Consider the following 113063-nt stretch of genomic DNA (forward strand, 5'->3'; position numbering starts at 1 on the left):
TTGATCAGGGCACGTTCGGCCAGCTCCGGGAGCAGTCCCGCCGGAAGGTTGTCAACGCAATAAAAGCCGTTGTCTTCCAGTACGTCCAGCGCCGTGCTTTTGCCGGAGCCTGAGCGACCGCTTACGATGATCATACGCATGATTAATGCCCGTTCTGTACGTCCAGCACCACTTTATAAAGCTCATCGCCAGTCTGGGCCTTACGCAGCTTGTCGCGCACTTCAGTGCGGTCCAGCATGCTGGCGATCTGGCGAAGCAGCTCAAGGTGTTCATCGGTAGCGGCTTCAGGTACCAGCAGGACAAACAACAGATCCACTGGCGCACCATCGATGGCGTCGAAATCAATAGGGGCATCCAGCCGTATCAACGCGCTGACGGGGGCACTGCACCCCTTCAAGCGACAATGAGGAATGGCAATGCCATTACCAAAGCCGGTAGAACCAAGTTTTTCACGGGCAACAAGGCTCTCGAACACGACTTGCGAATCGAGATCAGCCACTTGCTCGCCGATCAGGTTGGCAATTTGTTCGAGTACACGTTTTTTACTGCCGCCCGACACGTTCGCACGCGAACGGCCGGGGGTCAGGATATTTTCTAGTCGGATCATGTTTTGGGGGTATCAGCGAGCCGTTGCGCCCTGAAGGAGGCTGAGCTGCTTTTCCTTATGCTTGAGCAGTTGTCTATCCAGCTTGTCGGTCAAAAGGTCGATTGCCGCGTACATATCATCATGTTCCGCATTGGCGACGACCTTTGAGCCGGGGATGTGCAGGGTGGCTTCGATTTTCTGTTTCAGCTTCTCGACCTCCATGATGACCTGCACATTAGTGATCTTGTCGAAGTGGCGCTCCAGTCGTCCGAGTTTTTCGGTGATGTAGTCGCGTAGGGCGTCGGTCACATCCAGTTGATGTCCACTGATGTTGACTTGCATACCGCTTTCTCCTTATTGCCAGTGCATAAAGAGGCAGGCTTTTGCCTGCCACTGGAACGCTGTGGCTAGCAACCGGGTTGCGTAAAAACCGTAACGTGGAGCGGTGGTACGGTTACTACTGTACCTCTCGTCACATCAGTCGCTTGCGTTCGCTTGAAGGCGCTATGCCAAGTGATTCGCGGTATTTGGCAACTGTGCGACGGGCTACTTGAATGCCTTGTGCCTCCAGTAAACCAGCGATCTTGCTGTCACTCAACGGCTTTTTCTGATTTTCCGCTGCAACCAGTTTTTTGATGATCGCGCGAATGGCTGTGGACGAACACTCACCGCCTTCCGAGGTGCTTACGTGGCTTGAGAAGAAATATTTCAACTCGTAAATGCCACGTGGGGTATGCATGAATTTCTGGGTGGTAACCCGGGAAATAGTCGATTCGTGCATGCCTACTGCTTCGGCGATGTCATGCAGGACAAGAGGCTTCATCGCCTCATCGCCATACTCAAGGAAACCGCGCTGGTGCTCGACGATTTGTGTCGCCACCTTCATCAGGGTTTCATTGCGACTTTGCAGGCTTTTGATGAACCAGCGGGCTTCCTGCAGTTGGTTGCGCATGAAGGTGTTGTCGGCGCTGGTGTCGGCGCGGCGAACAAACCCGGCGTACTGCGGGTTTACACGCAGCCGGGGAACCGACTCCTGATTCAGCTCGACCAGCCAGCGCTCGTTGTCCTTGCGCACGATGACGTCCGGGACCACGTACTCTGCTTCGGTTGATTCGATCTGCGAGCCTGGTCGCGGATTAAGGCTTTGTACCAGCTCGATGACCTGGCGCAGCTCATCTTCCTTGAGTTTCATGCGCCGCATCAGCTGTGAATAATCGCGGCTGCCCAGCAGATCAATGAAATCACTGACCAGGCGTTGGGCTTCGCTGAGCCAGCGGGTTTTCGCAGGCAACTGACGCAGTTGCAGCAAGAGGCACTCGCTGAGGTTGCGGGCGCCGATGCCTGCGGGTTCAAACTGTTGAATACGGTGTAGAACGGCTTCGATTTCGTCGAGTTCGATATCGAGCTCGGGGTCGAAGGCATCAAGAATTTCTTCGAGCGTTTCGTCCAGATAACCTTGATTGTTGATGCAGTCGATCAGGGTCACAGCGATCAGGCGATCGGTATCGGACATTGGCGCAAGGTTCAGTTGCCAGAGCAGATGGCTTTGCAGGCTTTCACCGGCCGATGTGCGGGTGGTGAAGTCCCACTCATCGTCGTCATTGCTGGGCAGGCTGCTGGCGCTGGTCTGATAGACATCTTCCCAGGCGGTGTCGACGGGCAGTTCGTTGGGAATGCGCTCGCTCCAGTCACCCTCTTCAAGATTGTCTACGGTTGGTGCGGACTCCTGATAGGTCGGCTCTTGAACGTCTGGGTTCGGCTTCTGTTCGATGTTGTCAGCCAACGGATCGGCGTTGTCGAAGTCGTCGCCTTCTTCCTGGCGTTCCAGCATGGGGTTTGACTCCAGTGCCTCCTGAATCTCCTGTTGGAGGTCCAGCGTAGACAGTTGGAGTAAGCGGATGGCCTGTTGCAGCTGCGGCGTCATCGTCAGCTGCTGGCCCATTCTCAAGACTAGCGATGGTTTCATGGCTGGGGCTTAACACCTTATTCGCCGGCGCACATGCGCCATCCACTACCGAGCGCCGAGGCGCCTACATAAGCAAATTATATGCCTGAAACCGAAGTGTTTGCCTAGGGGGAGTGCTGGCATTTTAAAAGTGTCAGAACTAACCCCCCAGGTTGCTGGCCTTCAGAGGCCAGACGCTGCGGTTATTTACAGGCGGAACTCGTGGCCGAGGTAAACCTCTTTCACCAGCTGATTTGCCAGAATGGTTTCCGAGTCGCCCTCGGCGATCAATTGCCCGTCATTGACGATGTAAGCGGTTTCGCAGATATCCAGGGTTTCACGAACGTTGTGATCGGTGATCAGAACGCCAATGCCCTTGGCTTTCAAGTGATGAATGATCTGCTTGATGTCGCCTACCGAAATCGGGTCTACGCCTGCGAAAGGTTCATCGAGCAGAATGAATTTCGGTGAGGTAGCGAGTGCGCGGGCGATCTCTACCCGACGGCGTTCACCACCGGACAGGCTCATGCCCAGGTTGTCGCGAATATGGGTGATGTGGAACTCCTGCAGCAGGCTTTCCAGCTCTTTGCGGCGTCCGTCGCGGTCCAGTTCCTGGCGGGTTTCGAGAATCGCCATGATGTTGTCTGCCACGGACAGCTTGCGGAAGATCGAGGCTTCCTGAGGCAGATAGCCGATACCCGCACGTGCACGGCCGTGCATTGGTTGATGGCTGACATCCAGGTCGTCAATGAGCACGCGGCCCTGATCCGCCTGAACCAGACCGACAATCATGTAGAAGCAGGTGGTCTTGCCGGCACCGTTAGGCCCCAGTAATCCTACGATCTGGCCGCTCTCAATGGATAGGCTCACATCACGAACGACCTGACGGCCCTTGTAGCTTTTAGCCAGATGCTGGGCTTTCAGCGTCGCCATTTACTGGGCCTTCTGCTGGTCGGGTTTCTTTTTCGGCTGGATAACCATATCGATACGCGGACGCGGCGTAGTCACTTTGCTGCCGCCATTGGCGCGACCTGCGCTGACGATCTGCTTCACGGTGTCGTAAACGATTTTTTCGCCTTCGGACGTGTTGCCATCGTTGATCACCTTGGCCTTGTCGATCAGCACGATACGATCCTGGGCAGCGTAGTACTGGATAGTGATCGCGTAGGCTTGAACGATAGGCTTGTCCACTGACGGCTTCTGCTCGTAGTAGGCAAGGTTGCCGACAGACGTGAATACGTCGACTTCACCTTGGGCATTACGTGTGATGGTCACGGTGTTGCCGGTGATCTTCATCGAGCCCTGGGTGATGATTACGTTGCCTTTGTAGGTGGCAACGCCTTTCTTGTCGTCGAGTTGTGCGTCATCGGACTGGATGTGGATCGGCTGATCGCGATCAGTCGGCAGGGACCAGGCGCTCGCGCTTCCCAGTGCTGCACCCAGGCCGAGCAAAAAAGGAAGGGTTTTAACGAGCCTCATACTGTCCTCTTACTTTAGATAGCAGGTCCATCCTGCCGTCGTTCAAATACGCTTTCATTCCCTTGGCCGTAGTCACACCGCCTGCGCCGTCGATTCTAACGGCTTGCTCGGTCTGCGCATATTGCTTCTGCGGGAATACGGTCATGCGACTACTAGTGATAATGGTCGTACGTTTTTTGTCGTCGGTTCGTGCTACGCGAACCGAATCGATCAATTCCACTTGCTCGCCACCTGGGGACACTTCACCTGTTTTGCTCTGTATATGCCAAGGGTAAAGGGTGCCACGGTACATTTGCAGGTCTGGCGTGGTCAGCATTGTTACATCGGTAGCCTTGATGTGCTCGACCTTGTCGGCGGTCATCTCGTACTGCAGTTTGCCGTCGGGCAGATACTGCACGCTGTGCGCATTGATCGCGTAAAAGTCGATGGCGCTTTCATCCACCGCTGCAGCCGGTTGCTCCATGAAGCTTTCCGGGCTGATGTTCCAGTAGCCTGCAGCCGCTAGCAGGAATGCCAACACACCGAGGATCAGAAACGTTCGAATTCTTTTGCTAAGCATAAATGGCTTCTATAAGTAGGCTGCGTGGGCTGCTTCAAGGCTGCCCTGAGCGCTCATGATCAATTCACAGAACTCGCGGGCTGCGCCTTCGCCGCCTCGCGCCTGGGTAATGCCATGGGCATGTTGCCGCACGAAAGTAGCTGCGTTGGCTACTGCCATGCCCAGGCCGACACGCCGGATGACTGGCAAGTCTGGCAGATCATCACCCAGATAAGCGACCTGTTCGTAATTCAAGCCAAGTTGCGCGAGCAGCTCGTCGAGTACCACGAGCTTGTCTTCACGGCCCTGATAAAGATGTTCAATGCCCAGATTTTTGGCCCTGCGTTCGACTACGGGGGTCTTGCGGCCACTGATTATGGCTGTTGTCACGCCCGAGGCGATCAGCATTTTAATGCCTTGGCCGTCCAGCGTGTTGAAAGTCTTGAATTCGCTGCCGTCTTCGAGGAAATAAAGGCGGCCGTCGGTCAGCACGCCATCGACGTCGAAAATCGCCAGTTTGATATTTTTGCCGCGTTGCAGCAGGTCGGTGGTCATTTGTACGTCTCCATTACATGACGCCTGCACGCAGCAGGTCCTGCAGATTGAAAGCGCCCACCGGATGATCTTTTTCGTCGACGACGATGAGTGAGCCGATTTTGTGGTCTTCCATGATTTTCAGCGCTTCAGCAGCGAGCATTTCAGGGCGGGCCGTTTTGCCGTGCACTGTCATTACGTCGTCTATGATCGCCTGGCGAATGTCGATAGGGCGATCCAGGGTGCGGCGCAAATCGCCGTCGGTGAAGATCCCGGCCAGTTGCCCGTCAGCTTCGAGAATGGCGGTCATACCCAAGCCTTTGCGGGTCATTTCCATCAGTGCGTCACGAAGCAGGGTACCGCGTTGCACTTTCGGCAGCTGTTCTCCACTGTGCATGACGTGCTCGACCTTGAGCAGCAGGCGTCTGCCCAGTGCGCCACCCGGGTGCGAGAACGCGAAGTCTTCGGCTGTGAAACCGCGGGCTTCCAGTAATGCGACCGCCAATGCGTCACCCATGACCAGCGCTGCGGTCGTGGACGAGGTCGGGGCCAGATTCAGCGGGCAGGCTTCATGTTCTACGTGGGCGTTGAGATTGACGTCTGCAGCTTCCGCCAGAGTCGACTCAGGGTTGCCGGTCAGGCTGATCATCTTGATGCCCAGGCGTTTGATCAGGGGCAGCAAGGTAACTATTTCGGCGGTAGTGCCCGAGTTCGACAAGGCCAGAATGATGTCGTCGGAGGTGATCATGCCCATATCGCCATGACTGGCTTCGGCAGGGTGCACAAAAAAAGACGTGGTGCCGGTGCTTGCCAGTGTGGCAGCGATTTTCTTGCCGATATGGCCGGACTTGCCCATGCCAACCACAACAACGCGCCCTTTACTCGCCAGAATCATCTCACAAGCCTGGACGAAATCCGCATCGATATGCGCTAACAAGCCTTCCACCGCTTCGATTTCGAGGCGAATGGTGCGTTGTGCTGATTGGATAAGGTCGCTGGTCTGGTTCATGTGGAAAATCGGTCAGCTCGTTAAAAGGCGGCGATTATAGCGGTAATGCGCGATTCCCTCACGTCTGATCGTCGAGGTTTGTTTTTAATCGTTGCGGATGACGAAAAGCGGGCTGCCTTTGCGTGAAGTGTCGCAAATTGTGTGCGGTGATATTGATTGATCGGCTTCTCTCTTGGGCGGCGCCTTATAGCGGTGGTATAGTTCGCGGCCTGTTCAGCCCACCGGGACAGCATGTCTCCCGCCAGGGACTCGGCAGCTGAACGTGAGGCTGCATCGCAAGGAGTTTAGATGAGCGCCGATAACGCCTACGCGATCGAGCTGAAGGGCGTTTCCTTCAAGCGCGGTACGCGCAGCATTTTCGAAAATGTCGATATTCGTATTCCCCGTGGCAAAGTCACCGGCATCATGGGACCTTCGGGCAGCGGCAAAACCACATTGCTGCGTCTGATGGGCGCCCAGTTACGGCCTTCTGCGGGCGAAGTATGGGTCAACGGTCAGAACCTGCCCGCCCTGTCGCGCAGCGATCTGTTCGATGCGCGCAAGCATATGGGTGTGCTTTTTCAGAGCGGTGCGCTGTTCACTGATCTGGATGTATTCGAGAACGTTGCCTTTCCATTGCGCGTTCACACCGAGCTGCCGGAAGAAATGATTCGCGACATTGTCTTGCTTAAATTGCAGGCGGTGGGGCTGCGCGGTGCTATCGAGTTGATGCCTGATGAACTGTCGGGCGGAATGAAACGTCGTGTGGCGCTTGCCCGCGCGATTGCTCTTGATCCGCAAATTCTCATGTACGACGAACCCTTCGTGGGGCAGGACCCGATTGCGATGGGGGTTCTGGTGCGTCTGATCAAGCTGCTTAATGACGCGCTCGGGATCACCAGTGTCGTGGTTTCTCATGATCTGGACGAAACGGCGAGTATCGCCGATTACCTTTATGTTGTGGGCGACGGTCAGGTGCTGGGGCAGGGTACGCCCGAGGAACTGATGGGCTCGGATAACCCACGCATTCGTCAATTCATGACCGGCGATCCGGACGGCCCGGTGCCGTTTCATTATCCTGCGCCGGATTATCGCGAAGATCTTTTGGGGAAGCGCTGATGCGCAAGAAGTCATTAATGGAGCGGATACGCCTGCTTGGGCGTTCCGCAATAGATATCCTGGCAGTTCTCGGACGTTCAGCGATTTTTCTGGTTCATGCCTTGCTGGGGCGCAGTTCGATTGGCGGCAGCTTTCAGTTGCTCGTCCGACAGCTCTATTCGGTGGGTGTCATGTCGCTGGCGATCATCGTCGTGTCGGGCATGTTTATCGGCATGGTGCTATCGCTGCAGGGTTTCAGCATCCTCACCAAATACGGTTCCGAGCAAGCGGTTGGGCAAATGGTTGCCCTGACATTGCTGAGAGAGCTGGGGCCAGTGGTTACTGCGTTGTTGTTCGCCGGTCGTGCAGGCTCTGCATTAACTGCTGAAATTGGCAACATGAAGTCCACCGAGCAGTTGTCCAGCCTGGAAATGATTGGCGTCGACCCGCTCAAGTACATTGCTGCGCCGAGGCTTTGGGCCGGATTCATCTCACTGCCTCTGTTGGCGATGATTTTTAGCGTAGTGGGTATCTGGGGAGGTTCCTGGGTAGCGATCGACTGGCTGGGAGTCTATGAAGGCTCGTTCTGGTCGAACATGCAAAACAGCGTTTCTTTTGTAGATGATGTGATTAACGGCGTTATCAAGAGCGTCGTATTTGCCTTCGTGGTGACCTGGATTGCCGTGTTTCAGGGTTATGACTGCGAGCCCACTTCCGAAGGGATCAGCCGTGCCACGACGAAGACCGTCGTGTATGCCTCCCTGGCCGTGTTGGGCCTGGACTTTATTCTGACCGCATTGATGTTTGGAGATTTCTGATGCAAAACCGCACCATCGAAACAGGTGTCGGCCTGTTCCTGCTGGCCGGGATACTGGCTTTGCTCCTGCTTGCCCTGCGCGTCAGCGGTCTGAGCTCCAGTGCCAGCACTGATACTTATAAACTTTATGCAAATTTCGACAATATTGCCGGTTTGACTGTCAGAGCCAAGGTGAGCATGGCAGGCGTGACGATCGGCAAGGTCACTGCGATCGATCTGGATCGCGATACCTTTACAGGTCGAGTGACGATGGAAGTGCAGAAAAAGGTTAACAACCTGCCTGTCGATTCCACTGCGTCGATTCTGACCGCAGGCTTGCTCGGTGAAAAATATGTGGGTATCAGCGTGGGTGGCGACGACGGGTTGCTGAAGGATGGCAGCACTATCCATGACACGCAGTCGTCGCTTGTGCTGGAAGACCTTATCGGAAAATTCCTGCTCAATACCGTGAGTAAAGACGCTAAATGAGGAGCTTTTAGATGATCTCAATCGTGCGCCGTGGTCTGTTGGTGTTGCTGGCACTGTTACCAATGCTGGGCAATGCTGCCGCCACACCGTCCGCTCATGATCTGGTGGATCGCACCACCAAGGAATTGTTGAGCGATCTGGCAGCCAACAAAGAACAGTACAAAAGTAATCCTGGCGCCTTTTATGATGCCTTGAACCGCATCGTTGGCCCGGTGGTAGATGCCGACGGCATTTCCAAAAGCATCATGACCGTGAAGTATTCACGCAATGCTTCTCCTGAGCAGATGCAGCGTTTTCAGGAAAACTTCAAGCGTAGCCTGATGCAGTTCTATGGCAACGCATTGCTGGAGTACAACAATCAGGGCATCACTGTTTCCCCGGAAAAGGCTGAAGGCGCGGACCGCACCAGCGTTGAAATGCAGGTGAAGGGTAACAATGGCGCGGTTTATCCGGTGTCCTACACGCTCGTCAAGATTGGCGGCGAGTGGAAAGTACGCAACGTGATCATTAACGGCATCAACATCGGCAAGCTGTTCCGTGATCAGTTCGCTGATGCGATGCAGCGTAACGGTAATAATCTGGACGAGACGATCAATAGCTGGGCAGGTGAAGTTGCCAAGGCTAAAGAGAAGGCGCCAGAAGCAGCGGGTCCGGGCGCGCAATGACAGAATCAGTCGTACGGCTCGTCGCGCCGGGTGAGTTGCAATTGATCGGCACGCTCGACTATTTGACCGGTCCGGCTTTGCGCAAGCAGGGCGCCGCGTTGATCAAGTCGAGTGAGTTGCCGACCGTTGTGCTGGACTGCGCAGGCGTTGAAAAATCCAGCAGTGTAGGCCTGGCCTTGTTGCTGGCTTTCATGCGCGATGCACGAGACGCTGGCAAGGATGTCAGCATCCGCTCGATGCCGGAAGACATGCGCAAGATTGCTCAGGTCTCAGAGCTGACTGAACTGCTCCACGATCATTGATCCCCCGTTTATGAAAGCCCCTCGTCCGGGTCCTGCGTTGCGGGGTTCGCATTGAGTGGGCTTTTTTGTATGATGGCCGACCCGCGCGCGTAGGTCGCCAATAGAGGTTTAGCATGCACGCCGTAGAAGTTAAGAGCTTCCTTGAAGGGAAGTTGCCCGAGATCCAGGTTGAAGTTGAAGGCGAAGGCTGCAGCTTCCAGCTGAACGTGATCAATGACGAGCTGGCCGCGCTGAGCCCGGTCAAGCGTCAGCAACAGATCTACACGCATTTGAACCCCTGGATTGCCGATGGCAGCATCCACGCGGTCACCATGAAATTTTTCAGCCGCGCTGCGTGGGCCGAGCGCACCTGAGCCACTTGGCGTCGAGACTCTAATGGATAAATTGATTATTACTGGCGGCGTTCGTCTTGATGGCGAAATCCGCATTTCCGGGGCGAAAAACTCTGCCCTGCCGATTCTTGCCGCTACGCTGCTGGCTGATGGCCCGGTAACCGTACAGAATCTGCCGCACCTGCACGACATCACCACCATGATCGAGCTGTTCGGTCGCATGGGCATCGAGCCTGTCATCGACGAAAAGCTCAGCGTTGAAATTGATCCGCGTACGATCAAGACGTTGATTGCTCCGTATGAGCTGGTGAAGACCATGCGCGCCTCGATCCTCGTGCTTGGTCCTATGGTTGCTCGTTTCGGCGAAGCTGAAGTTGCGTTGCCTGGCGGTTGTGCGATCGGTTCGCGTCCAGTGGACCTGCACATTCGTGGCCTGGAAGCCATGGGTGCAATCATTGATGTCGAAGGTGGTTACATCAAGGCCAAGGCCCCTGAAGGCGGCCTGCGCGGTGCAAATTTCTTCTTCGATACCGTCAGTGTGACCGGTACCGAAAACATCATGATGGCCGCGAGCCTGGCTAACGGCCGTAGCGTCCTGCAAAACGCCGCTCGTGAACCTGAAGTTGTCGACCTGGCTAACTTCCTGATTGCGATGGGTGCGAAGATTCACGGCGCCGGTACCGACACCATCACTATCGATGGCGTGAAGCGCCTGGACTCGGCGACCTACAAGGTCATGCCGGACCGTATCGAGACAGGCACCTATCTGGTGGCTGCTGCTGCTACTGGCGGCCGCGTGAAGGTCAAGGATACCGATCCGACCATCCTGGAGGCGGTGCTGCTCAAGCTGCAGGAAGCGGGTGCTGAAGTCACCAGCGGTGTTGACTGGATCGAGCTGAACATGCACGGCAAGCGTCCGAAGGCTGTTAACGTGCGTACCGCTCCTTACCCGGCATTCCCTACTGACATGCAGGCGCAGTTCATCTCGCTCAATGCCATCGCCGAAGGCACTGGTGCAGTGATCGAGACCATCTTCGAAAACCGTTTCATGCACGTCTACGAGATGCATCGCATGGGCGCGCAGATTCAGGTCGAGGGCAATACCGCCATCGTCACCGGTACCCAGATCCTCAAAGGCGCGCCAGTCATGGCCACCGACCTGCGTGCATCGGCCAGCCTGGTTATCTCCGCTCTGGTTGCTCAGGGCGACACGCTCATCGACCGCATCTACCATATAGATCGTGGCTACGAGTGCATTGAAGAGAAACTGCAGATGCTGGGCGCGAAGATTCGCCGCGTTCCGGGCTAGTAGTTGAACGACCTGCCGCCCGAGCCAATTGTGGTTCGGGCGTCAGGTATTGCGCGCTTCACGGCGTGTGAATTCTGATTCGTTTCACCTGGTGCCCGTGTTGAACCGGCATCAGGTTTTGTTCGGCGCCGATTGCGCACGGGCAGAAGTTTCCTGATAAGGACTGACGTTTCCCATGTTGACCATCGCATTGTCCAAGGGCCGCATCCTCGACGACACTCTGCCGCTTCTCGCCGAAGCGGGCATTGTGCCAACCGAGAATCCGGACAAGAGCCGCAAGCTGATCATTCCCACGACCCAGGCCGATGTGCGCTTGCTGATCGTGCGTGCCACCGATGTGCCGACTTATGTTGAACATGGTGCTGCTGATCTGGGCGTTGCCGGTAAAGATGTGCTGATGGAATACACCGGCCAGGGCCTGTATGAGCCACTGGATCTGCAAATTGCCAAGTGCCGTCTGATGACTGCTGGCGCTATTGGGGCTGCCGAGCCGAAAGGCCGTCTGCGCGTTGCAACCAAGTTCGTCAACGTCGCTAAACGTTACTATGCCGAGCAAGGTCGTCAGGTTGACATCATCAAGCTGTATGGCTCCATGGAGCTGGCACCGCTGATTGGCCTGGCAGACAAGATCATCGACGTCGTGGACACCGGCAACACCCTGCGTGCTAACGGTCTGGAGCCTCAAGAGTTGATCGCTACGATCAGTTCTCGTCTGGTGGTCAACAAGGCTTCCATGAAAATGCAGCACGCCCGCATCCAGTCGCTTATCGATACCCTGCGCAATGCAGTGGAGTCACGACACCGCGGCTGACTTACCCGCGCAACGTTAAGTTGCGCCCGTCTATCCGCCTCATAGCCAGAATTCTCAGGTGCCCAAGCGGAACGACTGCTAGTTTAGGGCGCCTGAGTTTTTGCCATTCCTATGAGGCTCTCGCTATGACCGCACCGACTGCAATTCGCCGACTCAATGCTGCTGACCCGGATTTCGCGCATCATCTGGATCATCTGCTGAGCTGGGAAAGTGTGTCTGACGATTCGGTCAACGAGCGTGTCCTCGACATCATCAAGGCTGTGCGTGAGCGTGGCGATGCCGCGCTGGTAGAGTTCACCGAGCGCTTCGACGGCCTGCAGGTCGCTTCCATGGCTGACCTGATTCTGCCTCGCGAGCGTCTTGAACTGGCGCTGACCCGCATCACTCCAGCCCAGCGCACAGCGTTGGAAAAAGCCGCAGATCGTGTGCGCATGTACCACGAAAAACAGAAACAGGACTCCTGGACCTACACCGAGGCCGACGGCACGGTACTCGGCCAGAAGGTCACGCCGCTGGATCGCGCTGGTCTCTATGTGCCGGGTGGCAAGGCGTCTTACCCGTCATCGGTATTGATGAACGCTATTCCGGCCAAAGTTGCGGGAGTGGGCGAGGTGGTCATGGTGGTGCCAACTCCGCGTGGGGAAATCAATGAGCTGGTGCTGGCCGCGGCCTGTATTGCCGGAGTTGACCGCGTGTTCACCATTGGTGGCGCCCAAGCCGTTGCTGCGCTGGCTTACGGTACTGAAAGCGTGCCGCGTGTCGACAAGGTCGTCGGGCCGGGCAACATTTATGTAGCCACCGCCAAGCGCCACGTTTTCGGTCAGGTTGGTATCGACATGATTGCCGGCCCTTCCGAGATTCTGGTGGTGTGTGACGGCAAAACCGATCCGGACTGGATTGCGATGGATCTGTTTTCCCAGGCTGAGCACGATGAAGACGCTCAGGCGATTCTGGTGAGCCCGGACGCAGACTTTCTGGATCAGGTGGCCGCGAGCATCGCCAAATTGATGCCGACCATGGAGCGTGCAGAGATCATCGACAAGTCGATCAATGGCCGTGGTGCGCTGATCAAGGTTGCTGATATGCAGCAGGCCATTGAGGTCGCCAACCGTATTGCGCCGGAACACCTTGAATTGTCGGTGGCAGACCCGGAAGCCTGGTTGCCGCAGATTCGACATGCGGGCGCGATCTTCATGGGTCGTCATACGTCTGAGGCGTTGGGCGACTATTGCGCGGGTCCCAACCACGTATTGCCGACCTCCGGCACCGCGCGCTTTTCATCGCCGCTGGGTGTTTACGATTTTCAGAAGCGTTCGTCGATCATCTATTGCTCGCAGCAAGGTGCATCCGAACTTGGCAAGACCGCATCGGTACTGGCTCGTGGCGAATCATTGACTGCGCACGCACGCAGCGCCGAGTACCGCATCATCGATAACGAAGGGCAGGGGAACTGAGCATGAGTAAATTCTGGAGTCCTTTCGTCAACGGTCTGGTGCCCTACGTGCCGGGTGAGCAGCCCAAGCTGACCAAACTGGTCAAGCTCAACACCAACGAAAACCCTTACGGCCCTTCGCCTAAAGCTTTGGCCGCGATGCGTGCCGAGCTGACCGACGATCTGCGTCTTTATCCTGACCCGAACAGCGACGTGCTGAAGCAGGCAGTCGCAAGCTATTACGACGTGCAACCCGGCCAGGTATTTCTGGGTAACGGTTCGGATGAAGTGCTCGCACATGCATTCAACGCTTTTTTCCTGCACGGCAAACCGTTGTTGTTTCCGGACATCAGCTACAGCTTCTATCCGGTCTACTGCGGTTTGTATGGCATCGAGTACGACGCTATCGCGCTGGATGAGCAGTTTCAGATCCGGGTTGAGGATTACGCCAAGCCTAATGGCGGGATCATCTTTCCTAACCCGAACGCGCCAACAGGTTGCGTAGTGGGGCTGGACGCTGTTGAGCAGATGCTCAAGGCGAGTCCCGATTCTGTGGTTGTCGTTGACGAGGCGTACATCGATTTTGGTGGCGAGACGGCGATCTCTCTGGTGGATCGTTATCCGAACCTGCTGGTGACCCAGACATTGTCAAAGTCGCGCTCACTGGCAGGTTTGCGAGTCGGCCTGGCGGTGGGGCATCCGGATTTGATCGAGGCGCTGGAGCGGGTCAAGAACAGCTTCAACTCTTATCCGCTGGATCGTCTGGCCATTGTTGGGGCTGCTGCTGCCTTCGAAGATCGTGAGCACTTTGAGTTCACCCGCAATGCGGTTATCGCCAGTCGTGATGCATTGACCAGCGAGCTGCAAACGCTCGGGTTTGAAGTGCTGCCATCGGCGGCCAACTTTATTTTTGCCCGTCACCCACAACACGACGCTGCCGGTATCGCGGCGAAGCTGCGCGAGCAGGGTGTCATTGTTAGGCACTTCAAGCAGAAGCGCATTGCCCAGTTCCTGCGGATCAGCATTGGCACGCCGGAGCAGAATCAAGCACTGCTGGATGGTTTGGCGGGGTTGTAAAAATCCGGTCTCACCATCGTCACACCTGTAGGAGCGAGGCTTGCCCGCGATAAGGCCGCCACGGTTTATCAGATAAACCTCAGTGCTCTTATCGCGGGCAAGCCTCGCTCCCACAGGTATCTACGCACTCAGTGATCACTGCTCCTCAACCGGCGTAGCCGACGGCGGAGGTGGCGGACGCAGGCCGACCTCGGCGTTGAGTTTTACTTCCTTCCCGTTGCGCATGACCTGAATGGCGATCTTGTCGCTGGGCTTGGTGCGCGCTACCTGATTCATCGAGCGGCGACCATCACCGGCGGGTTCGCCGTTGATGCTCAAAATCACGTCTCCCAGCTGCAATCCGGCTTTCTGTGCCGGACCGTCACGGAAGATGCCCGCCACGACGATACCCGGGCGGTCCTTCAGGCCAAATGACTCAGCCAGTTCCTGAGTCAGTGGCTGCACCTCGATGCCCAGCCAGCCACGAATCACCTGGCCATGCTCGATGATTGATTTCATCACTTCCATCGCCAGCTTGGTCGGAATCGCAAAGCCGATCCCCTGAGAACCGCCGGACTTGGAGAAAATTGCTGTATTGATACCGGTCAGGTTGCCATTTGCGTCAACCAGCGCACCGCCCGAGTTGCCCGGGTTGATTGCTGCGTCAGTCTGAATAAAGTCTTCATAAGTGTTCAGGCCCAACTGGTTGCGGCCGGTGGCGCTGATGATGCCCATTGTGACGGTCTGGCCGACGCCGAAGGGGTTACCGATGGCGAGTGCGACGTCGCCGATGCGGATGCTGTCGGAGCGGCCAATAGTGATCGACGGGATATTCTTGAGATCGATCTTCAGAACTGCCAGATCGGTTTCGGGGTCATTGCCAATGACCCGGGCGATGGTTTCCCGACCATCCTTGAGCGCTACGACGATTTGATCCGCCCCGGTTGTAACGTGGTTGTTCGTAAGGATGTAGCCCTCAGGGCTCATCAGGACGCCAGAACCGAGGCTTGACTCCATGCGTTTCTGTTTGGGCATGTTATCGCCAAAGAAACGCCGGAATTGCGGGTCCTCGAACATTGGGTTGGCCGCTTTATTAACCATCTTCGTTGTGTAGAGATTGACCACTGCCGGAGCCGCCATGCCCACCGCGTCGGCATACGAGACCGGGCCTTGCTGGACGTAGCTGGTTTGTGGCGCTTGTTGCAGGTTAACGTCGAGACTGGGCAGGCCGACCATCTCCGGGAACCGCTGAATAATCAGCAGGGCGATAAGTACGCCTGCCAGCAATGGCCAACCAAAAAAGCGCAGCGCCTTGAACATTGAGCAAATCCTGAAAGTGATCCGACGCTGCGGCTTTCTGCCGATCTGCGCCATAATGGGCGGCATTATACGAGCACTTGGTGTCGTGTTTCACAAATAAGATATTCAGAAGTGAACCATTTCAGCAACACGACCCTATCAGCTTTAAATCACACATTCAGGAGTCTTTTATGGCTGTTGCGCTCAGCACTCTGGTAGAAGAAGCCGACCGTTATCTGGGCAGTGCCCGCATCCAGGATTATTGCCCGAATGGCCTGCAGGTCGAAGGGCGTCCACAGGTCATGCGAATCGTCAGTGGTGTTACCGCAAGCCAGGCTTTGCTGGATGCTGCGGTTGACGCGCAGGCCGATCTGATTCTCGTGCATCACGGTTATTTCTGGAAAGGCGAGAACCCCTGTGTCGTCGGCATGAAGCAGCGTCGCCTGAAAACCTTGCTCAAGCACGATATCAGTCTGTTGGCCTATCACCTGCCCCTGGACGTGCACCCGGACGTGGGTAATAACGTGCAGTTGGCGCTCCAGCTGGACATTACTGTGGAAGGTCCGCTCGATCCGGATAATACGCGTGTGGTCGGGCTGGTTGGTTCGCTGAACGAGCCTGTGATGCCCCGGGATTTTGCCCGTCGCGTGCAGGAAGCACTGGGCCGCGAACCGCTGTTGATAGAAGGCGCCGGGATGATTCGTCGGGTGGGCTGGTGCACAGGAGGTGGGCAGGGGTACATCGATCAGGCGATCTCAGCCGGGGTCGATCTGTTTATCAGCGGTGAAGCGTCGGAGCAGACCGTGCACAGTGCGCGGGAAAACGGCGTCAGTTTTATCGCGGCCGGCCACCATGCGACTGAGCGTTACGGGGTTCAGGCATTAGGAGACTATCTGGCCCGCCGGTTTGCTGTTGAGCACCTGTTCATTGATTGCCCGAACCCCGTCTGACCACCCAAACGAGACGGTATATCGTTAGAACGTTTAGGTCTATTTGGCCCCCTGAATAGAAGTAGTCGCTGTGCTAGAGTGCCGCCTCGAACACGGCCCGCTGGCCGTCCCGGGCGTTGTCCGGTCAATAATGAATGCAACCCGTGAGTAACCATGGTCGATAAACTGACGCATCTTAAGCAACTGGAGGCGGAAAGCATCCACATCATCCGCGAGGTCGCCGCCGAGTTTGATAACCCGGTGATGCTGTACTCCGTCGGTAAAGACTCAGCCGTAATGCTGCATCTGGCGCGCAAGGCGTTCTTTCCGGGCAAGCTGCCATTCCCGGTGATGCATGTGGACACCCGCTGGAAATTCCAGGAAATGTACCGTTTCCGCGACCAGATGGTTAAGGAAATGGGCCTGGACCTGATCGTCCATATCAACCCGGACGGCGTGGCGCAAAACATCAGTCCGTTGACCCACGGCAGCTCCAAGCATACCGACATCATGAAGACCGAAGGTCTCAAGCAGGCCCTGGACAAGCACGGCTTTGATGCCGCGTTCGGCGGCGCGCGTCGTGATGAAGAGAAATCCCGTGCCAAAGAGCGCGTGTATTCGTTCCGCGACAGCAAGCACCGCTGGGATCCGAAAAACCAGCGTCCCGAGCTGTGGAATGTCTACAACGGCAACGTCAACAAAGGCGAGTCGATCCGTGTGTTCCCGCTGTCCAACTGGACCGAGCTGGACATCTGGCAGTACATCTATCTGGAAAGCATCCCGATTGTCCCGCTGTACTTCGCCGCCGAGCGCGATGTGATCGAGATGAATGGCACCTGGATCATGATTGACGACGAGCGTCTGCTTAATCACCTCAGCGATGAGGACAAGGCACGCATCGTCAAGAAGAAAGTCCGCTTCCGTACACTTGGCGACTACCCGTTGACGGGCGCAGTCGAGTCCGAGGCCACCAGCCTCACTGACATCATTCAGGAAATGCTTCTGACGCGTACTTCCGAGCGCCAGGGCCGGGTCATCGATCACGATGGCGCAGGTTCCATGGAAGAAAAGAAACGTCAGGGTTATTTCTAAAGAGCAGCTACAAGCCTCAAGTGGCAAGCTGCAAGTGAATCAAAAGCAGGTGATCGAAATGGATTTCGAGAAACTCTTGGTTTGGCAAAGAGAAGGCTTTGGCAGTCAATCTTTACAAGGAGATGGCTTCCTGTCCCGATTTGGCTTTCAGGAGTCAGATCACGCGCTCTGGGCTGTCGGTCCCGAGCAATATTGCGGAAGGTATGGAGCGTTTCACTGCGAAGGACAAATGCCGTTTTCTATCGATTGCTAAAGCATCCTGTGGCGAGCTAAGAACTCAGCTCATCATCGGCGGTGAAATTGGTTATATCGCTGAACCACTTGCAGCAGCCTGGATTATCGAAACCCGTGAGCTTTCAAAAATGCTTTGCGGGCTGATCAATAAAATTTCTGACTAGCTGTACGCCGACAAGCTTGCCGCTTGAAGCTTACAGCTTGGAGCTCGAATGAAATGAGTCACGCATCTGATTTGATCAGCGAGGACATCCTCGCTTATCTGGGCCAGCACGAACGCAAGGAAATGCTGCGCTTTCTTACCTGTGGCAACGTCGACGACGGCAAGAGCACGCTGATCGGGCGTCTGCTGCACGACTCCAAAATGATCTACGAAGATCACCTGGAGGCCATTACCCGCGATTCGAAGAAGTCCGGCACCACTGGCGAGGACGTCGATCTGGCGTTGCTGGTTGATGGTTTGCAGGCTGAGCGTGAGCAGGGCATCACGATTGACGTTGCCTACCGCTACTTCTCGACTGCCAAGCGCAAGTTCATCATCGCCGATACTCCGGGCCATGAGCAGTACACGCGCAACATGGCTACCGGTGCATCGACCTGCGACCTGGCGATCATTCTGGTGGATGCCCGTTACGGCGTGCAGACCCAGACCCGCCGTCACAGCTACATCGCATCGCTGTTGGGCATCAAACACATCGTTGTGGCTATCAACAAGATGGACCTCAATGGTTTCGACGAAAGCGTCTTCGAGTCAATCAAGTCTGATTACTTGAAGTTCGCCGAAGGTATTGCCTTCAAGCCGACCACCATGGCCTTTGTGCCGATGTCTGCTCTCAAAGGCGACAACGTGGTGAACAAGAGCGAGCGTTCGCCTTGGTATACCGGTCAGTCGCTGATGGAAATTCTCGAAACCGTCGAGATTGCCAACGATCGCAACTACACCGACATGCGTTTCCCGGTGCAGTACGTCAACCGTCCAAACCTGAACTTCCGTGGTTTTGCCGGTACGCTGGCGAGCGGTATCGTGCACAAGGGTGACGAAATCGTCGTGCTGCCTTCGGGCAAGAGCAGCCGCGTCAAATCCATCGTCACCTTCGAAGGTGAGTTGGAGAATGCCGGACCGGGTCAGGCCGTCACTCTGACCATGGAAGACGAGATTGATATCTCCCGTGGTGACTTGCTGGTCCACGCCGATAACGTGCCGCAAGTGGCCGACGCTTTCGACGCCATGCTGGTCTGGATGGCCGAAGAGCCGATGCTGCCGGGCAAAAAATACGACATCAAGCGTGCCACCAGCTATGTGCCGGGCTCGATCGCCAGTATCACCCATCGCGTAGACGTCAACACCCTGGCCGAAGGGCCTGCCAGTTCTCTGGGGCTTAACGAGATTGGTCGCGTCAAGATCAGCCTCGATTCAGCCATTGCGCTGGACGGTTACGACAGCAATCGCACGACTGGCTCGTTCATTGTTATTGACCGTTTGACCAACGGCACCGTGGCTGCGGGCATGATCATCGCCAAGCCAGTCGGCGGGGCAGGTGCCAACCATCACGGCGCGCTGGCTCACGTCGCAACTGAGGAGCGTGCTCAGCGTTTCGGTCAGCAACCGGCCACAGTCCTGTTCAGCGGCCTGTCGGGCGCTGGCAAAAGCACATTGGCTTACGCTGTAGAGCGCAAGCTGTTCGACATGGGCCGCGCGGTTTATGTGCTGGATGGCCAGAACCTGCGTCACGACCTGAACAAGGGGCTTCTGCAGGACCGTGCCGGACGTACCGAGAACTGGCGTCGTGCTGCTCACGTGGCGCGTCAATTCAACCAGGCAGGCTTGATTACCCTGGCAGCGTTCGTTGCACCGGATGGCGAAGGTCGTGAGCAGGCCAAGTCCCTGATTGGTGCTGATCGTCTGCTGACTGTCTACGTCCAGGCATCCCCTGCAGTTTGCCGTGAGCGCGATCCACAGGGCCTGTACGCAGCTGATGGCGATAACATCCCGGGCGAGTCGTTCCCGTACGACGTGCCGCTTAATGCGGATCTGGTTATCGACACCCAATCGTTGAGCCTCGAAGACAGCGTCAAGCAAGTCCTCGACCTGCTGCGCAGCCGCGGCGCGATCTGACGATCGTTTGCTGTAAACAAGAAACCCGCCAGAGATGGCGGGTTTTTTGTTTGTGTGCGGGTTCCGGGGACCCTGTGGGAGCTGAGCTTGCTCGCGATGAACGATAACGCGGTCTGCCTGAGGGAGCGGGTCGTCCGAGTCGCAAGCTGTTCTGTTCCCGCCCTACCGCCACAAAAAAGCCCGCCATTCTCACAAATGGCGGGCTTTCCTGATTCAGCTTTCGCTTATGGCTTTTTCAAGCCGTAATGCTCGTCGAGCATGCCCGGCGAGTTGGGTGTCTTTGGGGCGTAGTCTTTCGGTGGTTCGTTCGTGCGCGGCGGTGTCAGACGATCGCGCGGTACCTGATTGGCCTCAGGATGCAGGGCTGCCAGTAAACGTTGACGAGTCAGCTCGTCAGTCGCCAGGCGGTTGGCACCTTCGGCAAGATGTTCCTGCACGTCCTGATAGCTTTGCGAAAGCTTCTGGACCAGATTAGCCGTACTGTTGAAGTGAGTGACCACCTCGTTCTGATAAGTATCGAAACGCTCCTGAACATCGTCCAGCTGGCGCTGGGTTCCATTGGGGGCGGCGTTGGGCACCAGACGTGCTACCAGAAAACCGATGACAACACCGACAACCAGGGCAATGGTCGGCAACAACCAAACTAAGAGCGAGAGTTCCACGAGTCCTTCCTCTATAAACGGCTTTGCTTTACGTTAACGGCTCGAACCTGCTCTGTATACCGCGACGCGTTCACGGATATGCTATCGGCAGACAATCAGCTAGACGAGTCGACCCTTTGCGAGGTCACGGAGTTCCTTTTTGCTCATGCGCGAAACCCCTGTATTGATCGATGGCCCGGTGGGCCAACTAGAAGCCCTTTATCTGGATTTGGCCGACGCTAAAGGCTTGGCACTCATCTGCCATCCCAACCCGATTCAGGGCGGCACCATGCTTAACAAGGTCGTTTCAACCCTGCAGCGTACGGCTCGCGACGCGGGTTTGATTACATTACGTTTCAATTATCGTGGTGTGGGCGCAAGTGCCGGGACGTCCGAGGCAGGGCCAGGCGAAATCGAAGACGCCCAGGCTGCCGCCCGCTGGCTGCTCGAAAAGCACCCTGATCTGCCGCTGACACTTTTCGGTTTTTCCTTCGGCGGTTTTGTCGCCGCCAGCCTTGGCGGTCGTCTGGAAGAGGCTGGGCACAAGCTTAGCCACTTGTTCATGGTCGCGCCTGCGGTCATGCGCTTGAACGAGCAATATCCGTTGCCACAGAACTGCCCGCTGACTGTCATTCAGCCGGAGACCGACGAAGTCGTCGAGCCGCAACTGGTTTACGACTGGTCGGCTGCGTTGCCGCGCCCACATGAGCTGCTGAAAGTGGCAGAATGCGGACACTTTTTTCATGGCAAGCTGACCGATCTCAAGGATCTGGTCATGCCACGCCTCTCGAACTGATGACAGCCCCATAAGCGACCTGCCATGACCACTCGTATCCTGACCGGTATCACCACCACCGGTACGCCCCACCTGGGTAACTACGCGGGCGCGATTCGCCCGGCCATTGTTGCCAGCCGCCAAAGCGATGCTGACTCGTTTTACTTTCTGGCTGACTATCACGCCCTGATCAAGTGCGATGACCCGCTGCGCATTCAGCGCTCGCGTCTGGACATCGCTGCGACCTGGCTGGCAGCCGGTCTGGATGTGGATCGCGTGACCTTCTATCGTCAGTCCGACATCCCGGAAATCACCGAGCTGACCTGGCTGTTGACCTGCGTTGCAGCCAAAGGCTTGCTTAACCGTGCCCACGCCTACAAGGCGTCGGTGGACAAGAACGTCGAGACGGGCGAAGACCCGGATGCGGGCATCACCATGGGCTTGTACAGCTACCCGGTGTTGATGGCTGCCGACATCCTGATGTTCAACGCACATAAGGTGCCGGTGGGCCGTGACCAGATCCAGCACGTCGAAATGGCGCGCGATATTGGCCAGCGCTTCAACCACTTGTTTGGCCAAGGCAAAGAGTTTTTTGTCATGCCTGAGGCGCTGATCGAAGAAAGCGTCGCCACGCTGCCGGGTCTCGACGGGCGCAAAATGTCGAAGAGCTACGACAACACCATCCCGTTGTTCAGCAGCGCTAAAGAGATGAAAGACGCAATCTCGCGCATCATCACCGACTCGAAAGCGCCAGGCGAAGCCAAGGATCCAGATAACTCGCACCTGTTCACCCTGTATTCGGCGTTTGCCACGCCTGAGCAGAACGCTGAGTTCCGTTCCGAGTTGCTGCAAGGTCTGGGTTGGGGCGAGGCGAAAAATCGTCTGTTCACGCTGCTGGACCAGCAGTTGGGTGAGGCCCGTGAGAACTACCATCGCTTGATCGAGCGTCCTGCTGACCTGGAGGACATTCTATTGGCCGGCGCGGCCAAGGCTCGCAAGGTCGCTACGCCGTTCCTCGGCGAACTGCGTGAAGCGGTGGGGCTGCGCTCTTTCCGTAGCGGCGTTCAGGTCGCCGAGACGGGCAAGAAGAAAGCCGCCAAGGGCGCACGCTTTGTCAGCTTCCGTGAAGACGATGGAAGTTTCCGCTTCCGCCTGCTGGCTGCGGATGGCGAGCAACTGCTGTTGTCGCGCAATTTTGCCGATGGCAAAGCCGCTGGTGCGGTGAGCAAGCAATTGCAGCAGGGCGGTGAACTGGATGTGCGGGCCGAGGCTGACAGCTTCACCCTGTGGCTTGATGGCCAATGTGTGGCGGACAGTCCGGCATTCACTGACGCCGCTGCTCGTGACGCCGCCATCGAAAGCCTCAAGTCGGCACTCGCACCACAACAGGATTGATTGCCAATCTGTCGGGCCGTCGCTACAGTGACGGCCCGTTTTTGTTGCCTTGTTAGCGAATATGACCCCTCTAGAACGATACCAAGCTGATCTGAAACGCCCTGATTTCTTCCATGATGCGGCGCAGGAAACTGCTGTGCGTCATCTGCAGCGTCTGTATGACGATCTGGTGGCCGCCAATCAGAGCAAGCCGGGCATGTTCGGCAAGCTGTTCGGCAAGAAGGAACAGGCGCCGGTCAAGGGCTTGTACTTCTGGGGCGGGGTAGGCCGGGGCAAGACGTACCTGGTTGATACTTTCTTCGAAGCCCTGCCGTTCGAGCAGAAGGTTCGGACTCACTTCCACCGCTTCATGAAGCGCGTGCACGAAGAGATGCGGACCCTCAAGGGCGAGAAAAACCCGCTGACCATCATCGCCAAGCGCTTTTCCGATGAAGCGCGGGTGATCTGTTTCGATGAGTTTTTCGTCTCGGACATCACCGACGCCATGATCCTCGGCACCCTGATGGAAGAGCTGTTCAAAAACGGTGTGACGCTGGTTGCGACCTCGAACATCGTGCCGGACGGTTTGTACAAGGACGGCCTGCAACGCGCGCGCTTCCTGCCGGCCATTGCGCTGATCAAGCAGAACACCGAAATCGTCAACGTCGACAGCGGCGTGGACTATCGCCTGCGTCACCTTGAGCAGGCTGAGCTGTTCCACTTCCCGCTGGATGAGGTTGCTCAGGAAAGTCTGCGCAAGAGCTTCAAGGCGCTGACCCCGGATTGCGCGCAGACCATCGAGAATGACGTATTGATGGTCGAGAATCGTGAAATCCGTGCCCTGCGTACTTGTGATGACGTGGCCTGGTTCGACTTCCGTGAACTGTGCGACGGCCCACGCAGCCAGAACGATTACATCGAACTGGGCAAGATCTACCACGCTGTGTTGCTCAGTGGCGTAGAGCAGATGAGCGTCACCACCGACGACATCGCCCGACGTTTCATCAACATGGTCGACGAATTCTACGACCGTAACGTCAAGTTGATCATTTCGGCCGAAGTCGAGTTGAAAGACCTGTATACCGGCGGCCGTTTGAACTTCGAATTCCAGCGGACCTTGAGCCGGTTGCTCGAAATGCAGTCCCACGAGTTCCTGTCCAGAGCGCACAAGCCGTAAAAGCGTTGATGATTAATTAAAGCCCATATGATGTGGGCTTTTTTTTGATCGTTATTTTATAGGTAGGATATTTCCTGCAGCTACTGAGGATAAATTCTACAAGCGTAGTCGGCGTTGCTTAATTGTATTTCTTCCGTGGGTTCTATTGATTGATTGCTAGATGGCTTAAGGCCTACTTGAGCTTTTTTCTGATATTTCAATACTAAAACCACGGAGGATTTAAAAATGCCAACTGAATTACCTCCATCCTTTATAAGGACGCGTCCACATAGTGGTGATCCTTACGGTCTGACCAGTGGTGGGTATAGCCCATCGGGGGAGGAGTTTCCTTATAGAGTCAACAACCCGCTTAACTGGCAGATGATACAAAAGCGTGACGGCTATTGCAGTCCGAACTGGCGGGCGACGTTTCAGGCTCTGATGAATTCTTCTGGCGGATTGCACATTAACGTATTGACTGAAATGCGCATTCTTGCTTATGCGGATCTGTTGCATGCACAAGGTCAACCACTATTAGCAGCCTATGATCAGGCCTGTAACACCGCAGTGCCATTTTTGTATAACCCCCACGACACACTGCCTTATCCGCCGGGTAATCGACAGCTTTCCGGAGACTATTTGACGGCGATTCATGCTTTAACACACGCGATGTTCGGTAGTGGCGAGCCCATGGATTTCCCGCTTAATCGGACGGGTATTTCTGTCGACCTATTGAGCAAGCAGGCTTTTATGGACGCCGTCAGGCAAGCTCCAGTCGGTAATTCAACAATTGATCAGCGGGTATCACATAATACGTATGATGACTCATCTTCTACGGGTGGCGCATTGGGATATATCACTTTGAGAGCGCAGGGTGAACTTCAAAAGAGTCAATCCGGTGCCTGGATTTTAAATAACGGGACGTTGAAAGCTTTTGATGATCTTTTTGACGCTAATAGTTCTACTCATCGCAGTGGAATGGCAGAGCTTGGAGCTGCGATGCTTAGACCGTTGATAAGAGAGCCTTTCACAATTCGCTTACCGGGAGAGATTTCAGTTTCAGCGAGTGGGCAGCTTTAATGAGTGGCAAGGATCGAGCTGGATTGACTAGAGCGTTTTCTCGAGCAGCGATGATTATCGGTGTCGAATATGTTGCCGCTATGGTTCTGACCCTGTTTCATTATTTAAAGGTAAGCTTTAAATTATATGGTGAAATGGGTGAGCTTCCATCGTCTTTTTTCGAGATGATTGCCATCGCTTTCGTTGGGGGTGGTGCGCTGGTTTTATACCTGCTCGGAATATGGGTGGTGCGCTGGAGATTTCCTAAGCGGTTGCTAATTGGAATAGTAGTTGCCCTACAGTTTCCGGTATTGTTAACAGCCGTGCTGCTCGCGGTAGTGCTTTGGGTAAATCCGGCCTCGCTAGAAGCTGTCGCTGCTGCGTGTATTGCTAGTCTGATCGTGCTACAGACCCCAGCGCTGATTTTCAGACTTTTGGACACTCGCTGATCGATTCACTCTTAGAGCTCGCTAGGCGAGTAGGGGCTGAGTACTGTGCAGCTTCGATTATGGCTGCTTTCCATGTGATAAAAGTGGGGCCCGAGCTTGGGCCTGAGGATGGGGATGCGATGCCGCCCCTATTCGCACTCTTTGTTATTGCGTCAGCCTGGATGTTTGTGACGCTGATCTTGTATGTGCTTGCAATATGGATAGCAAGGTGGCGAATACGTAGATCGCCGAGGATTTTCATTGTAGTGATTTTGCAACTTCCACTTTTCGCTACGGCAGGTTTCGTGGCTATTGGCTTGTGGGTCAACTTGAAAGGTTGGGAAACGATTGCGGCAGCCTTCATCTATAGCGTGGTCGTCCTGCAAACCCCGATGCTGTTTTCCAGGCTTACTGAATCAACTCGCTCATAACTCACCGCCAGAGGCTGGCCATATACGGTCAGCCTTTGGGGAGGTAGCGCCATTATTCTCTTCTAACGGGTGCATTGGTCCTGTAGGAGTGAGCTTGCTCGCGATAGCGTTGTGTCTGCATGTGAATATGCAACTGACACAGCGCTATCGCGAGCAAGCTCACTCCTGCAGGTTATAACCGTTAAGCGGCCTGCTGAAACTGCTGGCGATACTGGTTCGGCGACAACTCCGTGTGTTGACGAAACAGGCGGGCGAAGAAGCTGGCGTCGTCGTAGCCTACTTCGTAGCTGATGGTCTTGATGCTCTTGCGTGTCCCTGACAGCAGGCCTTTGGCGGTTTCGATGCGTAGACGCTGCAGGTAGTGCAACGGCTTGTCGCCGGTGGCTGTCTGGAAGCGGCGCATGAAGTTGCGGATGCTCATGCCGTGATTGCGGGCGACATCTTCGAAGCGGAACTTGTCGGCGAAATGCTCTTCCAGCCAATGCTGAATCTGCAGAATCACAACGTCCTGGTGCAGCTTTTGCCCGCCGAAGCCCATACGGCCCGGCGCATAGTTACGCTGTACTTCATACAGAATGTCGCGGGCAACGGCTTGCGCGACATTGGCACCGCAGAAGCGCTCAATCAGATAAATGTACAGGTCACACGCTGACGTTGTGCCGCCTGCGCAGTACAGATTATCGGCGTCTGTCAGGTGTTTCTCCTGATTCAACAAAACCTTCGGAAAACGCTCACCAAAGTCGTTGAAGAATCGCCAATAGGTTGTAGCTTCCTTACCGTCCAGCAGGCCGGACTCTGCCAGCCAGAAAACGCCGCTGGCTTCGCCGCATAGCACTGCGCCATTGGCATGCTGTTCACGTAACCACGGAATGACTTGCGGATATCGCAAGCGAAGAGCGTCGAAGTTATCCCAGAATGCCGGGATTACAATGACGTCACTCTGGTCGAGGTCCCCGTCGACCGGCAGTACGACGTCGCTGAAGCTGCGCACCGGCTTGCCGTCGGGGCTGACCAGTCGCGTTTCGAACGCAGGGACTCTGCCCAGGCCCAGTTGTTTGCTGTAACGCAGGGCTGCGAGGTGAAAGAAATCCTTGGCTTGCATCAATGTAGAAGCGAACACCCCGTCAATGGCCAGGATGCTGACGCGCCGCAAGGGCGCGGAGGCGTGAGTCGACATATTCTGTTGTTCTTATATGGGAGATTAGTCAGATAGCGGCTGGATCGTCTTATTTTTTGGCGGGTGTGTCCAGTGTCCTCTTGCTGGTGGCGGGCATAGGCTCTGCAAGCCAATCCCGGCTTTACGATCCGGCTTCCCCAGCCAGGCAGGTGCCGAATGATCCCCAGAACTTTATTCAGTTCGGAGCATGAGTTGTTCCGCGAGAGCGTCCGCAAATTCCTCGAACAAGAAGCTGGGCCCTTTCACGGGCAATGGGAGAAGCAGGGCTACATCGACCGTAAGCTGTGGAACAAGGCGGGAGAGCAGGGCATGTTGTGCTCGCATCTGCCCGAAGAGTACGGCGGCATGGCGGCAGATTTCCTGTTCAGCACTGTGGTAATCGAGGAAATCGGTCGGCTAGGTTTGACGGGCATCGGCTTTTCCCTGCATTCGGATATCGTTGCGCCTTACATCCTGCATTACGGCAGTGAGGCACTGAAACTCAGGTATCTGCCCAAACTGGTTTCCGGAGAGTTGGTCACCGCCATCGCGATGACTGAGCCAGGAGCAGGGTCAGACCTTCAGGGCGTGAAAACCACTGCTGTGCTGGAGGGCGATGAGTACGTCATCAATGGCTCCAAGACTTTCATCACCAATGGTTATCTGGCTGACCTTGTGATTGTCGTCGCCAAGACCGATCCGGCTGCCGGGGCCAAAGGCACCAGCCTGTTTCTGGTGGAGGCCAATACGCCCGGGTTTGCTAAAGGCAAGCGGCTGGAGAAGGTAGGAATGAAGGCTCAGGACACGTCGGAGCTGTTCTTTCAGGACGTGCGTGTTCCCAGGGAAAACTTGTTGGGGCAGGCGGGTATGGGCTTTGCCTACCTGATGCAGGAGTTGCCTCAGGAGCGGCTGACGGTTGCCATCGGAGCCGTTTCCTCAGCAGAAGCCGCGCTGCAATGGACGCTGGATTACACCCGCGAACGCAAGGCCTTCGGCAAGGCGATTGCCGACTTCCAGAACACGCGCTTCAAGCTGGCTGAAATCGCCACCGAGATTCAGATCGGCAGGGTTTTCATTGATCGCTGTCTGGAGTTGCACCTACAGGGCAAGCTGGATGTGCCGACTGCCGCGATGGCCAAGTACTGGGCGACCGACCTGCAGTGCAAGGTGCTCGACGAATGCGTGCAGTTGCATGGCGGTTACGGATTTATGTGGGAATACCCGATTGCACGCGCGTGGGCTGATGCCCGAGTGCAGCGGATTTATGCGGGGACCAATGAAATCATGAAAGAAATCATTGCCCGGAATTTGTAGCTGACTCTGTAGGAGCGCGCATGCCCCGCGACAGGCTTCGGCAGTCGACGATGTATCGCCTGTCGGTATGCTAATCGCGGGCAAGCGCGCTCCTGCATTTCATTGCTGTTTACGGCGCGGGATTCGGGTGATCCTTGTGAATCGCCTCGATACCGGCCAGCACCTCGTCGGACAGTTCCAGATCGAAGCTGGCGATATTGCTATCCAGCTGCTCAAGGGTAGTGGCGCCAATGATGTTGCTGGTTACGAACGGTTGGCGGGTCACGAAAGCCAGGGCCATCTGCGTAGGCTCCAGACCGTGTTCGCGAGCCAGTGCGACGTAGCGGCTGCAGGCCGCTTCCGATTGCGGGTTGAAGTAGCGGGTGAAACGACTGTAAAGGCTCAGGCGACCTTTGGCCGGGCGAGCACCGCCCTCGTATTTGCCTGAAAGCATGCCGAACGCCAGTGGCGAGTAAGCCAGCAGCCCGCACTGTTCGCGAATGGCCACTTCAGCCAGACCCACTTCAAAGCTGCGGTTGAGCAGGTTGTAGGGGTTCTGGATCGACACTGCCCGCGGCCAGCCACGGCTTTCGGCCAGCTGCAAAAACTTCATGGTGCCCCATGGCGTCTCGTTGGACAGGCCGATGTGGCGAATCTTGCCCGCCTTGACCTGTTCGTCCAGCGCTTCGAGAGTTTCTTCGAGCGGTGTGAAGTCTTCTTCTTTATGGGTGTAGCCCAGTTTGCCGAAGAAGTTGGTACTGCGCTCCGGCCAATGCAATTGGTACAGGTCGAGGTAGTCGGTTTGCAGCCGGGCCAGGCTGGCATCGAGGGCCGCCACTATGTGCTCGCGATTGTGCTTGAGGCTGCCGCCGCGAATATGATCGATAGCATTGCCCGGGCCGGCTATTTTGCTGGCCAGAATCCAGTCGGTGCGGTCGCCCTGTTTCTTGAACCAGTTACCGATGATGGTCTCGGTTGCGGAGTAGGTTTCTGCTTTGGGCGGCACCGGATACATTTCGGCGGTATCGAGAAAATTGATGCCGGCCTCTTTGGCACGCTGGATCTGGGCAAAGGCTTCAGGCTCGCTGTTTTGCTCGCCCCAGGTCATGGTGCCGAGGCAGATTGCACTGACTTTCAGGTCGGTTCTGCCAAGTTGGCGATAGTCCATTTGCTTCTCCTCAGGTAGGAGAACCATAAAAGCAGGTTGAAATTTATTTCGCAATCCGCATAATCGCGCGCCTCTTTGCAGTGGAAGTGATGCTCCAGTTGCCGGAGAGACATCTTTGCCGTACCACAGATGCGCCGACCCGAGCCCTCGGCAGCGTCTGTATCTCGGCTGCCTTTGACATGCTGCTTGTCAAAGTACGATCTATTCAGTAAGATCCGCCGTCTCAATTTATCAGGGCGGCCCCTGAGGCTAAATAATGAAAACTTATACTGCTAAACCGGAAACAGTTAAGCGCGAATGGTTCGTAGTCGATGCTGCTGGTCAGACCCTCGGTCGTCTGGCTACAGAAATCGCTAGCCGTCTGCGTGGCAAGCACAAAGCGGAATACACTCCGCACGTTGACACTGGTGACTACATCGTTGTTATCAACGCTGAGCAAATCCGTGTTACCGGTGCTAAAACCACCGACAAAATCTACTACTCTCACTCCGGTTTTCCGGGCGGGATCAAGTCGATCAACTTCGAAAAGCTGATCGCCAAAGCTCCTGAGCGTGTGCTCGAGACCGCGGTTAAAGGCATGCTGCCTAAGAACCCGCTGGGTCGCGACATGTACCGTAAGCTGAAAGTCTATGCGGGCACTGCACACCCTCATACTGCTCAGCAGCCCCAAGAACTGAAGTTTTAACGGAATAGTTGATTATGTCGGCGACTCAAAATTACGGCACTGGCCGTCGCAAGACCGCTACCGCACGCGTTTTCCTGCGTCCAGGTACCGGCAACATCTCCATCAACAACCGTTCGCTGGACAATTTCTTCGGTCGCGAAACTGCCCGCATGGTAGTTCGTCAGCCGCTGGAACTGACTGAGACTGTTGAGAAGTTCGATATCTACGTCACCGTGATCGGCGGTGGTGTAAGTGGTCAAGCTGGCGCAATCCGCCACGGTATCACTCGCGCTCTGATGCAGTACGACGAAACCCTGCGTGGCGCTCTGCGCAAAGCTGGCTTCGTTACTCGCGACGCCCGTGAAGTTGAACGTAAGAAAGTCGGTCTGCGTAAAGCGCGTAAGCGTCCGCAGTACTCGAAGCGTTAATTCGCACTTCGTTCAAAAAGAACGCCCAGCCTCATCACGGAGCTGGGCGTTTTTTTGTGGGCGTCTATTATACATGTGACAACGTGACTCATTCCGCGCAGGCCCCGGATTACAAGGCCTTCGGCTTTTCGGGAAAAGTAATGCCCTTGTAGTTTGAAGGGTTTCTATTTACCATTCGGCAAAATTTAGATACTTAAATTTTCAAATTAGACGCCTGATCGAACAGGCCACATAGCTGATGGGAGAGGACGGAATGAGCAATGACGGCGTGAATGCAGGCCGGCGTCGCTTCCTCGTGGCAGCCACATCTGTGGTTGGTGCAGCAGGAGCGGTGGGGGCTGCGGTCCCGTTCGTAGGGTCATGGTTCCCCAGTGCCAAGGCGAAAGCCGCAGGCGCACCGGTCAAGGTGAATATCAGCAAGATCGAAGCAGGACAGCAGATGATTGCTGAGTGGCGCGGTCAACCGGTCTTCATCGTTCGTCGTACCGAAGAGATATTGGGCAATCTTGGCAAGATTACAGGCCAGCTGTCAGATCCCGAATCCAGGAGTTCGGTTCAGCCCACCTACGTTGACCCCGTTGTACGATCAATCAAGCCCGAAATTCTGCTGTTGATCGGTATCTGCACCCACTTGGGGTGTTCTCCGACTTTCCGTCCTGAGGTAGCGCCAGCCGATCTGGGCAAGGATTGGGTTGGTGGTTATTTCTGTCCGTGTCACGGCTCACATTACGACCTCGCTGGCCGCGTCTATAAAGCTCAACCTGCACCTTTGAATCTGCCAGTGCCGCCGCATTCCTATGAGTCGGACAATATTATTGTCATTGGCGTCGATCAGGAGAACGCGTGATGAGCAAGTTCATGGATTGGATTGATGCTCGTTTTCCCGCCACAAAAATGTGGGAAGACCATCTCAGCAAGTATTACGCGCCAAAAAACTTCAACTTCTTCTACTTCTTCGGCTCTCTTGCCCTGCTAGTGCTGGTCAATCAGATCCTGACCGGTGTCTGGCTCACGATGAGCTACACGCCGTCAGCAGAAGAGGCGTTCGCCTCTGTTGAATACATCATGCGCGATGTCGAATACGGTTCGATTTTGCGCTTGCTGCACTCCACCGGTGCTTCGGCATTCTTCATTGTCGTTTACATGCACATGTTCCGCGGCCTGCTTTACGGCTCTTATCAAAAGCCCCGTGAGCTGGTGTGGATCTTCGGCATGCTGATTTACCTGGCGCTGATGGCTGAGGCATTCATGGGGTATTTGCTGCCATGGGGGCAGATGTCCTACTGGGGCGCGCAGGTGATCATTTCTCTGTTCGGCGCCATTCCGGTGATTGGTGATGACCTCACGCAATGGATTCGCGGCGACTACCTGATCTCCGGTATTACCCTGAACCGCTTCTTTGCGCTGCATGTGGTTGCACTGCCCATCGTTGTTCTGGGGCTGGTCGTGCTGCACATTCTTGCGCTGCATGAGGTGGGGTCGAATAACCCTGACGGGGTGGATATCAAGAAGCACAAAGATGAAAACGGCATTCCGCTGGACGGCATTCCTTTCCATCCTTACTACACGGTCAAGGATATCGTGGGTGTCGTGGTGTTCCTTTTCGTATTTTGCTTCATTGTGTTCTTCTTCCCTGAAATGGATGGTTACTTCCTCGAAAAACCTAACTTCGAGGTGGCAAACGCCTTCAAGACGCCTGAGCATATTGCTCCGGTCTGGTACTTCACGCCGTTCTACGCAATCTTGCGTGCCATCCCCGACAAGCTGATGGGGGTAATGGCCATGGGGGCTGCGATTGCTGTGTTGTTTGTACTGCCCTGGCTGGACCGAAGCCCTGTCAAATCGATGCGCTACAAAGGCTGGCTGAGCAAAATCTGGTTACTGGTGTTTTGTGTGTCCTTCGTGATTCTTGGTGTGCTGGGCGTTCTTGCGCCTACACCTGGGCGCACGTTGCTGTCGCAGGTGTGTACGTTCCTGTACTTCGCCTACTTCATTCTGATGCCGTTTTACACCCGGCTCGAGAAGACCAAACCGGTTCCAGAAAGGGTGACTGGCTGATGAAAAAGCTATTGGCTGTACTGATTCTTGCGGCTCTGCCGATGCTGTCTTTTGCTGCGGAGCATGGTGGTCCCGAGCTGGAAAGCGTCGACATCGATGTGTCTGATCAGGCCGCTATGCAGGACGGTGCGCGGACATTCGCCAACTATTGCATGGGCTGTCACAGCGCTAAGTTCCAGCGTTACGAGCGCGTTGCAGATGACTTGGGTATACCGCACGAGTTAATGCTGGAAAAGCTGGTGTTCACGGGGGCCAAGATCGGCGACCACATGAACATCGGTATGCAGTCTGCAGACGCCAAGGCCTGGTTCGGCGCTGCTCCGCCAGACCTGACGCTGGTGGCGCGGGTTCGCGGCACGGATTGGCTCTACGGCTATCTGCGCTCGTTCTATGAGGACAAGGCGCGTCCATGGGGCGTGAATAACATGGTGTTCCCGAACGTGGGCATGCCGAATGTGCTGGTTGGCCTGCAAGGTCGCCAGGTCATCGGGTGCAAACAGATTCAGCTGGTGGAAGAGGGTAAGAAGCAGTACGACCCTTTGACCGGTGCGCCGTTGACACATGAAGCCTGCGATCAACTGACCATCGTTCCGAATACAGGCACTCTGAATGAGGCCCAGTTCGACGAGAAGATCAAGAATCTGGTGACCTTCCTCGCTTATTCGGCTAACCCGGTGAAGCTGCAACATCAGCGTATAGGCACGTACGTGTTGCTGTATCTGGCTTTCTTCTTTGTCTTCGCCTACCTGCTCAAGCGCGAATACTGGAAGGACGTTCACTGATCTTTGTCACGCTGATGTAACACCTGCGCCTTCGGGCGCCTCTTTAGGCGACAAATGCAGGGCAAAAGTGATTGTGACTGCAAGATTGCAGAATTTACTGTGCGTAAATGAGCTATCTTGTCGCCCGCGATGACCACTGCCCCAATGCGGTTGTTGTCGGAGGCGTCCGAGGGCGTTTCCGTTTTTGTGTATTTCGATAAATTCAACAAGCGAGGAGGACCGCCATGGGCGTGACCAATCGGTTGGCCTGTTACTCCGACCCCGCCGACCACTATTCCCACCGCGTGCGCATCGTGCTCGCCGAGAAAGGTGTCAGCGCCGAGATCATTGATGTTGTGTCGGGGACTCATCCGGCGAAGTTGATCGAGGTGAACCCATACGGCAGCGTGCCAACCCTGGTCGATCGTGATCTGGCGTTGTATGAGTCGACTGTGGTGATGGAATATCTGGATGAGCGTTATCCGCACCCACCGTTGCTGCCGGTTTACCCAGTGGCGCGTGCCAACAGTCGTTTGCTGATCCATCGGATTCAGAGAGACTGGTGTGCTCAGGTGGACCTGATTCTGGATCCGCGCAGCAAGGAGTCGGCTCGTGTAGTGGCCCGCAAAGAGCTGCGTGAAAGCCTCACCGGCGTTTCACCTCTCTTTGCCGAGAAAGCTTTTTTCCTCAGTGACGAGCAAAGTCTGGTTGACTGCTGTCTATTGCCCATACTCTGGCGTTTGCCTGTCTTGGGTATCGAGTTGCCGCGGCCTGCCAAGCCGTTGCTTGATTATATGGAGCGCCAGTTTGCGCGTGAGGCATTCCAGGCAAGCCTGTCTGCTGCCGAACGTGACATGCGCTAAGGCCTAAGGAGCCGTTGATGAACTCCAGTCGCCCTTATCTGATTCGTGCTCTCTATGAGTGGATCGTCGATAACGATTGCACCCCGCATATGCTGGTTAATGCGGAATACCCATCCGTGCAGGTCCCGCAAGGGTTTGCCAATGATGGGCAGATTGTCCTGAACGTTTCCCCGTCTGCTGTGCGTCATTTGCACATGGACAACGACGCTGTCAGTTTTGAAGGTCGCTTCGGCGGCGTTCCGCATACCCTGTACGTCCCTGTAGGGGCCATTCTGGGTATTTATGCCCGGGAGAATGGTCAGGGTATGGTTTTCGAGCTGGAGCCTCCTTTCGAGGATGATGACAGTGTTGATCCGGACGATGATCTTCCGCCACCGGGCACCGAACCGCCGCGTCCAAGCGGTCGGCCGAGTCTGAAAGTGGTGAAGTAAACGTCTCGTGCACAAAAAAGGCGACCTCATGGTCGCCTTTTTCATGTGTGCAGGATGGCTGGTGTCAGTCGATGTACTCGAACAACTTCACGATCTTCTGCACGCCGGACACGCTCTGTACGAGGTTGGTCGCGCGAGTGGCTTCCTGCTGGGTGACCAGGCCGAGCAGAAAGACGATGCCGTTTTCGGTAACGACTTTGATGCGCGAGCCAGGAATGGCGCTGTCTGTCAGCATCTGGCTTTTGATCTTGGTGGTCAGCCAGGCGTCATTGTTACGGGCCAGCAACGATGAAGGCGCCATGACCTGCAGCTCGTTGTTGACCTTCTTCACCCGTTGTACGCCGCTGGCTTCTTTTTCGGCCAGGGCTTTGAGGTCTGCGCGGGGTGTCTGACCGGCCAGCAGCACGATGCCGTTGTAGCTGGTGACGACGATGTGCGAGTTCTGGTCCAGATCAGGGCTCGCCTTGGCGATGTTCACGGCTGCCTTGGTTTCGATCAGTGAGTCATCGATTTTGCTGCCGAATGTGCGCGTGCCGCGATCATCTTCGATCGGGTTGTCGCGTGTGGCAGTCAGCACCGAGCTACATCCGCTGAGGCTTACGCACAGGGTCAGTGCCAGCAGGCTGAGACGATTAACGGTCATTCTTCACTCCCGAACAGTTGGCTGTCGATCAAATCGCACAAGCAATGAATCGCCAGCAGATGGACTTCTTGAATTCGTGCGGTGACTTTCGCCGGTACGCGGATTTCCACGTCCTCTGGTAAAAGCAGCGAGGCCATGCCGCCGCCGTCGCGTCCCGTCAATGCTACGACAATCATTTCGCGATCATGTGCGGCCTGGATCGCTTGAATTATGTTTGCAGAGTTCCCGCTGGTGGAGATTGCCAGCAGCACGTCGCCCGGTTGGCCCAGCGCCCGGATCTGCTTGGAGAAGATCTCGTTGTAGCTGTAGTCATTGGCAATCGACGTGATGGTCGAGCTGTCAGTGGTCAGTGCAATGGCTGGCAGGCTAGGGCGCTCACGTTCGAAGCGGTTAAGCAGCTCCGATGAGAAGTGCTGTGCATCACCAGCCGAACCGCCGTTGCCGCAAGCGAGCATTTTGCCCTCGTTGAGCAGTGCATTGACCATGACCTGGCTGGCTTGCTCGATGTAGGGTGCGAGGACTTCCATCGCCTGCTGCTTGGTGTCGATGCTGGCCTGAAAAAGCTGGCGAATTCGGGATTGCATGTCCATCTGGGTGACCTTAATTAGAACGTATCGTGGCTGACCGGGTGCGCTGAGCTCAGAGGCTCCTGGCGCATTGCTGTGCAGCCCGCAAAGCGAAAAGCGAAATCTGTATTGGGTGGCGTGTGGCATGAAACGGCATTACGGTGCTGCGGTCTGCCTGCATCGTCCGTATGCCGTGGGGATCAGCATTCGAATGCATGCTTTATCCAGTTCAAGGGTGGGCCGTCAAGCGGATCACCTTCAATAGCGACGACGTCGAAGCGGCATGCAGCATCTGCCCATTGTGTTTCGTTCTGCAGGAACAATTGTGCCGCCAGAACCAGCTTTTGCTGCTTGCGAAAATCAACACTTTCCAGAGCTCCGCCCCATGTTGAATGGCGGCGGTAGCGAACTTCGACGAATACTACTGTATCCCCGTCGAGCATGACCAGATCAAGCTCGCCGCGTTTGCACAACCAGTTCTGTGCGATCAGCTGCAATCCCTGCTGCTGTAAATGCCGCAGGGCGCATGCTTCAGCCTCGCGCCCTGCGATTTGACGGGTGTTGCCGGACATTTACGGAGCGGTATCCGGAAGACGCTGGATTTTACCGTCAACGAATTCCGCCCAGGGCAGTTGGCGTTCCACACGGCGAGCCGGGTTGACGCTCAGGCTACCGGACAGGCCATCGATGCGGCTTTCAGGCATGGTTTTGAGTTGGCCAAGGCGCGGTGCCAGACGATAGGCGTCGACGCCCATTGCATAAAGACGACCCAGACTGCCGGAGGCTTGAGGCCATTGGGCGATGACTTGCTGACGCAGCGGATCATTGGCTTCAAGCAGCCAAGGGGTTTCGCAGAAGCGCACGCCATTCAGATCCATGTACTGCGCGTGATCGTTACTGTTGGTGAACAGGTGCGAAGTGGCATAGACCGGAACATCACCAGCGTACTGGAAGACCATGGTCGGTTTGATCTGCTGAGCCTGTTGTGGTGTGGCGGCAAGGAACATGAAGTCGATGTCCTGACGACGCGTTGGCTGCGCGGCAACTTGCGTGCCTACGGTGCTCTGCAGGCGTTGTGCACGGCCTTCGCTATTGCGCAGCTGGAACAGGTCGGCAACTTGCTGCGCCAGGGCAACAGGCTGGTCGACGTGTTCTGCGGCAATCAACTTGCCGCCTTTGGCTTGCCAGCTCTGGCGGAAAGCGTCGAGGACCCGATCACCCCATTCGCCTTTGGGCACCATGGCAACTGCGCTGCGCTTGCCGTCAGCCCAGGCGCGGCGAGCAACTTCACGGGCCTCGTCTTCTGCGGAAAGGCCGAACTGGAACAGTTGCTGTGGGCCTTCAGGGCCTGAGTCGCTGTAGTTCAACGCGAGGGTGGTGATAGGCAATTGCGGGCGGCTGCTGAGTTGCTTGACCAGTGGTTTTTCCAGTGGGCCCACGACCAGTTGCACACCGGCTGCTTGGGCCTGGCGATAGAACTCATCCATCGAGGTCAGACGAGAGCTGTCGAAGACCTGAATTGCAGGAGGGTTCTGACCCGCTTGCTGCGCTTGATAGTGAGCGGCCATGAAACCTTCGCGCAGTGCTTTGGCGACGGCGGCGAGCGGGCCTTCCTGAGGCAGCAGCAGGGCGATTTTGGTGAGCGGCTCGCTGGTCAGCGCACGCAGTTGCGCCAGTGTCGCAGGCAGCTGGATGGCAGCAGGATGTTTAGGGTTCTGTGCTTTCCACGTATCAATAGCGGCTTGTTGTTGCTCAAGTGTGCCAGCACCTTTGATGCTGCGCGCCAGGCTCAGCCAGCCGCCCATATCGTCGGTTGCGGTGCTTTGCAATTGCTCTGGAGGCAGCGCCGCGACCAGTTTCCAGATCGCGTCATTGTTGGCGCTCAGGTCGTTCCCCTGAAGTAGCGGGCCGACAAAAACACGTTCGCTGATTGCAGGAAGAACCTGACCATCGGCTTCGAGTGCGCGGGCACGGACCGTGTGGGTGCGGATCTGCTGTTCAACAGACAGTTCGCCCAGACGCTGCAGGCTTGGGTGGCTGAGCGCGGTCAGTGCGGCTTTTGGCTGATTACGCCCCATCGCCAATTCGGCATCGAGGGTAGCGGCAAAGACCTGTTGGCCCGGCTTGAGCAATTCAATCTGCACTTGCGCAAGGATTTGCGCCGCGCGGCCAGGATTGTTCTGCCGATTGGCCATGTCCGCAGCGCTGAGTCGGAGCAGGGCTGCCTGATCCGGCGTTTTTGCGCTGGCCGCCTGGTCGAGCAATTGCTCGATGCTGGCGTCAGGGGTGCGTGGAAGTTCGCCAAGGCTGGACGAAGGCGAGCTGGCACAAGCCGCCAACAGGGCAGCAAGGCAGAGGGCAGAGAACAGCCGCAGGCAAGCGATCATGTGTATGTTCCTGATACTCGAGCAAATTAGCGGGGAATTGTACCCAAGCACTGGCATGGGTGCGACGTCGTTAACATTTAAAGCTGTGATATGGCAGGCAGTGCCCGATTAAGCGGGGCAATACGGTCCATATGAGAGTGTTGCGCTGACAGGTGTCGGGTGCCCATCATGACTTTTCCTCCCTTTTTTCAGGTCTTCCATAGGTCTGTGGGGCATTGGTCTCGGTTGTAGTCTGTACAATGATGACCTTCGCCCTTAAAGGGTAACAAATCATGAGGTCTGCGCTTTGACTGCTCCAGTTGCTTTGAATTCCGCCGCGGGCTCGCTTTATGTAGTGGCCACGCCAATCGGCAATCTGGATGACATGAGCGTGCGGGCGTTGAAGGTGTTGCGCGAGGTGGCGCTGATCGCTGCCGAGGATACGCGTCACTCTTCACGATTGATGCAGCATTTTGGTATTTCTACTCCGTTGGCCGCGTGTCATGAGCATAACGAGCGTGAGGAAGGCAGTCGTTTTATCACCCGCCTGCTGGCGGGCGATAACGTAGCGCTGATATCGGATGCGGGAACGCCGCTGATTTCTGACCCGGGCTATCACCTGGTTCGGCAGGCGCGTGCTGCTGGTATCGCTGTTGTGCCTGTACCGGGTGCTTGCGCATTGATCGCCGCGTTATCGGCGGCAGGGCTGCCGTCTGACCGGTTTATCTTTGAGGGCTTCCTGCCTGCCAAGGCAGTGGGGCGTCGCGCTCGACTGGAGTTGCTCAAGGAAGAGCCGCGCACGCTGATTTTTTATGAAGCACCGCATCGGATTCTTGAATGCCTGCAGGATCTTGAGGTGGTATTCGGTGGGCAGCGTCCCGCACTGCTGGCTCGTGAACTGACCAAAACATTTGAAACGCTCAAAGGTTTGCCATTGGCAGAGCTGAGGGAGTTTGTAGAAAGCGACAGCAATCAACAGCGTGGTGAATGCGTAGTATTGGTTGCGGGCTGGACTGAGCCTGAGGACGAAGACGTTATTGGCAGTGAAGCTCGACGTGTTCTGGACCTGCTCCTCAATGAGATGCCACTCAAGCGCGCTGCTGCGCTGGCGGCGGAAATTACCGGCGTGCGTAAGAATCTGCTTTATCAGTTGGCGCTAGACAAGCAAAAGGGCGAATAAATCCCTGCGGCGCAGCTCTGCGACGTTTTAAAGCTTGTTCTGAGTGGGCTGTGCCGCTAACCTTGTCGGCGGAGAGTCGATTGGACAGTCGCTGCCTCTTATTGTTCGCAATTAAGGGGGGGAGGAAAGTCCGGGCTCCATAGGGCGGAGTGCCAGGTAACGCCTGGGAGGCGTGAGCCTACGGAAAGTGCCACAGAAAATAACCGCCTAAGCGCTTCGGCGCCGGTAAGGGTGAAAAGGTGCGGTAAGAGCGCACCGCACGTCTGGCAACAGTTCGTGGTCAAGGTAAACCCCACTCGGAGCAAGACCAAATAGGGTTCCTAGGCGTGGCCCGCGCTGGAACCGGGTAGGTTGCTAAAGACGTCCAGTGATGGCCGTCGTAGAGGAATGACTGTCCTCGACAGAACCCGGCTTACAGATCGACTCTCCACCTTTTTATCCCCTCTCGTTTCAGCAGCATTACACCCCTCGTAATATCAAAAAAATCTTAAACCTCATAAATCACTTTAAGTTCGCTGCGCAGCCTTTTGTGCTGTGTCGGATTTTTCCGTAAGACCCCTCCTGAAATTCGCGCTAACCGTCCGATATCGCACCTAAATCCCAGTTCTGTAAGGGTTTTCCTTAAGACCGTGCCTTGACGGTGTGGTGGGCGGGTTCCTATAGTGTGCGCAAGTGGCAGAAAGTGGCGTGAAGTGGGTTTTTTTAACGCAAAAAGTTAGAATTCGGAGAAAGCGCCTGTGTTTCGTGGTGCAAACGCAATCAATCTCGATGCAAAGGGCCGTCTCGCTATGCCGAGCCGGTACCGTGACGAGTTGGATTCGCGTAGCGCCGGCCAATTGATCGTGACCATTGACGCCGTTGACCCTTGCTTGTGCCTTTATCCGCTCTCCGAATGGGAGCTGATCGAGGCGAAATTGCGTGAGCTTGCGACTTTCCGCGAAGAAAACCGTCGCTTGCAGCGTTTGCTGATCGGTAACGCGGTTGATCTGGAGCTGGATGGCAGCGGGCGTTTTCTGGTTCCGCCACGTCTTCGCGAATATGCCAAGTTGGATAAGCGCGTGATGTTGGTGGGCCAGCTCAATAAGTTTCAATTGTGGGACGAGGACGCCTGGAACGCTCTTGCTGATGCGGATCTGGCGGCCATTCAACAACCGGGCGCGATGCCTGATGAATTACGTGATCTGATCCTGTGACTATGAATAGCGGCTTTACCCACATCACCGTACTGCTCGACGAAGCCGTAGAGGCTCTCGCGGTGCGCGCTGATGGCTGCTATATGGACGGCACCTTTGGGCGCGGCGGGCATAGTCGACTGGTGTTACAGAAGCTTGGCCCTGATGGCCGATTGCTAGGATTTGACAAGGATCCTCAAGCAATTGCCACCGGGCAAGCGCTAGCGGCCGAAGACGGCCGCTTTGTCATTGTGCAGCGTAGCTTCGCGGAGTTGGGCTCAGAGGCTCAAGCACGCGGGATTGCGGGCAAGGTCAGCGGAATTTTGCTGGACCTTGGTGTTTCCTCGCCGCAGCTTGATGACCCGGAACGCGGCTTCAGCTTCATGAACGACGGCCCACTCGATATGCGCATGGACCCGACTCGTGGCGTCAGCGCTGCCGAGTTCATCGCCACTGCGCCGGTCGAAGAAATTGCCCGTGTATTCAAGGAATACGGTGAAGAGCGTTTCGCCAAGCGCATGGCGGGCGCCGTCGTTGCGCGCCGCGAAGTACAGCCGTTCGAGCGAACTGCCGATCTGGCTGAAGTCCTCAAGGTAGCCAATCCTGCCTGGGAAAAAGGCAAGAATCCTGCGACCCGTGCTTTCCAGGGCCTGCGCATTCACGTCAACAATGAGCTGGGCGATCTGGAAACCGGTCTTGAGGCCGCACTTGATGCGCTGGAAGTCGGTGGTCGTCTGGTCGTTATCAGCTTTCACTCGCTGGAAGATCGCATCGTCAAATTGTTCATGCGCAAACTCGTCAAGGGTGAGGCGGACAATATGCCGCGTAACCTGCCGATCCAGTACAAGGCCTTCGAGCCCAAAATCAGGCTTATCGGCAAAGCCCAGTTCGCTTCGGACGAAGAAACCAAAGCCAATCCGCGTTCGCGCAGTGCCGTCATGCGTGTAGCGGAGAAGCTCAGGTGAGCCGCTTGTTCCTCAAGCCTTTGCCAGGTGGCAGCTTCTTCATGCTGCTGCTGTTTGTTGCTGTCCTTGTTTCGGCGATTGGCGTGTCGTACAGCGCGCACTGGAATCGTCAGTTGCTCAATTCGCTGTACTCCGAGCTGAGCGTGCGTGACAAGGCGCAGGCTGAATGGGGTCGTCTGATTCTTGAGCAGAGCACCTGGACAGCACATAGCCGTATCGAAACCCTGGCCACTGAACAACTGAAGATGCGCATCCCCAGCGCAGCTGAAGTCCGGATGGTGGCGCCATGATGAAGCTCGACGGCGCACTTTACCCATGGCGCTTCCGCGTAGTCGTCGGCTTACTGTTGGCACTGGTAGCTGCTATCTGCTGGCGCATCATCGACCTGCAAGTGATCGATCACACCTTCCTGAAGGAACAGGGTGACGCGCGCAGTCTTCGACATATTCCAATTCCGGCGCATCGCGGTCTGATAACGGACCGTAACGGTGAGCCTCTGGCTGTCAGCACTCCAGTAACCACGCTGTGGGCCAACCCGAAAGAAATGCAGCAGGACAAGAGCAAGTGGGCGGTTCTGGCCACTGCATTGGGGCAGGATCCCAAGGCACTTGCCGAGCGACTCGACTCGCAAGCCGGTAAGGAGTTCATCTATCTGGTTCGTGGCCTGACGCCTGAGCATGGTCAGGCTGTTCTGGATTTGAAAGTGCCCGGCGTCTACGGCATCGAAGAATTCCGCCGTTTCTACCCGGCAGGCGATGTAACTGCACATATGGTCGGCTTCACCGACCTGGATGATCACGGTCGCGAAGGTGTCGAACTTGCCTACGACGACTGGCTTGCTGGTGTGCCCGGCAGAAGGCAGGTCATCAAGGACAGGCGCGGACGACTCATCAAAGACGTTCAGGTCACCAAAAACGCCAAGGCTGGAAAGACCTTGGCTTTGTCTATTGATCTGCGCCTGCAATATCTGGCCACTCGCGAACTGCGTAACGCAATCGTCGAGAACGAAGCCAAAGCAGGCAGCATGGTGATCATGGACGTCAAAACCGGTGAGGTGCTGGCGATGGTCAACTCGCCAACCTATAACCCGAATAATCGCCGCACCATGGTTCCGGCAGCGATGCGTAACCGGGCGATCATTGACGTGTTCGAGCCAGGCTCGACCATGAAACCGATCTCCATGACCGCCGCGCTGGACAGTGGCCGCTGGAAACCGACTGACAAGGTCGAGGTTTATCCAGGCACCTTGCAGATCGGTAAATACACGATCCGTGACGTTACCAAGACCGAAGGGCCGGTCCTCGACCTGACTGGAATTCTGATCAACTCCAGTAACGTCGGCATGAGTAAGGTCGCGTTCGATGTGGGCGGCGAAGCGATCTTCCAGGCCATGCAGCGCGTAGGTCTGGGCCAGTACACAGGGTTGGGCTTCCCCGGTGAGCGTGTGGGTAACTTGCCGAACTACCGTGAGTGGCGCAAGGCTGAAACTGCAACGCTATCATACGGCTACGGCCTGTCGGTGACGGCTTTGCAGCTGGTTCATGCTTACGCCGCCATTGCCAACAATGGCCGCATCGTGCCGCTGACTATCTTGAAAAGTGACAACCCTCCCGTCGCGACTCAGGCCATTCCGGAAGCGACGGCCAAGACCTTGCAGACCATGTTGCAGGCTGTGATCGAAGACTCTCGCGGCGTTTATCGTGCCCGCGTTCCCTCCTATCACGTCGCTGGCAAGAGTGGTACGGCGCGTAAAACCTCAGTCGGCACCAAGGGTTACGCAGAGAACTCCTACCGCTCGCTGTTTGCTGGCTTCGGTCCGATGAGCAATCCGCGTTATGCCGTGGTTGTCGTGATTGATGAACCAAGCAAAGGCGGCTACTACGGCGGCCTGGTTTCTGCTCCTGTTTTCAGCAAGGTCATGTCCGGCACATTGCGCCTGATGAACGTGACGCCTGACAACCTGGCTCCGATTCCGCCGGAGCAGGTCAACGCAGCACCTGTCGTTAAAGGAGGGCGTGGTTGATGTCGTCCAGCCTGAACAAGATTTTTGCCCACGCTTCGAGCGATTTGCAGATTCGCGAGTTGACGCTGGACAGCCGTAAAGTGCGCGGCGGCGATTTGTTTCTCGCCGTTCCCGGTGGCCGCTTTGACGGTCGCGATCACATCACCGACGCTTTGGCGCATGGTGCCGCAGCGGTGGCCTATGAAGTTGAAGGCGCGAAAGTATTGCCGCTTACTGATGTACCGATGATTCCGGTCAGAGGCCTTGCTGCTCAGTTGTCGGATATTGCCGGGCGTTTTTATGGTGATCCGAGCCGCAGCCTGAATATGGTTGGCGTGACGGGCACCAACGGCAAGACCAGTGTGACCCAGTTGGTCGCGCAGGCGCTGGACTTGTTGGGTCAGCATTGCGGCATTGTCGGGACGTTGGGTACCGGCTTCTACGGCTCATTGCAGAGCGGTCGGCACACCACCCCGGATCCTATCGCGGTGCAGGCAACGCTGTCTGACCTGAAAAAGGCCGGTGCACGCGCAGTCGCCATCGAAGTTTCGTCCCATGGTCTGGATCAGGGCCGTGCAACGGCTCTGGCCTTTGATGTCGCGGTACTGACCAATCTGTCCCGTGACCACCTGGACTACCACGGCACCATGGAAGCTTACGGCGCGGCGAAAGCCAAGCTGTTCGCCTGGTCCGACCTGCGTTGCCGGGTGATCAACATCGATGATGAGTTCGGTCGCACTCTGGCTGCTGAAAAGCGCGAGTCCCGCCTGATTACCTACAGCCTGGAAGACTCCAGCGCTTATCTGTATTGCCGCGATGCGAAGTTCGACGACGAAGGCGTGCGCGCCACTCTGGTTACGCCGCAAGGTCAGCACTTCTTGCGCAGTAGCTTGTTGGGCCGTTTCAACCTGAGCAATGTACTGGCTGCCGTTGGCGCATTGCTGGGCCTGGACTATGCGCTGGACGAGATCCTCAAGGTGCTGCCGAAGCTGGAAGGCCCGGTAGGGCGTATGCAGCGTCTGGGCGGTGGTGCGAAGCCGCTGGTGGTGGTCGATTACGCCCACACCCCTGATGCGCTTGAAAAAGTCCTGACTGCGCTGCGTCCTCATGCCAAGGGGCGTTTATCGTGCCTGTTTGGCTGTGGCGGCGATCGTGACCGCGGCAAGCGCCCGTTGATGGCCGAGGTCGTCGAGCGTCTGGCGGACAGCGTGCTCGTCACCGACGACAACCCGCGTACCGAGGCCCCCGCGCAAATCTTCGATGATATTCGTCAGGGTTTCAGCGCAGCACAAAATATCCGTTTTGTAGAGGGTCGTGGTCAGGCGATTGCCGAGATTATTGCAGGCGCTGCGGCCAGCGATGTGATTGTGCTCGCTGGCAAAGGTCACGAGGACTATCAAGAAATCAACGGCGAGCGCCAGCCATTTTCCGATCTGGAAGAAGCAGCCAAGGCCTTGTCCGCGTGGGAGGTAACCGATGCTTAGGCCGTTATCTCTCAGTGAATTGACCACTGTGCTTGACGCACGTCTTGTGGGTGACGATCGCACGTTCGATGGCGTGAGTATCGACAGCCGCGCTATCAAGCTCGGTCAGCTGTTTGTAGCCCTGACAGGCCCGCGTTTTGATGGCCATGATTACCTGAATCAAGTTGCAGCCAAAGGCGCTGTAGCGGCATTGGTCGAGCGCGAAATTCCGGATGCTGTGCTGCCGCAACTGGTGGTACTCGATACCCGCAAGGCGCTTGCCCAACTGGGTGCGCTCAACCGCAATGCTTTCGTCGATAAGCCGGTGGCAGCGATTACCGGTTCCAGCGGCAAGACCACTGTCAAAGAGATGCTCGCCAGCGTCATGCGCACCAAGGGGCCGGTCCTGGCTACCCGTGGCAATCTGAACAATGAACTGGGTGTGCCTCTTACCCTTCTTGAACTGGCGCCTGAATACTCGGCTGCCGTGATTGAAATGGGTGCGTCTCGTGTAGGCGAAATCGCCTTCACTGTCAGTCTGACCAAGCCTCACGTGGCGCTGATTACCAACGCGGGTACTGCTCACGTCGGCGAATTCGGCGGACCTGACAAAATAGTTGTAGCCAAAGGCGAGATTCTCGAAGGGCTCGACAGCTTTGGCGTCGCTGTTCTTAATAAAGAAGACAAGGCTTTCCCGATCTGGGCTGCCCGTGCAGGTGATCGCCGCATCGTGAGCTTCGCGATTGCGGATCAGAGCGCTGACTTCCATGCGCAGGAGCTGACTCTTGATGCTCGGGGTTGCCCCGGCTTTATCCTGAAGAGCCCGCTGGGCTCGGCTCCGGTCCAGCTTAATCTGCTGGGTGTGCACAACGTGGCTAACGCGTTGGCTGCTGCGGCTGCTGGTCATGCAATGGGCGTTGATCTGGCCGGTATCGTTTCCGGGCTCAACGCTGTTCAGCCAGTCAAAGGGCGCACAGTTGCGCAGTTGGGTCTCAATGGTGTGCGCGTTATTGATGACTCCTACAACGCCAACCCAAGCTCAATCAATGCTGCCGTAGACATCCTCACCGGTTTCCCTGGCCGCACCGTGCTGGTCCTCGGCGACATTGGCGAGCTGGGCGACTGGGCCGAACAAGGTCATCGCGATGTCGGGGCTTATGCCGCGGGCAAAGTGTCGGCGCTATATGCCGTTGGTCCGTTGATGGCCCACGCAGTCAAGGCCTTCGGCGAGCATGCGCACCATTTTGCCAATCAGACTGACCTGATCGCTGCGCTGGGCACCGAGCAGAATCCTCAAACCACAATATTGATCAAGGGCTCGCGGAGCGCTGCGATGGAAAACGTCGTTGCCGCCCTATGCGGTTCTAGCCTGGAGACACATTAATGCTGCTGCTGCTGGCCGAGTTTCTGCAACAGTTCCACAAAGGCTTCGCGGTCTTCCAATACCTGACCCTGCGCGGGATCCTCGGCGTGCTTACTGCATTGTCGCTGTCGCTGTGCCTGGGACCCTGGATGATCCGTGCATTGCAGATGCGCCAGATCGGTCAGTCCGTGCGTAACGACGGGCCACAGTCTCACCTGTCCAAATCCGGTACGCCGACCATGGGCGGGGCGTTGATCCTGTCGTCCATCGGCATCAGCACGTTGCTCTGGGCTGACCTGAGCAATCGCTATGTCTGGGTGGTGCTGCTGGTGACGCTGCTGTTTGGTGGTATCGGCTGGGTGGACGATTACCGCAAAGTCATCGAAAAGAACTCGAAAGGCCTGCCGAGTCGCTGGAAGTATTTCTGGCAGTCGGTGTTTGGTCTTTGCGCAGCGATCTTCCTGTATGTGACCGCGCCTTCGGCCGTGGAAACCACACTGATCATTCCGATGTTCAAAGACGCCAGTATTGCGCTGGGCATCGGCTTCATCGTGCTGACCTATTTCGTGATCGTCGGCTCCAGCAACGCGGTCAACCTGACCGATGGCCTCGACGGCTTGGCCATTCTGCCAACGGTTCTGGTGGGTGGCGCGCTGGGTATCTTCTGCTACCTGTCCGGCAACGTGAAGTTCGCTGAATACTTGCTGATCCCCTATGTACCGGGCGCAGGCGAACTCATTGTGTTCTGTGGTGCTTTGATCGGTGCGGGGCTTGGTTTTCTATGGTTCAACACCTATCCGGCCCAGGTCTTCATGGGTGACGTCGGCGCCTTGGCATTGGGTGCCGCACTGGGCACCATTGCGGTCATCGTTCGTCAGGAAATCGTTCTGTTCATCATGGGCGGTGTGTTCGTGATGGAAACCCTGTCAGTCGTCATTCAGGTTGCATCCTTTAAGTTGACCGGCCGCCGCGTTTTCCGCATGGCGCCGATCCACCACCACTTTGAACTCAAAGGCTGGCCCGAGCCGCGTGTGATCGTCCGTTTCTGGATCATCACCGTGATTCTCGTGTTGATCGGTCTTGCCACGCTGAAACTGAGGTAGAACGAGTGTCTCTTATCGCTTCAGACCATTTCCGCATCATTGTCGGCCTCGGCAAGAGCGGCATGTCCCTGGTTCGCTTTCTGGCGAGCCGGGGCGTGTCGTTTGCCGTCGCTGATACGCGGGAAAATCCACCGGAACTGGCGACACTGCGTCGCGATTATCCGCAGGTGGATGTGCGTTGTGGCGAACTGGACGTCGAATTCCTGTGCCGTGCGGACGAGTTGTACGTGAGCCCCGGTCTTGCGCTCGCTACCCCGGCATTGCAGCAGGCCGCTGCCCGAGGCGTGAAGCTGTCCGGCGACATCGAACTGTTCGCCCGTAATGCCAAGGCTCCAATCATTGCCATCACTGGCTCCAACGCCAAAAGCACCGTCACCACGCTGGTTGGTGAGATGGCTGCGGCAGCGGGCAAGCGCGTTGCTGTTGGCGGCAATCTGGGGACGCCTGCGCTGGATCTGCTCAGCGATGACATCGAACTTTATGTCATGGAACTCTCCAGCTTCCAGTTGGAAACCACCGATCAACTCGGCGCAGAAGTCGCGACCGTGCTGAACATCAGTGAAGACCACATGGACCGTTACAGCGGTTTGCCTGCTTACCATCTGGCCAAGCACCGCGTGTTTCGTGGCGCTCGTCAGGTTGTGGTCAACCGTCAGGACGTGCTGACCCGGCCGCTGATTGGCGAAGGCCTGCCGTGCTGGACCTTTGGTCTGAACAAGCCCGATTTCCATGGCTTCGGTTTGCGCGAAGAAGATGGCGAAAAGCACCTCGCCTTCCAGTTCGACAATCTGATGCCCGTACGTGAATTGAAAATCCGTGGTGCTCACAACCAGGCCAATGCCTTAGCTGCGCTCGCGCTGGGCCATGCTGTCGGTTTGCCGATGGACGCCATGCTTTCCAGCCTGCGTAGCTTCGGCGGCCTGGAGCATCGTTGCCAATGGCTGCGTGAGCGCAATGGCGTGAGCTATTACGACGACTCCAAGGCCACCAACGTCGGTGCTGCACTGGCCGCTATCGAAGGCCTCGGTGCTGATATCGAAGGCAAGCTGGTGTTGATCGCCGGCGGTGACGGCAAGGGCGCCGACTTCAGCGGCCTGCGTGCACCTGTGGCTGCCAACTGCCGCGCGGTGGTACTGATCGGCCGTGACGCCGAGCTCATTGCACAGGCTCTGGGTGACGATGTAACACTGGTCCGCGTTGCAACCCTGGACGACGCTGTATTGCGTTGCGCCGAGATCGCACAGTCGGGTGACGCGGTACTGCTGTCTCCGGCGTGCGCCAGTTTCGACATGTTCAAGAACTACGAAGAGCGCGGTCGTCTGTTCGCGCAAGCCGTGGGGGACTTGTCATGATTTTCGGCGTAATCAAGCCATTCCCGTCCCCGATAATCAGTGGTCGTGGCATTGACCTGGACTTCCCGATGCTGGCTGGTTGCCTGGCGTTGCTGGGCCTGGGTCTGGTGATGATCACCTCCGCTTCCTCGGAAGTGGCGGCCGTGAATTCCGGCAACACCCTTTATATGATGACTCGCCATTTGATCTACATGATCATTGGGATCTTCGCCTGCGGTCTGACCATGATGATTCCGGTCGCGACCTGGCAGCGCCTCGGCTGGATGATGCTGTTGGGTGCATTCGGCCTGCTGGTCATGGTGCTGGTGCCGGGTATCGGTCGTGAGGTGAACGGCTCGATGCGCTGGATCGGCTTCGGCATGTTCAACGTCCAGCCTTCGGAAATTGCCAAGGTATTCGTGGTGATTTTCCTCGCGGGTTATTTGATTCGTCGCCAGCAGGAAGTCCGTGAAAGCTGGATGGGCTTCTTCAAGCCTTTCATCGTCCTGCTGCCAATGGCCGGTTTGCTGCTCATGGAGCCTGACTTCGGTGCCACCGTCGTGATGATGGGCGCTGCGGCGGCCATGCTGTTCCTTGGTGGTGTGGGTCTGTTCCGCTTCAGCTTGATGGTAGCTCTGGCGGTTGGTGCGGTGTTCGTGCTGGTGCAAGCACAACCGTATCGGATGGCGCGTCTGATTACCTTCACCGACCCGTGGTCTGATCAGTTCGGTTCCGGCTATCAGTTGACCCAGGCATTGATCGCCTTCGGCCGTGGTGAATGGCTGGGCGTTGGTCTGGGCAACAGCGTACAGAAGCAGTTCTATCTGCCAGAGGCCCACACTGACTTTGTCTTCTCGGTACTCGCCGAAGAGCTGGGCGTAGTGGGTTCGCTGCTGACCGTAGCGCTGTTCGTATTCGTCAGTATTCGCGCGATGTACATCGGCATGTGGGCCGAGCGCGCCAAGCAATTCTTCGGTGCCTACGTGGCCTACGGTCTGGCGTTCCTGTGGATCGGCCAGTTCCTGATCAACATCGGTGTGAACGTCGGCCTGTTGCCAACCAAAGGTCTGACCTTGCCGTTCCTTAGTTACGGCGGCAGCTCGTTGGTGATCTGCTGCGCAAGCCTTGGCCTGCTGTTGCGGATCGAGTGGGAGTCGCGCAACAACATGGGCAGCGAAGAAGCGGAATTCAATGAAAGTGACTTCGCCGAGGAGCCCAACCATGGACGCTAACGTGCTAATCATGGCGGGCGGTACCGGTGGGCACGTGTTCCCGGCCCTGGCGTGCGCGCGAGAGTTTCAGGCTCGCGGCTACAAGGTTCACTGGCTCGGTACGCCACGCGGCATTGAAAACGAACTGGTGCCGCAGGCTGGATTCGCTTTGCACCTTATCAATGTCACCGGTTTGCGAGGCAAGGGCCGCCTGTCCTTGCTCAAGGCTCCGCTGATGTTGCTCAAAGCCTTGATGCAGGCCCGCAAAATCGTGCGCGAGTTGAAGCCGGTTTGCGTGGTGGGTTTCGGTGGTTATGTCACCGGTCCAGGCGGCCTTGCCGCGAAGCTGGGCAAGGTGCCGTTGATCATTCATGAGCAGAACGCTGTTGCCGGTACTGCCAATCGCAGTCTGGCCTCGTTCGCGAGTCGGGTGTGTGAAGCTTTCCCGAACACATTTGCGGCTTCTGAGAAGCGTCGCACTACGGGTAACCCGGTGCGTACCGAGCTGTTCCTGGAAACTCCGCGTCAGGCGCTGGCCGGGCGCAAGGCGCGCTTGCTGGTGCTGGGCGGCAGTCTGGGAGCCGAGCCGCTGAACAAATTATTGCCGGAGGCGCTTTCGCTGGTGCCTGCCGAGTTTCGGCCTGAGGTGTTTCATCAGGCTGGCAAGAATCACGATGAAATCACCTCAGAGCGTTATCGCACTGCCGGTGTCGAGGCGCAGGTCGCCCCGTTCATCAAAGACATGGCCCAAGCGTATGGCTGGGCCGACCTGGTGGTCTGTCGCGCAGGCGCATTGACCATCAGTGAATTGGCGGCGGCCGGACTGCCCTCGCTGTTGGTGCCGTTGCCCCATGCGATCGACGATCACCAGTCCCGTAACGCCGACTATCTGGCTCACGAAGGCGCCGCTTTCGTCATGCCACAAGCGACAACTGACGCAGCCGATATGGCGGCGCGTCTGAAAGAGGTTTTGATGCAACCCGAACAACTCAACACGATGGCTCGTACCGCCCGCCGGCTGGGCAAGCCTGATGCGACCAATACCGTTGTAGATATCTGTCTGGAGGTGGCTCATGGTTGAGAATCAACGCGCGATGCCACAGCCGGAAATGCGCCGCATCCGTCGCATCCACTTCGTCGGTATCGGCGGCGTGGGCATGTGCGGGATTGCCGAGGTGCTGCTGAACCTGGGTTATGAAGTCTCTGGTTCCGACCTGAAGGCTTCCCCGGTGACCGAGCGTCTGGAATCGTTTGGTGCGCATATCTTCATCGGCCACCGCGCAGAAAACACCGTTGGTGCTGATGTGCTGGTGGTTTCCAGTGCGGTGAACACCTCCAACCCGGAAGTGGCGACTGCTCTTGAGCGTCGTATCCCGGTTGTTCCACGTGCCGAAATGCTGGCCGAGCTGATGCGTTATCGCCACGGCATCGCCGTTGCCGGTACGCATGGCAAAACTACTACCACCAGCCTCATCGCTTCGGTGTTCGCGGCCGGTGGCCTGGACCCGACGTTCGTGATCGGTGGTCGTCTGAACGCTGCCGGTACCAATGCGCAGTTGGGTACCAGCCGTTATCTGATCGCTGAAGCTGATGAAAGCGATGCGAGCTTCCTGCATTTGCAGCCGCTGGTTGCCGTCGTCACCAACATCGACGCCGATCACATGGCGACCTATGAAGGCGACTTCAACAAGCTGAAGAAAACCTTCGTCGAGTTCCTGCACAACCTGCCTTTCTACGGGTTGGCGGTGGTGTGTATCGATGACCCGGTGGTGCGGGAAATCCTGCCGCAGGTCAAACGTCCAACCGTGACTTATGGTTTCACCGAAACGGCTGATGTGCGCGCTATCAATGTGCGCCAGGAAGGCATGCTGACGTTTTTCACTGTATTGCGTCGCGACCGCGAGCCGCTGGACGTATCGGTGAACATGCCGGGCAACCACAACGTACTCAATTCGCTGGCGACCATTGCCATTGCGACGGATGAAGGCGTCAGTGACGAAGCCATTGTCCAAGGCCTGTCGGGCTTCCAGGGTGTCGGTCGACGCTTCCAGGTGTACGGCGAGCTGCCAGTTGAAGGTGGCAACGTCATGCTGGTCGATGACTACGGTCACCACCCTCGCGAAGTAGCCGCGGTGATCAACGCTGTTCGCGGTGGCTGGCCGGACCGTCGTCTGGTCATGGTTTATCAGCCACACCGCTTTAGCCGAACTCGCGATCTCTACGACGACTTCGTGCAGGTACTGGCCGAGGCCAATGTGCTGCTGCTGATGGAAGTCTATCCGGCAGGCGAAGAGCCGATCCCGGGTGCGGACAGCCGCAACTTGTGCCACAGCATTCGCCAGCGTGGTCAGCTGGACCCTATCTACATCGAGCGCGGCGTCGAGCTGGCGCCGTTGGTGAAACCTTTGCTGCGTGCGGGCGACATCCTGCTGTGCCAGGGCGCTGGCGATATCGGCGGGCTGGCTCCGCAATTGTTGAGAAGCCCGTTGTTCGCGGGTGCTGTCATCGCGCCTACCGAAGGGAAGCTGAAATGACTGCGCCACTGCAATCGTCCCTACTCTCGACGCTGGAGCCGAAATCGTTCGGCCGCGTTGCCGTGCTGTTCGGCGGCAAGAGCGCTGAGCGGCCGGTTTCATTGAAGTCAGGGCAAGCGGTGTTGCAAGCGTTGCAGAGCGCCGGTGTCGATGCATTCGGCATCGATGTCGGTGACGATTTCCTGCAGCGTCTGGTCAGTGAAAAGATTGATCGGGCGTTCATTGTTTTGCACGGACGCGGTGGCGAAGACGGCACCATGCAAGGCCTGCTGGAGTGTCTGGAAATCCCGTACACCGGCAGCGGCGTACTGGCTTCAGCGCTGGCGATGGACAAGCTGCGGACCAAGCAGGTCTGGCAGAGTCTTGGCCTGCCAACGCCTTTGCACGCGGTGCTTGGTAGTGAATCTGATTGTATTTCTGCGGCTGCGGAACTGGGCCTGCCTTTGATCGTCAAACCGGCTCATGAAGGTTCCAGTATCGGTATGGCCAAGGTGACCAGCGTCGAAGAGTTGATCGTCGCGTGGAAAGCCGCCAGTACCTACGATTCGCAAGTTTTGGTTGAACAATGGATTCAAGGTCCGGAGTTCACCATCGCATCGCTGCGTGGCCAGGTGTTGCCTCCCATCGGCCTGGGCACTCCTCACAGTTTTTACGACTACGACGCCAAGTACCTGGCTGACGATACCCAGTATCGGATTCCGTGCGGGCTCGATGACACCAAGGAACAGGAACTCAAGCAACTGACCGCTCGCGCTTGCGAAGCAGTTGGCGTTACCGGCTGGGCGCGTACCGATGTGATGCAGGATGCCAATGGCAAGTTCTGGCTGCTGGAAGTGAACACAGTGCCGGGCATGACCGATCACAGCCTGGTGCCGATGGCGGCCCGTGCGGCGGGGCTGGACTTTCAGCAACTGGTGTTGGCCATTCTGGCTGACAGCGTCCAGGTGCGGGGGTAAGTCATGAACGCGACGGCGCGTCATCAGCCTCCTGCAACCGGCCGCAAGCCGGTGCCGCGTGGTGCCAGTCGCATGGTTGCCAAGGAGCCGCTGTCGGCACGTTTGCCGAAAGCCAAGGTGGGCGGTTTCTTTAAAAAGCTGGGCTGGTTGGTACTGATGGTTGCGTTGGGTTATGGCGTTTATGAGGGCGCACAGCGGTTGCTGCCCTACGCCGACCGGCCGATCACCAAGATCAATGTTCAGGGCGACCTGAGCTATATCAGCCAGCAAGCGGTGCAGCAGCGGATCGCGCCTTATGTAGCGGCGAGCTTCTTCACCATCGATCTCGCCGCTATGCGCAGCGAGCTGGAAAAGATGCCGTGGATTGCCCACGCAGAAGTACGACGTGTATGGCCGGATCAGGTTGTGATCCGCCTGGAAGAACAATTGCCAGTGGCGCGCTGGGGTGATGAAGCTTTGCTCAACAATCAGGGCGAAGCATTTACACCACGCGAGCTGGCCAATTACGAACACTTGCCGCAATTGTTCGGCCCACAGCGGGCCCAGCAGCAAGTGATGCAGCAGTATCAGGTGTTGAGTCAGATGTTGCGCCCTATGGGGTTTTCCATCGCTCGGCTGGAATTACGTGAACGTGGAAGCTGGTTTTTGACCACGGGCGCGGGCAGTGCGGGTCCCGGTATCGAATTGTTGCTGGGACGCGATCGCCTTGTAGAAAAAATGCGCCGTTTTATCGCCATTTACGACAAAACGCTTAAAGAACAGATCACGAATATTGCGCGCATCGACCTGCGCTACTCCAACGGCCTTGCCGTCGGGTGGCGCGAGCAGACAGCGCCTCCGACGGACAAACCCGCCGTCGCGAAGAATTGACAAGAGGCAGGACCATGGCAAACGTGCAAAGCGGCAAAATGATCGTTGGCTTGGATATCGGCACCTCCAAGGTGGTGGCGCTGGTAGGCGAAGTCGCGGCCGATGGCACGCTGGAAATCGTCGGTATCGGTACTCATCCATCCCGCGGCCTGAAGAAGGGCGTGGTGGTGAATATCGAATCCACCGTTCAGTCGATCCAGCGCGCAGTGGAGGAGGCCCAGTTGATGGCGGGCTGCCGTATTCACTCGGCGTTCGTCGGGGTGGCAGGCAACCACATTCGCAGCCTCAATTCCCACGGTATCGTCGCGATTCGCGACCGTGAGGTCAGCTCGGCGGACCTGGAGCGCGTACTCGACGCCGCTCAGGCTGTCGCTATTCCGGCTGACCAGCGCGTGTTGCACACCTTGCCGCAGGATTACGTGATCGATAACCAGGAAGGCGTTCGTGAGCCACTGGGCATGTCGGGCGTACGTCTGGAAGCCAAGGTGCATGTGGTGACCTGCGCCGTGAACGCTGCGCAGAACATCGAGAAGTGCGTGCGTCGCTGCGGTCTGGAAATTGACGACATCATTCTTGAGCAACTGGCTTCGGCGTACTCGGTCCTCACCGATGACGAAAAAGAGCTGGGCGTCTGCCTGGTGGACATCGGTGGCGGCACGACCGACATCGCGATCTTCACCGAAGGCGCGATTCGCCACACCGCGGTGATCCCGATTGCCGGTGATCAAGTGACCAACGATATCGCCATGGCCTTGCGTACCCCGACGCAATACGCCGAAGAGATCAAGATTCGCTACGCCTGTGCCTTGGCCAAACTGGCCGGTGCAGGTGAAACGATCAAAGTCCCAAGCGTTGGAGACCGTCCACCTCGCGAACTGTCGCGTCAGGCCTTGGCCGAAGTGGTCGAGCCTCGCTACGACGAGCTGTTCACCCTGATTCAGGCGGAACTGCGTCGCAGTGGTTACGAAGATCTTATCCCGGCCGGCATCGTGCTGACCGGCGGTACCTCGAAAATGGAAGGCGCGGTCGAACTGGCCGAGGAAATCTTCCATATGCCGGTGCGCCTGGGCGTGCCGCATAGCGTCAAAGGGCTCGCAGATGTCGTGCGTAACCCGATTTATTCCACCGGTGTCGGCTTGTTGCTGTACGGGCTGCAAAAGCAGTCTGACGGTTTCTCTTTGTCCGGGATCAGTAGTAGCAGTAGCGGCTATGGAGATGAGCCTAAAGCTCCAGTGCTTGAACGCTTCAAGCGCTGGGTGCAAGGCAACTTCTAAGCCTCAAAGCAGTAATGGCAGCAGTGGGCACCAGGCAAAAAAACTAGAGAATGAAAGGAGAGGGAAAATGTTCGAACTCGTAGACAACGTCCCGCAAAGCCCGGTAATCAAAGTTATCGGTGTGGGTGGTGGTGGCGGCAACGCCGTTAATCATATGGTCAAGAGCAACATCGAAGGTGTGGAATTCATCTGCGCCAACACTGATGCTCAAGCGCTGAAAAACATCGGCGCACGTACCATCCTGCAACTGGGTACTGGCGTTACCAAAGGTCTTGGTGCTGGCGCCAACCCTGAAGTTGGCCGTCAGGCTGCTCTGGAAGATCGTGAGCGCATTGCAGAAGTTCTGCAGGGCACCAACATGGTTTTCATCACCACTGGCATGGGCGGCGGTACCGGTACCGGTGCAGCTCCGATCATTGCTGAAGTGGCCAAGGAAATGGGCATCCTCACCGTAGCGGTGGTGACTCGTCCGTTCCCGTTCGAAGGTCGCAAGCGTATGCAGATCGCCGATGAAGGCATCCGCATGCTGTCTGAAAGCGTCGACTCGTTGATCACCATTCCTAACGAGAAGCTGCTGACCATCCTCGGTAAAGACGCCAGCCTGCTGTCGGCTTTCGCCAAGGCAGACGATGTTCTGGCCGGTGCCGTTCGCGGTATCTCCGACATCATCAAACGTCCGGGCATGATCAACGTTGACTTCGCCGACGTGCGTACCGTGATGAGCGAAATGGGCATGGCAATGATGGGCACTGGCTGCGCCAGCGGTCCAAACCGTGCACGTGAAGCGACCGAAGCCGCCATTCGTAACCCGCTGCTCGAAGACGTCAACCTGCAGGGCGCTCGCGGCATCCTGGTCAACATCACCGCCGGTCCTGACCTGTCTCTGGGTGAGTACTCGGACGTAGGTAGCATCATTGAAGCGTTCGCTTCCGAGCACGCAATGGTCAAGGTCGGTACTGTTATCGATCCGGACATGCGCGACGAGCTGCACGTGACTGTGGTTGCCACTGGTCTGGGCGCGAAAATCGAGAAGCCGGTCAAGGTTATCGACAACACCCTGCAAACTGCCCAGCCGTCTCAGGCTCAGCCTGCTGCTGCTCGTCAGGAAGCCCCGTCGGTCAACTACCGCGATCTGGATCGTCCTACCGTGATGCGCAATCAGGCTCACGCAGGCGCTACAGCCGCAAAAATGAGTCCGAATGACGATCTGGATTACCTGGACATCCCGGCTTTCCTGCGTCGTCAGGCTGATTGATGAAATGTATCAGGGGTATTAGGGTGATTGGTGTTCAGCAAAGGCCGGGTCTGCTATTATCGCCAGCCTTTGTTGATACCAGTTCGCAACTTGCGCTGAAGCGGCCAATGCCATGATTAAACAACGCACCCTGAAAAATATTATCCGTGCCACAGGTGTCGGTCTGCACTCCGGGGAGAAGGTTTACCTGACCCTCAAGCCTGCACCTGTGGATACCGGTATCGTGTTCGTACGTGCTGACCTCGACCCCGTCGTGCATATTGCTGCCCGCGCGGAAAATGTCGGTGACACCACTCTGTCGACCACGCTGGTCAGCGGTGATGTCAAAGTCGACACCGTAGAACATTTGCTCTCGGCCATGGCTGGTCTGGGCATCGATAACGCTTACGTTGAACTCTCTGCCTCCGAAGTTCCGATCATGGATGGCAGCGCGGGTCCCTTCGTATTCCTGATTCAATCGGCTGGCCTGGAAGAACAGGACGCGCCGAAGAAATTCATCCGGATCCTGCGGGAAGTTACGTTGGAGGAGGGCGGTAAACGCGCTACTTTCGTGCCTTTCGAAGGGTTCAAAGTCAGTTTCGAGATCGATTTCGATCACCCGGTCTTCCGCGATCGCACCCAAAGTGCAAGCGTGGACTTTTCCAGCACTTCCTTCGTGAAGGAAGTCAGCCGTGCCCGGACCTTCGGGTTCATGAGTGACATCGAGTACCTGCGCAAGCACAACCTCGCACTCGGCGGCAGCGTGGAAAATGCCATCGTGGTTGATAAGGATGGCGTACTGAACGAAGACGGCCTGCGTTACGAGGACGAATTCGTTAAACACAAGATTCTTGATGCAATTGGTGACCTCTACCTGCTGGGCAACAGCCTGATAGGTGAGTTCATTGGCTTCAAGTCGGGGCATGCACTGAACAATCGCCTTCTGCGTAAATTGATCGCAGAGACAGACGCTTGGGAAGTCGTGACCTTCGAAGATGCCAGTACTGCACCGATTTCTTACATGCGCCCTGTAGCGGCCGTGTAAGGTCAGCTTTACTCTCCTTCCTTTTTTGCTGTTTTTAAAGGCTGCCTTCGGGCGGCCTTTTTTTATGGGGGATTTCTGCACTGCACGGACCTGTAGGAGCTCACCGAGGTTACGAGGCCAGCGATGACGGCGTGTCAGACAAACCGCCATCGCTGGCCTCGTAATCTTGGTGAGCTTCTACAGGCAGAGGAATAAGCGATTCGTAATCAAGCCTTCGGCTTCGCATGCGCCGCCAGGCGCTCCAGCGCTGCTCGCAGTTTCGGATCAGTGATCCCGTCAGCCGTTGCCTGAATGCTTTCGGCGGCTACGGTCGACAAGTCCATTGTGTGGCCTGTCGCGCCTTGAGGGGTTGTGGGTGGCTGAACCTTGAAAACAATGCGGGTCAGGTTGGCGAATTCATCAAACGCTGTGAGCTGCCGCTGTAGGCGTTTCTGTTGATAGCGCAATCGCGTTGCCCAATGACCGTCGGTCACAATCAGCAGCAAGCTGCCTTCGCGCCATGAAGCAACATGACAATGTTCGCGCGCAGCAGGCTGCAACTGGCTTTCAAGCAGTCGTTGCAAGTGCCCCAAACGCTGAGCATGGTGAAAAATACCTTTAAGCGGCTTCGCTTCACGCAGCAATACTGCGGGTGCCCGAGCGGGGAGTGGACGAAACGCCATGTGCGAGAACCCTGGATGACAAGTTTGTCATGTTATCAGAAAGCGCCCGCAAGCCCTTGTCCCACGCGGTTTTGCCAGTTTTACCCGCAAAATCAATGGTTAACTTACGTGCTGAATGGGTTGAACTCTCAGGAAATGACCCTATCTACAAACAGCCCCGTCACAGCGCTGTGCCAGCATCGTGGAATAACGCCACTTTCCTCACCATCGTTTCCGGGTAGAATGCTCGTTCGCATGCGGCCATGAGGGCTGCACGGGCGACTCACGGGGCCGCCCTCCATTCCTATGTCTGGAAGATCCTGTCGATATGTTTGCGCCTTTGTTAAAAAAACTTTTTGGAAGCAAGAACGAGCGTGAAGTGAAGCGCATGCTCAAGACGGTACAAGTCGTCAATGCCTTCGAAGAGCAAATGGTGGCCCTTTCGGACGAGCAACTACGTGCCAAGACCGAAGAGTTCAAGGCCCGCTTAGCCAAAGGTGAGACCCTCGATAAGCTGCTTCCTGAAGCTTTCGCGGTCGCGCGTGAAGCGGGTAAGCGCGTCATGGGTATGCGCCACTTCGACGTTCAGTTGATTGGCGGCATGACTCTGCACGAAGGCATGATTGCCGAGATGCGTACCGGTGAAGGTAAAACCCTGGTGGGTACGCTGGCGGTTTACCTCAATGCGCTCTCCGGGAAGGGCGTACACGTGGTAACGGTCAACGACTATCTGGCCCGCCGTGACGCCAACTGGATGCGTCCACTGTATGAGTTCCTCGGTCTGAGCGTCGGCATCGTCACGCCTTTCCAGCCGCCTGAAGAAAAGCGTGCGGCTTACGCGTCGGACATCACCTACGGTACCAACAACGAGTTCGGTTTCGACTATCTGCGCGACAACATGGCGTTCAGCATGGACGACAAGTTCCAGCGCGAACTCAATTTTGCCGTGATCGACGAAGTGGACTCGATCCTCATCGACGAAGCGCGTACGCCGCTGATCATCTCCGGTCAGGCTGAAGACAGCTCCAAGCTCTACACCGAAATCAACCGTCTGATCCCACGCCTCGTGCAGCATATCGAGGAAGTGGAAGGCGAGGTGACCAAAGCCGGTCACTACACCGTTGACGAGAAAACCCGTCAGGTTGAACTGAACGAAGCCGGTCACCAGTTCATCGAAGAGATGCTGACTGAAGTTGGCATGCTGGCTGAAGGCGAGAGCCTTTATTCGGCACACAACTTGGGTCTGCTGACTCACGTCTATGCCGGTTTGCGTGCGCACACGCTGTTCCATCGCAACGTCGAGTACATCGTTCAGGACGGCCAGATTCTGCTGGTCGACGAGCACACCGGTCGTACAATGCCGGGTCGTCGCCTGTCCGAAGGCCTGCACCAGGCCATCGAAGCGAAGGAAAACCTGAATATTCAGGCCGAAAGCCAGACCCTGGCGTCGACTACCTTCCAGAACTACTTCCGTCTGTACAACAAGCTGTCTGGCATGACCGGTACAGCGGACACCGAAGCGTTCGAATTCCACCAGATCTATACCTTGTCGGTTATGGTCATTCCGCCTAACAAACCGTTGGCGCGTAAAGACTTCAACGACCTCGTGTACCTGACGGCGGAAGAGAAGTACGCCGCCATCGTCACCGACATCAAAGCCTGCCTGGCCGAGAATCGTCCGGTACTGGTGGGTACGGCAACCATCGAAACTTCCGAGCACATGTCCAAGCTGCTTAATCAGGAAGGTATCGAACACAAGGTTCTGAACGCTAAGTTCCACGAAAAAGAAGCTGAAATTATTGCTCAGGCAGGTCGTCCTGGCGCGCTGACCATTGCTACCAATATGGCTGGTCGTGGTACCGACATCCTGTTGGGCGGTAATTGGGAAGTTGAAGTTGCTGCGCTGGAAAACCCGAGTCCGGAGCAAATCGCACAGATCAAGGCCGATTGGCAGAAACGCCATCAGCAAGTGATCGAAGCAGGTGGTCTGCACGTTATCGCTTCCGAGCGTCATGAATCGCGTCGTATCGACAACCAGCTGCGTGGCCGTGCCGGTCGTCAGGGCGACACCGGTTCGAGCCGCTTCTACCTGTCGCTGGAAGACAGCCTGATGCGTATCTTCGCCTCTGATCGGGTGAAGAACTTCATGAAAGCGCTGGGCATGCAGTCCGGTGAAGCGATTGAACACCGCATGGTGACCAACGCGATCGAGAAGGCACAGCGCAAAGTTGAAGGGCGCAACTTCGATATTCGTAAGCAATTGCTCGAGTTTGACGACGTATCCAACGAGCAGCGTAAAGTGATTTACCACATGCGTAACAGCCTGCTGGCCGCTACCAACATTGGTGACACTATCGCCGAGTTCCGTGAAGACGTGCTTAACAGCCTGATCAGTCAGCACATTCCGCCGCAGTCGATGCCGGAACAGTGGGATGTTCCAGGTCTGGAAGCCGCACTGGAAAGCGATTTCGGTGTGAAGCTGCCGATTCAGCAGTGGCTTGATGAAGACGATCACCTGCACGAAGACACGCTGCGTGTGAAGCTGCTCGAAGAGCTGCTGGGCGCGTATAACGAGAAAGAAGAGCAAGCCAGCGCCGATGCGTTGCGCACCTTCGAGAAACAGATTCTGCTGCGCGTTCTGGACGATCTGTGGAAAGACCACCTGTCGACCATGGATCACCTGCGTCACGGTATTCACCTGCGTGGCTACGCTCAGAAGAACCCGAAGCAGGAATACAAGCGCGAGTCCTTCACCCTGTTCCAGGAACTCCTGGATTCGATCAAGCGCGATACCATCCGTGTGCTGTCGCACGTTCAGGTACGCCGCGAAGATCCGGCCGAGGAAGAAGCTCGTCTGCGTCGCGAAGCCGAAGAGCTGGCGCAGCGCATGCAGTTCGAACATGCTGAAGCGCCAGGCCTTGAGCAGCCGGAAGTTCTGGTTGAAGAGGGTGTTGATGTAGCCTCCATACCGGTCCGTAATGACCAGAAGCAGGGTCGCAACGAGCTGTGCTGGTGTGGTTCGGGCAAGAAGTACAAACATTGCCACGGCCAAATCAACTGATACTGATTTGAACCCGTAGCGTGTTTTGAGCAACAAAAAGTATTAACGCCGCGACCGGCTTACCTGTCGCGGCGTTTTTCAATCGATTGCCGTACCGATGCGGGCGGCACAGATATCTTTCAAGGAGCGCACCTCATGGCTGTTGGTCTTGGTCCTTTGCCGACATTGCACCCGGTTCCAGGTTTTGAACTGGGCATTTCATCTGCCGGCATCAAACGTCCGGGCCGCAAGGACGTCGTGGTGATGCGCTGCGCGGAAGGCTCCAGTGTCGCCGGTGTTTTCACCCTCAACGCGTTCTGCGCGGCACCGGTGATCCTCGCAAAGCAGCGTGTAAACGGCCCTGTCCGTTATTTGCTGACCAATACCGGTAACGCCAACGCCGGTACCGGCGAGCCAGGACTGGTCAATGCTGCGCGCACTTGCGCCAGGCTCGCCGAGCTGACCGGCGTCGACGCCAATGCCGTGCTGCCGTACTCCACCGGCGTGATTGGCGAGCCGCTGCCTGTGGAAAAGATCGAGGGCGCATTGCAAGCTGCCCTGGACGACCTGTCTGTGGATAACTGGGCTGCTGCGGCAACCGGCATCATGACCACCGACACGTTGCCAAAAGGCGCCAGCCGTCAGTTCCAGATCGACGGCGTGACCGTCACTGTGACCGGCATCAGTAAAGGCGCGGGCATGATTCGCCCGAACATGGCGACCATGCTGGGCTACATCGCCACTGACGCTAAAGTTTCGCAAAGTGTCCTGCAGGACCTGATTCGCGACGGCGCCAACAAGTCGTTCAACCGCATCACTATTGATGGCGACACTTCGACAAACGACTGCTGCATGCTGATCGCAACCGGCCAGGCCAATCTGCCGGAAGTGACCGAGGCCAAAGGTCCGCTGTTCGATGCGTTGAAAACAGCCGTATTTGACGTGTGTATGGAAGTGGCTCAGGCCATCGTGCGCGACGGCGAAGGTGCTACCAAGTTCGTGACCGTTGAGGTCAACGGCGGTGGCAATCATCAGGAATGTCTGGACGTCGGCTATGCAGTGGCTCACTCGCCATTGATCAAAACCGCGCTGTTCGCCTCCGACCCGAACTGGGGTCGTATTCTGGCGGCTGTAGGCCGTGCTGGCGTACCGGATCTGGACGTGAGCAAGATCGACGTTTTCCTCGGTTCCGTCTGCATCGCCAGCAAGGGCTGCCGCGCGACTACCTACACTGAAGAGCAAGGTTCGGCGGTAATGGCTGAATCTGAAATCACTATTCGCATTGAGCTGGGCCGTGGTGATTGCAGCGAGACTATCTGGACCACCGACCTGTCCCATGAGTACGTGAAGATCAACGCGGAATACCGCACATAAGTTGTTTCACGATGATGGTGCGGTGTTTCTGCAGGTACGGCCTCGGCGCCATGACACCGCGCTTTGTGTCGGCAACATTGGACTGTAGGAGCTCACCGAGGTTACGAGGCCAGCGATTGCGGTTTGCCTGAAACTCCGCCATCGCTGGCCTCGTAACCTCGGTGAGCTCCTACAGGATAGGTATCAACTCAGAAAATGCATGTTGTTTGATAAGGGCGCGGCTACGCAGTCTGTATAGCTATTCATCCAAGCAAGGACACCTGAAATGACCCTGCACCTGATCATCGGCGACAAACGCTTTTCCTCCTGGTCTCTGCGCCCGGCACTGGCGCTGTACATGACGGGGGCGCCATACACCGAACAACTGATTCGCCTGAATCAGAACAACACCCGCCAGCTGATTCTCGAGCACTCGCCAACCGGCAAAGTCCCGCTGCTGAAAACCCAACACGGTGCAATTGCCGACTCGCTGGCAATTATTGAATACCTTGCCGAACAATTTCCCGACGCAGGTTTGTGGCCGAGCGATATATCCGCCCGTGCTCAGGCCCGTTCGGCATGTGCGCAGATGCACAGCGGCTTTACTGCATTGCGTTCAAGCATGCCAATGGATTTGCGCCGCGACGAAGCGCTGGAAGTCATTCCTGTGGATACACAGGGTGACATCGAACGTATCGTTCAGCTCTGGGCTGAATGCCGTGCTGTCGCGATTGAAAGCGGTCCGTTTCTGTTCGGCAAGGTCAGCGCTGCTGACGCATTCTTCGCCCCCGTGGTGATCCGCCTGCGCGCTTATCGGGTCGAACTGCCAGCCGAAGCGCTGGCGTACATCGAAACCATCTACCAATGGCCGTTGTTCCAGCGTTGGCAGAAGGCTGCTTTAGAGGAAGTTGAAGGGTGAAACGTATTCATGTAGCTGCGGCGGTGATCCGCGGCGTTGACGGCAAAATCCTTATCGCCCGGCGTGCCGACACTCAGCATCAGGGCGGTTTGTGGGAGTTTCCTGGAGGAAAGGTCGAGCCGGGAGAGACCGTCGAGGCAGCGCTTGGTCGCGAACTACAGGAAGAACTGAACATCGTCGTCACCCAGGCAAGGCCGCTGATCAAGATTCAGCATGACTACCCGGACAAGCAAGTTTTGCTGGATGTCTGGGAGGTGTCGGCGTTTACCGGTGAACCTCACGGCGTCGAAGGGCAGCCGTTGGCCTGGGTGTCCAATCGAGAACTGGCGAGTTATGAATTCCCGGCTGCCAATCAGCCTATTGTTGCGGCGGCGCGTTTGCCCGGCGAATACCTGATTACCCCCGGTGAACTGGAAACTCCGCAGCTGCTTCGCGGCATGCAAAAGGCGATTGCTTGCGGTATCAAGCTGGTCCAGCTACGTGCGCCGAATGGCTATGACCCGCAGTACCGCGATCTTGCAGTGGACGCCGTGGGTTTGTGTGCCGGCAAGGCGCAGTTGATGCTCAAGGGGCCACTGGAGTGGCTGGGCGACTTTCCGGCAGCGGGCTGGCACCTGACTTCGGCGCAACTGCGCAAACTTGCCCCGAACGGGCGCCCGTTTCCGAAGGATCGCTGGCTGGCTGCTTCTTGCCACAATGCTGAAGAGCTGGCCCTGGCCGAACTGATGGACGTCGATTTCGTGACCTTGTCACCGGTCCAGCCCACTCAGACTCATCCTGACGCTCAGCCACTGGGTTGGGAGCAGGCCCGGGAGCTGATTGCAGGCTTTAGCAAGCCGGTGTATCTGCTGGGTGGCGTTGGCCCGGACGAGCAGCAACAAGCCTGGGAAAGCGGCGCACAAGGTGTGGCGGGGATCAGAGCGTTCTGGCCGGAAGATTAGCAACTCGTCATACCTGAACCACCGAGCGACTCTTCTCGCCAATAAGTTGCCTCCTACCGGATACAGCACTAACTGGTAGGAGCGAACTTGTTCGCGAGGCGTCAAGATTGAATCACCGCGTAACGCTCTCCCGCCAACAAGTTGCCGCCTACCCGTTCTGCACGGGGCTGGGCTTCTTCGCCGCCTCCCACAATATCTCCGCAATACCCTGCCGCTTGGCAATCAATCGCGCGGCGACAAAGAGCAGGTCCGACAACCGATTGATGTACGCCAGCCCAACTCCGGCCAGTGGTTCCACTGCATTCAGATGCTGACAACGGCGCTCGGCGCTGCGGGCAAGGCTGCGGCATACTTGGGCTTGGGCGATCAGCGCCGAACCACCGGGCAGAATGAAATTCTCCAGTGGCCCCAACTCCTCATTCCACAGGTCAATAGCCGTTTCCAGACGATCAATTTCAGCCTGATCCAAGGCCTGATAAACCGGCATCGCCAGCTCACCCCCCAGGTCGAACAACCGATGCTGACAAGGCGCAAGCACGTCGATGACCTCAGCGAGAGCAGGGGTGTGCGACAACTGCTCGGCAAGCCCGGCGAGGAGCAATCCCAACTGGCTGTTCAGCGTATCGACTTCGCCGATAGCCTCGACCCGGGGATGATCCTTCGGCACGCGTCGGCCATCACCCAGGCCTGTTTCGCCGGTGTCACCCGTGCGTGTGTAAATTTTCGACAAGCGAAAGCCCATTCTCAATGCTCCGTCATAGCGGTGAAATAACCGCCTCAGGCACGGTCACCTGGCTACCTGCCAAAGGCAGGCGCAAGGTGAAGCAAGTGCCCTGGCCGACAGAGGAGTGCACCTCCATCTGGCCTTTGTGATTGTTGGTGATAATGAAATACGAGACCGAGAGCCCAAGGCCGGTGCCCTGACCGATTTCCTTGGTGGTGAAGAACGGTTCGAACGTACGCTTGCGCACCTGTTCAGACATACCAATGCCGTTATCTTCGACCTGAATCTCAGCCCAGGGGGGATTGAGTTTTGTACGCAGGATGATCCGCCCCGGCTCGGCATCCTCGGGGCGCTGATGAATAGCCTGCGCGGCGTTTTTGAGCAGATTCAGCAACACCTGCTCCAGCTCGTTGGCGGTCCCCGGTACCGGACCCAGTTCCGGGTCGAACTGACGAATGATGGCTTGACCCTTGAAGTCGAAACCGATCGTCAGGTCAAAGTCATTGCTGGCGATCTCTACGGCTTGATCAATCAATGCAGGAAGGTCGCAGGGCGCCATCTGCCGCGTGCTGAGGCGACTGAAACTGAGCATATGGCTAACGATTTTTGCTGCGCGGGCTCCGGCCTGCTGGATCCCGTCGAGTAGCTGCGGTACTTCCCGGCCGACCAGATAGCGATTCACCGTTTCCAGCTCGATGCCTTCAGCTTCGGCCTGCTCGATATTTTTCTGCAAGTCGACGGACAGGCGCCGCCGAATGTTCTGGACGTTATGCAGAATGGCGCCCAGCGGATTGTTGATCTCATGGGCCATACCTGCGGCGAGGCCGCCGACGGAAAGCATCTTCTCGGATTGCACCATCATCTCCTCCAGCGACAAACGCTGGGTGATGTCGTCCACCCGGATCACCACGCCCTGGCCTGCGCCGCCGGTCAACGGATAGAACGTCAGCGCGTAATGACGACGTTCCTCATCCTTGATCCAGGTCACCCGCTCGATCTTGGTGACGCTGTGCTGCTCTACCGTCTGTTTGAGCTGCGGCAGAAAGGTTTTCATCGGCGGGAAGGCCAGGAAGATCGGCTGATTGAGAGCCTCATCCAGCGGTGTCCCGGAGAGTGCGCTGGCCTCCTGATTCCATTGAGTCACGTAGAGCTGCTCATCAAGCGCGATCAGCGCCGAGGGCATCGAGTCAATAATGCTGTTCAGATAGTTCTGGAAGCCGGTGAGCTTCTTCTCGATCTTGCTGCGCACCTTCACCTCAAGCTCCAGCTTGCGGTTGGTGTTCCGGGTTTCTTCGGCCAGCCCCTGAGCCTGATCGTAAGCTTCCTGTGAGTCATCCCGGGCTCGTTTGAGTTGCTGCTCCCGGGCCTCGATACGCGACAGCATGGTGTTGAAAGCTTCAGCGAGACTGCCGATTTCATCCTTGTTGCCCGGCGCTGCGCGCAACGCATAACTCTCTTCGTGGGTGACCTGGCGGGACAGCTCTTCCAGTTGATAAATGGGTTCGGTAATCAACCGGCGAATCTGCCGGGCAATAACCAGCCAGAGCAGCACGCTGAAGATCAGAATGCCCAGGCTTGCAGTCAGGGTGCCGGTGTAGAACGCGGTGGGTAATTCGCTACTGGCTACCAGCAGCAGGTGGCCGGGAGCCTGCCCGGCTTTTGGTACCGGGATCAATTGAGTGTTACGAAACTCCGTGATGCGCCAGCCCTCGATCTCTTTGAAGCGCTCGGGCAATTTGAGCTTTTCGCCCTGCTGCAATTGGCCGAGGCGCTCTCCATTTGTGTCGTAAAGCGCGGCAGCACGCAACGGGCCATAGTTTTTCAGCTCCTTGAGCAACGATTCGGCATTCGTCGAAGAGTTGAGCGCTTGTTCGGCAAGGTTCGGGTTGCTGATCAGGCGGCCAATGGTCTGCAGTGCCTGAGGGGCCATGGCCTCCTGGGAGATGTAATAGGCAGCACCGATGAATGTCAGATTGGCGACCAGCAGGACGGTAGTCAGCAAGACCAGCAGGGCTGCCAGTAGCTTCTGGCCGACCGGCAGGTTTTCCAGGCGTTGGCGCAATGGCATGAGACGAATCACATACGGATGAGGAATGTTCAGGGTAGCGCGCACTCTGGCCCTTGAGCAAACCGGGCGAGCCTTTGCCTGAAGCCTAATCTATGGGCAGGCCGTTGATTGTCAGGTGCTGAACCAGTCGTTTTTTGAGCTGTTGCAAATGTGGAACAGAACAATGATGTCGATCAGCCGCTGCGCAGGCGTAACCCAACAGATAACTGATCTCTGTGCGGCGTCGTTGCACGACATCTTGATGCATTGATGAGTAATTGGCTGCTGTTGCCTGAATGACTCGTTGCACATCGCGATGTAAATCCACGGCAGCTTCGGGTTGGCCGCAACACTGGAGCAGTTCGCTTAACTCCTCGCACAGCGTCGCCACTTCACAGTGATGCTGCGTCAAGTCGCCGTTGCGGCAGTCGTAAAGTACCGTCAGTGGATTGATCGCGCAGTTCAGGGCCAGCTTGCGCCATAGCCGGGTGAGAATCTCTGGCGTCCATTCATGGGGGATGCCGGCCTGTTGCAGTTCACTCAACCAGCCGGGAGGGCCAGGATCAGCAGGGTCGCCCAGCCAGTTGTAACCATGCCCGGCAAACACCACTCGCCAGTCGCGTTCGCGAAACGCTCCTTCGGTACTGGAGGCGCAGATACAACGGGCTTTCGGGACTTTTGCGGCTACCGCGTCCTGACTGCCCAAACCGTTTTGCAGCAGGATGATTTCCGCGTCAGGTACCAGCCGCAGCGCCAGGGCAGCCACTGCCAGCTCGGCATCGTAAGCCTTGCATGCCAGCAACAGCCGTTGGATAGGTTCTGCGCTGCCGACGAGCTGTGCGCTGATTGCCAGCCGACTTTCAACACCTTGCTCAACCAGCGTCAGGGTCGCGCCATTGGCCTCGTAATCTGCCAGGCGCGTGGCATCACGCAGTAGCAGGCGCACGGGCAAACCAGCCCTCGCCAGGCGCGCCGCCCACAGGCTACCCAGGCTTCCGGCCCCTAGCACATGCCAGACGACGCTCATCAGCAAGTCACTGCGAAGCGAAGAAAACTGTGCAGGAGCGAGAAAACGGCTGTCGACATGGAAGGCTCGCAGTGAACGCGGGAAAGTCTCGTTATAATAACCGGGTTTTATTCACATCAAAGACAGGCGTTCCGACACGCCATCCATTGGAGAAATGACATGCCCTCGTTCGACGTAGTGTCCGAACTGGATAAACACGAAGTCACTAATGCCGTCGATAACGCTATCAAAGAGCTGGACCGTCGCTACGACTTGAAAGGTAAAGGTGAGTTCGAGTTCAAGGAAAAGGACCTGACGGTCAATCTGACTGCCGAGGCTGAGTTCCAGCTTGAAGCGATGATCGAAATCCTCAAGCTCTGCCTGGTCAAACGCAAGATCGACGTCAAATGCCTTGAGGTCAAAGACGCGTTTGCATCCGGCAAGTTGATGAAGCAGGACGCGGTGCTCAAAGAAGGCATCGACAAAGAGTTGGCGAAGAAAATCGTCGCGCACATTAAAGACGCCAAGCTCAAGGTTCAGGCTGCCATTCAAGGTGAGCAAGTACGCGTCACCGGCAAGAAGCGTGATGACCTGCAAGAAGCCATGGCTGTATTACGTGCCAATGAGTTTGGTATGCCGCTGCAGTTCAATAACTTCCGTGACTGATCACTCGGCCTTGGCGTGGGGGGAGCCACTTATCCCCGAACGCGGGGCCAGTGCAAGCGGCTGAGCGCATTGGGCCGGATCCAATGCTTCAGCCGCCAGTTTCGCGATCGCAAGGAGATAAATATGGATTTGAATGCCGAAATGGATCATCTGATAAAGGCCTCCCAGGCCTGGATTCCAATGATCATGCAATACGGCAGCCGCGTGCTGTTGGCGTTGGTTACCCTGACCATCGGCTGGTGGCTGATCAACCGCTTGACCACCAAAGTGGGCGCGCTATTGGCGCTGCGCAATGCGGACCTGGCATTGCAGGGCTTTATCAGCAGTCTGGCCAACATCATTCTGAAGATTCTGCTGATCGTCAGCGTTGCGTCGATGATCGGGATTGAAACCACCTCGTTCGTGGCTGCTATCGGTGCTGCGGGTCTGGCGATTGGTCTTGCATTGCAAGGCAGTCTGGCGAATTTCGCCGGTGGCGTACTGATTCTGCTTTTCCGCCCATTCCGTATCGGCGACTGGATCGAAGCCCAGGGTATCGCCGGCACTGTAGACAATATCCAGATATTCCATACCGTAGTGCGTACCGGTGACAACAAGACGGTGATCCTGCCCAACGGCAATCTGTCCAACGGGATTATCACCAACACCAATCGTCAGCCAACCCGCAAGATCACCTTTGATGTGGGCGTTGATTACGAGGCTGACCTTAAACAGGCGCTGCAAGTCCTGATGGACATGGCAGACGATCCTCGGGTGTTGCAGGATCCTGCGCCGCAGGCCGTGGTGGCTGCGCTGGGTGATAGCTCAATCACTGTTTCGTTGCGGGTATGGGTCAAGACCGGCGATTTTGGCGATGTGTCGAACCGCTTCAATGCTGAAGCCCGCGACCGCCTGCGTGCTGCCAATATCGACATCCCGTTCCCGCAGCGAGTGATTCGCGTGGTTCAGGATTCTCCGGCATCGCAGTAATTAACATATGACTTTGTAGGAGCTGCCGAAGGCTGCGAAAGCATTCTGGCTGACACGCCGCCATCGCAGCCTTCGGCAGCTCCTACAGATTCAGCGTTGCGGCGTTAAAGTTGTTCTTGCGAGGGCTTCTCTGCCTCAAGCACCTCAGCCGCTTTGTCCTGGCGCGCCTCCTTGCTCCACTGCAAGATGATCATGATCAGCGTCGGAACACCCAGCAGTGCGGTGATCAGGAAGAAGTTGTGATAGCCATACTTCTCCACGACGACCCCCGAATAGCCTCCCAACAAACGCGGCAGCAGCAGCATGATCGAGCTGAGCAGCGCGTATTGGGTTGCCGAGAACTTGAGGTTGGTCAGGCTGGATAGATACGCCACGAACGCTGAAGTCGCCAACCCAGAGCTGAAATTGTCCAGCGAAATGGTCAGCACCAGCATCTTCAGGTTCGGCCCCATGTCGGCCAGCATCAGGAATAGCAGGTTGGTGGCAGCTGAACTCAGGCCGCCAATGAACAGAATCGGCATGATGCCAAAACGCACGATCAGCAATCCGCCAAAGCCTGCGCCCAGCAGCGTCATGATCAGGCCAAAGATCTTGCTGACACTGGCGATCTGATCCTTGGTAAAACCCTGATCGATATAAAACACGTTGGCCATTACGCCCATGACCGTGTCTGACATGCGATAGGTAGCGATCAGTCCGAGCAACAGAAATGCTTGCCAGCGATAGCGCAGGATGAAGTCGTTGATGGGCGTCAGTACCGGCGCCAGGCCGCGTCGGCCCATTGAAGACAGGCACGCGACAGTCAGTACGATGTAGAGGATGGCGCGCAGAAAGGCGCGGTCTTCCATCAGCAAGTCCGTCCAGCTGGCGTTCTGAAACAGCACGCTGGCGAAGTCTGTGTTGTAGAGCTGGGTAAACATCGCCGGGACCGACACCAACAGCACGATCAAGACGAACACCGAGGCCAGTTGGTGCGCGAAGCCATAGCGCGCCGCCGACAGCTGGGTGCGCAATGCCACAGGAGGCTCGCGCATGATCAGGGTTGTGATCAAGGCTGGCAGCATCAGCAGACCGAACAGCACATACGTGCCTGTCCATGCAGAGTGTTTGTAGGCGAAGCCCGTAGACCCAAATCCTTCAGCGAAATACAGCGCGCCCGCCGTGGCTAGCAGCGCCGCAACACGGTAGCCAGACATGTAGCTGGCCGCGAGGGCGGCTTGCTGAGTGTCGTTGGCGATTTCCAGGCGATAAGCATCGATGGCGATGTCTTGAGTCGCTGAGGAAAACGCTACGACGACGGCAATTGCGATCAGCCATGAAAGGTGCTGCTGCGGATCGCAGAAGCCCATGCCGATCAAGCCCAGGATTACCAGACTCTGCGACAGGACCAGCCAGGAACGACGTCGACCCAGCTTGCCCAGCAGCGGCAGGCGCCATTGGTCGAGCAAGGGTGACCATACCCATTTAAAGGCATAGGCGAGCCCGATCAGGCTGGCATAGCCGATGGTTTCACGGGCGACACCGGCTTCACGCAACCAGACCGACAGAGTAGAGAACACCAACATGTAGGGCATGCCCGCAGCGAATCCGAGCAACAACAGCACTAACGTCGAGGGGCTGGCATATGCGGCGAGCGCGGCGCGCCAGGTTTTACGGGGCATGGGCTGGAGTCTGCCTCAGGTTACGAAAACAAAGGGCGCACTCTAACCGCTGTGCTCTATCGGACGCCAGCCATGACGCCGGATATCTACCCGATTGTTCTCCACAAGGACGCCTTCAGCGCGTAAACGGGCGCGTTGTTCGTCGCCTGAGGTCGTCCCGACCGACAAGCTGACCTTGCCACCAGCGCCTATCACCCGGTGCCACGGCAGTGAACTGCCGTCTGGCAACTGGCTCAGGGTTCTTCCGACCCAGCGAGCAGCGCGGCCCAGGCCTGCCAGTTCAGCCAGTTGCCCGTAAGTGACAACTTTTCCTTCCGGTACCTGATTGAGCGTAAGGTACAGCGCAGTACGCCGCGCCTGGGCCGGGTCCATACCTGTCGGGTCCGCGCAGTGCCGTTGCTCGCTGGTCACCATTTCCCTCCTGTTTATAGGTCTGTTTATAGCTGTTTTATAGATGGGCGGCTGTCCGGGTTTTGAACTACAGAAAAATCCCACTGTCTGTGTTTTCTGTGCCCGCGGCGGTCTTCGATTGCCTTGACGTCATCTTCGCAGATGATGCCCGATTTTCCGCTAACTGAGCCTCCTAGTTGCTTATGCTGACCAGAACTCTGCTGTTCCTCGCTGCCTCCATCGCCGCCACTCCGTTGCTCGCCGACACCGTCTGGTTGAAGAACGGCGACAAGATCACCGGTACCATCAAGCTGTTCGACGGCGGCAAGCTGCTGATCGAGACCTCCTATGGGGGCGCAATCCCTGTGGACTGGAAACAGGTCAAGACCCTGGAGAGTGACCAGCAGTTGATGGTCAAGCAGGATCAGTATCAGGGTGAAATTGCCAAATCGTTGAAAGCGTCGGATGACGGCAAAGTCACGCTGACCAACGGCGAGGCGCCAAAAACCGTCGAGTTGGCCAGCATTCAGCAGATCCTCAAGCCCAAGCCGGTCATCACTGATCTGGTATGGAAAGGCAATGTCGATCTGGCAATGGACTTCCAGAAGGCCGAGAACGATACCGACGACTACAACCTGGCCTTCAAGACTTCGGCTCGGCATGGTCAATGGCGGCATAACGCCAAAGGCGATTACAACCGCGAAACTCAGGATGATGTGGTCAGCACCGACAACTGGAGTGCCGAGTACTCCATCGACCGCTTCCTGACCGAGAAATTTTTCTGGGATGGCCGGATCAGCTACAAGCGCGACAAAGTGGAAGACCTGAGCCGTCAGCGTGTTGTGGGTACGGGCCCTGGCTACCAGTTCTGGGATGACGAGTTGGGCGCTTTCAAGCTCGGCGCTCTGCTTAACCGCACTGATTACGAGTTCTCCAACGGGAACAAGGAAAACTTCTATTCCGTGGCGGGTACGTGGGACTACAACCGCTTCCTGATCGGTAAAAAAGTTGAATTCTTTACCAACGGTGAGCTAGGCAGGCCGTTGAGCAACGTTGCTGATTACGCACTCGATGCAGAAGTAGGGCTGCGTTACAAAGTCACTGACTGGGCTTCGTTGAACCTGAAAGCCGAGAAGAACGTTATCAGCGGCTCCGACGATGGCGATCTGGACAAAACCCGCTACACCGCAGGCTTTGGTGTGACCTGGTAAACGGCTGGCTAGCCTGTTTTCAGATATCTCCCGCTGCATTCGTTATTCGGCGGGAGAGAAATTGTGGGGTGCGTTACAAACCCCGTGGGAGCGAATTCATTCGCGAAAGGGCCGGTATATCCTCAGCCTGTTTGAAATACGCTCTTCCCGAATAAATCCGGTACCACGGTCAACGCCAGCCTCGGCACGCAACTCCCCCCAAGCGCTGCAAAAAAAAGCTGATCGTAATAATTTTTAACTTGTCTTGCGAAGCCGTGCACGTGCCCAATCACTGCTGATTATTGTTCAGCTTTATTTATACGTGCGTCGACCGTCGACGAGTTCGTTACGAGGAGTCACTGGATGAGTGTGAAGGCTATCAAGCAGGCGCGGGAGCTGCTGCTCAAGGAATACAGAGGCGTGCTGTCCACGCACTCCAAATCCATGCCGGGTTTCCCTTTTGGTTCTTCGGTACCGTATTGCCTTGATGATCAGGGGCGACCTCTGATTCTGATCAGTCGCATCGCTCAGCACACCCACAACCTGGGCAAGGACGCTAAATGCTCGCTGTTGGTGGGCGAGCGCGAAGCTGACGACGTTCAGGCGACTGGACGCGTGACGGTCATGGCTGAAGCCCAAAAGCTTGTTGAAACGGACGCCATCGAGAGCGCTGCTCAGCGCTATTACCGTTTTTTCCCTGAATCGCAGAGCTATCACAGCGCCCATGACTTCGATTTCTGGGTATTGGTGCCGGTGCGCTATCGCTTTATCGGCGGTTTCGGTGCAATTCACTGGCTGGATCACGTTGAGCTGGCGAACCCGTTTGCGGGCTCCGCTGAAGCCGGCATGGTCGAGCACATGAATGCTGATCACGCCAACGCCATTGCCCACTATGTGCAGCTCACGGGGCTGCCACAAGGTGAGACGGCACAGTTGGCAGGTATCGACAGCGAAGGCATGCACTTGCGCATCGGTCAGAGCCTATACTGGCTGGCTTTCAGTGAGCCCTGTAATACACCGAAACAAGTCCGCGAAGCCTTGGTTCAGCTGGCTCACGCGGAAAAATGGCCCACTCGTGATAGTCAGGAGGCTTGAATTCACGCTTTGATGACGTCACGTAGGGTCTACTGCAAGGCATTCTTGCGTTGAGGAATTCAATTGATGCGTGTTTTTCTACTGCTGTTCCTTCTTTTTCCGGTATTGGAACTGTTCGTTCTGGTGCGGGTGGGCATGTCGATCGGCTTCTTTCCGACATTCCTGATGGTGGTCGCAACCTCGCTGTTGGGCCTGTTCGTTATCCGGGTTGCCGGGTTTGCTACTGCCATGCGTGCGCGTGAAAGCCTGTCGCGTGGCGAACTGCCTGCCCAGCAGATGCTTGAAGGCTTGATGATTGCCGTCGGTGGCGGGCTTCTTCTGTTGCCGGGCTTTATCAGCGACATTCTTGGTGTGATCTGCCTGTTGCCTGTTACACGTCGGGTGCTGGTCAACACCATGCGCAAACGTGCTGAAGAGCAGGCTATTCGTCAGCGCGCCTTCGCAGAAGACATGCCGGCGAGTAACGATCCGGGTCGTCCGGGAGCGATCCACCCTCCGACTCGCGAGCCGGATGTGATCGAAGGCGAGTTCGAACATCGCGACAAATAATCGCCTCCATAGCCCCGCTGCGCGGCACCTCAGGGTGCCGCGTGTGTTTTATGACGCGGTAACTTTCAACAAAAAAATTCAATGGCTGGCCTTGTAATCACCATGCCCGCCCTTATGTATGGGTCACCGCAAGGTTTCTGGCCATTTCGCCAGACCGTATTCTGCGGTTCGCTCGTCGAACCGCAACCGGCAGCGCCGGATGTTTTAACCCGCCGGTGTCTTCACTGGCCGTTCAAAAACCATAATTAGGAGATCGACAATGAAGCTTCGTCCTCTGCATGACCGCGTCGTAATCCGTCGCAGCGAAGAAGAATCCAAAACTGCTGGCGGTATCGTTCTGCCAGGTTCGGCTGCTGAAAAGCCAAACCGTGGCGAGATCATTGCTGTAGGTACCGGCCGCGTGCTGGACAACGGCGAAGTACGTGCGCTGGCCGTGAAAGTGGGTGACAAAGTGGTGTTTGGCCCGTACTCCGGCAGCAACACTGTGAAAGTAGATGGCGAAGACCTGCTGGTGATGAGCGAGAACGAAATTCTCGCGGTCGTCGAAGCCTGAGTCACCCCACTAGTTTCCGTTACTACTCAAAGTATTTAAGGAAGATCGATCATGGCTGCTAAAGAAGTTAAATTCGGCGATTCTGGCCGTAAAAAAATGCTCGCCGGTGTCAACGTCCTGGCTGACGCAGTAAAAGCAACTCTGGGCCCAAAAGGCCGTAACGTCATCATCGAGAAGAGCTTCGGTGCTCCTCTGATCACCAAAGACGGTGTTTCGGTTGCTAAAGAAATCGAACTCAAAGACCGTTTCGAAAACATGGGCGCGCAGTTGGTCAAAGACGTTGCTTCCCGTGCAAACGATGACGCTGGTGACGGTACTACCACTGCAACCGTTCTGGCTCAGGCTATCGTCAACGAAGGCCTGAAAGCCGTCGCTGCCGGCATGAACCCGATGGACCTCAAGCGCGGCATCGACAAGGCGACCATCGCCATCGTTGCTGAACTGAAAAAACTGTCCAAGCCTTGCACCGACACCAAGGCTATCGCTCAGGTAGGTACTATCTCCGCGAACTCCGACAATTCCATCGGCGACATCATTGCTGAAGCCATGGAAAAAGTGACCAAAGACGGCGTTATCACCGTTGAAGAAGGCACTGGCCTGGAAAACGAATTGTCCGTTGTTGAAGGCATGCAGTTCGACCGTGGCTACCTGTCCCCGTACTTCATCAACAAGCCAGACACCATGGTTGCCGAGCTGGACAGCCCGCTGATCCTGCTGGTCGACAAGAAAATCTCGAACATCCGCGAAATGCTGCCAGTTCTGGAAGCAGTGGCCAAAGCTGGCCGTCCGCTGTTGATCGTTGCTGAAGACGTTGAAGGCGAAGCCCTGGCGACTCTGGTTGTGAACAACATGCGTGGCATCGTCAAAGTTGCAGCCGTCAAGGCTCCAGGCTTCGGCGACCGTCGCAAGGCAATGCTGCAGGACATCGCTGTCCTGACTGGCGGTACCGTTATCTCCGAAGAAATCGGCCTGAGCCTGGAAACCACTACCCTGGAACACCTGGGTAATGCCAAGCGCGTTGTGCTGAACAAAGAAAACACCACCATCATCGACGGTGCAGGCGTTCGCACCGACATCGACGGTCGCATCTCGCAGATTCGTCAGCAGATCGGTGACACCACTTCGGACTACGACAAAGAGAAACTGCAAGAGCGTCTGGCCAAGCTGTCCGGCGGCGTTGCAGTTATCAAAGTCGGCGCTGGTTCCGAAGTTGAAATGAAAGAGAAGAAAGCCCGCGTTGAAGACGCCCTGCACGCTACTCGTGCAGCCGTTGAAGAAGGCGTGGTACCTGGCGGTGGCGTAGCTCTGGTCCGCTCCCTGCAAGCAATCGCCGAACTGAAAGGCGACAACGCCGATCAGAACGTTGGTATCGCTCTGCTGCGTCGCGCTGTAGAAGCTCCACTGCGTCAGATCGTTGCCAACTCCGGTGACGAGCCAAGCGTTGTAGTCGACAAGGTCAAGCAGGGTTCGGGTAACTTCGGTTACAACGCTGCTACCGGCGAATACGGCGACATGATCGAAATGGGCATCCTGGACCCGGCTAAAGTGACTCGCTCTGCTCTGCAGGCTGCGTCCTCTATCGCCAGCCTGATGATCACCACCGAAGCCATGATCGCTGACGCTCCGGACGACAAAGCACCAGCTGGCGGCGGTATGCCAGACATGGGCGGCATGGGTGGTATGGGCGGCATGATGTAAGCCAGCTTCACCGCTTAGCTGTAACCCATAAAAGAACCCCGCCTTGTGCGGGGTTTTTTTATAGGCAGGATCCTGGCTTTGCTTCAGCAGGCTACCGCCCCATACAAGTCTCAAGAACAACGCCAAACGAGCGTCGGAAGGCTGAGCGCAGGTGTCGTGGTGTGGGTTGCTCGGCATGGATGCCGAGCGAGCGCCGTTGGGCCATGGATGGCCCGTCGGCGCGTGCCCACACCACGGCACCGGAGTCGAAGGAACCCCTGCGAAGCAGGGGCCGCACGTCAGCGATAAATGGTTTCCCCCCTTTGCCGAAACAAAGGGGGTCGACCGTCAGTGCGAAACCAAAATAAGCAGCACAAAAAATGTTGTTGCCACCCGATGTCAAGCTCACCTCAAGTAACTCCATCTGCTACTGGCTCTTGCCCACCGTTAGCCTTAAGCTGCGCCAGCCTATTGCTGATGGAGGGCGTGCACATGCGAATTCTTCTTGTCGAAGACAACCGGGACATCCTGGCCAACCTTGCCGATTATCTCGGCATGAAAGGCTATACCGTCGATTGTGCACAGGATGGCCTCTCCGGATTACATCTGGCGGCAACCGAACATTACGACCTCATCGTCCTCGACATCATGCTGCCTGGCATTGATGGCTACACCCTCTGCAAACGCCTGCGTGAAGATGCGCGCCGCGACACCCCGGTCATCATGCTCACCGCCCGCGACCAACTGGATGATCGCCTGCAAGGCTTCCGCTCCGGTGCAGACGACTACCTGCTCAAACCTTTCGCCCTGTCCGAATTGGCGGCACGCATCGAAGCCGTATTGCGCCGTGCCCAAGGAGGCGGGCGACGCACCCTGCAAGTCGCCGAACTGGTCTACGACCTCGATACGCTGGAAGTAACCCGTGAAGGTCGTCTGCTCAAGCTCAACCCGGTCGGCCTGAAGCTGCTCGCCGTTTTGATGCAGAAAAGCCCGCACGTACTGCGTCGCGAAGTCTTGGAAGAAGCCCTCTGGGGTGACGATTGCCCGGACAGCGACAGCCTGCGCAGTCATGTGCACCAGTTGCGTCAGGTCATCGACAAGCCTTTCGACAAACCGCTGCTGCAAACCGTACACGGTGTCGGCTACCGCCTGGCCGAGGGCCGGGATGGAGTTTAAGCAAAGCCTTGCTCAACGCATCATCATCGCTTTCGCGTTGATGAGCGCGTTAGTGGCGGGTTCCTTTGCCATGGGGATCGTCGCGACTGTCCACCTGGTAGAAGAGAAACTGATTTCAGCTGGCCTGGGCGGCGACCTGCACCGTTTACTGCTGCTCGACAGTGTCAGCGACTGGAGTCACCGTCCGGAGCCTGATCAGCTGTTCTATTTCAGCGGCGGCCCCGGCGATTTCGATATACCCAGCGACCTCCGGCACCTCGATCCAGGCTTCCATGAAGTGTTTCGTGGCCCGCTGTCGTATCACGCCATGGTCGAAGTCGTGGACGGACGCCGTTATGCGCTGCTTCAGGATCAGAGCGATTTTGAAGAGCGCGAGCGGGTCTTGTTCGCAGTCGTGCTGGTGGGTTTCGTGCTTGCTTTAGGACTGGCGGTGTTCCTGGGCTGGGTGTTGGCTCGGCGGGTTATGGCGCCTGTTGTGCGATTGGCCCGGCAGGTACGCCATCGCGATCAGCTACTCGGCCTGGCACCGCCGCTGGCACCCGATTACGCCGCTGACGAGGTGGGTGAACTGGCCGTCGCCTTCGATGCGACGCTGGGGCGCTTGCGTCAGGCGTTGACTCGCGAGCGTATGTTCACCAGCGATGTCAGCCATGAGCTAAGAACCCCCTTGATGGTACTCGCCAGCTCCTGCGAGTTGCTGCTGGACAATCCGGCGCTTGATACCCGGGCGAGGGCGCAGGTCGAGCGGATTGCCCGGGCTTGCGAAGAGATGCGTGACCTTGTGCAGACCTTTCTCATGTTGGCCCGCACGCAACGTGAAGACGCCAACATGGTCCCCAAGGTGTCACTGCAGAGTGTTGCTGAAGACCTGATCGCACTTTGGCGCGACCCTATCGAAAGCAAAGGGCTGCAACTGACCGTTCGATCGATCGGCTCAAACGAGCCTTCAGGGATCCTTTATAACTCCACTTTCCTGCATGCGGTCATGGGTAATCTACTGCGCAATGCCTTGCACTACACCGATCAGGGATTCATCACCCTTACGTTGCAGCAGGAAGGCTTTCTGGTGGAGGACAGCGGTGTCGGAATCCCGGAGGAGAAGCGAGAAGCCATGTTCGAACCTTTCGTGCGGGGCAATGAACAGCGCGGCGAAGGTCTTGGCCTGGGCCTGTCACTCGTTCAACGGATCTGTGAGAACCAAGGGTGGAGTGTCAGCCTCAGCCCGATGGAACCCAACGGTTGCAGATTCAGTGTGAAACTCAGAAAGTAAACCCAGCTTCTTTTTCGCCCGTTAAATAACCGCCTTGTTTCAGTTCTGAAACAAATCTGACGCCCGCCTTTGTGCTTTGTAACAGGGCTGCTAACTCATTGAAGTATCTGGAAACATTCGTCCTCCTGCCCGACATTTTTTTCACATAAGCATGACCTGATCATGACAGCGCGCTGGCTATCTTGAGTTCATCAACTTCAGGAGCCGCCCCATGAGCAAGCGCATCGAGCTTGAGTTCTCACGCAAGTACGACCAAGAGCATGCCCAACAATATTTGCAAAAGCATAAGGACAATCTGTCCCGTCGCTTGTCTCATTGGCGCGATGAGCAATTGGCAAGGACTGCTTTGCATCGTGCGGGTGATCCTGGGTTAGTGCTTGATCTGCCCTGTGGTGCAGGTCGTTTCTGGTCACTGCTGGCGGAAAAATCGAACCGGATGATCATCGGCGCAGACAACTCGGCAGACATGCTCAAGACCGCTTGTGCTGCTCAGCCTGCAGAAGTGGTGAAACGGGTACAACCCTTGCAGACATCTGCATTCGACATTGACCTGCCCGATAACGCCGTGGACAGCATTTTCTGTATGCGGCTGCTGCACCACGTCGGTCAAGCCGATCATCGCCTCGCTCTGTTAAAGGAGTTTCAGCGTGTTACACGTGACAGTGTGATTGTTTCACTTTGGGTGGATGGCAATTTCAAAGCATGGAAGCGCAAGCGTCTCGATAAGCAGCGCATCGCGAAGAATGGGCAGGATAGTTACCAGAATCGCTTTGTGTTACCGGCCGCTACTGTTGAGGCCGAATTTGAGCAGGCGGGATTTCGTATTCAGGAGCGGTTGGATTTCTTACCGACGTACGCCATGTGGCGTGTGTACCTATTGCGCAAGAGGTAACAAGATGGGCGTGCAAGTTGCTGTGGAGCCCACGGTTTTAAAGGATGAGCGTTTCGATTTTTTCTGGACGCAGCACGGAGAATGGGTTGAAGAACCCAACCAGCGTCGCGGTGGCGAAAGCGGCGTACAACGAGTGTTTACCGAGAATGGTCGGCTGATTTACGTCAAACGGCAGGTCGGGCATATCTATCGCAGCTGGCTGCACCCGTTCGGGCGACCGACCGTGTTGCGCGAACGCGACGCCATCCAGGGCTTGAGCGAGCTTAATGTCAACGTTCCCAAACTGATTTTCTGTGGTGCGCAACGTGATGAAAGCCATCAGTGGCGTGCGTTGCTGGTGACTGCTGCGCTTGACGGCTATGTCGAGCTGGATAACTGGTATGCCGCAGGTGGCCGGGAGCAGCATGGCGAGGCCACTCATGATCAAGTGCTCCAGGAACTGGCAAGCAATCTGGCGCGCATGCATTTGGGGCGCTGGCAGCATGGCTGTCTTTACATCAAGCATGTATTTGTTCGTATCGTCGGCGAAGGTGCAGATGCCAAAGCTGAAATTGCGTTGCTCGATCTTGAGAAGTGTCGACGCCGTTTGAACCCTGTTGCTGCCGCCCGTCATGACCTCAGACAATTGCGCCGCCACTCGTCGTTCTCATCAACAGATTGGCAGAAGTTGGTCTACTTTTATCAGGCAGCGTTTGGCAGCGCTATCAAGGGTTTAGACTAATGAAACTAGAACTGGCACGAGGTTTGTTCATTCTAGGTGCGCTGGTGGTCACTTCCGTCGCCATGGCCGCTTGGGTTGAGCCTGGAACGAAGGTTTTGAGCGCATTGCATGGCGAGGGGCATTGTCCGTTGCCCCGGATAGCGAAGACGCATGACACGGTAAGCCCAAGTCATGATCTGTTGCTCCTGATGTTCGGCCTGGCTCAAGGCTCGGGAACGGCGCGTTAGCTCTCACGGCTTTCGCAACATCGACTTTAAGGCCCCTTTATTGGGGCCTTGTTGTGTCCGGCGTTAGTCCGCGTGGGGTTCTGGTTCCGGACCTGTCACAGGCTTTTTATCAGGCGCTGCGAGCAGGGTGTAGACGCAGGGCAGTACAAACAAGGTGAATAAAGTCCCGACCGACATCCCGGTGGCGATGACCATACCGATATCAAAGCGGCTGACAGCCCCGGCGCCCGTTGCCAGGATCAGCGGCACCATGCCGAAGACCATGGCAGCCGTCGTCATCAAGACCGGACGCAAACGGATGGCTGCCGCTTCTTCAACGGCCTCGCGAACTGACAGGCCCTTGTCGCGACGTAATTGATTGGCGAACTCGACGATCAGGATGCCGTGTTTGCTGATCAGGCCTATCAGTGTCACCAGACCCACCTGGGTATAGATGTTCATGCTCGACAGGCCGAGGAACAGCGGGATTAAAGCCCCACAAATCGACAACGGAACCGTGACCAGAATCACCAGCGGGTCGCGGAAGCTTTCGAACTGAGCGGCCAGTACCAGAAAAATAATCGCCAGCGCCATCGCAAAGGTAACCCACAAGGCGCTGCCTTCCTGCACGTATTGTCTGGACGCGCCTGCGTAGTCGTAGGCATAACCGGCCGGAGCTTCTTCACTGGCGATCTGTCGGACTGTTTCGATGGCCTCTCCCATACTGACGATGGGAAAGCCCTGAATGATCGCCGAGTTCAGTTGCTGGAACTGATTCAATTGCCGAGGGCGGGCCCGGTCAGTCACTTTGATCAGCGTCGATAGCGCCAGTAGCTGGCCATCGCTGCTTTTCACGTAATAATTGTTGAGCCAGCCGGGGTTGTCACGATAGGGGCGCTCGACCTGAGCAATAACCTTGTAGCTGCGGCCTTCGATGGTGAACCGGTTGATTTCCTGTTCGCCCAGCAGGGTCGCCAGCGTGCCTCCGAGGTCTTGCATGGAGACACCCATTTGCGCAGCCTTTGCGCGGTCTATATCGACGACAACTTCGGGCTTGTCGAAGGCGAGGTCGATGTCCAAAAACGCAAATTTTCCAGACTCGGTCGCCCGTGCCTTGATCCGTTCGACAACTTGCAACAATGACGCGTAGTCGTTCGCGGTATTAACAACGAACTGAAAAGGCAGACCTTCGCCGGTGCCTGGGAGCGACGGCAGATTGAAACCGAAGATCTGCAAACCGCTGATGTCTGCCAGTCGTGCCTGGACCTCGGGGAGGATCTCCATCTGTGTGCGATTGCGCTCGTCCCATGGTTTGAGCAGGAAACCGCCTATGCCCGTCTGCACGCCGTTGAAGCCATTGATCTGGAACGAGGAGTAGTACTCGGGGAACTCCTTGAAGATCTTGATGAACTGGTCGGTGTAGGTGTTGATGTAGTTCAGGTTGGTGGGCTGCGGTGACGTCGCCATCATGAAAATGATGCCCTGATCCTCGTCGGGCGCGAGCTCTGACTTGGTGAACTTGAGCAGTACCGGAATCAGACAGAGCACGATAACCGCGAAGACCAGCACCACCGGACGTGTGTCCAGGGTGCCGTGCAGCATCCGCTGGTAGCGCCGCTTCAGCCTCTCGAATGCCTGATCGAGCTTGTGTGAAAGGCCGGTGGGGTTCTCGTCGCGACGCAGAAGCAGGGCGCACATCATGGGCGAAAGGGTCAGGGCAACCACGCCCGAAATCACCACCGCGCCCGCCAGAGTGAGAGCGAACTCCTTGAACAGCGCACCGGTCAATCCTTCCAGAAAGCCGATAGGGGCATAAACCGCCGCCAGGGTGACAGTCATCGACACCACCGGCATGGCTATTTCCCTGGCCCCCTCTATAGCGGCATCGAAGGGTGTTTTTCCCTCTTCGATGTGCCGGTGAATGTTTTCCACGACGACGATTGCGTCGTCCACCACCAGCCCGATTGCCAGCACCATTGCCAGTAGTGTGAGCAAGTTGATGGAGTAGCCCATCAGTTGCATGAAAAACAGGACACCGATCATCGACAGGGGAATGGTGATGACCGGAATCATTACTGAGCGTAGAGCCCCGAGAAACAGGAACACCACAACGATGACGATCAGTACCGCTTCAATCAGGGTTTTAACCACCTCGTTGATGGATGCTTGAATGAACAGCGTTGCGTCGTAAGCGATGGAAACTTTCAGGTTGGGCGGCAGCTGACTTTCCAGCTCCGGCATGATGCGCCGTACCTCTTTGATGACATCCAGAGGGTTGGAGCTGGGTGTGCCTTTGATCCCGATATACACCGACGGTGTGCCGTCGAAAGAGCTGACGGTGTCGTAGTTTTCCGCGCCCATTTCTACCCTCGCCACGTCACCGAGCAAAACCCGGCTGTCGCCTGCGGTCTTGAGTGGGATGGCGGCAAAAGCTTCTGCGGATTTCAGCTCGGTGGTCGCATTGATGCTGGTGACCACATATTCGCCTTTGACCTCACCGGCAGCGGCCAGAAAGTTGTAGCGCCGGACGGCGGTGGTCACGTCGGCGGCCGTCAGTCCGAACCCTGCCAGACGCACCGGGTCGAGCCAGAGGCGCATGGCAAATACCTGATTGCCGAGGATCTGTGCTTCTGCCATGCCCGGTAGTGTTGCAAGCTTGGGTTGTATGACACGCGACAGGTAGTCCGTGATCTGCGGGTTACTCAGTTCAGAGCTGTAGAAGCTGACGTACATCAATGCCGACGCATCGGCGGCCTCCTTGCTCAGTACCGGGTCTTCAGAGTCCTGAGGTAATTTGTTTTTTACTTCGTTGGCCTTGGCCAGCAACTCGGTGAACAGCCGATCGCTGTCGGCACCGATCCGCGCATAGATGGAAATAACGGAAAAATTCTGGCGACTCACCGATGTCATGTAGTCAATGCCCTCGGCGCTGGCCAGACTTTGCTGCAAGGGTTGAGTGATATAGCCCTGGATGGTTTCAGCATTGGCACCGGGGTAGGCCGTGGTGACCGTAATCAGGGCATTTTCCATCTGCGGATACTGGCGAATGGTCAGCTTGCTGAAGGCCTGAAAACCCAGCAGTACGATCAGCAGGCTGACCACCGTGGCGAGGACCGGGCGACGAATGAACGGATCTGTAAAAGCCATGAGTATTCCTTGATCAGTCAACCTGCGGCTGGCTGTTCTGTTCGGCTTGCAGTGTCTGATCTGCACTGATGGCGACGTGTGCACCGGCATCCAGTTTCAGCTGCCCGCCGCTGACTACTTGTTCACCTGCCTTGAGGCCCTTGGTGATGATGACCAGCCCGTCGCGGCGCTCGCCGGTCTCGACGAAACGACGTTCGACAATCAGCTGTAGTTCGCCTTTAGCGTCTTTCTCTGGCGTGCCTTCGGAGTTTTTCTTCGGCAAGACGACGTAAACCGAGTTGCCATAAAGCGTGTAGGTGATGGCGCTTTCGGGAATGACCACCTGAGTTTTCGGGCCGGGGAGCAATACCTGCAGATTGGCGAACATGCCGGGGAGCAAGGTGCTCTGCGGATTGGGCAAGGTGGCGCGAATCAGCACGTTGCGCGTGGCCTCGTCGACCTTGGGATTGATTGCGCTGATCGTGGCCTCGAAACTCTGGTTCGGGTAGGCCGCTACGTTCACCAGCGCGGTTTGCCCGACTGTCAGTTTTGGCAGCGCCTGTTCGGGCACATTGAAGTCCACGTACAGGCTGCTCAAGTCTTGCAACGTAGCGATCACGGTTCCGCTGGCGAGGTAATCACCAACATCCACCTGGCGAATCCCGATCGTGCCGCTGAAGGGTGCCAGAATGCGTTTCTTCGCCAGAGAGGCATTGAGTTGCGCGACAGTAGCGCTGGCTTTTTTGAACTGGGCTGCAAGTTTGTCGAAATCACCTTTGGAGATGGCCTGGTCGCCGACCAGCCGGCTGCCGCGGCCGTACTCGACCTGAGCCAGTCCCAGATCAGCTTCTGCGGTGCCCAGCAGGGCCTTTTCGACGTCGCTGTCCAGTTGCAACAGAGGCTGCCCGATACGGACTTTTTGCCCTGACTCAAACTGCACGGTCTTGACCGTCCCCGCGATCTCCAGACTCAGCTCCACGCCTTGCAGCGCCTTGAGCGAGCCGATGGCGGCCAGGCGGTTCTGCCAAGGCCGTTCGCTGGCGGTCGCAACAGCGACACTGATGGGTGGTTTGGGGGCCGTGAACTGTTGAATCTGCTGATAGACAGAAAACGCCTTGTAGGCCGCGAGCAGCAGCACTACAAGCAACACAACCCCGAGCATGATCAGCATCCGGCGACGCAGCATATCCATTTCCTTGGAGAAAACCGGGTGAGCCCGGCGAGCGACATTGCCGGATATTACAGCGAGAGCGTGCAGGTCGGTACAGTAAAAGACGTGCTTTCAGTGTGTGCTGAGTTTTCCTACAGCCGAGAAATCTCTGGCGCTAGCAGAGGACCTGTAGGAGCTGCCGAAGGCTGCGATGGCGTTGTGTCAGGCGAGAGCTTTCGCAGCCTTCGGCAGCTCCTGCAAAATCCCAAGGCATCACACCAAATGCAGATGGTTATCCCAAAGCCCCGCAGGCAGTTCCAGAGGCTTGGCGAGCAGCTCGTTTTGGCGGCAGTCGTAAAAGCGGCAACGGCCTTGCCCGGAGGTCACTACAAAACCATCTTTTACCGCACCCACCCCGGCGCAGTCGGGCAGGGCGGTGTCGAGGCGTGTTGCGCCGCTGTCCATGTCCCAGATGAAAAACCGGTTGCCCCTCGGTGCAGTGAGCGCTATCAGCCGCAACTCGCTATGTACCGCAACGCTGGCGGTGTAGTGCCCCATGGATGCCAGTTGCTGCTCTGGTACCGGGAAAGCCACAAATGGCTGGCCCGGACGTTTGATTGCCAGCAGCTCCGAGGATTCGTGAGCATCGCCCATGAATTGCTGACCGGACACGATGGTGCCGTCGCTGGCGATACCCAGGTGACGAACGCTGTTCATGGGTTGCGCCAGGGTTTCCTTGCTCAGCAACGTGCCGTCGCGCTGCATCAGGACCAGGCTCGGTTGCATGGCATTCAGGTTCATCTCGACGCGGCTCTCAGCCTCGGTCCGGATCCCGCCATTGGCCACCACCAACGTTTCGCCATCCGGCATCCATGACACCTGATGCGGGCCTATGCCATGGGTAGAAATTTCTCCGGTATGCACCAGACGTTCGTCGACAAACCGATACACACCAAGCAATCCACGTCCTGGATCAGTGGTGTCATTCTCGGTGGTGTACAGCCATTCGCCGCTGCTGTGGATCACCGCGTGGCCGTAAAAATGTCGATCAGGCTGCGAGTGAATGGTTTGCAGCAAGCGCCCGTCATTCAGGTCGATCAGATAGCTTTCTGTGCCCGGCCGACGGGCGACGAACAGCGCCAGACTCAGCGTCGGATGATTGATGATGTCGTGGCAGCGTTGGCCGACCTGCGTTGCAAACACCTGCTGGCCATCCAGACGATAACCCACGGCGTAATGCTGCCCGTCGCCATCGTCGCGCGCGGACAACAGCAGCGGGCTTTGGCCTTTCTGCCGGAAAAGTGTCCAGCCGCCCAAGGTGCAGGCGCTGAGCAACAGGCTTCCGAGTGCCAGGGCCTGGCGTCGCAACATCATCGTGATCTCCCGGTCAGTCGCCGTCGTTGGCGTTGAAGCCCAACTGGATGCCCAGTGCCTTGGCCAATTCACCTTCATGCAGACGATGCACGACGTTGAGGCTGTCGTAGAAGGCGTTCAACTGTTGGCGACCCTCTTCACTGGCCAGCAAATCGGCGAGCGGCGGCTTGAGCTCCGACAGTAGTTTGCGACTGGCTGCGTAAGCAGCGTCGATCTTGTCTGCCAGCGGTTTCTGCTCGGCGGGCAACAGGCCACGCAAACCTTTGTTGTCCACGCCGGCCCACACCGTCTGGGCGCTTCCCAGACTTGCTTCGAGGCTGCTCAGGGATGATTGGCTACGCCATGCGTCCGCCTGGAATGGCTGCGGCTGGCCTTTGCTCTGGCGACCCAGTGGTGTACCGAGTTTTTTCTTCAGGGTATCCAGTGCGGTGACTTGCACACGCAGCAGCTCGGCGATGGCTTCGTGGGAATCTGCATAGCGCTGGTTGGGGAATTTGCTCAGTTGCGCGAGCATCCCGTCGTTGCTGTTCCAGCGGCTGAGGATCTCTTCAGCCAGGGCTTTCTGGCGTTCGCCAATCGCCGTCAGCAATGGGCAATAACGGGCTTTTTGTTCGGGGTTGGCCATGTCGATGGCCGCATCGAACAGGATGTATTCATAAGCGGACAGGCCCTGGACCACCACGCTGGACTTGGCCAGTGCGTCAGGGCTGATCTGCGGCTGGGCCGTCACCAGTTGTTCCACCTGACGGCCGACAAGATTCTTCTTGTCTGGCCAGAACTGCACCTGCCAGGAGCGATTACCTTCGGCCAAAGGCCCGATCAGCAACGGCTGCAACTCGGCCCAGGTCTTCTGGGCGTAGAGGAAATCGGCACGGGCGGTGGCCAGATCAGTCTTGCCCTCACAGAAAGCCAAAGCGCTAGTCGCCAACTTGCGATCAGCATCAACCCAGCGGCTGTAGGTCGGCAGGATCACTTGCTTGGCAATCGCTGCCGAGGTGACCGCTTGCGGGTCCGACGGTGCGCAGGCACCCAGGGCGAGCGCGGCAAGGCTGGTGAAGAGCAACTTGGGACGGAACATGTCCGGCTCCTTATGGTTTTTAAATGAAAGAAGTCATAACGAATTCAGAAACGCCAGCAGTGCTGCGCGCTGTTCGGCATCGAAAGCCAATACCTGCCGTTGCGCGGCTTGTGCTTCGCCTCCGTGCCAGAGCACCGCTTCGAGCAGATTGCGGGCGCGTCCGTCGTGCAAAAACTGAGTGTGGCCGCTGACGGTTTGCGTCAGGCCTATGCCCCACAAAGGCGGCGTGCGCCATTCGCGGCCTGTCGCCTGAAATTCGGTGCGATTGTCAGCCAACTCATCGCCCATGTCATGCAATAACAGGTCGCTGTAGGGGCGGATTACCTGATTGGCCAGTTCCGGCTCGGCGGCATCATGACGCGTCTTGAATTGTGGCGTATGGCATTGCTGGCAGCCCGCCTTGTAGAACAGGTTTTTACCGGTAAGCACCTGGGGATTTTCTATGTTGCGACGGGCAGGCACGCCCAGGTTACGGCTATAGAACAGCACCAGCCGCAGAATGTTGTCGCTGACCTCCGGCTCGCCGTCCGGGCCATTGCCGTTGGGAGCCGCAAGGCAGTCGGTTTGTACGGGCGTGCAATCGTCGAAATTACGCAGGCTGGTCGTCAGACCCATATCGCCGGAAAACGCATGTACGTTTTGTTGATTCAGATTGGGCTGCCCGGCCTTCCAGCCAAACCGGCCCATGACGACGGTCTGTTGCTCATCGTCCCACACCCAGTTCGGGCGACCGCTAATGCCGTCGCCGTCTTTGTCGTCGGGATCAGCATTGGCCAGAATCGCCGCGTCGGGAATCGCTTCCAGCAGCCCAAGGCCAATCATTGCCGGGGCCACCCTCACCGAGGCGCGGGTTTGCGGGTGCATCGGGCCGTAGCCCAGATGAGTGATGCTCAAAGTCGGCTTGCGCAACTCGACCACCGTGCCATCGCGAAACCTGACCGGCATGGGCTCGTACTCGATGCGTACACGACCCTCCGGGGCGACACCTGGCACTGCCATGTCCTGCAACTGCCCGCCGTAAGTTGGCTCGGGCAGCACGCCATTCTTCTTGATCAGCTCTGCCTGAGCCGGATCATCAGGGATCGACAGGCGTACCAGCATCGACACGGCATTGACGTCATTGGGCTCGGGAGGATGACCGCGACCATCCTTGATATGGCAGTTCTGGCACGCGTTGGTATTGAACAGCGGCCCCAGCCCGTCACGGGCGGTGGTCGTGGACGGGGCGATCACCCAGGGGCTGCGGAAGAAACTGTTGCCTACGCTGAAGTCCAGACGCCGCGCAGGCGACAGATTCGCCGACGGCATCGAGAACGCATTCACATCCCGCTTGTTCACAGTCGCTCTGCCCCCCGCCAACGCCTCGCCAGGCTCTGCCTGCGTGAAACGCGGGGCGTCATCGCACGCACCCATCATCAGGGCACTGAGCAACACAACAAAGGGACGCAGCCGCGTAGCCATAACCATCCTGCAACGAGCCAAAAATCGGGGCGTGCAAGCTTAACAGCCTCGTCCTTTTTGAATAAGAGGGATTATCGTTTGCCTTGGTGGGTGCAATGTATTGTTACGAAATCGTTGGTCAGGCACTTTTCCCCATTTCGGTTCTAGAACTGCATTCTTCTCGAAAATGCTCAAAAAGACTTTTACCCTTGCGCAGGCTTTTGCGGACAGCCTTGCTCTGTTCGATCAATTCATCGCTGGGTTGCTTCCATTCATCTTGCGGTAGCGGTTTAGACCAGTCGAGCACCGATTTCGGAAAGCTGGTTTTGGGCAATCGCTCCACCCAGGCCGCGATATGGCAGGGCAGAGTCCAGCCGCTGCAGAACTGGATAAGAACGAAGCCCAGCAGGTAGGTGATGTACCAGTGATTGTCGCGATACACCTCGCGGCAATAATGGAAATACGCGACGGTCCCTTCTTCAAATTCCTCGCTTACAGACCTTGGCAGGGCACTAAGGCCTTCCTCCATGTAACCGCGAATGGCCTCCCATTCACTGATAGCCAATGTGAGCGAGCCCGTTGGCACAGTTATCCACACCACATCGCCAATTTCCGAATCCCGAAGTCCGATCATCAGCGAGAAGCTGTTATGTACACCGTATTGGGTAACGACCTTGCCGCTGGTCACGCAGGCGATGACTTCTTCCCATGGGATGAAACGCGGTGGCTGACCGCGTTTGGGGACGTAGGCGACTTCGCGGCGTTGGCGGTTGAAGCGGATGGGGGGAGAGGTGGTTTGTTGATGGATTGTGCGGAGGAATAAATATCCGTTTATTAGCGATATAAAGGATAGAACACCCCATACAAACCAATTAGGCAATAGGAGCATAACGACGATGCTGAGCAGCGGACTTCCGTATTTTATATAGTCATACGCGCCTAGCGCAAAACCGATCATTCCGAAAAAGAGAATTATCATTGCTGTTGATCCGATCCATCCTCTTACTCCGAACTCTACGTTGGCGGATCCGGAAGCGAAGTCCATAAATGTAGGGTTCGATTCCCTGTTCAAATTTCTTGAGCTAAACGCTGTAGCGCCCGTAGGCACGGGTTTAGGAGATAAATAAAAGCTTTCGTGGTCGGTTTTCGACTCTAGGTCTCCAGCTCGTGGTAACCGCCAATATTTATCAGATTTCATTTAAGTGCTTCCGAGTGATCTGTATTTCCTGGAAGGCCTCTGTGGGCTTCGGGGTAACAGAAAAGGCACTAATTGGCTTACTATTAACGACGTCCAGAGACAGTGGGATGCGATAGTACAAGTGACCGGCATCCGCTTTCAGATAACTGGATGCAACTGCGGGTCTGACCATTAATCGCAGTTGTAATTGAGATTGCAGACCTAGCCATTGCTCAGGAATATCCAATTGCAAAATCAGAGGGCGATCAGAGACCACTCGTATTAGCGAGGCTAGAGAGTGACCAGCGTCCCATTCATTTTGATTTTTTTGCAGTCGAGCGCTCCAGCGCAGAGACGTATCGTCGAAGGTTTGGAGATTGACCCCGGGCAAAACGAGATGCAGTTTGCGTACAGGTTCGTCTGTAAGCAGCAGACGATGAACCCCTTTATCTAGTACCTGCGGCGACAGGGTAGCTTCAGCCAGTTTTTGGGTGTGTGTCAGCCAATCCCAGTTTTCCGGTTTCAGCCCCCACCAGCACCCCAGCATCCAACGTTGCTGCTCGTCGAGATTGTTGTAGTTGTATAAGGTTTCTCCGCCTAGTTGCAGTGCTGTAAATGCAAGTCCTAATGGTGTAAGGCGCATAGAAAATTGAAGGAATCGAGATCCTCGTGTCGCCCACGATTTCGCTAGCGAGATTTTTCTTTCATTTAGCGGGGCGTTGATGAAGTCTTGGCGTAAGCCTGATACTTCAAAAAAGGCTTTGAAAGTGGCAGTGCCACTGACACTTGTAGATCCGATGTCGCCAGTCAATGCCGCAATGGCCCCTGCTTTCTCTCCTGGTGTGCCTGTGAGAAAAGCCTGTTGCCACTTGTCCCAATTGTCGAGTGTGGTGCCAAGTGCACCGAAAAGTGCCATAGGCGCAATGGCCATTCCAAGGCCCAGCCCTAACTTGCCGGCTCGGGCAGCGAACAGCATTCCAGCAGTAGAATCATTCACTTGTATAATTGAATGTAATGCTTTGTCGATCAGCGCAATATGTATAGTTTGATAGAGTGAAAGTGTGGCTGATGCGATGCTAGAAATAGTGCCGGCCAATACAAAGGCGTGCTTGAATAAAGTGGGATCATTTGGTCTTCTCGCTTCCCATACCCTCCAAGCCTCCCCCAGATTTCCGATCTGCAACCCCACCGCCAACAACGGCACGAACCCACTCTTAAGTGCAACCTTCGTCGAGCCCTCAGTCGCATAGCCCCGCATCGCCCCAGCCCTAAAACGTCTCGTCTCATCATTCAACGCTGCGAGATTCTCAGGGCTGATATCCAGTTGTACCCCGACTCGCCCCGCACCAAGCGTGCTGGTCGGAGTAATACCGTCTTCCAGTTGTCTCACCACCGCCGAACGCTCGTTGCGTGTCGCGAGTAACTCTTTGCTGAACGCTTCTTTACGGACCTGGTATCCGTAGCGTTCTTCTTCGCTCAGCATGCGTTTACGAGTGAGTTTGTCGCAGTTTTTGCGATCTGCCTTGATTTGCTCTTCACGTTCAAGCAGATGAACCAGGCGGGTGAAGTTGTGAGTGAATTTCTCGACATCGTCGGCGCTGGCGATTTTCAGGTGGGCGCCTTCCTGTTGCAGGGCAACCAACATACCCAGCCTTTGCCCACGGTTGGTGAAAGTCTTGAAGTTGTCCATCTGCTGATGAATGGCAGGCGTTTCGAGTTTGGCCTGCATCTGCGCCAGCCATTTTTCCATGCCGAGTGCGATAGCGGGGATGTAAGTCGCGCTAACGGCTTGATGAAGTGAATGAGCGCGGCCTTTGATTTGCAGGCTTTTGCTCCAGTGGCTGCCCATTATGTGGCCGATATCGGATATCCGTTTTTCAGCGTCGGCCAGGCCATCTGTAAAGCCCCGCATGTCGTCCAGGAGTTTTATCAACGCGCCTGATTTGACCCGCAGAAAATCCAGATTCAGCCGACCATAAAACACTGGCAGTACGTAAAACGGCTTGTCATGAAAGTACGCGGCGATCTTCTCCAGCGCTTCATCGGTGCGGCACAAGTCGCGGGTGCAGTTGAACTCTGTCGCGAGGGCGTTGTTCAGTTGTTCGGGATGCTCTGGGTCGAAATACCACGCGCTGCGATGAAATTCTCCCAATGTGAATAACCGGGTTCGGTCGTGGGTGATGGCGTCGAGGCGCTCGGTCCAGCGTTTGAGGTGGAGGCGTTCGCGTTTTAGATAGCGCTGCATTTCCTCATGCCGGACCAGATCGAAAATACCCCGCGAGCCTAGACCTACGCCTTGCAGCGTGCCGATGCTGCTGTCTTCGAGGGCCTCGATTTCATCCTCAAGGTTCTTGTGGAGCGGCTCGCCCAGCGCATCGACCATTTGCCGGTGTTTCTCGTCCATCTGACGTTTGGCGATAACTGTTTCAGATCGCTCGCGCAGGTGTGCACCGCGCATTGACGAATAGTTTCCGTTTTCTCCGCGGGGTACTTCCAGGCCTTGGCTCTTCTCCCAACGCCACTGATTCCGGGCATTGATGTAGTCGTAAATGAACGTGCGTTGTTCCAGGGTGGTTTTTTCGAACAGATCCGATGTTGCGTCAGGCCGTAGAGCGTTGTTCTCGCCCAGCGTCATCAGGGTGTCGATATAGCTGCCCACCACGTATCGCATTTCGTTGTTGTGGCGTTGAGTCCACTCTTCGATCCAGCCGACAACCGTATCCTGTTCCTCGGCAAGGTCGCGCATGATGCCGAGACTGTCTTCCAGAATCAGGTACAGATGGTCGAATTGGTACAGCGCGTTCAGTGAATCCTTGAGTTCGCCAATATGAGCTTCACGGAACAGCGGCTGATGTTCCCACGCGTAGTCCTGGCTTTCTTCGGCGGGCGCATCCGGCGTCGGGCACTGCGGTGCCGGTTGTTCGGCCAGTTCGGCAACGGTTGTTTTGATCTGCTTTTGAACCCGAAGATGCTTGCCGCCGTTTTCGCAGTTCGCTTCAGCCAGATCCACTTGTTGCATGAAGTAAAAGCGGTCAGGGCTGCTGGAAATGACGTGGGCGCATTTCGCAGCAGTCCATTGCAGCTCCGAATACGCAACATGCAAAACACTGTTACGGGCGAAGATGAGTGTCGATTCGCCGGTGGCGTGAGTGCGTTCGTCCTGGGTGACATCATTACCTTGCCACAACAACTTTACGGGCGCGCCATTCTCTATGCGGTACTCATGCAGAGTGTTGGTGGTTTCTTCGATGACGTACAGAAAACCGTCGCGAATCAGCCGCAGACCAATTGGCCGCTGTAGCCCTTGATAGGATTCTGTATCTACTTTGCTGGTCAGTCGTTCTACCCGACCATATCGCAGCGGTAGCAGCTGGATTTTCTTACCCATCAGCGGGCAGGTTCCGATACTGGTGCGAGCGTCCTTGTGGCTGCCGCTTCGGGCTTCCCAGTAAGCGCGATCTTCCTTGGGCAGACGTTTACCGGTCATGGCTGCGTTCCTCGCGATTGTCGGGCTCGCTCCAGGGCGAGCAGATTGGCTTTCTGTACCCGTTGCGAAGGCGTCAGCGATGAGCTTTGGTACAGCAGAGTAGTGATGTCTGGATGGGCATCAGGCGGTTGGCTATGGAGAAATTGCATGACGTTTACGAAGTGCAACAGATCGCTTTCGCTGTGAAAGCCACGCTCATATGCGCCCTTGGCCATTTCGAGGAAATACGCGAAGCGCTGTCGGGAATCGAGCTGCGCCTGAAACTCAGGAAAATGCCGACATGCGTGGAGTTCGATGTTGATCACGACGGCGCGAAAGCTGAGCTCATCCAGCGCTTCGATCTGAGCTTCGCTCAGGCGATAGAGCGTCTGATGGTCGTTGGTCGCGGGTGTTCCGAGACGCCGGTGATGGCGCCATCGCTCTTCAAAGCGGTCTATCGCGTATACATGCTCAATGGGGCCGAACAGGGCGTTATCGGTGTGCGAGGGATATAGCTCGAACAAGGCGTTGGCGACTTGCGGGTCTGACAGGTTAAGCAGGGTTGCTTTGCCGACCGGCTCATCAACGCTGACCAGCCAGCGCAAATGATCGACAACCTCACGTTTATTGGCATCGCTGAACAGCAGGAGGCCCCAGAGCTTTTGCGCGTTCTCCAGAAATGCTCCGAATGTCGGGTCGTATTGGTCTTCAACGGCCACCACAACGGGCGACATATCCAGCAGCTCTTTGAACCGGGTTCCAAGAAACAGCGGATGGCAGTCGACACCGGGGTTCCACTGATAAAGCCGCTTCAGCAGGTCGCCGGTTCGTACGGCGTTGAACAGAAGGTAGCCATTTTGCGACCACGGCAGGTCATCCGGGCCGGATTCGAGAGATTTCATCGAGGCGCGCCTTGCTCAATGGCTATAGGAAAGCGCGCATATTCGTGGTGGGGGAAGGTTGCTACAACCCTGAAATGGCGTTTCGGAAAGGGCTTACAACACTCGCAGAATCGTCCCGCTCCAATAGCCTAAGTGGCAATCCACAGCCATAAAAAAATGCCAGTCAGCAAAGCCAACTGGCACTTCTCAAGTTCACCCGTCCGAAGCATTCATCAGCGAACGCTCAAACTCCGCCGATCAGAATTCGTGATCGGCATTGTCCGGGTTCAGGTCGGTGATGCCGAGCTTGCCAGCGGCTTGCTCGATGGCGCCGGTCTGTTTGACCAGAGCGGCAATGGCGTCGCGAACGATCTGGTTGCCTTCAGTGTTGCCAGCCGCGATCAACTGGTCGAAATGCTGACCTTTGTTGGCTTGGTCGACGATGGCTTGCAGCTTGGCCTGAGTAGCGTCCAGGTCAGCGCGCAGGGTGGCATCGGTGGCTGGATCGGCTTTGGCGACCAGCGACGACAGGCTTGGCCCGCTGACTTTGGTGCCGTCTACACGGGTGTACTCGCCCAGGTATACGTTGCGGATGCCTTTGCCATTGTAGAAATGGGAGTTGTGGGTGTTGTCGCTGAAGCAGTCGTGCTCGTCTTCGCTGGAGTTGGCTTCCAGTGCCACCTTCATGCGCTCACCAGCCAGCTCGCCCAGAGACAGGCTGCCCATGCCGAAGAGCATTTTACGCAGGCCGCTCTCGCCGCTTTCGGCTTCCAGGCTGGCGCGATAGTTGTCGGCAACGCCTGGCTTCCAGTTGTTGGACATTTCTTCCAGATCGCTGACCAGCAAGTCAGTCACCGCTGTCAGGTAGGCACGACGACGGTCGTTATGGCCGCCAGTGCCGCCTGCGCCTTCAATGTAGTCGGAAGCTGGACGCTCACCCGCGCCAGGACCGTTACCGTGCAAGTCCTGACCCCACAGCAGGAATTCGATGGCGTGGTAGCCGGTTGCGACGTTGGCTTCCGAGCCGCCCAGCTCGTTCAGGCTGGCGAGTTTTTCAGGGGTGATTTCTTTTACGTCTACCTTGTCTTCGCCGACCTGTACTTCAGTGTTGGCGATGATGTTGGCAGTGGCGCCCGGGTTACCCAGCGCGTGCTGGTAGTCTTTGGCAACGTAGTCGATCAGGCCTTCGTCCAGGGGCCAGGCGTTAACCTGTCCTTCCCAGTCGTCGATGATCGTGTTGCCGAAGCGGAATACTTCGCTCTGCATGTAAGGCACGCGCGCAGCAACCCAGGCGTCGCGGGCAGCTTTGAGGGTTTTGTCATTCGGGGTGGCGAGGAATTCGTTGATCGCAGTCTGCAGGGTTTTAGCAGCGGCTTCAGCGTCGCTGAATACGGCGGAAACCATGTTGGCGTAGTTGGCGACGACTGCCTTGGCTGCAGCGTCACTGGACTGCGCAGCTGGTGTCGGAGCAGCCGCTTCGGGCGCGGGTGCAGCAGCAGGCGCTGGAGCCGGTGCGGAAGCGGTGGCTGGCGCTGCAGCTTTTTTCTCGTCGCCACAACCAGCGAGGGAAATAGCGATGGCCAGCAGACTAGCGGTTGCCAATGGCATACGAATCATGACGGAATCCTGCGTCTAGAGGGTTCAAGGCGCCAGGCGCCCAAAAAAAGCTGCAACATAATGCGAAAGATTTGCATTCGGTGTAAAGGCCTATTGCCTTTGAGGAAAAGATGAGCGGAGGCGGGCTTGTAACAAAGGGTGTCGCCTACAAGACCGATTGATGAGGGATTCTGTGACAGCAATGCCTGGTCTGGGCTACTTCGCAAGGTTCGGCATAGCATTGTGGGAGCCGAGCTTGCTCGCGATGCAGGCGATACGGTTATCTCAGATAAATCAGGTTGCCGTTATCGCGGGCAAGCCCGGCTCCCACAATGGGCGCCTACAAAACCTCGGCCTTACTGCGCTGTGCCTGTTTCAGATAAGCCAGCAGCTCTCGGCCCGGAAGCGGTTTGCTGTACAGATAACCCTGACCCTCGTGACAGCCTTCGGAAATGATGTAGGCCTCCTGTTCGACAGTTTCCACCCCTTCAGCGATGACCTGCATACCCAGGCTTTTCCCCAGTTGAATGATGGCGCGTACGATGGTTGCGTCGTCATCGTCATCAATCAGGTCCTGCACGAAGCTCTTGTCGATCTTGATTTTGTCGAGCGGCAAGCTCTTCAGGTAACTGAGGGACGAATAGCCGGTACCAAAGTCGTCAATGGCGATCAGCGCTCCGGAGCGGCGCAAGCTCAGCAAATGCTGGGCGGCGGTGCTGATGTCTTCCATCAGGCCGGTTTCGGTGACCTCCAGCTCCAGGCTACGGGGCGGCAGGCGATAAATTTGCATCAGATTATTGACCACCCTCGGCAACTCCGAGTGGTGTAACTGCACAGTCGACAGGTTGACCGCCATGCGCAGGTCGGTGAAGCCCTGATCATGCCATTCGCGCAACTGACGACAGGCCTGATCCAGCACCCATTCACCAATCGCGATAATCGAGCCGTTCTGCTCTGCCAAGGGGATGAACTGATCCGGGGGAACCATGCCATGTTCCGGATGCTGCCAGCGAATCAGGGCTTCGATACCGACCACCCGGTTGTCGCGATAGCTGATTTGCGGCTGATACACCAGGAACAGCTGATTGCGCGGCAGGGCTTCGCGCAGGTCTTTTTCCAGCTCCCGGCGCCGACGCATTTCGCTGTCCACGCTGGCGATATAAAACTGATAGCGGTTGCGCGAGCGCGACTTGGCCAGGGTCATGGTCTGTTCGGCTTTTTGCAGGAGCTTTTCAGTGCTGTCACCGTCTTCCGGGAAGAGGGTGATGCCAATGGTGGCGCGCAGACGGATTTCCTGTTGGCCCAAGGCAAAGGGGGCTTCCAGATCATCAAGGATGTTCTGTGCCAGTTCGGCGGCTTCATAAGGTTGTTCAATGTCAGCCTGAACCAGCGCGAACTGGTCACCGCCCAGACGCGCAAGTGCACCGAGCCGACCGCTATGCCCGCGCAGACGATCCGCAAGAGCCAGCAGCAGTTGGTCGCCGGTCTGGTAGCTGAATTGCTCGTTGATCCCTTTGAAGTCGTCCAGCCCGACACACAACACCGCAACACGGCGTTGCAGGCGGCCGGCGTCGATCAGGATCTTGTCCAGTTGCTGCTGCAATTGCTGGCGGTTGGGCAAGCCGGTCAGGAAATCGTACTGCGCCATACGCAGCAGGCTTATTTCGGCTTCATGGCGCAAATGCGTGTTGCGCTCGATTGAGGCCAGCAGTTGGTTGGCGGTATTGACCCAGATGCCCAGTTCGTTTTTCTCATGGCCCTTGAGCAGGGGCAACTGATGTTCGCTGGGGCGATCCGGGTTGATATTGGTCAGGTGTTCGATGATGCGCGACAGCGGTTTGGTCAGTAGCCAGTGGTAAACCAGGTACAACACCAGCCCCATGGCCAGAGCCCGCAGGACGCCTGATATGAAAATGATCACCGCATTGATGATGAAGCCTTCGCCGTAGGTTGCGGTGTCCATCGTGATGCGCAAGTCACCGTAATACTCGCTGTAGGGACTGCGGCCAACCAGTTGGGTGGTGAAGCTGCGCTCCTGGCCGAGAATCAGGTCGGTCAGCCAGCGGGTGGAGGAGGCTTTGAGGGGGCGCGATTTTTCGGCGAGCAACGTTTCGTTCGGATGCCCGATAGACGCCATCCGCACCGCGTTGTCTTGAAACAGGCCCTCGATGACCTGCATGCCCATTTCCCGGTCCAGGCTGTAAACGGCCTGAGTCGACGGGTCACGAAACATGTCCAGTATTCGTTCCGCATCGCTGGCCACTGCCTGCCGAGTCTTGTACGCATCGTAGACAATCTGCGCACAACTCAAGACCACGCCTACGATCAGTGCAGAAAGCAGCACCACACGCAGCAACTTTACTGACAGGCTGTTTTTGAGTTCCAGCTTCAAATGGCTATTCCTTAATCCGTGCTGGGTGCATCAAGCCTTTGCAACCATCAAAAAACAGTTGAGCCAGAACGAGATCGCCAAACAGCGATTTTGCTCCTCGTCACCTGCTTCCCTGCTCCGTCCCGACTTTATCGCAAAGTCAGGCATTCTCACTGTGTCGGACAAAAACCTTTGAAACTTGAACGAAATCTTGAAAACCCAAGCGAATGATATTAGTCCGCTATCGCTCGCTGACAATACCTAAAATACAGTTTGCCGACGAAAAAAAACCCGGCAATGCCGGGTTTTCTTGACTGGATCTGAAATCAGGCAGCGAATTGCTTCGCTACGAAGTCCCAGTTGACCAGGTTCCAGAACGCTTCCACGTACTTTGGACGCAGGTTGCGGTAGTCGATGTAGTAAGCGTGTTCCCACACATCGCAGGTCAGCAGCGGGGTGTCGCCGCTAGTCATTGGGTTGCCTGCACCGATGGTGCTGGCCAGAGCCAGGGAGCCGTCAGGTTTTTTTACCAGCCAGCCCCAGCCGGAACCGAAGGTGCCGATAGAGGTTTTGCTGAATTCTTCTTTGAACTTGTCGAACGAGCCGAAAGCCGCATTGATTGCGTCAGCCAGTGCGCCGGTAGGTTCGCCGCCAGCGTTTGGCGCCAGGCATTCCCAGTAGAACGTGTGGTTCCAGACCTGAGCGGCGTTGTTGAAGATGCCACCCGAAGAGGTCTTGATGATTTCTTCCAGGGTTTTGCCTTCGAACTCGGTGCCAGGCACCAGGTTGTTCAGGTTCACGACGTAGGTGTTGTGGTGCTTGTCGTGGTGATATTCCAGTGTCTCTGCGGAAATGTGCGGTACCAGAGCATCTTTAGCGTACGGCAGCGGCGGCAATTCAAAAGCCATGGTTTATCTCCTAATCAGGTCAGTTGCGGTGAGCGCAAGGCCGATCACGGGCGGCCAGACAGAACATGCACCGGCGAGTTTGTACTCTTTGCGGCGCAGGGTCAGGATCATAGCACCGGGTCTGCCCGTTAACCACGCAACAACTGTGTGGGATAGAGGTTCCAGAGGATTTGATTAATGGAAACGATCTCCTGAGGAGATCGCTTTGTGTTTTTGACACCGAAGATGTCGCACTGCAAAAACAACCCTGTGGGAGCGAGGCTTGCCCGCGATACATGAGACGCAGCCAGAAGACACACCGCGTTATCATTTATCGCGAGCAAGCTCTGCTCCCACAGGGTTTTGCATTTAGCGTTATGGATTTACGCAGCCCTGATCAATTGAAGGGCAACACTGAACATCATCACCGCGACCATCAGGTCCAGCATTCGCCAGGTGGCAGGGCGGGCAAGCCATGGAGCCAGCCAGGCCGCGCCGAGCGCCAGGGTGCTGAACCACAGCAATGACGCACTGGCCGCACCCACAACATAAGCTTCAGGCACACTTTGTTGAGCACCCAGCGAGCCGACCAGCAATACCGTATCGAGGTAGACGTGAGGGTTTAGCAAGGTCACGGCCAAGGCGCTGAGCAGGACAGCCCGGCGCGAGCGCTGGCCTATGATCTCGCTTTTTTGCAGGCTCTGGCTTGAGCAGGCACGCCGCAAGGCAAGGCTGCCGTACCAGAGTAAAAACACCACGCCGCCCCAGCGTGCGACTGCCAGCAATGTCGGATTCTGTGCCAGCACATTGGCCAGCCCAAACACACCGGCCGCGATGAGGATTGCATCGCAGATAATGCACACCATCGCTACAGGTAAATGATGTTCGCGACGCAGGCTTTGCGCCAGAACAAAGGCGTTCTGAGTGCCGATAGCCATGATCAATCCGCCAGCGACCAGCAGACCATTGAGATAACTTTGCCACATGAGATGTATGCTCCAGCGTATTTAACCGTCTGCCTCGAAGCCTGAATGGCCAGCAGGTTTGTGTGGCAAGTGTGGTACTCAGCGATGTATAAGAAAAACAAATCTTGCTGATCGCTCATTAGGAAAAATGATGTTCGACTACAAACTGCTTTCTGCCCTGGCGGCGGTGATCGAGCAGGCGGGGTTCGAGCGTGCCGCGCAGGTATTGGGATTATCTCAGTCTGCGGTGTCCCAACGGATCAAACTGCTGGAAGCGCGCGTGGGTCAGCCCGTGTTGATCCGTGCCACTCCACCCAGTCCCACTGATATCGGGCGTCGCTTGCTCAACCATGTTCAGCAAGTGCGGCTGCTGGAGCGTGACCTGCAAAGTCAGGTACCGGCACTGGATGAAGAGGGGATGCCGGAGCGCCTGCGTATCGCCTTGAACGCCGACAGTCTGGCGACATGGTGGGCGGTTGCGATTGGCGATTTTTGCGCGCAGAACAATCTGTTGCTCGATCTGGTCGTTGAAGATCAGGACGTCGGTCTCAAACGCATGCGGGCTGGCGATGTAGCCGCCTGCTTGTGTGCCAGCGAACGACCGGTTGCCGGTGCGCGCAGCCTGTTACTGGGTGCCATGCGCTATCGTGGCCTGGCCAGTCCTGCATTTATTGCACGTCACTTTTCCGAGGGTGTCGATGCGAAAAAACTCGCCCGGGTTCCGGCTCTGGTGTTCGGGCCTGATGACTTTCTACAGCATCGCTACCTGGCGTCATTGGGGGTTGAAGGGGGATTCGAGCATCATGTCTGTCCTTCTTCAGAAGGTTTTTTGCGCATGACTGAGGCCGGAGTAGCCTGGGGGCTGGTTCCGGAAATACAGGTGCGCGAGCAACTCAAGCGGGGTTCGCTGGTGGAGTTGGCCGCAGACAAGCCGGTGGACGTGCCTTTGTACTGGCATCATTGGCGTAATGGCGGGCAGTTATTGACCCGATTGACAGAGCATCTGGCGCAGCAGGCGGGGCAGTGGCTGGTGCCGCTACAAGTGCGATGACTGGGCCTGTGGAGCTAACTTGTTGGCGAGGCGCCGTACCTGACACACCGCTTCGCCAACAAGTTGGCTCCTACAGAATCTCTGTAAACCAGATAGACCTGTGTTTTTGATACAAGCAAAAAAATCTCTAACGGAGCGGTAAATGAAAATTCTGGTCACCGGCGCAAGCGGCTTTATTGGCGGGCGCTTTGCGCGGTTCGCCCTGGAGCAGGGTTTTAGCGTGCGGGTCAATGGCCGTCGTGCCGAAGGTGTCGCGCACCTGGTCAAGCGCGGTGCTGAATTCATCCAGGGGGATTTGATCAACCCTGATCTGGTCCGCGTGCTATGTGCCGATGTCGATGCAGTGGTGCATTGCGCTGGCTCGGTGGGCGTCTGGGGGCGCAAGCAGGACTTCTTGCAGGGTAACGTGCAAGTCACTGAGAACATCGTTGAGGCCTGCCTGAAACAAAGGGTCAGAAGGCTGGTCCATTTATCGTCGCCTTCGATCTATTTTGATGGCAACTCGCATCTGGATATCAATGAGGAGCGCGTACCCAAGCGCTTCAAGAGCCACTACGCCGCCAGCAAATATATGGCTGAGCAAAAGGTATTTGGCGCAGAAGAGTTTGGTCTGGAAGTCATCGCCTTGCGCCCGCGTTTTGTAACCGGGGCAGGCGATACCAGCCTCTTCCCGCGGCTGCTGCACATGCAGCGCAAGAAGCGTCTGTCGATTGTCGGTAATGGCTTGAACAAGGTGGACTTCACCAGCATTCATAACCTTAACCAGGCCCTGATCAGCAGTCTGCTGGCTGACAGGTCGGCGTTGGGCAAGGCCTACAATATTAGTAATGGCACGCCGGTGCCGCTGTGGGATGCCGTCAATTACGTGATGCGTCGCATGCAGTTGCCGCAGGTCACACGGTATCGTTCGTACGGCCTGGCTTACTCCGCTGCCGCGATCAACGAAGCGGCGTGCATGCTTTGGCCCGGACGTCCCGAACCTACGCTGTCGCGGTTGGGCATGCAGGTCATGAGCAAGGATTTCACTCTGGACATTGGCCGCGCCCGGCACTATCTGGACTACGACCCACAGGTCAGCCTATGGACGGCGCTGGATGAGTTTTGTGACTGGTGGCAAACGCAACAACACAGGTGAGCGCTTTAGGCTGCGGCTGCAGCGGTTATACTCGCGAACTTCGAGCATTTTCATCACGGTTTTAGACAGGGTTATTCATGCGTAACGATCCTTACGACGACGTCGATGACGTTCCGAATCTCAGCGCCAAGGACGATGACGACGACTTTGCGCCCACCGCCGGTGCACGCAAACGCACGACGGTGTATTCCCGTGACACGCCCGTAGTAAAGGTCAAAGGGCCAAGCACCGGCCCTCTTTGGGCATTGGTGGGTGCGCTGTTCATAGCCTTTTGTGGCTTGGGCTGGTGGAGTTTTCAGCAGATTTCGTTGATGGAGCAACAGCTGGTTGCGACTCAGGAAAGCTTTGCACGGATCAGCGAAGAAGCCGCCGGCCGTTTACAGGACATCTCCGGCAAAGTCGTCGCGACTGAATCAGTGGCGGTGGACGGAGAGGCGCTCAAGCAGCGCATCAAGCTGATCGAAGACCAGTTGGCTGACCAGGATAAACAGCAGGAAGGCACAACCGGGCAGCAGAACCAGTTGCAGCAGCGTCTGGAACAGATCACGACGCAGGCGACGCAGTTGCAGACGAGCAATACGCAACTGCAGGAACAGCTTAAAGCCGTCACCACCGAGTTAGCAGCGGTGAAGGCTTCGATTCCGGATCATAAAGCGGCTCAGGGTGATCTCGCTCAAGTCGACACCCAGCTTAAAAGCCTCAGCGCCGATGTCGCTGCACTGAAGAAACAGGGCAACCCGACGGCAACCATCGAGCGTCTTGAGCAGGATTTGATCGTGCTTAAAAGCGAGCAGGAAAACCGTCCGGCTCCAGCGGCAGCCAGCAGCAACACTGCTGAATTCGACGCCTTCCGTGCTCAGATGACCCGCAACATCAACACGCTGCAGAGCCAGATTCAGAACCTGTCACAGCAGGTGAATGCACGCCGGTAACAGCCGTATCCCCGGTAGGAGCGAGCTTGTTCGCGAAGCGATTTTCCTGAGTGGTCAGGTCCAAAGCTTCGCTAACAAGTTTGCTCCTGCAGATGTATTACAACGCCGGGTAATCGATATAACCCACTGGCCCTTTACCGTAGAACGTCTCCGGATGCGGAGTGTTCAACGGCGCATCCTGCTTCAAACGTGCTGGCAAGTCAGGGTTGGCAATGAAAGGCACGCCGAACGCCACAGCGTCGGCTGAACCATTGGCCAGCCAGGCATTGGCGCTGTCCTTGGTGAATTTCTCGTTGGCGATGTACGCGCCGCCGAAAGCCTTTTTCAACTGTGGACCAATGCTGTCGCCCGCTTCGCGCTCGCGAGAGCAGATGAACGCGATGCCTCGTTTGCCCATCTCGGCAGCTACATAGCTGAAGGTTTCAGCCAGGTTGTCGTCACCCATGTCATGAGAGTCGGCACGTGGTGCCAGATGCAGGCCCACACGGCCAGCGCCCCACACTTCAATTGCCGCATCGACCACTTCGAGCATCAGGCGCGCGCGGTTTTCCAGAGAGCCGCCGTATTGGTCGGTACGCTGGTTGGTGCTGCTCTGCAGAAACTGATCCAGCAGATAACCATTGGCACCGTGAATCTCTACACCGTCAAAGCCAGCAGCTTTGGCGTTTTCCGCGCCGGTACGATAGGCGTCAACCACGTCGGCGATTTCCGCCAGTTCCAGTGCGCGAGGGGTGACGTAATCCGACAGCGGGCGAACCAGGCTGACATGACCTTCAGGCTTGATGGAGCTTGGCGCGACCGGGGTTTCGCCATTGAGGTACGACGGGTGGGAAATGCGCCCGACGTGCCACAGCTGCAGCACGATTTTGCCGCCTGCGCCGTGTACTGCTTTGGTGATGTTGCTCCAGCCACGCACCTGATCGCTGGACCAGATGCCTGGTGTATCCGGATAGCCAACGCCCATTGGCGTGACTGAAGTGGCTTCGCTGATGATCAGGCCTGCCGACGCGCGCTGTACGTAATACTCCGCCATCATCGCGTTCGGTACACGACCGTCATCGGCGCGGCAGCGAGTCAGCGGCGCCATGACGATACGGTTGGCGAGTTGCAGGTCGCCTAGCTTGATCGGGTCAAAGATAGTTGTCATGTGTGAAACCCTCTTAATTGATCAGTTGGTAGCCGGAGCCAGATCGGCATTGCCGCCCTGACGAAAAGTAATCAAAGTCACGATCAGTGCGAGCACGGCCAGCGCTCCGGCGGCCAATGGCACGCTGGTCAGGCCGAAGCCGTGAGCAATAACGCTGCCGCCGACCCATGCGCCCAATGCGTTGCCGACGTTGAACGCACCGATGTTCAGGGTCGACACCAGGTTTGGTGCTGCCTTGCCGAATGTCACCACGTTGATCTGTAAGGCTGGCACTGCAGCAAACGCTGCGGTGGCCCAAAGGAACAACGTAATTTCGGTCGGGATCAATGCGATGCTGGTCCAGCTCAAGGCGGTGGAAATAACGGCCATGGCGATGAACACCCCGATCAAGGTCGCGGCCAGGCGACGGTCAGCCAGCTTGCCGCCGATCACGTTGCCTACGGTCAGGCCCAGGCCGATCAGCAGTAGCGTCCAGGTGATACCGTTCGGAGATACGCCAGTGACTTCGCCCAGTAACGGCGCGACGTAGGTGAACAGGGTGAACATTGAGGCCGAGAACAGGGCGGTCATGCTCAGTGAAAGCCAGATCCCTGCGCCTTTTAGCGAGGCAAGCTCGGCGCGCATGTCGAGCTTGAGCTCTTCGCGGTTGGTTGGCAGAAAACGGATCAGGCCGATCAATGCAATCACGCCTATGACGGTGACCGCCCAGAAGGTCGAGCGCCAGCCAGCGTATTGGCCCAGCGCGGTGCCCAGCGGTACGCCGAGCACGTTGGCCAGGGTCAGGCCGGTGAACATCAACGCAACGGCCGAAGCGCGACGATTGGCGGGCACCAGACCTGCTGCCACCACCGAACCGATCCCGAAGAAGGCGCCATGGCACAGCGCAGTGACCACGCGGGCAAACATCAATACGTTGTAATCGGCGGCGATGGCACACAGCAGGTTACCGACGATGAAGATGCCCATCAGCGTGACCAGTGCGGCTTTGCGCGGCAGCCTGGCGGTGGCCATGGCCATGAACGGCGCACCGATCGCTACGCCTAGCGCATAGCCGGTTACCAGCCAGCCTGCGCCTGGAATCGAGACGCCCAGATCGGCAGCGACTTCGGGCAGCAAGCCCATGATGACGAATTCAGTCGTCCCGATGGCGAAGGCGCTAAGCGCCAGAATAAACAGTGAAAGAGGCACTGGGCGTCTCCTGTTGATGGTTGATGTTTTCCTGAAGAAACACAGTTCCTGCAGGAGCCAACTTGTTGGCGAGACGGTAGTTCTTCTTACGCAGGTCCAATGCCTCGCCAACAAGTTGGCTCCTACCTAAAATTCTGTGCTGTCTGGTTGCCTCGGTAGGAGCGAACTTGTTCGCGAGGCGGTGTTTCTGTGTAAGCAAGGCCGCAGCCTCGCCAACAAGTTGGCTCCTACAGGTTATTTCGAACTGTTCAGGACGGCGGATTCAGCTCCAGCAGCAGCGCTTCGACGAAGGCCGCAATCACTTCTTCGTTACGCTTGAAAAAACTCCATTGCCCCACTTTCTTGCTGGTAATCAGCCCGGCACGCTGCAGCGTTGCCAGGTGGGCAGAAACCGTGGATTGCGAAAGCCCGGCGCGCTGATCGATCTGACCTGCGCACACGCCGTTTTCCGTCGAGTGGGTCTGGTCCGGAAAGCAACTGAGCGGGTCCTTCAGCCAGACAAGAATCTCCCGGCGAACAGGGTGGGCCAGGGCTTTTATTATTTCGTCGAGGTCGATAGGCATGTCGTTCTCAATATGGGTTTAACGCTATATCGCGATGAGGCGAACTTTATATCTGTATTTCGCGATATACAAATATGATTTGCTGCTGAGGATAGTGAAAAACGCTATATCGGGTTATATCGATATAGGCGCGGGACGTAATTCGGCGTAGGCTGGGCGCCATGAACTACCTCGCACATCTGCACCTCGGTGGCCAGCGACCGGCTCAACTCCTCGGCAGTCTCTATGGCGATTTCGTCAAAGGACCTGTGGCTGGACGTTTCCCGGACGAATTGGTGCAGGCGATTCAACTGCATCGCAGCATCGATGCATTCACCGACAGTCACCCGCTGATCAAACAGGCGATTGCACGCTTTCCTGCCGAGCGCAGACGTTACGCGGGCATCGTGCTGGATGTGTTTTTCGATCATTGCCTGGCCCGGGACTGGGCGCATTACGCTGATGTGCCGCTGGCAGCTTTCACGCGCAAGGTTTACGGTGTGCTGGCCGCCGAGCCGGAGTTGCCTGAGCGGCTGGCGCGGATTGCACCGCACATGGCCGCTCACGACTGGCTGGGTTCTTATCGGGAATTTGCGGTGCTGGAACAGGTATTGGCGGGGATTTCGCGTCGCTTGTCACGGCCAGAAGGGTTGGCAGGCGCAATGCTCGAACTGCATGACCTTTACCAACCCCTGAGTGCAGACTTTGCCGAGTTCTATCCGATCCTGCAGGACTTCTCTCAAGCCGCTCTGGCCGATCGCGGGCTTTCGGCAGTCTGAGGTTGAGCGACGGCCTCTTTAGTCACGAAAGACTCAGCGACGGCGGGAGGCACGCCAAACAATGCGACCTGTACGGCTTGCTGCGCCTCATAGGCCAGCGCTGCGCGCTCCTTGCCTACAGTGGCAATCGGCGTCAGCAACTGGATGTGCACATCACCTTGTTCATTGGCGAACAGGCGGCGCAAGTGCGAGAGCAAATCGTCGTCGCCAATGAAGGGCGCGATGGGGTCTGGCTCGCCATTGCGTGAATAGTGAATCGCCACTGGTTGCAGCAACACCCCGCTGTCAATCGCACTCGACATCAGGCGGCCATGAAATGTACGCAGGCCAGTACCGTCAGTGGTGGTGCCTTCAGGGAAAATTACCAGTGCGTTGTTCTGCTGCAAGTGGTTGCCCATCTGCTTCTGGATCAGCTTGCTGTCACCCGAACCGCGACGGATGAACAACGTGCCTGCTTTTAGGGCCAGCCAACCCGCCACCGGCCATGTGCGTACTTCGGCTTTGGACAGAAACGACAGCGGAGCCAGCATGCCCAGCAGTGGAATGTCGGTCCAGGACACGTGATTGCTGACCCACAGCATCGGCTGACGCGGGAGCTCGCCGCTGACGGTTACGCGAAACGGCAGGGCAGCGGTCAGGCGCGCCATGAACCATCGGCTCCAGCGCTGACGCCGGGCCATGGAATTGCCGATCTTCATGCGCTCCATGCAGGCGAACGTGCCAGCAATGGTCAGCCCCAGCGCAATCACCAGCAGTACCCGGGCGACTCGGGCATAGCCGCGCAAGCGGCTCATTACACTGCTGCCTTGAAGTGGCGCGCGTAGCGTGGGCAGAGTTCATCGCGCTTGAGCAGGATGAACACGTCGGCGACCTGGAAATCTTCGTCCCAGCACGGCTCGCCGCAGATCTTCGCACCCAGGCGCATGTAGGCTTTAAGCAACGGCGGCATTTCGCAGATCACGTTGTTGGGCAGATCCAGGGCTGGCAGCGGGTTTTTAGGTTCGGCGCGCAGGTTTTCCGTACACAGATAACGTTCGCGCAAACGCTGCATGATGGCGTGGGCTTGAATGCCGCCATCCTGCATGGGGATGCTTGCGCAACCCATCAGGTAGCTGTAGGCACCTTCGTTGAGGATCTCGGCCAGTTCGCTCCACAGCACAGCGATGGTGCCGCCGTTGCGGTACTCGGGGTCAACGCAGGTACGGCCCAGTTCCAGAATCGGACCTTGCAGATGGCCAAGGCCATGCAGGGCGAATTCTTCTTCACTGTAAAAGCTGCCGATGCTGTTGGCCGCTTTGTGGTCCAGCAGGCGCGTGGTGGCGACCAGCTTGCCGGTGTTCAGGTCCCGCACGCCGATGTGCGAGCAATGTACATCGTAATCATCCATATCAAGGCCTTGGTCTGCGCCTTTGAGTTTGGCGTTGAATTCGCCACTGAACACGTTGAAGCGCAGGGCCTGTGCTTCCTGCAAGGCTTTACTGCCGGTCAGACGTTCAGCCTGAAGGCGGCGGTCGGATGCTGTGTCGCGAATGCGGGCGATCTGAGTCATGCGAAGTCTCCGTTAGCCTGCCCTGCAAGTGCGGGCGTTGGCTGTAATGGCCTGGCGCTGCTGTACAAACTCAGGCTAAGGAGAGGCGATGTCATGACCATGAAGGTTTGGTGATGGTTGTGTTACGGGTGCTTCGGTAGGAGCGAACTTGTTCGCGAGGCGTCAGACCTGAATCAGCGCGTAAAACCCCTCGCGAACAAGTTGGCTCCTGCCTGGAAGTCTGATTTGTGCGATTGCCTTGGTAGGAGCGAACTTGTTCGCGAGGCGTCAGACCTGAATCAGCGCGTAAAACCCCTCGCCAACAAGTTGGCTCCTGCCTGGAAGTCTGATTTGTGCGATTGCCTCGGTAGGAGCGAACTTGTTCGCGAGGCGTCAGGCCTGAATCAGCGCGTAAAACCCCTCGCCAACAAGTTGGCTCCTACCTGGAAGTCTGATTTGTGCGATTGCCTCGGTAGGAGCGAACTTGTTCGCGAGGCGTCAGACCTGAGTCACCGCGTAAAACCCCTCGCCAACAAGTTGGCTCCTGCCTGGAAGTCTGATTTGTGCGATTGCCTCGGTAGGAGCGAACTTGTTCGCGAGGCGTCAGGCCTGAGTCTCCGCGTAAAACCCCTCGCCAACAAGTTGGCTCCTGCCTGGAAGTCTGATTTGTGCGATTGCCTCGGTAGGAGCGAACTTGTTCGCGAGGCGTCAGGCCTGAATCACCGCGTAAAACCCCTCGCCAACAAGTTGGCTCCTACCTGGAAATCTGCGCTGTCTGAATATTTGTCACAACTCACTGCTACAGTGCGGCGGTCCACATTCGAGATCCACTCCATGCGACTCGCCTGGTTGTTTTTGCTATTTGTTGTCTTCAACGCGAACGCCGACGCGCTCCAGGACCTTGAGAGTTACGCCTTCCCAACCCGCAACGACCAAACCCGAGAGGGCATTCGCACCGACGCATTATTGGTACTGCGTGACGGTGAGGTGGTGTACGAGCGCTACGCCGGAGTGACCACTGCCCAGACCCCACACCTCACCTGGTCCATCAGCAAAAGCATCATGGCGACGGTGCTGGGTGTTGCATTTGGGGAGGGACGCTTTGCGCTGGATGATCCGGCAGCGAAATTCTACCCACCGTTGCGCGCTCATCCCGACGTCACTATCAAACATCTGATGCAGTGGACCTCCGGCCTGGATTGGCAGGAAGACTACGAATACGCACCGCTCAACTCCTCGGTGGTTGCCATGCTTTACACCCGTGGCCGTGACGACATGGCGCGCTTTACAGCCGAGCATCGCAGTGCTCACAAACCGGGTACGTCGTTCCTGTATTCCAGTGGCGACAGCAACGTCCTGTCTGCTGCGCTGAAAGGCATGGTCGGGGAAAAGGCCTACGCGGACTATCCGTGGACTGCACTGTTCGAGCCGCTGGGCATTCGCAGCGCTGTGTGGGAGACCGACGCCAGCGGCACGTTTGTCGGTTCTTCCTACGCCTACATGACGGCTCGGGATCTGACCCGTATCGGTTTATTGATGCAACGCGGCGGGCTGTGGAATGACCGCCAGTTAGTGCCCAAATCCTGGGTCGACTTTGTTCTGACGCCGTTCGCCAATCAACAGCCAAACTCCGATGCATCTGGCGGCCAGTGGTGGCTCAATCGCACTGCGAGCGGTCAAAAAGGCCCATGGCCCAATGCCCCCGCCGATACCTTTGCGGCGCTGGGGCATTGGGGGCAGGGGCTGTATGTGGTGCCCAGTGCCGGGCTGGTGATCGTGCGCTATGCCGATGATCGGGATGGCAGCTATTCACATGATCAGCTTCTAAAACTGGCCATGGCGGCCTTCGGCAAAGAGGGGCCTGCCGCCGTAGCGCAGTAAACATGGGATCCTACAGAAAACGCATTTCAATAGGGGGAGAGCAATGACTACCGGCTTTATACGTCGACGATCATTCAGCAGTCTGTTGCTATTGATGGCGGTGGCAATTGCGGTGCTGGTGTGGCAAAACCGCGTCGCATTGGCTGCATTCCCGAGCATCATCAGCGCTTATACCGCCAAAGAGTATTGCTCCTGTCGCTACGTCATGCTTAATTCCGCCGAGTATTGCCGTGGCTACGTCAAACAGTACGTACCGAGCAGTTTGCTCGACGACGCGGCGAATAAACGGGTAACTGCCGAAGGTCTTGGCCGCAGCAATGTGGCGACCTGGCAGGGCGAGCGACAAGGCTGTCGCTTGCTGCCGTCAGCGCCATGAAAAACCAGATGCGAACGTAGCAGTTCGCCAGCGGTCAGACAGGCGGTACGGTTGCCCCTTAATGCGCATCTGGAGTTTGCATGCCCATCACAACCCGCCTGCTGCTGGCCTTGCTGGCGCTGACTGCGTTGCCCGCTCAGGCGAACTGGTATCTGGATAACGAATCCTCTCGACTTTCGTTCACCTCGACCAAAAACGCCAATATTGCTGAAGTGCATCGCTTTTTGACCCTGCACGGGAAAGTAGATCGTAATGGCGCGGCTGAGCTTGAAGTCGAGCTGGAATCGGTCAGCACCGGCATCGCACTGCGCGATGAGCGTATTCGCGAGCAAGTCTTTAACGTCGATAAATTCCCCAGAGCTAAAATCAACGCTCAACTCGACCTGGGGCCGATCAATGATCTGGCGCCTGGCGCGCAGCTGGAATTACGCTTGCCGCTGGTGGTGCAACTGCATGGCAAATCCCACAGCTATCGCGCTGAATTGCTTGCAACGCGTCTTGATGAACGACGTTTTCAGGTCGTGACGCTTGAGCCGTTGGTGGTTAATGCTCAGGATTTTGATCTGGTGCCGGGCTTCACGACCCTGCGCAGTGCAGCGGGTTTATCGGCCGTCAGCCTCGCGGTGCCTGTGGGTGCTGTTTTGATCTTCACGGCGCGCTGATATGGCCGGGGCGATTTTTCCGTGGCGTGAAAACAACCAGTTCCGACTGTTGATCGACGGCCCCGCGTTCTTCCCGCGCATGATCGCCGCTATTGACGGCGCTCAGCAGCAAGTCGAGCTGGAGCTTTATCTGGTGGAGGCGGGCGCGTGTGCCGATGCGGTAGTACGCGCTTTGGTGGATGCGGCTCAACGCGGCGTGATCGTGCGCTGCCTGTTTGATGACTTCGGCTCTCAGGCCTTTACCTTGGGCCTGCGCAAGCGCCTGACCGATGCGGGCGTGATCCTGCGTTTTTACAACCGCATCAACTGGCGTCGTGGTGTGCGTAACTTCTACCGCGACCATCGCAAACTGCTGTTGGTGGACAAAAAGCTCGCAGTGGTCGGCGGCACGGGCGTTACCGATGAGTTCTGGCAGCCTGCTGAGCCTGTCAGTGAGTGGCATGAAGTGATGGTGGAAATCACTGGCCCGCTGGTCATCGACTGGCAGGCTTTGTTCGATCGCCAGTTTCACGCCAACCCGCGTCGCACGGCATGGCGACCTGCCGAGAACTTCGGTCTGCCGCGCCTGCCCAAGGTGCCGGTTTCCGGTCACGGATTGGGCCGTGTTGCCTATGCCGATTCCCGCCAGCATCGCGACATTCTGCAGTCGCT

General features: G+C 56.9%; 106 protein-coding genes, 1 other RNA gene and 2 pseudogenes (2 of these 109 running past the window's edge). 69 read left to right on the forward strand and 40 right to left on the reverse strand.

Translation table 11 applies throughout. The features are described from left to right. The 9 genes from rapZ to ACYASS_RS10615 form a co-directional block, all read right to left on the reverse strand. A protein-coding gene (gene rapZ, locus ACYASS_RS10575) for an RNase adapter RapZ (protein ID WP_243244935.1) crosses the window boundary here: on the reverse strand, window positions 1-140 show its beginning. 718 nt of this gene lie to the left of the window's left edge; 140 of the gene's 858 nt are visible here — the first part of the coding sequence; its start codon is at window positions 138-140; the stop codon falls past the left edge of the window. Window positions 141-142: 2 nt separating this feature from the next. Continuing rightward, a complete protein-coding gene (ptsN, locus tag ACYASS_RS10580; RefSeq protein WP_463586081.1) occupies window positions 143-607 on the reverse strand; it encodes a PTS IIA-like nitrogen regulatory protein PtsN in 465 nt (154 codons plus the stop codon). A 12-nt stretch (window positions 608-619) separates the two neighbouring features. Next, a complete protein-coding gene (gene hpf / locus ACYASS_RS10585; RefSeq protein ID WP_027897842.1) occupies window positions 620-928 on the reverse strand; it encodes a ribosome hibernation-promoting factor, HPF/YfiA family in 309 nt (102 codons plus the stop codon). A gap of 130 nt (window positions 929-1058) precedes the next feature. Continuing rightward, entirely contained in the window at window positions 1059-2552 is a 1494-nt protein-coding gene (locus ACYASS_RS10590) for an RNA polymerase factor sigma-54 (protein WP_122662795.1), read from the reverse strand. Window positions 2553-2738: 186 nt separating this feature from the next. Beyond that, window positions 2739-3464, reverse strand: a complete 726-nt coding sequence (lptB, locus tag ACYASS_RS10595) for an LPS export ABC transporter ATP-binding protein (RefSeq protein WP_122662792.1) — start codon at window positions 3462-3464, stop codon at window positions 2739-2741. Then, window positions 3465-4010 carry a lipopolysaccharide transport periplasmic protein LptA gene (gene lptA, locus ACYASS_RS10600; RefSeq protein ID WP_122662790.1) on the reverse strand — a complete coding sequence of 182 codons (546 nt, stop codon included), beginning with the start codon at window positions 4008-4010 and terminating at the stop codon, window positions 3465-3467. Beyond that, the gene (gene lptC / locus ACYASS_RS10605; RefSeq protein WP_243244928.1) at window positions 3997-4569 is read right to left on the reverse strand and encodes an LPS export ABC transporter periplasmic protein LptC; all 573 of its coding nucleotides are present in this window, start codon (window positions 4567-4569) and stop codon (window positions 3997-3999) included. Before lptC ends, lptA begins: the two co-directional genes overlap by 14 nt. A 9-nt stretch (window positions 4570-4578) precedes the next feature. Next, on the reverse strand, window positions 4579-5103 hold the full coding sequence (locus tag ACYASS_RS10610) for a KdsC family phosphatase (RefSeq protein ID WP_122662786.1): 525 nt from the start codon (window positions 5101-5103) through the stop codon (window positions 4579-4581). Window positions 5104-5116: 13 nt separating this feature from the next. Continuing rightward, window positions 5117-6091 (reverse strand): KpsF/GutQ family sugar-phosphate isomerase, encoded by a 975-nt coding sequence (locus ACYASS_RS10615; RefSeq protein WP_463586082.1) that lies wholly within the window; start codon window positions 6089-6091, stop codon window positions 5117-5119. Window positions 6092-6379: 288 nt separating this feature from the next. Here ACYASS_RS10615 and ACYASS_RS10620 point away from each other — a divergent pair, with 288 nt between their 5' ends. The 10 genes from ACYASS_RS10620 (at window position 6380) to hisC (ending at window position 14381) form a co-directional block, all read left to right on the forward strand. Continuing rightward, window positions 6380-7189: an ATP-binding cassette domain-containing protein gene (locus ACYASS_RS10620; RefSeq protein ID WP_122662782.1), complete on the forward strand. Its 810-nt coding sequence runs from the start codon at window positions 6380-6382 to the stop codon at window positions 7187-7189. After that, window positions 7189-7986: a lipid asymmetry maintenance ABC transporter permease subunit MlaE gene (gene mlaE, locus ACYASS_RS10625; protein ID WP_122662780.1), complete on the forward strand. Its 798-nt coding sequence runs from the start codon at window positions 7189-7191 to the stop codon at window positions 7984-7986. Before ACYASS_RS10620 ends, mlaE begins: the two co-directional genes overlap by 1 nt. Then, on the forward strand, window positions 7986-8453 hold the full coding sequence (gene mlaD, locus ACYASS_RS10630; protein ID WP_243244924.1) for an outer membrane lipid asymmetry maintenance protein MlaD: 468 nt from the start codon (window positions 7986-7988) through the stop codon (window positions 8451-8453). Before mlaE ends, mlaD begins: the two co-directional genes overlap by 1 nt. A gap of 11 nt (window positions 8454-8464) precedes the next feature. Continuing rightward, window positions 8465-9118 carry an MlaC/ttg2D family ABC transporter substrate-binding protein gene (locus ACYASS_RS10635; protein ID WP_463586083.1) on the forward strand — a complete coding sequence of 218 codons (654 nt, stop codon included), beginning with the start codon at window positions 8465-8467 and terminating at the stop codon, window positions 9116-9118. Beyond that, a complete protein-coding gene (locus tag ACYASS_RS10640; RefSeq protein WP_122662774.1) occupies window positions 9115-9420 on the forward strand; it encodes an STAS domain-containing protein in 306 nt (101 codons plus the stop codon). Before ACYASS_RS10635 ends, ACYASS_RS10640 begins: the two co-directional genes overlap by 4 nt. 113 nt (window positions 9421-9533) lie before the next feature. Continuing rightward, window positions 9534-9773 (forward strand): BolA family protein, encoded by a 240-nt coding sequence (locus tag ACYASS_RS10645; RefSeq protein ID WP_463586084.1) that lies wholly within the window; start codon window positions 9534-9536, stop codon window positions 9771-9773. A 22-nt stretch (window positions 9774-9795) separates the two neighbouring features. After that, complete coding sequence (murA, locus tag ACYASS_RS10650; RefSeq protein ID WP_463586085.1) at window positions 9796-11061, forward strand: UDP-N-acetylglucosamine 1-carboxyvinyltransferase; 1266 nt, start codon at window positions 9796-9798, stop codon at window positions 11059-11061. 175 nt (window positions 11062-11236) lie between these two features. Beyond that, window positions 11237-11872, forward strand: a complete 636-nt coding sequence (gene hisG / locus ACYASS_RS10655) for an ATP phosphoribosyltransferase (RefSeq protein WP_087264878.1) — start codon at window positions 11237-11239, stop codon at window positions 11870-11872. 125 nt (window positions 11873-11997) lie between these two features. Next, complete coding sequence (gene hisD / locus ACYASS_RS10660) at window positions 11998-13326, forward strand: histidinol dehydrogenase (protein WP_463586086.1); 1329 nt, start codon at window positions 11998-12000, stop codon at window positions 13324-13326. 2 nt (window positions 13327-13328) lie between these two features. Then, window positions 13329-14381, forward strand: a complete 1053-nt coding sequence (gene hisC, locus ACYASS_RS10665) for a histidinol-phosphate transaminase (protein ID WP_463586087.1) — start codon at window positions 13329-13331, stop codon at window positions 14379-14381. A 135-nt stretch (window positions 14382-14516) separates the two neighbouring features. Here the strand turns inward: hisC and algW are convergent, their stop codons facing one another. Continuing rightward, the gene (algW, locus tag ACYASS_RS10670) at window positions 14517-15680 is read right to left on the reverse strand and encodes a Do family serine endopeptidase AlgW (protein WP_122662761.1); all 1164 of its coding nucleotides are present in this window, start codon (window positions 15678-15680) and stop codon (window positions 14517-14519) included. Between the two features lie 170 nt (window positions 15681-15850). On the opposite strand from algW, the gene ACYASS_RS10675 reads away from it, so the two are divergent. The 4 genes and pseudogenes from ACYASS_RS10675 to cysN all read left to right on the forward strand — a co-directional run bounded on the left by ACYASS_RS10675 (window position 15851) and on the right by cysN (window position 20030). Next, a complete protein-coding gene (locus ACYASS_RS10675; protein WP_463586088.1) occupies window positions 15851-16609 on the forward strand; it encodes a Nif3-like dinuclear metal center hexameric protein in 759 nt (252 codons plus the stop codon). A 153-nt stretch (window positions 16610-16762) separates the two neighbouring features. Then, window positions 16763-17680: a sulfate adenylyltransferase subunit CysD gene (cysD, locus tag ACYASS_RS10680; protein WP_087264873.1), complete on the forward strand. Its 918-nt coding sequence runs from the start codon at window positions 16763-16765 to the stop codon at window positions 17678-17680. Window positions 17681-17738: 58 nt separating this feature from the next. Beyond that, window positions 17739-18078 (forward strand): annotated as a pseudogene (locus tag ACYASS_RS10685) (four helix bundle protein). A gap of 53 nt (window positions 18079-18131) precedes the next feature. Beyond that, the gene (gene cysN / locus ACYASS_RS10690) at window positions 18132-20030 is read left to right on the forward strand and encodes a sulfate adenylyltransferase subunit CysN (RefSeq protein WP_463586089.1); all 1899 of its coding nucleotides are present in this window, start codon (window positions 18132-18134) and stop codon (window positions 20028-20030) included. A gap of 224 nt (window positions 20031-20254) precedes the next feature. On the opposite strand, the gene ACYASS_RS10695 is transcribed toward cysN, so the two are convergent. Continuing rightward, window positions 20255-20692, reverse strand: a complete 438-nt coding sequence (locus tag ACYASS_RS10695) for a Z-ring associated ZapG family protein (RefSeq protein WP_243244911.1) — start codon at window positions 20690-20692, stop codon at window positions 20255-20257. A 145-nt stretch (window positions 20693-20837) separates the two neighbouring features. Here ACYASS_RS10695 and ACYASS_RS10700 point away from each other — a divergent pair, with 145 nt between their 5' ends. From ACYASS_RS10700 to ACYASS_RS10720, 5 genes are all read left to right on the forward strand, one after another. Next, window positions 20838-21467: an alpha/beta hydrolase gene (locus tag ACYASS_RS10700; protein ID WP_463586090.1), complete on the forward strand. Its 630-nt coding sequence runs from the start codon at window positions 20838-20840 to the stop codon at window positions 21465-21467. A gap of 24 nt (window positions 21468-21491) precedes the next feature. Further along, window positions 21492-22841: a tryptophan--tRNA ligase gene (locus tag ACYASS_RS10705; RefSeq protein WP_243244907.1), complete on the forward strand. Its 1350-nt coding sequence runs from the start codon at window positions 21492-21494 to the stop codon at window positions 22839-22841. 61 nt (window positions 22842-22902) lie between these two features. After that, entirely contained in the window at window positions 22903-23997 is a 1095-nt protein-coding gene (zapE, locus tag ACYASS_RS10710) for a cell division protein ZapE (RefSeq protein ID WP_463586091.1), read from the forward strand. 225 nt (window positions 23998-24222) lie between these two features. Beyond that, a complete protein-coding gene (locus tag ACYASS_RS10715; RefSeq protein ID WP_463586092.1) occupies window positions 24223-25056 on the forward strand; it encodes a lipid II-degrading bacteriocin in 834 nt (277 codons plus the stop codon). Next, entirely contained in the window at window positions 25056-25484 is a 429-nt protein-coding gene (locus tag ACYASS_RS10720; RefSeq protein WP_463586093.1) for a hypothetical protein, read from the forward strand. Before ACYASS_RS10715 ends, ACYASS_RS10720 begins: the two co-directional genes overlap by 1 nt. A 591-nt stretch (window positions 25485-26075) precedes the next feature. On the opposite strand, the gene ACYASS_RS10725 is transcribed toward ACYASS_RS10720, so the two are convergent. After that, window positions 26076-26996 (reverse strand): GlxA family transcriptional regulator, encoded by a 921-nt coding sequence (locus ACYASS_RS10725; RefSeq protein WP_463586179.1) that lies wholly within the window; start codon window positions 26994-26996, stop codon window positions 26076-26078. Window positions 26997-27227: 231 nt separating this feature from the next. On the opposite strand from ACYASS_RS10725, the gene ACYASS_RS10730 reads away from it, so the two are divergent. Further along, window positions 27228-28364, forward strand: coding sequence for an acyl-CoA dehydrogenase family protein (locus ACYASS_RS10730; protein WP_463586094.1), 1137 nt, complete (start codon window positions 27228-27230; stop codon window positions 28362-28364). A gap of 109 nt (window positions 28365-28473) precedes the next feature. Here the strand turns inward: ACYASS_RS10730 and ACYASS_RS10735 are convergent, their stop codons facing one another. Continuing rightward, window positions 28474-29511: an NADP(H)-dependent aldo-keto reductase gene (locus ACYASS_RS10735; RefSeq protein WP_463586095.1), complete on the reverse strand. Its 1038-nt coding sequence runs from the start codon at window positions 29509-29511 to the stop codon at window positions 28474-28476. A gap of 256 nt (window positions 29512-29767) precedes the next feature. On the opposite strand from ACYASS_RS10735, the gene rplM reads away from it, so the two are divergent. From rplM to ACYASS_RS10770, 7 genes are all read left to right on the forward strand, one after another. Beyond that, on the forward strand, window positions 29768-30196 hold the full coding sequence (gene rplM, locus ACYASS_RS10740) for a 50S ribosomal protein L13 (RefSeq protein WP_027900224.1): 429 nt from the start codon (window positions 29768-29770) through the stop codon (window positions 30194-30196). Window positions 30197-30210: 14 nt separating this feature from the next. Further along, on the forward strand, window positions 30211-30603 hold the full coding sequence (gene rpsI, locus ACYASS_RS10745) for a 30S ribosomal protein S9 (RefSeq protein WP_002555064.1): 393 nt from the start codon (window positions 30211-30213) through the stop codon (window positions 30601-30603). A gap of 253 nt (window positions 30604-30856) precedes the next feature. Further along, the gene (gene petA, locus ACYASS_RS10750) at window positions 30857-31450 is read left to right on the forward strand and encodes a ubiquinol-cytochrome c reductase iron-sulfur subunit (protein WP_243244895.1); all 594 of its coding nucleotides are present in this window, start codon (window positions 30857-30859) and stop codon (window positions 31448-31450) included. After that, window positions 31450-32661 carry a cytochrome b gene (locus ACYASS_RS10755; protein WP_463586096.1) on the forward strand — a complete coding sequence of 404 codons (1212 nt, stop codon included), beginning with the start codon at window positions 31450-31452 and terminating at the stop codon, window positions 32659-32661. Before petA ends, ACYASS_RS10755 begins: the two co-directional genes overlap by 1 nt. Beyond that, window positions 32661-33443, forward strand: a complete 783-nt coding sequence (locus tag ACYASS_RS10760) for a cytochrome c1 (protein ID WP_463586097.1) — start codon at window positions 32661-32663, stop codon at window positions 33441-33443. The genes ACYASS_RS10755 and ACYASS_RS10760 overlap by 1 nt, the downstream gene beginning before the upstream one ends. 224 nt (window positions 33444-33667) lie before the next feature. Then, on the forward strand, window positions 33668-34285 hold the full coding sequence (locus ACYASS_RS10765; protein ID WP_122662729.1) for a glutathione S-transferase N-terminal domain-containing protein: 618 nt from the start codon (window positions 33668-33670) through the stop codon (window positions 34283-34285). A gap of 17 nt (window positions 34286-34302) precedes the next feature. After that, entirely contained in the window at window positions 34303-34716 is a 414-nt protein-coding gene (locus ACYASS_RS10770; protein ID WP_122662727.1) for a ClpXP protease specificity-enhancing factor, read from the forward strand. Between the two features lie 64 nt (window positions 34717-34780). Here ACYASS_RS10770 and ACYASS_RS10775 read toward each other — a convergent pair whose 3' ends face one another. From ACYASS_RS10775 to ACYASS_RS10790, 4 genes are all read right to left on the reverse strand, one after another. Continuing rightward, complete coding sequence (locus tag ACYASS_RS10775; RefSeq protein WP_122662725.1) at window positions 34781-35359, reverse strand: BON domain-containing protein; 579 nt, start codon at window positions 35357-35359, stop codon at window positions 34781-34783. After that, window positions 35356-35949 (reverse strand): phosphoheptose isomerase, encoded by a 594-nt coding sequence (locus tag ACYASS_RS10780; protein ID WP_243244886.1) that lies wholly within the window; start codon window positions 35947-35949, stop codon window positions 35356-35358. Before ACYASS_RS10780 ends, ACYASS_RS10775 begins: the two co-directional genes overlap by 4 nt. Before the next feature lie 176 nt (window positions 35950-36125). Beyond that, window positions 36126-36497 carry a YraN family protein gene (locus tag ACYASS_RS10785; protein WP_243244884.1) on the reverse strand — a complete coding sequence of 124 codons (372 nt, stop codon included), beginning with the start codon at window positions 36495-36497 and terminating at the stop codon, window positions 36126-36128. Further along, a complete protein-coding gene (locus ACYASS_RS10790) occupies window positions 36498-38312 on the reverse strand; it encodes a penicillin-binding protein activator (RefSeq protein ID WP_463586098.1) in 1815 nt (604 codons plus the stop codon). Between the two features lie 286 nt (window positions 38313-38598). On the opposite strand from ACYASS_RS10790, the gene rsmI reads away from it, so the two are divergent. The 18 genes from rsmI (at window position 38599) to lpxC (ending at window position 57994) form a co-directional block, all read left to right on the forward strand. Further along, window positions 38599-39471 carry a 16S rRNA (cytidine(1402)-2'-O)-methyltransferase gene (gene rsmI / locus ACYASS_RS10795; protein WP_463586099.1) on the forward strand — a complete coding sequence of 291 codons (873 nt, stop codon included), beginning with the start codon at window positions 38599-38601 and terminating at the stop codon, window positions 39469-39471. A 72-nt stretch (window positions 39472-39543) separates the two neighbouring features. Further along, window positions 39544-39902: RNase P RNA component class A (gene rnpB / locus ACYASS_RS10800), an RNA gene on the forward strand. Window positions 39903-40208: 306 nt separating this feature from the next. Next, window positions 40209-40664: a division/cell wall cluster transcriptional repressor MraZ gene (mraZ, locus tag ACYASS_RS10805; protein WP_004881513.1), complete on the forward strand. Its 456-nt coding sequence runs from the start codon at window positions 40209-40211 to the stop codon at window positions 40662-40664. Between the two features lie 2 nt (window positions 40665-40666). Next, window positions 40667-41608 carry a 16S rRNA (cytosine(1402)-N(4))-methyltransferase RsmH gene (gene rsmH / locus ACYASS_RS10810; RefSeq protein ID WP_463586180.1) on the forward strand — a complete coding sequence of 314 codons (942 nt, stop codon included), beginning with the start codon at window positions 40667-40669 and terminating at the stop codon, window positions 41606-41608. Beyond that, a complete protein-coding gene (gene ftsL / locus ACYASS_RS10815; RefSeq protein ID WP_122662710.1) occupies window positions 41605-41898 on the forward strand; it encodes a cell division protein FtsL in 294 nt (97 codons plus the stop codon). Before rsmH ends, ftsL begins: the two co-directional genes overlap by 4 nt. Next, window positions 41895-43631: a peptidoglycan D,D-transpeptidase FtsI family protein gene (locus tag ACYASS_RS10820; RefSeq protein WP_243244880.1), complete on the forward strand. Its 1737-nt coding sequence runs from the start codon at window positions 41895-41897 to the stop codon at window positions 43629-43631. The genes ftsL and ACYASS_RS10820 overlap by 4 nt, the downstream gene beginning before the upstream one ends. Next, window positions 43631-45094, forward strand: coding sequence for a UDP-N-acetylmuramoyl-L-alanyl-D-glutamate--2,6-diaminopimelate ligase (locus ACYASS_RS10825; RefSeq protein WP_463586100.1), 1464 nt, complete (start codon window positions 43631-43633; stop codon window positions 45092-45094). Before ACYASS_RS10820 ends, ACYASS_RS10825 begins: the two co-directional genes overlap by 1 nt. Continuing rightward, the gene (locus ACYASS_RS10830) at window positions 45087-46457 is read left to right on the forward strand and encodes a UDP-N-acetylmuramoyl-tripeptide--D-alanyl-D-alanine ligase (RefSeq protein ID WP_463586101.1); all 1371 of its coding nucleotides are present in this window, start codon (window positions 45087-45089) and stop codon (window positions 46455-46457) included. Before ACYASS_RS10825 ends, ACYASS_RS10830 begins: the two co-directional genes overlap by 8 nt. Beyond that, complete coding sequence (mraY, locus tag ACYASS_RS10835; RefSeq protein WP_027900240.1) at window positions 46457-47539, forward strand: phospho-N-acetylmuramoyl-pentapeptide-transferase; 1083 nt, start codon at window positions 46457-46459, stop codon at window positions 47537-47539. The genes ACYASS_RS10830 and mraY overlap by 1 nt, the downstream gene beginning before the upstream one ends. A 5-nt stretch (window positions 47540-47544) precedes the next feature. Continuing rightward, window positions 47545-48891 (forward strand): UDP-N-acetylmuramoyl-L-alanine--D-glutamate ligase, encoded by a 1347-nt coding sequence (gene murD, locus ACYASS_RS10840; RefSeq protein ID WP_463586102.1) that lies wholly within the window; start codon window positions 47545-47547, stop codon window positions 48889-48891. Beyond that, window positions 48888-50102 carry a putative lipid II flippase FtsW gene (gene ftsW / locus ACYASS_RS10845; RefSeq protein ID WP_087264848.1) on the forward strand — a complete coding sequence of 405 codons (1215 nt, stop codon included), beginning with the start codon at window positions 48888-48890 and terminating at the stop codon, window positions 50100-50102. Before murD ends, ftsW begins: the two co-directional genes overlap by 4 nt. Further along, window positions 50092-51162: an undecaprenyldiphospho-muramoylpentapeptide beta-N-acetylglucosaminyltransferase gene (gene murG, locus ACYASS_RS10850; protein WP_463586103.1), complete on the forward strand. Its 1071-nt coding sequence runs from the start codon at window positions 50092-50094 to the stop codon at window positions 51160-51162. Before ftsW ends, murG begins: the two co-directional genes overlap by 11 nt. Next, on the forward strand, window positions 51155-52615 hold the full coding sequence (murC, locus tag ACYASS_RS10855; RefSeq protein ID WP_122662698.1) for a UDP-N-acetylmuramate--L-alanine ligase: 1461 nt from the start codon (window positions 51155-51157) through the stop codon (window positions 52613-52615). The genes murG and murC overlap by 8 nt, the downstream gene beginning before the upstream one ends. Continuing rightward, window positions 52612-53571, forward strand: a complete 960-nt coding sequence (locus tag ACYASS_RS10860) for a D-alanine--D-alanine ligase (RefSeq protein WP_243244871.1) — start codon at window positions 52612-52614, stop codon at window positions 53569-53571. Before murC ends, ACYASS_RS10860 begins: the two co-directional genes overlap by 4 nt. A 3-nt stretch (window positions 53572-53574) precedes the next feature. Further along, complete coding sequence (locus ACYASS_RS10865) at window positions 53575-54441, forward strand: cell division protein FtsQ/DivIB (protein ID WP_243244870.1); 867 nt, start codon at window positions 53575-53577, stop codon at window positions 54439-54441. Between the two features lie 14 nt (window positions 54442-54455). Beyond that, window positions 54456-55715, forward strand: coding sequence for a cell division protein FtsA (gene ftsA / locus ACYASS_RS10870; RefSeq protein WP_027900247.1), 1260 nt, complete (start codon window positions 54456-54458; stop codon window positions 55713-55715). A gap of 67 nt (window positions 55716-55782) precedes the next feature. Next, window positions 55783-56970 (forward strand): cell division protein FtsZ, encoded by a 1188-nt coding sequence (gene ftsZ, locus ACYASS_RS10875; RefSeq protein ID WP_027900248.1) that lies wholly within the window; start codon window positions 55783-55785, stop codon window positions 56968-56970. Window positions 56971-57082: 112 nt separating this feature from the next. Continuing rightward, window positions 57083-57994: a UDP-3-O-acyl-N-acetylglucosamine deacetylase gene (lpxC, locus tag ACYASS_RS10880; RefSeq protein WP_027900249.1), complete on the forward strand. Its 912-nt coding sequence runs from the start codon at window positions 57083-57085 to the stop codon at window positions 57992-57994. Between the two features lie 206 nt (window positions 57995-58200). Here lpxC and ACYASS_RS10885 read toward each other — a convergent pair whose 3' ends face one another. Further along, the gene (locus ACYASS_RS10885) at window positions 58201-58656 is read right to left on the reverse strand and encodes a DUF721 domain-containing protein (protein ID WP_087264842.1); all 456 of its coding nucleotides are present in this window, start codon (window positions 58654-58656) and stop codon (window positions 58201-58203) included. A gap of 307 nt (window positions 58657-58963) precedes the next feature. On the opposite strand from ACYASS_RS10885, the gene secA reads away from it, so the two are divergent. From secA to ACYASS_RS10905, 4 genes are all read left to right on the forward strand, one after another. Next, window positions 58964-61696, forward strand: coding sequence for a preprotein translocase subunit SecA (gene secA / locus ACYASS_RS10890; RefSeq protein ID WP_463586104.1), 2733 nt, complete (start codon window positions 58964-58966; stop codon window positions 61694-61696). Window positions 61697-61831: 135 nt separating this feature from the next. Continuing rightward, the gene (gene argJ, locus ACYASS_RS10895; RefSeq protein ID WP_463586105.1) at window positions 61832-63049 is read left to right on the forward strand and encodes a bifunctional glutamate N-acetyltransferase/amino-acid acetyltransferase ArgJ; all 1218 of its coding nucleotides are present in this window, start codon (window positions 61832-61834) and stop codon (window positions 63047-63049) included. Window positions 63050-63314: 265 nt separating this feature from the next. Beyond that, a complete protein-coding gene (locus tag ACYASS_RS10900) occupies window positions 63315-63947 on the forward strand; it encodes a glutathione S-transferase family protein (RefSeq protein ID WP_463586106.1) in 633 nt (210 codons plus the stop codon). Then, window positions 63944-64888 carry a Nudix family hydrolase gene (locus ACYASS_RS10905; RefSeq protein ID WP_463586107.1) on the forward strand — a complete coding sequence of 315 codons (945 nt, stop codon included), beginning with the start codon at window positions 63944-63946 and terminating at the stop codon, window positions 64886-64888. The genes ACYASS_RS10900 and ACYASS_RS10905 overlap by 4 nt, the downstream gene beginning before the upstream one ends. Before the next feature lie 148 nt (window positions 64889-65036). On the opposite strand, the gene ACYASS_RS10910 is transcribed toward ACYASS_RS10905, so the two are convergent. The 3 genes from ACYASS_RS10910 to ACYASS_RS10920 form a co-directional block, all read right to left on the reverse strand. Further along, a complete protein-coding gene (locus tag ACYASS_RS10910) occupies window positions 65037-65630 on the reverse strand; it encodes a cob(I)yrinic acid a,c-diamide adenosyltransferase (protein ID WP_463586108.1) in 594 nt (197 codons plus the stop codon). 13 nt (window positions 65631-65643) lie between these two features. Continuing rightward, entirely contained in the window at window positions 65644-67680 is a 2037-nt protein-coding gene (locus tag ACYASS_RS10915) for a sensor histidine kinase (RefSeq protein WP_463586181.1), read from the reverse strand. Window positions 67681-67765: 85 nt separating this feature from the next. Next, the gene (locus ACYASS_RS10920) at window positions 67766-68686 is read right to left on the reverse strand and encodes a putative 2-dehydropantoate 2-reductase (RefSeq protein WP_463586109.1); all 921 of its coding nucleotides are present in this window, start codon (window positions 68684-68686) and stop codon (window positions 67766-67768) included. A gap of 159 nt (window positions 68687-68845) precedes the next feature. On the opposite strand from ACYASS_RS10920, the gene ACYASS_RS10925 reads away from it, so the two are divergent. After that, the gene (locus tag ACYASS_RS10925) at window positions 68846-69331 is read left to right on the forward strand and encodes a YajQ family cyclic di-GMP-binding protein (RefSeq protein WP_122662678.1); all 486 of its coding nucleotides are present in this window, start codon (window positions 68846-68848) and stop codon (window positions 69329-69331) included. Window positions 69332-69454: 123 nt separating this feature from the next. Then, the gene (locus ACYASS_RS10930) at window positions 69455-70300 is read left to right on the forward strand and encodes a mechanosensitive ion channel family protein (protein WP_463586110.1); all 846 of its coding nucleotides are present in this window, start codon (window positions 69455-69457) and stop codon (window positions 70298-70300) included. A 104-nt stretch (window positions 70301-70404) separates the two neighbouring features. On the opposite strand, the gene ACYASS_RS10935 is transcribed toward ACYASS_RS10930, so the two are convergent. After that, entirely contained in the window at window positions 70405-71961 is a 1557-nt protein-coding gene (locus ACYASS_RS10935; protein WP_463586111.1) for an AmpG family muropeptide MFS transporter, read from the reverse strand. A 42-nt stretch (window positions 71962-72003) separates the two neighbouring features. Continuing rightward, a complete protein-coding gene (locus tag ACYASS_RS10940; protein WP_463586182.1) occupies window positions 72004-72333 on the reverse strand; it encodes an MGMT family protein in 330 nt (109 codons plus the stop codon). Window positions 72334-72554: 221 nt separating this feature from the next. Here ACYASS_RS10940 and ACYASS_RS10945 point away from each other — a divergent pair, with 221 nt between their 5' ends. The 10 genes from ACYASS_RS10945 to ACYASS_RS10990 all read left to right on the forward strand — a co-directional run bounded on the left by ACYASS_RS10945 (window position 72555) and on the right by ACYASS_RS10990 (window position 81701). Next, the gene (locus ACYASS_RS10945) at window positions 72555-73562 is read left to right on the forward strand and encodes a DUF481 domain-containing protein (RefSeq protein ID WP_463586112.1); all 1008 of its coding nucleotides are present in this window, start codon (window positions 72555-72557) and stop codon (window positions 73560-73562) included. Between the two features lie 342 nt (window positions 73563-73904). Beyond that, window positions 73905-74636 (forward strand): HugZ family pyridoxamine 5'-phosphate oxidase, encoded by a 732-nt coding sequence (locus ACYASS_RS10950; RefSeq protein WP_463586113.1) that lies wholly within the window; start codon window positions 73905-73907, stop codon window positions 74634-74636. Window positions 74637-74702: 66 nt separating this feature from the next. Further along, window positions 74703-75185 carry an FxsA family protein gene (locus ACYASS_RS10955; RefSeq protein WP_122662668.1) on the forward strand — a complete coding sequence of 161 codons (483 nt, stop codon included), beginning with the start codon at window positions 74703-74705 and terminating at the stop codon, window positions 75183-75185. A gap of 259 nt (window positions 75186-75444) precedes the next feature. Next, the gene (locus ACYASS_RS10960) at window positions 75445-75738 is read left to right on the forward strand and encodes a co-chaperone GroES (RefSeq protein ID WP_087264828.1); all 294 of its coding nucleotides are present in this window, start codon (window positions 75445-75447) and stop codon (window positions 75736-75738) included. A 51-nt stretch (window positions 75739-75789) separates the two neighbouring features. Next, a complete protein-coding gene (groL, locus tag ACYASS_RS10965) occupies window positions 75790-77436 on the forward strand; it encodes a chaperonin GroEL (RefSeq protein ID WP_122662666.1) in 1647 nt (548 codons plus the stop codon). Window positions 77437-77907: 471 nt separating this feature from the next. Next, entirely contained in the window at window positions 77908-78591 is a 684-nt protein-coding gene (colR, locus tag ACYASS_RS10970; protein ID WP_027900279.1) for a two-component system response regulator ColR, read from the forward strand. Further along, window positions 78581-79861: a sensor histidine kinase gene (locus tag ACYASS_RS10975; protein ID WP_463586114.1), complete on the forward strand. Its 1281-nt coding sequence runs from the start codon at window positions 78581-78583 to the stop codon at window positions 79859-79861. Before colR ends, ACYASS_RS10975 begins: the two co-directional genes overlap by 11 nt. A 211-nt stretch (window positions 79862-80072) precedes the next feature. Further along, complete coding sequence (locus ACYASS_RS10980) at window positions 80073-80753, forward strand: class I SAM-dependent methyltransferase (RefSeq protein WP_463586115.1); 681 nt, start codon at window positions 80073-80075, stop codon at window positions 80751-80753. A gap of 4 nt (window positions 80754-80757) precedes the next feature. Beyond that, window positions 80758-81474 carry a lipopolysaccharide kinase InaA family protein gene (locus tag ACYASS_RS10985; RefSeq protein WP_463586116.1) on the forward strand — a complete coding sequence of 239 codons (717 nt, stop codon included), beginning with the start codon at window positions 80758-80760 and terminating at the stop codon, window positions 81472-81474. Continuing rightward, the gene (locus ACYASS_RS10990) at window positions 81474-81701 is read left to right on the forward strand and encodes a hypothetical protein (protein ID WP_243244842.1); all 228 of its coding nucleotides are present in this window, start codon (window positions 81474-81476) and stop codon (window positions 81699-81701) included. Before ACYASS_RS10985 ends, ACYASS_RS10990 begins: the two co-directional genes overlap by 1 nt. 63 nt (window positions 81702-81764) lie before the next feature. Here the strand turns inward: ACYASS_RS10990 and ACYASS_RS10995 are convergent, their stop codons facing one another. The 12 genes from ACYASS_RS10995 to ACYASS_RS11050 all read right to left on the reverse strand — a co-directional run bounded on the left by ACYASS_RS10995 (window position 81765) and on the right by ACYASS_RS11050 (window position 101212). Continuing rightward, window positions 81765-84827, reverse strand: a complete 3063-nt coding sequence (locus ACYASS_RS10995) for a multidrug efflux RND transporter permease subunit (RefSeq protein WP_463586117.1) — start codon at window positions 84825-84827, stop codon at window positions 81765-81767. 13 nt (window positions 84828-84840) lie between these two features. Continuing rightward, entirely contained in the window at window positions 84841-85992 is a 1152-nt protein-coding gene (locus tag ACYASS_RS11000) for an efflux RND transporter periplasmic adaptor subunit (protein ID WP_463586118.1), read from the reverse strand. Between the two features lie 237 nt (window positions 85993-86229). Continuing rightward, the gene (locus ACYASS_RS11005; RefSeq protein ID WP_122663194.1) at window positions 86230-87327 is read right to left on the reverse strand and encodes a DUF1513 domain-containing protein; all 1098 of its coding nucleotides are present in this window, start codon (window positions 87325-87327) and stop codon (window positions 86230-86232) included. Window positions 87328-87343: 16 nt separating this feature from the next. Continuing rightward, complete coding sequence (locus tag ACYASS_RS11010) at window positions 87344-88408, reverse strand: imelysin family protein (RefSeq protein WP_463586119.1); 1065 nt, start codon at window positions 88406-88408, stop codon at window positions 87344-87346. A gap of 33 nt (window positions 88409-88441) precedes the next feature. Beyond that, window positions 88442-89869, reverse strand: a complete 1428-nt coding sequence (locus ACYASS_RS11015) for a di-heme oxidoreductase family protein (RefSeq protein ID WP_463586120.1) — start codon at window positions 89867-89869, stop codon at window positions 88442-88444. A gap of 118 nt (window positions 89870-89987) precedes the next feature. Beyond that, the gene (locus ACYASS_RS11020) at window positions 89988-91046 is read right to left on the reverse strand and encodes a DUF6708 domain-containing protein (protein WP_463586121.1); all 1059 of its coding nucleotides are present in this window, start codon (window positions 91044-91046) and stop codon (window positions 89988-89990) included. Beyond that, window positions 91036-94512, reverse strand: a complete 3477-nt coding sequence (locus ACYASS_RS11025; RefSeq protein ID WP_463586122.1) for a toxin VasX — start codon at window positions 94510-94512, stop codon at window positions 91036-91038. The genes ACYASS_RS11020 and ACYASS_RS11025 overlap by 11 nt, the downstream gene beginning before the upstream one ends. Continuing rightward, window positions 94509-95393 (reverse strand): DUF4123 domain-containing protein, encoded by an 885-nt coding sequence (locus tag ACYASS_RS11030; protein WP_463586123.1) that lies wholly within the window; start codon window positions 95391-95393, stop codon window positions 94509-94511. Before ACYASS_RS11030 ends, ACYASS_RS11025 begins: the two co-directional genes overlap by 4 nt. Before the next feature lie 237 nt (window positions 95394-95630). After that, complete coding sequence (locus ACYASS_RS11035) at window positions 95631-96989, reverse strand: imelysin family protein (protein WP_463586124.1); 1359 nt, start codon at window positions 96987-96989, stop codon at window positions 95631-95633. 319 nt (window positions 96990-97308) lie between these two features. After that, a complete protein-coding gene (locus ACYASS_RS11040) occupies window positions 97309-99360 on the reverse strand; it encodes a putative bifunctional diguanylate cyclase/phosphodiesterase (protein ID WP_463586125.1) in 2052 nt (683 codons plus the stop codon). A 305-nt stretch (window positions 99361-99665) separates the two neighbouring features. Beyond that, window positions 99666-100247 carry a superoxide dismutase gene (locus ACYASS_RS11045; RefSeq protein WP_027900293.1) on the reverse strand — a complete coding sequence of 194 codons (582 nt, stop codon included), beginning with the start codon at window positions 100245-100247 and terminating at the stop codon, window positions 99666-99668. A gap of 362 nt (window positions 100248-100609) precedes the next feature. Then, window positions 100610-101212 carry a LysE/ArgO family amino acid transporter gene (locus ACYASS_RS11050; RefSeq protein WP_463586126.1) on the reverse strand — a complete coding sequence of 201 codons (603 nt, stop codon included), beginning with the start codon at window positions 101210-101212 and terminating at the stop codon, window positions 100610-100612. A 130-nt stretch (window positions 101213-101342) separates the two neighbouring features. Between ACYASS_RS11050 and ACYASS_RS11055 the strand changes: the two genes are divergently transcribed. The 3 genes from ACYASS_RS11055 (at window position 101343) to ACYASS_RS11065 (ending at window position 104309) form a co-directional block, all read left to right on the forward strand. Continuing rightward, window positions 101343-102242 carry a LysR family transcriptional regulator ArgP gene (locus tag ACYASS_RS11055; protein WP_463586127.1) on the forward strand — a complete coding sequence of 300 codons (900 nt, stop codon included), beginning with the start codon at window positions 101343-101345 and terminating at the stop codon, window positions 102240-102242. Between the two features lie 142 nt (window positions 102243-102384). Beyond that, a complete protein-coding gene (locus ACYASS_RS11060) occupies window positions 102385-103377 on the forward strand; it encodes an NAD-dependent epimerase/dehydratase family protein (protein ID WP_463586128.1) in 993 nt (330 codons plus the stop codon). Between the two features lie 77 nt (window positions 103378-103454). Further along, window positions 103455-104309, forward strand: a complete 855-nt coding sequence (locus tag ACYASS_RS11065) for an ATPase (protein WP_463586129.1) — start codon at window positions 103455-103457, stop codon at window positions 104307-104309. A 97-nt stretch (window positions 104310-104406) separates the two neighbouring features. Here the strand turns inward: ACYASS_RS11065 and ACYASS_RS11070 are convergent, their stop codons facing one another. From ACYASS_RS11070 to ACYASS_RS11080, 3 genes are all read right to left on the reverse strand, one after another. After that, entirely contained in the window at window positions 104407-105456 is a 1050-nt protein-coding gene (locus ACYASS_RS11070; protein ID WP_463586130.1) for an alkene reductase, read from the reverse strand. 21 nt (window positions 105457-105477) lie between these two features. After that, the gene (locus ACYASS_RS11075; RefSeq protein ID WP_463586131.1) at window positions 105478-106644 is read right to left on the reverse strand and encodes an MFS transporter; all 1167 of its coding nucleotides are present in this window, start codon (window positions 106642-106644) and stop codon (window positions 105478-105480) included. A 248-nt stretch (window positions 106645-106892) separates the two neighbouring features. Beyond that, on the reverse strand, window positions 106893-107207 hold the full coding sequence (locus ACYASS_RS11080) for an ArsR/SmtB family transcription factor (protein ID WP_463586132.1): 315 nt from the start codon (window positions 107205-107207) through the stop codon (window positions 106893-106895). 161 nt (window positions 107208-107368) lie between these two features. On the opposite strand from ACYASS_RS11080, the gene ACYASS_RS11085 reads away from it, so the two are divergent. Next, the gene (locus ACYASS_RS11085; RefSeq protein WP_463586133.1) at window positions 107369-107965 is read left to right on the forward strand and encodes an acyl carrier protein phosphodiesterase; all 597 of its coding nucleotides are present in this window, start codon (window positions 107369-107371) and stop codon (window positions 107963-107965) included. Here ACYASS_RS11085 and ACYASS_RS11090 read toward each other — a convergent pair. Then, window positions 107926-108759, reverse strand: coding sequence for a lysophospholipid acyltransferase family protein (locus tag ACYASS_RS11090; protein WP_463586134.1), 834 nt, complete (start codon window positions 108757-108759; stop codon window positions 107926-107928). The genes ACYASS_RS11085 and ACYASS_RS11090 overlap by 40 nt on opposite strands. Further along, window positions 108759-109514: an L-ornithine N(alpha)-acyltransferase gene (gene olsB, locus ACYASS_RS11095; RefSeq protein ID WP_463586135.1), complete on the reverse strand. Its 756-nt coding sequence runs from the start codon at window positions 109512-109514 to the stop codon at window positions 108759-108761. Before olsB ends, ACYASS_RS11090 begins: the two co-directional genes overlap by 1 nt. An 867-nt stretch (window positions 109515-110381) precedes the next feature. Between olsB and ACYASS_RS11100 the strand changes: the two are divergent. From ACYASS_RS11100 to ACYASS_RS11115, 4 genes and pseudogenes are all read left to right on the forward strand, one after another. Next, window positions 110382-111374, forward strand: a pseudogene (locus tag ACYASS_RS11100) (serine hydrolase domain-containing protein); the annotation flags it as partial. Window positions 111375-111417: 43 nt separating this feature from the next. Next, entirely contained in the window at window positions 111418-111750 is a 333-nt protein-coding gene (locus ACYASS_RS11105; protein WP_463586136.1) for an amidase, read from the forward strand. Window positions 111751-111830: 80 nt separating this feature from the next. Then, window positions 111831-112412: a YceI family protein gene (locus ACYASS_RS11110; protein WP_463586137.1), complete on the forward strand. Its 582-nt coding sequence runs from the start codon at window positions 111831-111833 to the stop codon at window positions 112410-112412. Window position 112413: 1 nt separating this feature from the next. After that, window positions 112414-113063: the 5' portion of a phospholipase D-like domain-containing protein gene (locus ACYASS_RS11115; protein WP_463586138.1), read on the forward strand. 508 nt of this gene lie beyond the right edge of the window; 650 of the gene's 1158 nt are visible here — the first part of the coding sequence; its start codon is at window positions 112414-112416; its stop codon lies off the right edge, out of view.

It is taken from the genome of Pseudomonas sp. HP_14 (genome assembly GCF_055283875.1).

Excerpts from the sequence above, each read along its gene's own strand:
- rplM (WP_027900224.1), top strand. The coding sequence starts at position 29,768 with ATGAAAACTTATACTGCTAAACCGGAAACAGTTAAGCGCGAATGGTTC.
- ACYASS_RS10925 (WP_122662678.1), top strand. The coding sequence starts at position 68,846 with ATGCCCTCGTTCGACGTAGTGTCCGAACTGGATAAACACGAAGTCACT.
- rsmH (WP_463586180.1), top strand. The coding sequence starts at position 40,667 with ATGAATAGCGGCTTTACCCACATCACCGTACTGCTCGACGAAGCCGTA.
- ACYASS_RS10780 (WP_243244886.1), bottom strand. The coding sequence starts at position 35,949 with ATGGACATGCAATCCCGAATTCGCCAGCTTTTTCAGGCCAGCATCGAC.
- olsB (WP_463586135.1), bottom strand. The coding sequence starts at position 109,514 with ATGACTCAGATCGCCCGCATTCGCGACACAGCATCCGACCGCCGCCTT.
- ACYASS_RS10765 (WP_122662729.1), top strand. The coding sequence starts at position 33,668 with ATGGGCGTGACCAATCGGTTGGCCTGTTACTCCGACCCCGCCGACCAC.
- lptA (WP_122662790.1), bottom strand. The coding sequence starts at position 4,010 with ATGAGGCTCGTTAAAACCCTTCCTTTTTTGCTCGGCCTGGGTGCAGCA.
- murG (WP_463586103.1), top strand. The coding sequence starts at position 50,092 with ATGGACGCTAACGTGCTAATCATGGCGGGCGGTACCGGTGGGCACGTG.
- ACYASS_RS10975 (WP_463586114.1), top strand. The coding sequence starts at position 78,581 with ATGGAGTTTAAGCAAAGCCTTGCTCAACGCATCATCATCGCTTTCGCG.
- ACYASS_RS11080 (WP_463586132.1), bottom strand. The coding sequence starts at position 107,207 with ATGCCTATCGACCTCGACGAAATAATAAAAGCCCTGGCCCACCCTGTT.
- ACYASS_RS10900 (WP_463586106.1), top strand. The coding sequence starts at position 63,315 with ATGACCCTGCACCTGATCATCGGCGACAAACGCTTTTCCTCCTGGTCT.
- ACYASS_RS10920 (WP_463586109.1), bottom strand. The coding sequence starts at position 68,686 with ATGAGCGTCGTCTGGCATGTGCTAGGGGCCGGAAGCCTGGGTAGCCTG.
- ACYASS_RS10865 (WP_243244870.1), top strand. The coding sequence starts at position 53,575 with ATGAACGCGACGGCGCGTCATCAGCCTCCTGCAACCGGCCGCAAGCCG.
- ACYASS_RS11060 (WP_463586128.1), top strand. The coding sequence starts at position 102,385 with ATGAAAATTCTGGTCACCGGCGCAAGCGGCTTTATTGGCGGGCGCTTT.
- ACYASS_RS11105 (WP_463586136.1), top strand. The coding sequence starts at position 111,418 with ATGACTACCGGCTTTATACGTCGACGATCATTCAGCAGTCTGTTGCTA.
- ACYASS_RS10635 (WP_463586083.1), top strand. The coding sequence starts at position 8,465 with ATGATCTCAATCGTGCGCCGTGGTCTGTTGGTGTTGCTGGCACTGTTA.
- ACYASS_RS10645 (WP_463586084.1), top strand. The coding sequence starts at position 9,534 with ATGCACGCCGTAGAAGTTAAGAGCTTCCTTGAAGGGAAGTTGCCCGAG.
- ACYASS_RS11005 (WP_122663194.1), bottom strand. The coding sequence starts at position 87,327 with ATGTTGCGACGCCAGGCCCTGGCACTCGGAAGCCTGTTGCTCAGCGCC.
- lptC (WP_243244928.1), bottom strand. The coding sequence starts at position 4,569 with ATGCTTAGCAAAAGAATTCGAACGTTTCTGATCCTCGGTGTGTTGGCA.
- ACYASS_RS10990 (WP_243244842.1), top strand. The coding sequence starts at position 81,474 with ATGAAACTAGAACTGGCACGAGGTTTGTTCATTCTAGGTGCGCTGGTG.
- groL (WP_122662666.1), top strand. The coding sequence starts at position 75,790 with ATGGCTGCTAAAGAAGTTAAATTCGGCGATTCTGGCCGTAAAAAAATG.
- ACYASS_RS10775 (WP_122662725.1), bottom strand. The coding sequence starts at position 35,359 with ATGACCGTTAATCGTCTCAGCCTGCTGGCACTGACCCTGTGCGTAAGC.
- ACYASS_RS10820 (WP_243244880.1), top strand. The coding sequence starts at position 41,895 with ATGATGAAGCTCGACGGCGCACTTTACCCATGGCGCTTCCGCGTAGTC.
- ACYASS_RS11065 (WP_463586129.1), top strand. The coding sequence starts at position 103,455 with ATGCGTAACGATCCTTACGACGACGTCGATGACGTTCCGAATCTCAGC.
- ACYASS_RS10760 (WP_463586097.1), top strand. The coding sequence starts at position 32,661 with ATGAAAAAGCTATTGGCTGTACTGATTCTTGCGGCTCTGCCGATGCTG.
- ACYASS_RS10825 (WP_463586100.1), top strand. The coding sequence starts at position 43,631 with ATGTCGTCCAGCCTGAACAAGATTTTTGCCCACGCTTCGAGCGATTTG.
- murA (WP_463586085.1), top strand. The coding sequence starts at position 9,796 with ATGGATAAATTGATTATTACTGGCGGCGTTCGTCTTGATGGCGAAATC.
- rpsI (WP_002555064.1), top strand. The coding sequence starts at position 30,211 with ATGTCGGCGACTCAAAATTACGGCACTGGCCGTCGCAAGACCGCTACC.
- algW (WP_122662761.1), bottom strand. The coding sequence starts at position 15,680 with ATGTTCAAGGCGCTGCGCTTTTTTGGTTGGCCATTGCTGGCAGGCGTA.
- ACYASS_RS10620 (WP_122662782.1), top strand. The coding sequence starts at position 6,380 with ATGAGCGCCGATAACGCCTACGCGATCGAGCTGAAGGGCGTTTCCTTC.
- ACYASS_RS10715 (WP_463586092.1), top strand. The coding sequence starts at position 24,223 with ATGCCAACTGAATTACCTCCATCCTTTATAAGGACGCGTCCACATAGT.
- ACYASS_RS10915 (WP_463586181.1), bottom strand. The coding sequence starts at position 67,680 with ATGCCATTGCGCCAACGCCTGGAAAACCTGCCGGTCGGCCAGAAGCTA.
- zapE (WP_463586091.1), top strand. The coding sequence starts at position 22,903 with ATGACCCCTCTAGAACGATACCAAGCTGATCTGAAACGCCCTGATTTC.
- ACYASS_RS10590 (WP_122662795.1), bottom strand. The coding sequence starts at position 2,552 with ATGAAACCATCGCTAGTCTTGAGAATGGGCCAGCAGCTGACGATGACG.
- ACYASS_RS10950 (WP_463586113.1), top strand. The coding sequence starts at position 73,905 with ATGAGTGTGAAGGCTATCAAGCAGGCGCGGGAGCTGCTGCTCAAGGAA.
- argJ (WP_463586105.1), top strand. The coding sequence starts at position 61,832 with ATGGCTGTTGGTCTTGGTCCTTTGCCGACATTGCACCCGGTTCCAGGT.
- ACYASS_RS11090 (WP_463586134.1), bottom strand. The coding sequence starts at position 108,759 with ATGAGCCGCTTGCGCGGCTATGCCCGAGTCGCCCGGGTACTGCTGGTG.
- hisG (WP_087264878.1), top strand. The coding sequence starts at position 11,237 with ATGTTGACCATCGCATTGTCCAAGGGCCGCATCCTCGACGACACTCTG.
- ACYASS_RS10675 (WP_463586088.1), top strand. The coding sequence starts at position 15,851 with ATGGCTGTTGCGCTCAGCACTCTGGTAGAAGAAGCCGACCGTTATCTG.
- ACYASS_RS11055 (WP_463586127.1), top strand. The coding sequence starts at position 101,343 with ATGTTCGACTACAAACTGCTTTCTGCCCTGGCGGCGGTGATCGAGCAG.
- ACYASS_RS11050 (WP_463586126.1), bottom strand. The coding sequence starts at position 101,212 with ATGTGGCAAAGTTATCTCAATGGTCTGCTGGTCGCTGGCGGATTGATC.
- ACYASS_RS11000 (WP_463586118.1), bottom strand. The coding sequence starts at position 85,992 with ATGCTGCGTCGCCGGATGCTGATCATGCTCGGGGTTGTGTTGCTTGTA.
- ACYASS_RS10910 (WP_463586108.1), bottom strand. The coding sequence starts at position 65,630 with ATGGGCTTTCGCTTGTCGAAAATTTACACACGCACGGGTGACACCGGC.
- cysN (WP_463586089.1), top strand. The coding sequence starts at position 18,132 with ATGAGTCACGCATCTGATTTGATCAGCGAGGACATCCTCGCTTATCTG.
- secA (WP_463586104.1), top strand. The coding sequence starts at position 58,964 with ATGTTTGCGCCTTTGTTAAAAAAACTTTTTGGAAGCAAGAACGAGCGT.
- ACYASS_RS11015 (WP_463586120.1), bottom strand. The coding sequence starts at position 89,869 with ATGGCTACGCGGCTGCGTCCCTTTGTTGTGTTGCTCAGTGCCCTGATG.
- ACYASS_RS10985 (WP_463586116.1), top strand. The coding sequence starts at position 80,758 with ATGGGCGTGCAAGTTGCTGTGGAGCCCACGGTTTTAAAGGATGAGCGT.
- lpxC (WP_027900249.1), top strand. The coding sequence starts at position 57,083 with ATGATTAAACAACGCACCCTGAAAAATATTATCCGTGCCACAGGTGTC.
- ftsZ (WP_027900248.1), top strand. The coding sequence starts at position 55,783 with ATGTTCGAACTCGTAGACAACGTCCCGCAAAGCCCGGTAATCAAAGTT.
- ftsW (WP_087264848.1), top strand. The coding sequence starts at position 48,888 with ATGATTTTCGGCGTAATCAAGCCATTCCCGTCCCCGATAATCAGTGGT.
- ACYASS_RS10705 (WP_243244907.1), top strand. The coding sequence starts at position 21,492 with ATGACCACTCGTATCCTGACCGGTATCACCACCACCGGTACGCCCCAC.
- ftsA (WP_027900247.1), top strand. The coding sequence starts at position 54,456 with ATGGCAAACGTGCAAAGCGGCAAAATGATCGTTGGCTTGGATATCGGC.
- ACYASS_RS10860 (WP_243244871.1), top strand. The coding sequence starts at position 52,612 with ATGACTGCGCCACTGCAATCGTCCCTACTCTCGACGCTGGAGCCGAAA.
- ACYASS_RS10640 (WP_122662774.1), top strand. The coding sequence starts at position 9,115 with ATGACAGAATCAGTCGTACGGCTCGTCGCGCCGGGTGAGTTGCAATTG.
- hisC (WP_463586087.1), top strand. The coding sequence starts at position 13,329 with ATGAGTAAATTCTGGAGTCCTTTCGTCAACGGTCTGGTGCCCTACGTG.
- murC (WP_122662698.1), top strand. The coding sequence starts at position 51,155 with ATGGTTGAGAATCAACGCGCGATGCCACAGCCGGAAATGCGCCGCATC.
- ACYASS_RS10955 (WP_122662668.1), top strand. The coding sequence starts at position 74,703 with ATGCGTGTTTTTCTACTGCTGTTCCTTCTTTTTCCGGTATTGGAACTG.
- ACYASS_RS10790 (WP_463586098.1), bottom strand. The coding sequence starts at position 38,312 with ATGATCGCTTGCCTGCGGCTGTTCTCTGCCCTCTGCCTTGCTGCCCTG.
- cysD (WP_087264873.1), top strand. The coding sequence starts at position 16,763 with ATGGTCGATAAACTGACGCATCTTAAGCAACTGGAGGCGGAAAGCATC.
- ACYASS_RS10935 (WP_463586111.1), bottom strand. The coding sequence starts at position 71,961 with ATGCCCCGTAAAACCTGGCGCGCCGCGCTCGCCGCATATGCCAGCCCC.
- hpf (WP_027897842.1), bottom strand. The coding sequence starts at position 928 with ATGCAAGTCAACATCAGTGGACATCAACTGGATGTGACCGACGCCCTA.
- ACYASS_RS10830 (WP_463586101.1), top strand. The coding sequence starts at position 45,087 with ATGCTTAGGCCGTTATCTCTCAGTGAATTGACCACTGTGCTTGACGCA.
- ACYASS_RS11010 (WP_463586119.1), bottom strand. The coding sequence starts at position 88,408 with ATGTTCCGTCCCAAGTTGCTCTTCACCAGCCTTGCCGCGCTCGCCCTG.
- ACYASS_RS10770 (WP_122662727.1), top strand. The coding sequence starts at position 34,303 with ATGAACTCCAGTCGCCCTTATCTGATTCGTGCTCTCTATGAGTGGATC.
- ACYASS_RS11020 (WP_463586121.1), bottom strand. The coding sequence starts at position 91,046 with ATGAAATCTGATAAATATTGGCGGTTACCACGAGCTGGAGACCTAGAG.
- ACYASS_RS11025 (WP_463586122.1), bottom strand. The coding sequence starts at position 94,512 with ATGACCGGTAAACGTCTGCCCAAGGAAGATCGCGCTTACTGGGAAGCC.
- ACYASS_RS10615 (WP_463586082.1), bottom strand. The coding sequence starts at position 6,091 with ATGAACCAGACCAGCGACCTTATCCAATCAGCACAACGCACCATTCGC.
- ACYASS_RS10730 (WP_463586094.1), top strand. The coding sequence starts at position 27,228 with ATGATCCCCAGAACTTTATTCAGTTCGGAGCATGAGTTGTTCCGCGAG.
- ACYASS_RS11030 (WP_463586123.1), bottom strand. The coding sequence starts at position 95,393 with ATGAAATCTCTCGAATCCGGCCCGGATGACCTGCCGTGGTCGCAAAAT.
- ACYASS_RS10995 (WP_463586117.1), bottom strand. The coding sequence starts at position 84,827 with ATGGCTTTTACAGATCCGTTCATTCGTCGCCCGGTCCTCGCCACGGTG.
- ACYASS_RS10610 (WP_122662786.1), bottom strand. The coding sequence starts at position 5,103 with ATGACCACCGACCTGCTGCAACGCGGCAAAAATATCAAACTGGCGATT.
- ACYASS_RS11085 (WP_463586133.1), top strand. The coding sequence starts at position 107,369 with ATGAACTACCTCGCACATCTGCACCTCGGTGGCCAGCGACCGGCTCAA.
- mraY (WP_027900240.1), top strand. The coding sequence starts at position 46,457 with ATGCTGCTGCTGCTGGCCGAGTTTCTGCAACAGTTCCACAAAGGCTTC.
- ACYASS_RS10735 (WP_463586095.1), bottom strand. The coding sequence starts at position 29,511 with ATGGACTATCGCCAACTTGGCAGAACCGACCTGAAAGTCAGTGCAATC.
- ACYASS_RS10945 (WP_463586112.1), top strand. The coding sequence starts at position 72,555 with ATGCTGACCAGAACTCTGCTGTTCCTCGCTGCCTCCATCGCCGCCACT.
- ACYASS_RS10720 (WP_463586093.1), top strand. The coding sequence starts at position 25,056 with ATGAGTGGCAAGGATCGAGCTGGATTGACTAGAGCGTTTTCTCGAGCA.
- ACYASS_RS11035 (WP_463586124.1), bottom strand. The coding sequence starts at position 96,989 with ATGATTCGTATGCCATTGGCAACCGCTAGTCTGCTGGCCATCGCTATT.
- ACYASS_RS10980 (WP_463586115.1), top strand. The coding sequence starts at position 80,073 with ATGAGCAAGCGCATCGAGCTTGAGTTCTCACGCAAGTACGACCAAGAG.
- colR (WP_027900279.1), top strand. The coding sequence starts at position 77,908 with ATGCGAATTCTTCTTGTCGAAGACAACCGGGACATCCTGGCCAACCTT.
- ptsN (WP_463586081.1), bottom strand. The coding sequence starts at position 607 with ATGATCCGACTAGAAAATATCCTGACCCCCGGCCGTTCGCGTGCGAAC.
- ACYASS_RS10755 (WP_463586096.1), top strand. The coding sequence starts at position 31,450 with ATGAGCAAGTTCATGGATTGGATTGATGCTCGTTTTCCCGCCACAAAA.
- ACYASS_RS10700 (WP_463586090.1), top strand. The coding sequence starts at position 20,838 with ATGCGCGAAACCCCTGTATTGATCGATGGCCCGGTGGGCCAACTAGAA.
- mlaE (WP_122662780.1), top strand. The coding sequence starts at position 7,189 with ATGCGCAAGAAGTCATTAATGGAGCGGATACGCCTGCTTGGGCGTTCC.
- ACYASS_RS10785 (WP_243244884.1), bottom strand. The coding sequence starts at position 36,497 with ATGTCCGGCAACACCCGTCAAATCGCAGGGCGCGAGGCTGAAGCATGC.
- mlaD (WP_243244924.1), top strand. The coding sequence starts at position 7,986 with ATGCAAAACCGCACCATCGAAACAGGTGTCGGCCTGTTCCTGCTGGCC.
- ACYASS_RS11070 (WP_463586130.1), bottom strand. The coding sequence starts at position 105,456 with ATGACAACTATCTTTGACCCGATCAAGCTAGGCGACCTGCAACTCGCC.
- ACYASS_RS10885 (WP_087264842.1), bottom strand. The coding sequence starts at position 58,656 with ATGGCGTTTCGTCCACTCCCCGCTCGGGCACCCGCAGTATTGCTGCGT.
- lptB (WP_122662792.1), bottom strand. The coding sequence starts at position 3,464 with ATGGCGACGCTGAAAGCCCAGCATCTGGCTAAAAGCTACAAGGGCCGT.
- ACYASS_RS10940 (WP_463586182.1), bottom strand. The coding sequence starts at position 72,333 with ATGGACCCGGCCCAGGCGCGGCGTACTGCGCTGTACCTTACGCTCAAT.
- hisD (WP_463586086.1), top strand. The coding sequence starts at position 11,998 with ATGACCGCACCGACTGCAATTCGCCGACTCAATGCTGCTGACCCGGAT.
- ACYASS_RS10930 (WP_463586110.1), top strand. The coding sequence starts at position 69,455 with ATGGATTTGAATGCCGAAATGGATCATCTGATAAAGGCCTCCCAGGCC.
- ACYASS_RS11110 (WP_463586137.1), top strand. The coding sequence starts at position 111,831 with ATGCCCATCACAACCCGCCTGCTGCTGGCCTTGCTGGCGCTGACTGCG.
- ACYASS_RS11045 (WP_027900293.1), bottom strand. The coding sequence starts at position 100,247 with ATGGCTTTTGAATTGCCGCCGCTGCCGTACGCTAAAGATGCTCTGGTA.
- ACYASS_RS10725 (WP_463586179.1), bottom strand. The coding sequence starts at position 26,996 with ATGCAAGCCAAGGATTTCTTTCACCTCGCAGCCCTGCGTTACAGCAAA.
- petA (WP_243244895.1), top strand. The coding sequence starts at position 30,857 with ATGAGCAATGACGGCGTGAATGCAGGCCGGCGTCGCTTCCTCGTGGCA.
- ACYASS_RS10960 (WP_087264828.1), top strand. The coding sequence starts at position 75,445 with ATGAAGCTTCGTCCTCTGCATGACCGCGTCGTAATCCGTCGCAGCGAA.